Source organism: Polaromonas sp. P1_F8 (genome assembly GCF_056405635.1).
On sequence record NZ_JBFUBS010000002.1, the window covers coordinates 57,672 to 168,363 of the forward strand.

A 110,692-nucleotide genomic window follows, 5' to 3' on the forward strand; every position below is an offset into this window, starting at 1 on the left:
TTGTCACCCAGAAAACCGCCAGCCTCGGCCACCTTGATGGCTTCGCGCATGGTTTCCACGGCGTGGGGGTATTCGGAACGGATGTAAACATAGCCTTGCGTCGCGCCGGAGGCGACAGCGGCAATCGTCATGCCTTCAATCAGCATGAAGGGGTCACCCTCCATCGTCATGCGGTCGGAGTAAGTGCCTGAATCGCCCTCGTCCGCGTTGCAGACCACATACTTTTGCGTGGCTTTCAGGTCCGCCACGGTTTTCCATTTGATGCCTGCCGGAAAGGCCGCACCGCCACGCCCGCGCAGGCCGGCGTCGAGCACCTGCTGCACGATCTCTGTGGCGGGAATCTCCAGCGCACAGCGCAAGCCGGCATAGCCTTCATGCGCTTCGTAGTCTGCCAGCGACAGCGAGTCCGTTATGCCCATGCGGGCAAAGGTCAGGCGCTCCTGCCTTTTCAGATACGGAATCTCTTCGGTGAGGCCCAGTTGCAACACGTGGACACCGCCCACCTGAAAACCGGCATCAAAAAGGCCGGCCACGTCCTCAACCTCAACCGGGCCGTAGGCGATACGGCCTGAACCGGTCTGAACCTCGACCATGGGCTCCAGCCAGAACAGGCCACGGGAGCCATTGCGCACCAGCTCAATGCCGATACCACGCTTTGAAGCCTCGGCGGTGATGGCTGCTGCGACCTCGTCAGCGCCCGCCGCCAGCGCAGCGGAGTCGCGGGGCACGTAAATCTTGATGCTCATGCAGCGCTCCCGGCTTGCGCCACCAGGCGGTCGAATTTTTCGATCCCGACGCGGGCATGGACCTTGTCGTCCAGCGTCATCGCGGGGGACTGTGCGCACAGTCCCAGGCAGTACACCGGCTCGACCGTGAAAGCGCCGTCTTTGGTGGGGCCGTGGCCGTCGCTGTCCAGGTGGGAGCAGGCATGTGACCAGAGGGCGTCTGAGCCCATGGCTTTGCAGCTCTCGGCGCGGCAGATTTGCACCACATGGCGGCCGGGCGGTTCGGAGCGGAAGTAGTGGTAGTACGTCACCACGCCATGAACCTCAGCCCTGGACAGGTTCAGGGCTTCGGCGATGGGTGGAACAGCGTCAGGCGGGATGTAGCCGAGCGCGTCCTGAATGCCGTGCAGTATCGGCATCAAGGCGCCGGGCATGTGCCTGGTCGACGCAATGACGCGTTCGACGGCCTGGCTTGCAACTTCATTCATCGTGTGGGACCCCTATCTCTGTCTATGCACAAAGTATGTGCAAGCGATGGGGTCACGTCCAATTGAATCGGGACACTGCCCTATTCACGGATTGAATGTATGCAAACGCTTGCCTAGGTTGGCTTGTTTCCCATGCTCTCTGGGTGCGCGCTGTAGTCAGCCGCGTGGCGCAGCCAGGCGGGCTCGGCAGCCAGCGCCATGGCCGCCTCCAGCGTGCGCGAGGGCCGGTCGCTGGCCTGCATCATGAAGCCGACAGGCGTCTCCACATCCGGCGTCAGGGGCAGGGCTTCGAGTTCGCGGTAACCCTGAACGGCGCACACCAGCGCGCCTGCCAGCACGCTGCAAACCTCGCCAACGACGACGGTCAGGGCGAGCGTCAGCATGGAGTTGGTTTCCATCACAGGCTTGACCGTGACGCCGGCGGCGGCAAAAGCGGCGTCCACCCGGGTGCGGCTGTGCATGTCGGGGGTCAGCAGGCACAGCGGCAACTTCGCGGCATCGGCCCAGGTCATGGGTGGGCCAAAACGCAACACATCGGGGCTGGGTTTGGCAGCGCGGCGCACCAGGAAATAACGCTCGGTGTATTGCGGCAAGGTGGTCAGCCGTGTGTTGCGCGCGCTCAGGCGCTCGGTGTAGCCCAGCGCCATGTCCAGCGACAGGTTTTCGAGCCGGGTTTCGATGTCATGCGAATTCAGCGACAGCACCACGGGCGTAATACCTGGGTGCCGGGCGTGCAGCATGGCGGCAAAGCGTGCGGCAATGGAAACCGCCGTGGGAACCACGCCAATCGTCAAATGGCCACGCGGGCTGTCCACCGAGCTGTCGAGTTGCTGCTTGAGGATCTCGCGCTCATGCAGCATGCGCCTGGCGCTGGCGAGCACGCGTTCGCCCTCTTCCGTAAACCCGACGAATGCACGCCCGCGAACCACGATAGCGGCGCCGAACTCGTCTTCCAACGCGCGCAGGGCATTGGACAAGGCGGGCTGCGTGATGTTGCAGGCCTGCGCCGCGCGGCCGAAGTGCTTGTGCTCGTCAAGCGCGGCCAGGTAACGCAGGGAGGCCAGCAGGTTCATGGCGTGACAACCTCAGGTGGTTTTCAGGTGTCTTCAGGTATTTTTGGAGATCGTGATGGTCGGAAACTTGGCAGAGAAATCTTTGGCTTTCGCGGCCACGGTGACGGCCATCTTGCGCGCCACGGCCTTGTAGATGCCGGCGACTTCGCCGTCGGGATCGGCCACCACGGTGGGACGGCCGTTGTCGGCCTGCAGACGGATCTGGATGTCCAGCGGCAAGGCGCCCAGGTAGTCCATCTTGTAGTCGGCCGCCATCTTCTTGCCGCCGCCTTCGCCAAAGATGTGCTCGGCATGGCCGCAGTTGCTGCAGATGTGCACCGCCATGTTTTCGACAATGCCCAGAATGGGCACGCCGACTTTCTCAAACATCTTGATGCCTTTTTTGGCATCCAGCAGCGCGATGTCTTGCGGCGTGGTGACGATGACGGCGCCCGTCATGGGCACGCGCTGCGACAGCGTGAGCTGGATGTCGCCGGTACCGGGCGGCATGTCGACGATGAGGTAGTCCAGGTCTTTCCAGTTGGTCTGGCGCAGCAGCTGCTCCAGCGCCTGGGTGGCCATGGGGCCGCGCCAGATCATGGCTTCGTCCTGCGCGACCAGGAAGCCGATGGACATGACCTGGATGCCGTAGTTTTCCATCGGCTCCATGTTCTTGCCGTCTACGCTCTCAGGCCGGCCTTCGATGCCCATCATCATGGGCTGGCTGGGGCCGTAGATGTCGGCGTCGAGCAGGCCGACGGTGGCGCCTTCGGCCGCCAGGGCCAGAGCCAGGTTGACGGCGGTGGTGCTTTTGCCGACACCGCCCTTGCCCGAAGCCACGGCGATGATGTTCTTGACGTTGGGCAACAGTTGCACGCCGCGCTGCACGCTATGGCTGGCGATCTTGAAGGTGACGTTGACGGAGACATTGCCGACCCCCGGCACGCCCTTGACGGCGGCGATCAGGCTTTTGCGCAGGCCGGCGATCTGGCTTTTGGCGGGGTAACCCAGCTCGACATCAAAGGAGACGTCGCTGCCGCTGAGCTGCAGGTTTTTCAGGGCCTTGGTGCTGACGAAGTCTTTGCCGGTATTGGGGTCCAGCACGGTTTGCACGGCGTTCAAGACGGCCTGTTGGTCCAGGGACATGGGGAAATACTCCGTTGAAACTCAGTGAATCTGACTGGCGGGCCGGGCGCTTTGAGGACGGTAACCGGCGGCAGGGGTTGGCGTGAAGTCTAACGCCGCGCCGCCAGCCCTGGGGTCATGGGGGCTTGCCGGGGCAGGCTCGAGGCTGGGCGACTTAAAATCGCGGGTTACCTGTCCCCTAGCCAAAAAGCACCCTTATGTCCCAGCGCCGCCTGTTTGTCACCACTGCCCTGCCCTATGCCAATGGCAATTTCCATATCGGCCACATCATGGAATACATCCAGGCCGACATCTGGGTGCGGTTCCAGCGCATGCAGGGCCATGCGGTGAACTTTGTGGGCGCCGACGACGCCCACGGCGCACCCATCATGATTGCCGCCGAAAAAGCCGGCAAAACGCCGCAACAGTTTGTGGCCGACATCGCCGCGGGCCGCAAGCCCTACCTGGACGGTTTTCACATCAGCTTTGACAACTGGCATTCGACCGACGGGCCGGAAAACCACCAGCTGGCGCAGCAGATCTACCTGGACCTGAAAAAGGCCGGGCTGATTGAGACCAAAACGATTGAACAGTTCTTTGATCCTGAAAAGAACATGTTCCTGCCGGACCGCTACATCAAGGGCACCTGCCCCAAGTGCGGCACCAAAGACCAGTACGGCGACAACTGCGAAAACTGCGGCGCGGTGTACGCACCCACGGACTTGATCAACCCGTATTCAGCCTTGTCGGGCGCAACGCCCGTGCTCAAGAATTCGGAGCATTTTTTCTTCAAGTTGTCCGACCAGCGCTGTGTGGACTTTCTGGAAAAGTGGACGCAAGACGGAAAGTTGCAGCCCGAAGTCGCCAACAAGGTCAAAGAGTGGTTCAGCGTGCGTACCAACCCCGACGGCACCCAAAGCGAAGGCCTGGGCGACTGGGACATCAGCCGGGACGCGCCTTACTTCGGAATTCAGATCCCGGACGCGCCGGGCAAGTACTTTTACGTGTGGCTGGACGCGCCGGTCGGCTACCTCGCCTCGCTGAAAAACCTGCTGGAAAAGCGCGGCGAAAACTACGATGCCTACATGGCCACACCGGGCCTGGAGCAGTACCACTTCATCGGCAAAGACATCGTCACCTTCCACACGCTGTTCTGGCCGGCCATGCTGCACTTCAGCGGCCGCAAGACACCGGACAACGTGTTTGTGCACGGCTTCCTCACCGTGAACAACGGCGAGAAGATGAGCAAAAGCCGCGGCACCGGACTGGACCCGCTCAAGTACCTGAGCCTGGGCATGAATCCCGAATGGCTGCGCTACTACCTGGCCGCCAAGCTCAATGCGAAGAATGAAGATATCGACTTCAATGCCGATGATTTCATGGCGCGGGTCAACAGCGATTTGGTGGGCAAATACATCAACATCGCCAGCCGCGCCGCGGGCTTTGTCGCCAAGCGCTTTGCCGGCAAGCTGGGCGAAGTGTCGGCCGACGGCATGGCGCTGCTGGACGCGCTGCGCGCCGCGAAGGAAACGATTGAGCCGCTGTATGAAGCCCGCGAGTTTGCCAAAGCACTGCGCGAAGCCATGCTGCTGACGGACCGCGTGAACGCCTACGTCGACCAGAACAAGCCCTGGGAGCTGGCGAAGCAGCAAGGCATGGATTCGCGCCTGCAGGATGTCTGCACGGTGTGCATCGAGGCCTTCCGCCTGCTCACCATTTACCTGAAGCCGGTGCTGCCTGCACTGGCGGCGCAGGTGGAAGAATTCCTGAAAGTCAAACCGCTGACGTTTTCGGACGCTGTCTCCAGCTTGGGTAGCGGCCATGTGATTGGCGACTACAAGCACCTCATGCAGCGCGTTGACATCAAACAACTTGAAGCACTGTTTGAGCCCCCAGCCCAGGCAGAACCGGCGCAAGCAGCTACTGATTTGATAGCAGAAGCCACTGTGCCCGGCGGCGAGGCCATCGCGCCTGTCATCACCATTGACGATTTCGCCAAGGTCGATTTGCGCATCGCAAAGATCGTCAACTGCGAACCCGTAGAAGGCTCGACCAAGCTGTTGCGCCTGACGCTGGATGCCGGCGAAGGCCGCATGCGCAACGTGTTCAGCGGTATCGCTTCAGCCTACAAGCCCGAAGACCTGGTCGGAAAACTCACGGTGCTGGTCGCCAACCTGGCGCCGCGAAAAATGAAGTTCGGCATCAGCGAAGGCATGGTGCTGGCCGCCAGCCACGCGGACGAAAAAGCCCAACCCGGCATCTATGTGCTGGAACCCTTGCCGGGCGCTACACCGGGCATGCGCATTCACTGAGTTTGCTGCGCAACGCCGCCTGCGTCAGGCCGGTGCCGAATTCCTGGCATCCGCCGCCCCGGCCGCAAAGCGCAGGCCGGTCCCCGAACGGCTGGAAAGCTCGCCAAGCACGAGGCCCAGCGAGTGCAGCAATTGCGTTGCATCGCCTTCCCTGAAGGGCGCTTCGGCCACCGCGACCTTGAACTGCAGCACGGTGTTGGGCGGCAGGCTGGGGCTGTCGGCCAGTCCGCGGGCAATCAACCGCTGGCCGATGTCGGTGAGCGCCCCGCGTGTCAGGTGCCCCTGCAGGATCAGCACAAAGTCTCCATCGCGGTGGCGGGCAACCGTATCGCCTTCCTGCGCAACGCTGGTCACGCAGGCGCCGGCCTGGACTACCGCGCTTTGCGCCGCTTCCATGCCGTAGTCCTGCCGGATATCAATGGAATTGCCCAGCCGGATGCGAACCACCGCGCCCGCGCCGGGGTCGCGCTGCTGGCGAATCAGCAGGGCATCGAGCCGCTGAAGCAGCACACGGTGATTGCCCAGGCCGGTCAACGGGTCCACACGCGTCAGCGCACCCACGCGCACCTGGTTGTCGCGCTTTTCGCGGCTGCGCAGGTACAGGGCCATCATCAGGAAAAGGATTTCCAGGGCGGCACCGATTTGCGCGCCGAATTGCGTGGCCGTGCCCAGAGACATCATGCCCTGCGTGCGCAGGATGGGGAAGATCGAGCCAACCGTAAGGCACACCATCGCGGCCATGACCCAGATACCCACGGCCGGCCGGCGCCAGGTGTACCAGGCGGAAACAAAAAGGTAAACGGCGATGCTTCCGATGTAGTAAGGCGTGGCCAGGTTGAAAGACGACTTGTTCCCCAGAGCCAGGAAGGCCAGCACGATCGCAAAGCCCAGAACGGTCATGGCCAGCAGCCCGCGGGAAAGCCAGGGCACATCGCGGTCAACCACCATCTGGCGCAGCACAAGATGCAGCAATGCGGCAGTGGCCAGCGACAGCCCCACGGGCGCGCAGTCGTTCCACCAGGCATTGCGGGGCCAGAAAAATTCTCCCGCCAGGCCAGTCAGCGACAACTGGCCAAGCGCCACGACCAGCACATAACCGGCATACAACAGGTGGATGGAATCACGCCACGAGACCGCGTGGAAAGCGCTCATCAGCGCCATCAGCAGCACCAGGCCGATGTAAACCCCCAGCAGGAGGTGCCATTGCTTGGACTGCTCGTGAAAACTGCCCGGATCGGACAGGACCCAGTGCATGCTGATCGGATAGTTGTGGGTGACCCGAAGGTAAGTGGGCCGCGTCTCACCGGGGCGCAGGAGCATCTCGAACGCCGGTGTCAGGTGGCGCACCGGCCACTCGGCTACGGGGATGGAATCACCTGAGCGCCTGATTTGCCATTGCTCCGCAGCGAGGGGGTCTTGCGAGGGGCGGTACAGCGAGACACTGTCCATGTTGGGGTGCGGTGTCGTGAGCATGACCCGGGTGGGCTGGCTCACCTCAGGCAGCGTCAACCGATACCACAAGGCACGCCCGTCGCCGGTCGGCATGATCTGTTCCGGCCTGGCCGGCTCGCCTTCACCGGCTTCAAAACGGCTGTGAACCTGCTCAAACGTCAGCGAACCGGTACTGTCGACCAGTACCAGCCCCTGGCCAACCACGTCGTAGCCCGCGGACGGCACGCTTTGTGCAACAACAGCCGCGACGGGGGAAGGCGGGACGGCCGTTTCCTGTGCAACAGCCGCAGCGTGGGCCAACAGCAAGGCCGCCAGGCAGGCAGAAAGGCGCGGCGGCATTGCAGACAAAAAACTTAAAAGGCCAAACAATCACTTCCCCAAAAAACCATACGCAGATGATCAAAACGGGACGACACTGATGATTCGGCCCTGAAATCACACGAAAAGTAACTATTTCTACCTAACAAAACCTTCTAATGTACCGAATGTTGAGGCTTCGAACAATGGAAAAAAGTCATACGGGACGCGCAATCTCCGCATTCTCGCCTGCGCGGTTATCTGCGCTGTCGTCCGGGCCATCATCCGCACCACCAGCCACGCAAATCCCGCACCACACGCCAGCCGCATGATGCATTTACCGGCCTATCTCGCCCCATTTCGCCCTCGCCTGTTTTCAGCGCTTGCCGGCTACACCCGCGAACGGTTTTTCAAGGATGCCGGGGCCGGCGTCACGGTGGGTATTGTGGCTTTGCCCCTGGCCATGGCTTTTGCCATCGCTTCCGGCCTCAAGCCCGAGGCAGGCATCTGGACGGCGATCATCGCAGGCGCATTGATCTCTGCGCTGGGCGGCTCGGCGGTGCAGATAGGCGGCCCGGCCGGCGCCTTTATCGTCATTGTCTACGGCATTCTTGAACGCTACGGCCTGGCCAACCTGCTGATCTCCACCGCTTGCGCCGGTGTGCTGCTCTTTCTGCTGGGCTTTTTCAAAATGGGCACGCTGGTGCGTTACGTGCCGGTGAGCATCGTGGTGGGTTTTACCAACGGCATCGCAGTGCTGATCGTGCTGTCGCAGGTCAGGGACCTGCTGGGCTTGGTGGTGCCCAAGATGCCGGCCGATTTTTTCTCGCAGCTGCGTGTGATCGGCGAACACCTGGACAGCTTCAACCCTTACGCGCTGGGGCTGGGGCTGGCCTGCCTGCTTGGCCTCTTTGTGTGGCCCAAGCTGTTTGCCGCACACACGCGAAGCGCCGGCGGTTTCACCACGCGCCTGATCAGGCTGATGCAGGCGGTCGAAGGCGTGCAGCTCAAGCGGGCCACGCGCATGGCGTCGCGCATGCCGGGGCCGATTGTGGCGCTCGTAACACTCACCGCCTTTGCTTATCTGCTGAGCCTGCCCGTGGAAACCATCGGTACCCGGTTTGGCGGTATCCCGCGGGCGCTGCCGGTGTTTGCCCTGCCCGATTTCTCCTGGGAAACAGTACGGCTGCTGGTGGCCCCCACCATCACCATTGCGCTGCTGGGTGCGGTGGAGTCGCTGCTCTGCGCGCGCGTGTCCGACCAGATTTCCGGCCTGCCGCGCCACGACCCCAACCAGGAGCTGATGGCCCAGGGCGTGGCCAACTTTGTGGTGCCTTTTTTTGGCGGCATGCCCGCCACCGGCACCATCGCCCGCACGGTGACCAACGTGCGCTCGGGCGCCACATCCCCCGTCTCCGGCGTGGTGCATGCCCTCACGCTGGCGGTCGTGGTGCTGGTAGCCGCCCCGCTGGCCGTGCATGTGCCGCTGGCGGTGCTGGCCGGCATCCTGCTGTATGTGGCCTGGAACATGGGCGAGTGGCGCGAATTCGCCCATCTGCGCCAGGCCAGCAGCCATTACCGGCTCATCATGCTGGGAACGTTTTTGCTGACCGTGGTCTTTGACCTGACGGTAGCCCTGCAGGTCGGCTTGATCCTGGCCTGTGTGCTGTTTGTACGGCGCATGAGCACCCTGTTTCAGGTGGTGGAGGTCTCGCGCAGCGCCGATGGCGCCAGCTTCCAGCTGTACGGCTCGCTGTTTTTTGGCGCGGTCGCCAAGCTCGACCCCATCCTGAACGTGGTGGAAAGCTCGCCCAAAGGCCTGGTGGTGCGGCTGGACGTGCAATCGCTGCAGTCGCTGGACACCTCCGGGCTCGATGTGCTGGAGCAGCTGCACAAGGCCATTGTGCTGCGCGGCGGCCGGCTGGTCATGGCAGGGCTCAATGCCCAGCCGCGGGCCGTGATGCAGCGCTCGGGCTTCCTGGAGAAAATTGAAACGCTATAAAAACAGGAGCTGCTTGCGCCCGTACCTATTGGGCTGCAGCCACTTTTTTTATATAAAACCCGGCACGTCAGCGATTGCCGCCTGAGGAGCTCGCGCTTTCATCGTCCACCGAGCCCGTGCTGACCACTTTCAGGTCCCGGTCAAACACCACGGTAAAGATGCGTGCCGCCGACGGGGGCTCCATATAACGCCAGTCGTAATGGGTTTCCTGCTTCAGCGCGTACGCGGTGACCTTCATCGGCTTGCCCAGCATTTTGCGCACCTGCTCCATGCGCATGCCGGGCTGCACCTTGGCAAAATTTTGCGGCGTCAGCACCTGCCGCAGCGCGCTCATCTTGCCGTCCGCGCCTATCGTGATCATGTAGTTGACCTTGCCCTCCGGCTGGCGGTTGTATTCGAAGGTGCGGGCGCCCGGCGCCGCCGCAGAGCCGGGCTGCGGCGTTTCGGCCATGTCGGCCGCTTCCCACACCTTCTCGGGCTCGCCAAAGCGGGCGCGTACATCGGCTTCCGTGGCCACGCCTTCTTCCAGTTCGGCAATGCGCTGCGCGTCGCACGCCACCAGACCCAGAACAAATGAGAGCAGACCCATACAGATGAACGTCCTGACGGAAAAAAGTGCCGAAAAGCCCGTTCGGGCCGGTGCAAAGGAGGGTGGGAAAGGTGGTAACAAGGAGCGCAAGGCAGACCCCGGTAAAATCAGCCAACTATACGATTCAGGCAGTTTAGACCCATGTCCCTCCTCAACTTCTTCCGCCGCTCCGACTACACCTCTGATACCACGCAGTTCATCGACCAGCTGAAGGCCAACAAGCCCACCCTGGAAGCCGAGCAACGCGCCGGGCGCGCGCTGCTGTGGGACAAGAACCTGAACCGCACCGAGCAGGCGGAATACGGCGAGGCCAAGGTGCCCCAGCAGCCTTACGTCTACGGCACCAGCAGCCACCCGAACGGAAAATAAGAAGACAAACAGGCCTTAAGCCCTTGCAGGACGAGCGCAAGCAGCTATATTTTTCATAGCAAATCTTTGGCGCATTCACCGCTTCGGCCTCTTTCATGTCCCAAATCCCTTTTTCACCGTCCCCCCAGGAGCTGCCGCCGGCCGCCGGGCAGGAGCTGTCCGCAGCCCTGAGCCCGGACATGCCCGCCGTGATCGACCAGGTGGCGCTGGCGCGCCTCTATGGCGAGCCGCTGTTTGCCATGCCGCACGACCTGTACATCCCGCCGGATGCGCTGCAGGTCTTCCTGGAGGCGTTTGAGGGACCGCTGGACTTGCTGCTGTACCTGATCCGCAAGCAGAACTTCAACATCCTCGACATCCCGATGGCGGCTGTGACGCGCCAGTACCTCACCTATGTCGATGAGATCCGCTCCACCAACCTGGAACTGGCGGCCGAATACCTGCTGATGGCGGCCATGCTGATCGAGATCAAGTCGCGCATGCTGCTGCCGCCCAAAAAGGTCGCCGAGGGCCAGGAGCCCGAAGACCCGCGCGCCGAGCTGGTGCGTCGCCTGCTCGAGTACGAGCAGATCAAGCTGGCCGCCCACAAGCTCAACGAAGTGCCGCAATTCGGCCGCGACTTCCTGCGTGCGCAGGTGTATGTCGAGCAATCGCTGCAGCCGCGCTTTCCGGATGTGCACATCGTGGACCTGCAGGACGCCTGGCGCGACATTGTCAAGCGCGCGCGCCTGATCCAGCACCACGTCATCAGCCGCGAAGAGCTCTCGGTGCGCGAGCACATGAGCATCGTGCTGCGCAAGCTGCAGGGCCGCAAGTTCCTCGAGTTCGAAGATTTATTCGACGCCACGCGCGGCATGCCGGTGCTGGTGGTGACTTTCATCGCGCTGCTCGAGCTCTCTAAAGAAGGCCTGCTGGAAGTGACGCAGGCGGAGGCTTTTGCGCCTATCTATGTGCGGCTGGCATACACGCCCGCCTAAATATTGCCCCCACGCTTTTCACTTCGTGTAATGCGCTGCCCCCCGAGGGGGCCGCTGCGCCTGCGGTCTGGCGAAGCCAGTCCCGCGGCCCCTGCTTGCATAAGAGCATTCTGCGCATCGTGAACAAACCTGGTTTCCATCTCAACGGTGAGTGACTTATCAATGACCTCCGACAGCCTGGGTTCACACAACTTCGACGTCCTCATCATCGGCAGCGGCCTGGCGGGCCTGTCTGCCGCGCTGCTGCTGGCGCCGGGCCGGCGTGTGGCGGTAGTGACCAAACGTGCGCTTGGCGATGGGGCCAGCGGCTGGGCGCAGGGCGGCATGGCTGCCGTGCTGGCCGAGGGCGACTCGCTGGAGCAGCATGTGAGCGACACGCTGGTCGCAGGTGCGGGTCTCTGTGACCTGCCTGCCACGCGCGCTGTGGTCGAGGGTGCGCCCGAAGCCATTGCCTGGCTGCGTGCGCTGGGCGTGGCCTTTTCCGAAGACGCCGGCCACCCGGGAGAGCTGCACCTGACCCGCGAGGGCGGCCACAGCCAGCGCCGCATCGTGCACGCGGCCGACGCCACCGGCGCCGCCGTGCAACGCACGCTGATGGAGCAGGTCCGCCAGACGCCCGGCATCACGCTCTATGAGCACCACATGCTGATCGACGTCATCACCGACCGGCATCTCAAACAAGCTGGTAACCGCTGCTATGGTGCCTATGTGCTCGACACCGCCAGCGGCGAGGTGCTGACCTTCAGCGCCGGCCACACGATCCTGGCCACCGGCGGCGCGGGCAAGGTGTATCTCTATTCCACCAACCCCGACACCGCTACCGGCGACGGCATTGCCGCGGCCTGGCGGGCCGGCTGCCGCGTGGGCAACATGGAGTTCATCCAGTTCCACCCGACCTGCCTCTACCACCCGGACGCGAAATCGTTTTTGATCACGGAAGCCGCGCGCGGCGAAGGCGGCAAGCTGCTGCTGCCGCCCTCGGCCGGCGGCGGGCGCTTCATGCCGGCGCACGACGCGCGGGCCGAACTCGCGCCGCGCGACGTGGTGGCCCGCGCCATCGACTTTGAGATGAAAAAGCACGGCCTGGACTGTGTGTACCTGGACATCTCGCACCAGAGCCCGGCTTTTCTGCAGGAGCACTTCCCCAACATCCTCAAGCGCTGCCTCGAGCTCGGTATCGACATCACGCGCCAGCCCATCCCGGTGGTGCCGGCCGCGCACTACACCTGCGGTGGCGTGGTAACCGACCTGGCCGGACGCACCGATGTGGCGGGCCTTTATGCCGTGGGCGAAACCGCCTGCACCGGCCTGCACGGCGCCAACCGCCTGGCCAGCAACTCGCTGGTCGAATGCGTGGTGCTCGCACGCGCCACAGCCCACACGATTGATGCCCTGGCCCCGGCCGAAGTCCCCGCCCTGCCCGCCTGGGACGAGAGCCAGGTTACCGATGCCGACGAAGCCGTGGTGATCTCGCACAACTGGGACGAGCTGCGCCGCTTCATGTGGAACTACGTGGGCATAGTGCGCACCACCAAGCGCCTCGAACGCGCAGCACACCGCATTGCTCTGCTCAACGCGGAGATCCAGGAGTTCTATGCCAACTTTCGCGTCACGCGCGACTTGCTGGAGCTGCGCAACCTGGTGCAGGTGGCGGACCTGATCGTCCGCTCCGCACATGGCCGGCACGAAAGCCGTGGCCTGCATTTCAGCCGCGACTTCCCAGGCACCGCTGGACAGGCTGTTCCTACCGTGCTGGTACCGCCCGAAAATTGATCTTCCCTGAAAAAATTTTGCCACTTTTAATTCGGAACCCACATGCCCCACCTGACCGTTGAATACTCCAGCAATCTGGCCGGCTTTCCCAAGGCCGAAGCGCTTCAGGCGTTGAACCAGGCCGTCGCCGCCAGCCCTGAAATACAGGATGAGTCCGACCTGAAAACCCGGCTGGTCGCGCTGGACGATTTTGAAATCGGCACGGCGCCGGCCTCACGCGCTTTTGTGCATGCCCAGCTGCGCCTGCTGTCGGGCCGCACGCCGGAAGCCAAGAAGGACCTGGGTGAGCGCATCGCCGGCGTGCTGCGCCGCCTGACCCCGCGGCCCGCAGGCGTGATGGTGCAGCTGAGCGTGGAGATGGTGGACATGGACCGCGCGTCCTACGTCAAGGAAAAGCTTTAACGCGAACCGGCCTCAGACAAGGGTCGCATCTATCCAGCCGCGCAGGCTGTTCACAAATGCCAGCGCCTCAACGCGCGGCAAATCCTCCACCCGCACGACGCGTTCGGCCAGCCGGCCCGCCTGCAGCGCCTGCGCGCGGCCCACGCCCGGCAACAGCCCGCAGGCCAGCGGCGGCGTAACCCAGCGGCCGTCCACCCGCATGGCGATATTGCCGCGTGTGCATTCGGTGATCTCACCCTGCGCGTTCCACAGCACGCTGTCGAACACACCGGGGGCGGTCGGCGTGAAAGCATCGTAATGCGCGCGTCGCGTCGTTTTGAAGCGCACAAATTCGCCGTGCGTCGCGTCCAGCGGCCTGTCGGCCAGCTGCAGGCGCACCTGGGGCGGTGACGGTTCCATGGCATAAGCCTGAGCGGTGAATTTTCCGCTGGCACTGAGCAACAGGCGCACTCGCCAGAGGCCCTGTGGGTGCGCCTGCGCCAATGCCTGCAGACACGCATGGGCCTGCACGGCATCCCATCGGTGGCCAAAGTGCGCAGCCGAAGCCGCCATACGCGTCAGGTGGTCGTCCCTATGACGCAAGTGGCCCGCCTCCAGCGCCAGGGTTTCCAGAATATCGAAGGGCATGCTGGCGCGCGCCAGAAAAGCCTGCTTGTGGCGCCACTCCTGCCATTCCCCTTCAGCCACAGAGCCCGAGGTAATGCCGCTTCCGATGCCGCAACGGGCTTGGGCGCCACGCAGGCTGACAGTGCGGATTGGCACGTTGAAAGTCGCCGCGCCGCCGGGTTGCACCACACCAATCGCCCCACAGTAAACACCGCGCGGCCCGGCTTCCAGTGAATGAATGGCCTGCATGGCGTGCACCTTGGGTGCGCCGGTGATCGAACCGCAGGGGAACAGCGCGGCAAACACATCGGCCAGCCTACAGCCGGGCCGCGTGCGCGCCTCGACATCCGACGTCATCTGCCAGACCGCGGGCAGCGCCTCGGTATGGAACAGGCGCGGCACGCGCACGCTGAAGGGCTCGGCGATGCGCGACAGGTCATTGCGCAGCAGGTCCACGATCATCACGTTCTCGGCACGCTCCTTGACCGACGTGCGCAGCGTCTCGGCCTGGGCCGCATCGCTTTCGGGAGTCGCGCCGCGCGGCGCCGTACCCTTCATCGGCCGGGTCAGAAGATGGCCGTCGCGCCAGTCAAAAAACAGCTCGGGCGATACCGACAAATGCTGCTCATCACCGGTGTCCAGAAAGGCCGCGTAGCCACCGGGCTGCGCGCGCTGCAGGGCGCCAAACAGGGCGTGGGCCGGCGCGGCTTCCTGGCCCGGCAGCAGCTGGCCAGCCATCTGCGCAGTGAAGTTGACCTGGTAGTAGGCGCCGTCGGCAATCGCCCGCTGCAGCGTTGCCAGCGCGGCGTCAAAGGCCGGGCGCGCAAGCGCTTGCTGCCACTGCACCTGCACACCAGCGCCGGGCACAGGCTGTGGCCAGGGCAACGCTTCGTCATGCACCGCAAACCAGGCCAGCGGCCCGTCCGCATCGTGCACGGCCAGCGCGGCATCAAAAGCCGGCGCAGCTTCATAACGCAGGTAACCCACACACCAGGCGCCCTGTGCGGCGGCGGCCTGCACGGCATCCAACACCGGCCGTACTTCATCGAGCGTGCGCGCCACCAGTACCGCACGCGGCGCACCAAAGGCACGGCGCAGGCGCGGCGCTGTATTGTCATGCGCGTCTGAAAAATCAATGCATGCGGTAATAGGGGTCATTCAGGCCTCTAACGCATACCTGGCGGGCGCAAGCAGCTATCAAAACAGGAGCATCTAGGTGCCAGAACCCGGCGTCAAGCCGCACCGATATGCGGCACCAGCCCTGCGGTGGGCTGGCCGTTTTTCAGGGCGGCAGTGAAAGCCAGCATGCGGTCTATCGGCAGCCGGGCACGCAGGCCCAGTGCGGGGTCTATCTTCACTTCATGCGCACCGGTTTCCAGCACATGGGCCAGCCCCGCCAGGCCGTTCATGGCCATCCACGGGCAGTGTGCGCAGCTTTTGCAGGTGGCGCTGTTGCCGGCGGTGGGCGCTTCAATAAACACTTTGCCGGGGTTGAGCGTGCGCAGCTTGTGCAGCATGCCGTTGTCGGTCGCCACAATGAATTCCTTCGCATCCATCTCGCGCGCCGCCTTCAAAATGCCTGAAGTCGAGCCCACGGCATCGGCCAGCGCCACCACGTCGGCGGGTGACTCGGGGTGCACCAGCACTTTGGCGCCGGGGTGTTCCTTTTTCAGCGCCTGCAGTTCAAAAGCCTTGAACTCGTCATGCACGATGCAGGCGCCATTCCAGAACACCATGTCTGCGCCGGTTTCGCGCTGGATGTAGCCGCCCAGATGCCGGTCGGGCGCCCAGAGGATTTTCTGGCCCTGGTCTTTGAGCGCACGCACGATGTCGAGCGCGCAGCTGGATGTCACCACCCAGTCCGCCCGCGCCTTCACGGCGGCGCTGGTGTTGGCATACACCACCACCGCGCGGTCCGGGTGGGCATCGCAGAACGCGCTGAATTCATCCACCGGACAACCCAAATCAAGCGAACAGGTCGCGTCGGGGTCAGGCATGAGCACGCGTTTTTCAGGCGAAAGAATCTTTGCCGTCTCTCCCATAAAGCGCACACCCGACACCACCAGCGTCTGTGCCGCATGGTCACGGCCGAAGCGCGCCATCTCCAGTGAGTCCGACACCAGGCCGCCGGTTTCTTCGGCCAGGTCCTGCAGGTCGGGGTGCACGTAGTAGTGCGACACCATGACGGCGTTGCGGGTCTTGAGCAGCTCTCGGATGCGGGCTTTCAGCACGGCGCGCTCGGCCTGCGTGGGCTCGGCCGGCACACGGGCCCAGGCCTGGTGCGTGCTGCAAACCGCGCCCTCGGGCTGCTCGTAGTCCACACGGATGACGGGCAAGACCGCACTCATGCCGCCACCGTGCTCTCGGCGTCAAAGCGCATGGAAAAATCGATCGCCCGCACGTCCTTGGTCAGGGTGCCGATGGAGATCCGGTCCACACCGGTTTCGGCCAGGGTGCGTAAACCCTCAAGCGTGACACCGCCCGAAATTTCCAGAATCGCTCGCCCGTTGTTGATGCGCACGGCTTCTTTCAGGTCGGGCAGGCTCATGTTGTCGAGCAGCACCATGCGCGCACCGGCATTCAGCGCCTGCGCCAGCTCGTCCAGGTTCTCGACTTCGATTTCCACAAAATCAGCCTGCGCGGCGACGTCCGCAGCGCGTGCCAGCACCTGCGCGATTCCCCCTGCGGCCGCGATGTGGTTTTCCTTGATGAGCACGGCGTCATACAAACCCACCCGGTGGTTGGTTCCGCCGCCCGCGGCAACCGCGTATTTCTGCGCCAGCCGCAGGCCGGGAAGGGTCTTGCGTGTGTCCACAATAGCAGCCCGCGTACCTTTCACGATGTCGACATAAACGGCCGTTTTACTCGCAACGGCGCTTAACAGCTGTAAAAAATTGAGGGCCGTGCGTTCAGCCGACAGCAGGGCACGGGCAAGCCCGCGCACTTCAAACACTACCTGGCCGGCTTCGCAACGCTCGCCATCCAGCACATGCCAGACCAGTTGGGCATCCGGATCCAGCTGCCGCATCGTGGCCTCGACCCAGGCGCTGCCACACACCACAGCGCTTTCACGCGCCACCACCTGCGCCCGTGCCTGGCGGGCCGGGTCAATCAGTGCGGCGGTCAGGTCGCCGCTGCCAATGTCCTCGGCCAGCGCGCGTGCCGCATCCGCCCGGGCCAGGGCGCCCAGCGCTTCAGTCGTGAAATCAAATGACTTTTTCATAAGTAATCTAAGAAAGAAACCGCGCAGTACCCTGCACTAAACTATTGAGTAGACCTCAAAACTGCCGCGAATGTTACAGCGCCACCTGCCGCTGCCCGCCGCCGGCCCCCTTTCGCCCACCCCGGCGTTTTCCTTTTGCCTGAGTACACCCTCCACACCCCATGTTCAGAACACTGCTCAAGTCCAAGATTCACCGCGCTGCGGTAACCCACTGCGAACTCAACTACGAAGGCTCCTGCGCCATCGACGAAGACCTGCTGGATGCCGCCAACCTGGCAGAGAACGAGCAGGTGCACATCTGGAACATCAACAACGGTGAGCGCTTCATCACCTACGCCATTCGTGCCGAGCGCGGCAGCCGCATCATTTCGGTCAACGGTTCCGCCGCGCGGCGCGCCGCCGTGGGCGACCTTGTCATCATCGCGGCGTTTGCGCAGGTGCATGAAGAGCATGTCGCGGGCTTCAGCCCCAAGCTGGTGTTCGTCAATCCGGACAACCGCATCAAGGAAGAGCGCTCGACCATTCCGGTGCAGAAGCCCTGACCCGCGCCCGACTCGTGCTTTAGCTCCGGCTTGCAGCGCACGCCTGAGCTTTCGCCCTCCACTCCTCACCACGGGCCTCCATGGACAACCTCTCAATGATCCAGCGCAGCCTGCGCCATGTGTGGCACCCCTGCACGCAGATGAAGCTGCACGAGGCGCACCCCCCGGTACCCATCGCCAGGGCCGAAGGGGTCTGGCTGTACGATTTTGAAGGCCGGCGTTACCTGGACGGCATCAGCTCGTGGTGGGTCAACCTGTTCGGCCACGGCCATCCGCACATCAAGGCGGCGCTGCGCGACCAGCTGGATCGGCTTGACCACGTCATGCTGGCCGGTTTCACGCACCAGCCGGTGGTGGAGCTGTCTGAGCGGCTGGGCGCATTGACCGGGCTGGGCCATGCTTTTTACGGCAGCGACGGCGCCAGCGCCACAGAGATCGCGCTGAAGATGAGCGCGCATTACTGGCGCAACACCGGAAAGCCTGAAAAGTGCCGCTTCATCGGGCTCGCAGGCGGTTACCACGGCGAGACCGTGGGCGCACTGGCCGTGACGGACATTGCCATTTTTCGTGAAGCCTATGCGCCGCTGGTGCGGCTGGCAGCCACCGTGCCCAGCCCCGACGCACGCGGCGCGCAGCCCAGTGAAAGCGCTGCAGACGTAGCACGTCACGCAGCCGCAGACCTGCAAAGCTGGCTGGAGCAGCATCATGCGCAAACCGCCGCGCTCATCCTGGAGCCCATGGTGCAGTGCGCGGCCGGCATGGCCATGCACGATGCCGCCTACCTGCGCGAAGCGCGCGCACTGTGCGACCGCTATGAAGTGCATTTGATTGCCGATGAAATCGCCACCGGCTTTGGCCGCACCGGCACCATGTTCGCGCACCAGCAGGCGGGCATACGGCCTGACTTCATCTGTCTCTCGAAAGGCCTCACGGGCGGCACGCTGCCGCTGTCGGCGGTGCTGACGACCGACGCGGTATACGAGGCGTTTTATGACGACGACGTGGCGCGCGGCTTTTTGCATTCGCATTCCTACACCGGCAATCCGCTGGCCTGCCGCGCCGCGCTGGCCACGCTGGAGCTGTTCGAGCAAACCGATGTGCTGGCAGACAACGCAGTCCTGGCCAACACCCTGGACCGGGCCTTCGCGCCGCTGACTCAGCACTCTGCTGTACGGAACGCACGCAGGCTGGGCATGATCTGGGCTTGGGACATCGAGCCCACGACAGTGCCTCACTTCGCACGCCGCTACACGCAGCACGCCATGGCCCACGGCGTGCTGCTGCGCCCAATCGGCCACACGGTCTACGCCATGCCTCCCTATGTGATGGACGAAGAAGCGGTGGACCACCTGGCACGCGGCGCGCTGGCGGCACTGAATGCCACGCTGGCTGAAGAAGGCGGTGCGCATGGCTGAAGCGGCGCACAAAACGGTTTCGCTGTTTGTGACCGGCACCGACACCGGCGTGGGCAAAACGCTGGTCAGCGCTGCGCTGTTGCATGCGCTGGCCCGCCGGCACCTTCGTGTGGTGGGCATGAAGCCGGTGGCGGCAGGCACGGTGCCGGTTGACGGTGTCGATGCCAACGAAGATGTGCTCGCCCTGCGCGCAGCTTCCACTTGCCGCGTCCCACCCGAACTCGACAATCCGGTGCTGCTGCCCGACCCGGTGTCACCCCACATCGCAGCCGCCCGCGCCGGCGCGCGCATTGACATTGCCCACCTGGTGGCCTGCCACCGCCAGCTCGCGCTGCAGGCCGATGCCGTGGTGGTGGAAGGCGCGGGCGGCTTTCATGTGCCGCTCTCGCCCACAGAGACCGGTGCCGACCTGGCCCAGGCGCTGGGCCTGCCCGTAGTGCTGGTGGTGGGCCTGCGGCTGGGTTGCCTGAACCATGCGCTGCTCACTGCAGAAGCCATCCGCACGCGCGGCCTCACGCTGGCCGGCTGGGTGGCCAACCACATTGACCCAAACATGCTGGCGCAGGGGGACAACATCGCCTTTCTACAAAAGCAGTTGCAGGCGCCACTGCTGGCCACCGTTCCCTGGCAACCCAACATTGACGCACGCAAGGTCACCATCAACCTCCCCACTGAATGGCAATGAACATCACCTCCTCCTGGCTCGACGAATTTCCGGCACGCGTTTCCGAACTGGACCGCACGCACCTGCGCCGCCAGCGCCGCGTGGTCATGCCTGAAAGCGGCGCACGTCTCTCGATTGACGGGCACAGCATGCTGGCCTTTTGCAGCAACGACTACCTCGGCCTGGCCACACACCCAGCCTTGGTGCAGGCGGCCTGCACCGGCGCACAAGCCTACGGTGTCGGGTCGGGTGCATCGCCACTGGTCAGCGGCCACAGCGCCGCCAACGAGGCGCTGGAACGCGAACTCGCGGCCTTCGTCGGCCTGCCGCGCGCGTTGTATTTTTACGCGGGCTACGCCACCAACATCGGCATCGTGCCGGCGCTGGTGGGTGCCGGCGACGCGATCTTTTCGGATGCACTGAATCACGCCTGCCTGATTGACGGCGCAAGGCTGTCGCGCGCAAAAATCCACCGCTACGCACACACCGACCTGGACGCGCTGGCGCGAGAGCTCGCGCAAAGCGACGCGCCGCGCAAGCTGGTGATCAGCGACGCGGTGTTCAGCATGGACGGCGACAGCGCCGACATTCCCGCCCTGCTGGCGCTGTGCGAGCGCCATGACGCCCTGCTGCTGCTGGACGATGCACATGGCTTCGGCGTGCTGGGCCCGCAAGGGCGCGGCAGCCTGGCCGCCGCGGGGTTGTATGGCGCCAAGGCCTCGCGCCGCGTGCTCTACATGGCCACGCTGGGCAAGGCGGCAGGCGTGGCGGGCGCGTTTGTGGCGGGCGATGAGGCCCTGGTTGAATGGCTGCTGCAAAAAACCCGCAGTTATATTTTTGCCACGGCCGCGCCGGCGCTGCTGGCCAGCGCGCTGCGTGCCAGCCTTGTGCTGACTGAACAGGATAACTGGCGCCGCACGCATTTGCAGCAACTCATTGCGCGGTTGCGCAGCGGCTTGCTGGCGGGCCTGAAAGGCAGCCACTGGCAACTGCCACCCTCGCAGACCGCCATCCAGCCGCTGCTGATCGGCCGCAACGACGAAGCCCTGGCCGTGATGGAGGGCTTGCGCGCACGCGGCATCTGGGTGCCGGCGATTCGCCCGCCCACCGTGCCCGATGGCACGGCGCGCCTTCGCATTGCGCTGTCGGCCGCGCACACCGAAGCCGATATCGACCTGCTGGTCGAAGCCCTGACAGCCCTGGCAAAGCATCCGCTGCCAGGCTGAAGCAGGCTACTAAAAAACGCATCAGATAGACTCAAAAACCCTGTCCCCGAAAGGAAAGAGAACCATGTCCCACGTAGCAGAACAAACCATCACGCTCCACCGCCCGCGCCCTCAGCCATCGCCAGCTGAAAAGGCCGGCGCCGAGCGCTGGAGCGTAGACGCCATCGAAGCGCTGTTCAACCTGCCTTTTCCGGAATTGATGCACCGCGCCCAAACGGTGCACCGCGAAAACTTCGACCCTACGCACATCGAATTCGCCACGCTGCTGTCGGTCAAGACCGGCGGCTGCGCCGAAGACTGCGGTTACTGCCCGCAGGCCGCGCGCTACGACACCGGCGTGGAAGCCAGCAAGCTGATGGAGCCGGCCGAAGTACTGGCCGCCGCCCAGCGCGCGCAGGCCGCGGGCGCCACACGGTTTTGCATGGGCGCCGCGTGGCGCTCACCCAAAGACCGCGACATTGAAAAAGTCGCCGAGCTGGTACGCACCGTGAAAGCGCTGGGCCTGGAAACCTGCGCCACGCTGGGCATGCTGGAAGACGGCCACGCGCAAACTTTGCAAAGCGCGGGCCTGGACTACTACAACCACAACCTCGACAGCGCGCCTGATTTTTACGGCGACATCATCACCACGCGCGACTACCAGGACCGGCTGGACACACTGGCGCGCGTGCGCAGCGCCGGCGTCAAGGTCTGCTGCGGCGGTATCGTCGGCATGGGTGAAACGCGCCGCCAGCGCGCCGGCCTGGTGGCCGAGCTCGCCAACCTCACGCCCTACCCCGAATCGGTGCCCATCAACAATCTGGTGAAAATTGAAGGCACGCCACTGGCCAATCAGGCCGACCTGGACCCGTTTGAGTTTGTTCGCACGATTGCCGTGGCGCGCATCACCATGCCGACGGCGCGCGTGCGCCTGTCGGCCGGCCGCCAGCAAATGGGCGACGGCGTGCAGGCGCTGTGCTTCCTGGCCGGCGCCAATTCGATCTTTTACGGCGACAAGCTGCTGACCACCGGTAACCCCGACACCGAGGCCGATGTGAAGCTGCTTGAGCGCCTGGGCATGAGCCGGTCTGCGCCTGAGGCGCGTTAAGTCGTATTTGGGCACGCCAGCCTTGTGGGCTCTCTGGGAGTTGCAGCAGGAGGAGATTTCGGGGCGACTTGAGACAGGATAGCTGGAAGGGGATAACGACATGCCAATCAGAATTAGTTCAACACAAGGTCTCCTGAAATATTCACTGAAACTCTCAAAGGGAAATAGGTGTTTCGCTGCACTGAAAATTCTCACGAGAGCAAAACGTAGAAATTTTTCAAGCGACGATCTTAGAAAAGCAGCGTTGATTTATTCCTATTGCAATTTGGCAATTGATTCGGAAAAGTGTTGGCTTGAGATTGAAGCGCGTGCAGAAATGGCACCCGGGGATTTCTATATGCTTGGATCGCTTCAAGCCACAATGAAGAAATCAGAGCCAGCCATTCACTCGCTAGAGCACGAGATTCAACTTTCTCTTTCGCTTTCCGAGTCTCATTACTTGTCTAGCAGCGCAATTATCTTGGCGAACCTCCTGATAGAAGTGGGTGCTATTTCGAAGGCCAAAAAAGTCCTGGAACTAGTTAATCCGGGAGAAGGAGGGTTTATTCCCAACGTTGGCTACAAAACAAAGGAAGAACTTTTTGGAACGTGTTTGCTGTCTTCTAAGCAGTAGAGTCAAAAATGCCATATGAACGAACTGCAGAAGATGCCTACAAAAAAGCACGCCGAAGCTGGTTAGACTCTCGCTAAATTCCGGACCTGTCCCATGACGACACCTGCCAATACTTCCGTCACGCCTTACGGCACGCTGCCGCCTTCGTCTACGCCTGCCACGCCGCCCGCGCGCAAGCCGGTCAGCCTGCCGCGCCTGCGCGAAATGCAGGCGCATGGCGAAAAAATCACCATGCTGACTGCCTATGACGCGACGTTTGCCGCCGTGGCCGATGCGGCCGGCGTGGAATGCATCCTGGTGGGCGACTCGCTGGGCATGGTCTGCCAGGGCCTGACCAGCACCGTCGGCGTGACGCTGGAGACCATGCGCCACCACACCGAATGCGTGGCCAACGGCCTGCGCCGCTCGCAGGCCACGGCCTGGCTGATCGGCGATTTGCCGTTTGGCAGTTACCACGAGTCCAAAGAGCAGGCGCTGCGCAGTGCCGCGGTGCTGATGCAGGCCGGCGCCCACATGGTCAAGCTCGAAGGCGGCGGCTGGACGGCCGAGACGACGCGCTTCCTGGTCGAGCGCGGCATCCCGGTCTGCGCCCACCTGGGGCTGACGCCGCAAACCGTGCATGCGCTGGGCGGCTACCGCGTGCAGGGCAAGGGCGACGAAGCCGCTGCCACGATGACGCGCCACGCTCGCGAGCTGCAGGACGCAGGCGCTGCGATGATGGTGCTGGAGATGGTGCCTGCGGCCCTGTCGACCACGCTCACGCAAGAACTCACCCATTGCGCCACCATCGGCATTGGTGCGGGCAACGGCACTGCCGGCCAGGTGCTGGTGCTGCACGACATGCTGGGCATGAACCTGGGCAAGATGCCGAAGTTTGTGCGCAACTTCATGGAAGGCCCGGACAACAAGACCGCCAGTGTGCGCGGCGCCATGGAAGCCTATGTGCGCGCCGTGAAAGACGGCAGCTTTCCGGTGAATGCCACCCACGCCTGGTAGCCCCACCGCCCCTTTCAGGAGACAAGATGCAGATCGTCCACACCATCCCGGAGCTGCGCGAGGCCCTCAGCCCGTTCAAGCGCCCTTCCTTCGTGCCCACCATGGGCAACCTGCACGACGGCCACATCGCCCTCGTCAGGCAGGCCAAGCCGCTGGGCGACGTGAGCGTCTCCAGCATCTTCGTGAACCGCCTGCAGTTCGCGCCGCATGAAGACTTCGACAGCTACCCGCGCACGCTGGACGCCGACGCGGAGCGCCTGAAAGAGGCCGGCTGCAACGTGCTGTTTGCCCCGCTGGAAAAACACCTTTACCCTGAGCCGCAAAGCTACAAGGTGCATCCGGCCACCGACTTGAGCGACATCCTCGAAGGCCACTTCAGGCCCGGTTTTTTCATCGGTGTGAGCACCGTGGTGCTCAAGCTCTTTTCCTGCGTGTTTGCCGGCATGCCCACGGGCGTGGCGGCTTTCGGCAAGAAGGATTACCAGCAGGTGATGGTGGTGCGCCGCATGGTGCAGCAGTTTGCGCTGCCGATCGAGATCCTGGCCGGTGAAACCCAGCGCGCCGAAGACGGCCTGGCGCTGTCGTCACGCAACGGCTACCTGAACGCCACCCAGCGCGCCGAAGCGGTCGAACTGTCCAAGGCCATACGCGCATTGGGCGAGGCCGCCCGCGCCAGCGGCACGCCCGACCTGCCAGCCCTGGAAGCGCAGGCCATGCAGGCGCTGGCCCGCCGCGGCTGGAAGCCCGACTACCTGACCGTGCGCCGCCGCGCCGACCTGCTGGCGCCGCAAGGCCCGCTGGCCGATGTGCCGCTGGTGGTGCTGGGCGCAGCCAAGCTGGGCAGCACCCGGCTGATTGACAACCTGGAAATCTAGGCACGGGCCCAACCCCGGCCAATCCCGGCCACCGCCGGAGGCAACCCGGCGGGCCGCCACGTTGCTCCATTTTTGATAGCTGCCTGCGCTCGCGCCGCCTGGGCTGCAGCCATTTTTCTCTAACAAACCGGTTCGCCACCTGATGGCGGATCTTTTGGCTTTTTTTACAGCTCAATATGAACACCCCTTCCGTACGCCTTGCCACTTTGGACGACCAGCCTGCCGTGGCCGCGCTGTTTGACGCCTACCGCCAGTTTTACGAACAGCCCGCCGATGCCGCGCTGGCGCTGGACTTCATCGGCAACCGGATGCGAAACCGCGAATCGGTCATCCTGGTGGCCGAGCCGGAAGGTGCGCCCGGTGCCGGCCCCCTCGCCGGCTTCTGCCAGCTGTATCCCGGCTTCTGCTCGGTGATCGCCCAGCCCATCTACACGCTGTATGACCTGTACGTGGCACCCGCTTCACGCAAGAGCGGCGCCGGTCGCGCGCTGATGCAGGCCGCCCACGCGCATGCAAAACAGCACGGCTTTGCGCGGCTGGACCTGACCACCGCCAGGACCAACCACACCGCGCAGGCGCTGTATGAGTCCCTGGGTTGGGTTCGCGACGACATCTTCCTGGCGTACAACAAGGTGGTCTAGGGCCCGGGCGGGCCTTGGGGTATAACGCTTTCAGCTGGTTCAGGCACATGCCGCCACCTTTGCAGGAGTTTCACCATGGCCATTCCCCACGCCGCCTCCGGGCAACTCATCGACGTCCAGCCGCTGGCAGGCAAGCTCCTGGAGGCCCGCACCGTCGCGCTGTTCAAAAGCGATGAGCTGGAAGTCATGCGCCTCATCGTGCCGGCCGGCAAGCTGGTGCCCTCGCACCGGGTCAAGGGCGAAATCACCGTGCAATGCCTGGAGGGCGAAGTGGCCTTCACGGCAGAGGGGCAAACCCAGCGCATGAAGGCAGGCCAGCTGCTCTGGCTGGCGGGCGGCGTGGAACACGGCCTGACCGCGGTGCAGGATGCATCGCTGCTGGTGACGCTGCATTTGCGAAAGTAGGGCTCCACCCGCCGATGGAGCAGCCGTTTAATGGTATTTCAGGGCTCAGGCCCAATAAGACTGTGCGCCACCAGCTATTAATTCGATAGCAAAAACGGGAGCCGGAAAAAATCAACCGTGCGGTCAGGCCAGTTCGGCTGTCGGATCGCGGCCCATCAGTGCCGCCACGGCCTCGGCCGGCCTGAGCTTGCCGTCCAGCAAGGCCACCACGCTTTGTGCAATCGGCATCTCGATGCCCAAACCGGCAGCGCGCTGCACCACGGTGCGGGCGCAATACACGCCCTCGGCCACATGCCCCAGCGAATCCACCGCTTGCGCCAGCGTCTTGCCCTCGGCCAGCAGCAGGCCCACCTTGCGGTTGCGGCTCAGGTCGCCGGTGGCTGTCAGCACCAGGTCGCCCAGACCGGAAAGGCCGGTGAAGGTTTCGGCCCGTGCGCCCAGCGCCACGCCCAGCCGTGTCATTTCGGCCAGGCCGCGGGTGATCAGCGCAGCGCGGGCGTTCAGCCCCAGCTGCAACCCGTCACAAAGCCCCGTGGCGATGGCCAGCACGTTTTTGACGGCGCCGCCCACTTCCACACCCACGACATCGTCATTGGCGTAAACACGCAGGGTGGTGCTGTGAAAGGCGGCCACCAGCGCTTCACGTACTTCGGGATGTTCACTGGCGGCCACCAGCGCGGTCGGCTGGCCGCGGGCGACTTCGAGGGCGAAGCTGGGCCCGCTGAGCACGCCCGCTCTTAAATTGATAGCAGCTTGCGCCCGTATTTCATGGACCATCAGGCCAAATGATGCTGAAGGCGGGGCAGAGGCAAGAGGCGCCTCAAAACCTTTGCTCAGCCAGGCCACGGGAACGCTGGCGTGCTGCAGGGACTGCAGCATGCCGCGCGCCGCTGAAACAGGCGTTGCCAGGATGATGAGGTCCTGCCCTTGAATCGCCTCTGCCAGGGGTACATCGCCGCCTTGCAACTGCAGGCCGGCAGGCAGGGGAACGCCAGGCAAATAGCGGGCATTGGTACGGCTGGCCTGCAAGTCTTTGGCCAGCGCAGCATCGCGCGCCCACAGGGTGACGTCGTGCCTGGCGGCGCTGCTCACGGCCACAGCCGTGCCCCAGGCGCCGGCACCGATGACCAGGATTTTCATGCGTGGATGGGCAGGAAGACAGCCGCCGGGAAGCCCCGGCAAGCCGTCAAACGATGATCTGGGGAGCGGCCGATTCGGCAGCGGCCTGGACTTGCTGCTGTTCGTACATGGCCTGGAAGTTGATTTCAGCCATGTGCACAGGCGGGAAGCCGCCGCGCTGGATCACGTCAGCGACATTGCCGCGCAGATAGGGATAGACGATTTGCGGGCAGGCAATGCCCAGGATGGCGCCCATCTGGTCTTCGGGCACATTGCGGATTTCAAAGATGCCGGCCTGCTTGGCCTCCACCAGAAACACGGTTTTGTCGCCGATTTTCGTCTGCACGGTGGCCGTCACGGAAACCTCAAAAAGGCCGTCTGCCACAGGGGTGGCACCCACGCCCAGCTGGATGTCCACCGCAGGCTGCTCCGGGCTCAGCAGGATTTCGGGCGAGTTGGGCTGCTCCAGCGACACGTCCTTGAGGTAAACGCGCTGGATCTGGAATACGGGGTCAAGATTGGCTTCAGCCATGGTGCTCTTTCGGGTACGGGGGAAAGTTGAGGTTCAGATGCGCGGCAAGCCGGCGACCAGCGAATGATTATATGGACCCGTAGGTATGGCCCCCACGGTCGCTCACTTCGTGTAGCTCCCTGCCCCCCGAGGGGGCCGCCCGCCCTCCGGCCCGGCAAAGCCGGTTCCGGGGCTCATGCTGGCGAAGAGAGATCAGGCGGCGGGATTCAATAGAGGCATCAGGCCGCCGCGGCTGTCGAGGGCCATCAGGTCGTCGCAGCCGCCTACGTGGGTTTCGCCGATAAAAATCTGCGGCACGGTGCGCCGGCCGGTGATGTCCATCATTTTCTGGCGTTCACCGGGCACCATGTCCACACGAATTTCGTCAAGCTCGGTGACGCCCCGCTGCTTCAATATCTGCTTGGCCTGGATGCAATAAGGGCAGGTACCCGTGGTGTAAATTTTGACGGTTTGCATGGTTCCTCCGGAAGAGCTGGTCTACGCGCAGCGCAGGAAAAATGGATGGCCAGGGTGAAAGCCGGGCCAAAGCCCGGTAGCCATGGCGTTGCAGCTTTCGTGCCTGCCAAAAACCGGATCAGGAAACTGATCAGAACTGAACTGATCAGGCCTTCTCTAGTGGCAGGTTAGCTTCTTTCCACGCTTTCAGTCCGCCGCCCAGTGATTGGGCCTGCTCGTAGCCGAGCTTTTTGGCGACGGCGACAGCGCGGCCGGCGCGTGCACCGCTGGCGCACACCAAAATCAGCGGCAAAGCCTTGTTTTTGACGGTGGCGGGGAGTTTTCCTTCCAGCTCGCTGAAGGGCACGTTTTTGGCGCCCGTGACGTGGCCGGCAGCGAATTCTTCGGCCTCGCTGACGTCCACCACCACCGCTTTTTCGCGGTTGATCAGCTGTACGGCGCCGCTGGCCGTGAGCGCGCCGGCGTTCATGGCGCCGGAAATCATGGGCCAAACCAGCATGCCGCCCGAGGCGACCGCTATCGAAATCAGCATCCAGTTATCGATCAAAAATTTCACGTTGTACCCTTTGTGTGTCTTGGAGCGCTTTTTCAGCGAACCCATGATTTTAGAATGGAGGGGGCCAAACACCCAGCCTGTGGCCCCCTATCCCCTCTTTTTATCTTTGGCCTTCACCCTTTTCACCCCTTCTGACACCTTCTGACCATGTACAAACTCGTGCTCATCCGCCACGGCGAATCGACCTGGAACCTTGAAAACCGCTTCACCGGCTGGGCCGACGTTGACCTCACCGAAACCGGCATCGAACAGGCCAAAAACGCCGGCAAACTGCTCAAAAGCGAAGGTTATGACTTTGACGTGGCCTACACCAGCGTGCTCAAGCGCGCGACCCGCACGCTCTGGCACACGCTGGACGAAATGGACCGCACCTGGCTGCCCGTGGTGCACAGCTGGCGTCTCAACGAGCGGCATTACGGCGATCTGCAGGGACTGAACAAGGCCGAAACAGCGAAAAAGTTCGGCGACGAGCAGGTGCTGATCTGGCGCCGCAGCTATGACACGCCGCCCCCGGCGCTTGATGCCGCCGACGAGCGCAGCGAACGGAACGACCCGCGCTACGCGAAGCTGCAGCCCGGCCAGGTGCCGCTGACCGAATGCCTCAAGGACACGGTAGACCGCGTCCTGCCGTTCTGGAATGAGTCCATGGCGCCGGCCATCAGGGCGGGCAAGCGCATTGTGGTGGCCGCCCACGGCAATTCCATCCGCGCCCTAGTGAAGTACCTGGACAACATTTCCGACAGCGACATCGTGGGTCTCAACATTCCCAACGGCATCCCGCTGGTCTATGAGCTGGACGCCGAACTGCGGCCCCTGCGCCATTACTACCTCGGCGACAGTGAGGCCGCGGCCAAGGCGGCGGCGGCCGTGGGTGCGCAAGGCAAGGCTTGAGGGGCAATTCAATGGCTCCCGGCAGTCCTGCGGGAGCCATTCTTGTAAAAGTCCTGTAAAAGCTGGCTGATTTGGCTCTTTTGCGGCGCCAGGCCGCATGAATGGCGGAACTGTGGCGACCGGCCTTTCTCCAAGGTGTATATTGCTTCACATAGGGGGAGCAGGGGCTCTTCAACAGGTTTACGAAGGTATTTTCTATGGGTCAGAAGCTCAAGATAGCAGGGTGGATTTCAATTGGTGCCGTGGCTGGAGCCCTCACCACCGTGCAGCTGCAAGCCGTGGCCCGTGCCGGTCTGGCACCCCTTCCCCTGGAAGAACTGCAGCAGCTCGCAGCCGTCTTTGGCATGGTCAAGACCGACTACGTCGAACCGGTGGACGAGAAAAAACTCATCACCGACGCCATTTCCGGCATGGTGGCCAGTCTTGATCCTCACTCGGTTTACTTCGACAAAAAGTCGTTCAAGGAATTCCGGGAAGGCACCACAGGCCGTTTTGTCGGTGTCGGCATTGAAATCAGCCAGGAAGACGGCCTTGTCAAGGTGGTGTCTCCCATCGAGGGCTCCCCTGCGGACCGTGCCGGCCTCAAGCCGAACGACCTGATCACACGTATCGATGACACAGCGGTCAAGGGCCTGAGCCTCAACGATGCGGTCAAGAAAATGCGCGGCGAACCCAAGACCAAGGTGCTGCTGACCATCTTCCGCAAGGACGAAAACCGCACCTTCCCGGTCACCATCACGCGCGAAGAAATCCGCACCCAGTCGGTTCGCAGCAAAGTGGTGGAGCCCGGCTACGCGTGGATTCGCCTGAGCCAGTTCCAGGAACGCACGGTCGACGACTTCGTGACCAAGCTTGAGCAGATTTACAAGCAGGAGCCCAACCTCAAGGGTCTGGTGCTCGACCTGCGCAATGACCCGGGCGGCCTGCTGGATGCGGCAGTCGCCGTCTCGTCGGCTTTCCTGCCTGAAAACGTCACCGTGGTGTCCACCAACGGCCAGCTGGCCGAAAGCAAATTCACCTACAAGGCTGCGCCGGAGTTTTACCAGCGACGCAACGGCGCCGACCCGCTCAAGCGCCTGCCGGCTGCCCTCAAGAACGTACCGCTGGTGGTGCTGGTCAATGAAGGCTCAGCCTCTGCCAGCGAAATCGTCGCGGGTGCTCTGCAGGACCACAAGCGTGCCACCATCATGGGCAACCAGACTTTCGGCAAGGGATCAGTGCAAACCGTCCGACCCCTGGGGCCAGATACGGGCCTGAAGCTCACCACGGCGCGCTACTTCACGCCCAGCGGGAAATCGATCCAGGCGCGCGGCATCGTGCCCGACGTCATGGTCGATGAAACCGCTGAAGGCAGTCCTTTTGCCGCTTTGCGCACCCGCGAAGCCGATCTTGAGAAACACCTCAACAGCGGCCAGGGCGCTGAAGTGAAAGACGCCGGCCGCGAGAAGGCTCGCGAGGAGGCCCTGAAGCGCCTTGAAGAAGAAGCCAAGAAGACACCTGAGCAGCGTCGCCCGCCTGAACTGGGCAGCGACAAGGACTTCCAGCTGGCTCAGGCGATCAACAAGCTCAAGGGACGTCCCGTGCTGGTCAGCAAGACCGCCGTGGTCGAACCGAAAAACGAGAAAAAAGACAACTAAGCCGAGACGGGGAGCGGAGCCGGCTTGCGCCGGATCCCGCCCTGCCCCTTCCGGGCCAGCCAGTCCTGCAGCCTGAACGGTTTCCCCTCATGAACGACGAACAGCTGCTTCGTTACTCGCGGCACATCTTGCTCGACGAGATCGGTATCGAAGGCCAGGAAAAAATCCTCCAGTCGCATGTGCTGATCGTCGGTGCGGGCGGGCTGGGCTCGCCCGTCGCGCTTTATCTGGGCAGCGCCGGTGTCGGCCGCATCACCATCGCTGACCATGACCGGGTGGACGCCACCAACCTGCAGCGGCAAATCGCCCACAACCTGTCTCGCATCGGAACGTTCAAGGCAGAATCCGTTGCCCAGTCCATCGCGGCCATCAACCCCGACGTCGTGGTCACTCCGGTTACCCGGCGCGCAGAGGGCGCGCTGCTCGATCAGCTGGTCCGGGACGCCGATGTTGTGCTGGACTGTACGGACAACTTCTCCACGCGCCATGCCATCAACCGCGCTTGCGTCAAACACCGCAAGCCATTGGTATCGGGTGCAGCCATCCGCTTTGACGGCCAGATCGCCGTCTACGATTCGAGGCGCGAAGATTCGCCGTGCTATGCCTGCGTGTTTCCCGAATCAGACCAGCTGGAGGAAGCCCTTTGCGCGACGATGGGCGTTTTCGCACCGATGGTTGGCATCATAGGCAGCACGCAGGCGGCCGAAGCCCTGAAGCTGATCTGCGGCATCAGCGGGTCGTTGACCGGACGGCTGTTGATGCTGGACGGCAAACACATGGAATGGAGCGAAATGAAAATTGCGCCCCATGCGGCATGCGCAGTCTGCGGCGGTGGGGCCAAAAAAATTCCCTGAAAGAATCCGGCCGAAAGGCCGCGGGAAAACTTATCTGGTGGCCGATGCCGGCATCCGCGAACCGGCAGCAGACGCTGCGGCCTTCGCAAGAATCGCTGCACAGTTTTCATCCTGGCCCGGTCCGGTTTCAATGGTAGCAGCCAATGCCAGCAAGGGATTGATCACACCCAGTCCGATGGCAACGGCTGCACGTCCCGCGAGGGCTCCCTTGTCAGGGCCAGCCGATGGGGAGGCGAAGGTACCGCCAATCTTCAGGGGGGACCGCAAGCTCAGTATGCTGCGGTCTTTGGGCGCCGGATCCAGGACAAGGTCCAAGGTCTCATCGGCGAGGTTGATCGTGCCGCGGCCGTTGATGACCGTATCTGCCGTATCCAGCACAATCGTTTTGGTGGTCATCAGGCCTTTGTTCACTTCAAAAGCCGCAGCAGCGCAACGCAACTGCACATTGCGGTCACCACGAACCAGGAACTTGATCACCTCTCCGCCGTCCAGGCCCATAAATTCGAGCAGGATATTGCTGATCTCCCCCTTGCCCATCAACACGGCGACGTCGCCGGATGCCGATCCCAGCATCTGTGCCAGTGAATTTCCGCGCCCTTTCAGGTCCAGCTGGCCGCTGACCTTGCCCAGGCTGCTCCTGGTCGTTTCAACGGCAGGAAAGAGCTGATTGAGCTGCACAGACCGCAGGTCCAGTCGTGTCGTGAAAACCGCGGGCACAGGGTTGGAGTCGATGCGGATACTCCCTGCCACCGTACCGCCTGCAATGCCCAGCGAGATCGGTTCGAGTTGCAAAATACCGGCTTTCAACTGCACATGAACGCTGCCCTTGTCGAGCGGCAGCACTTTCACATGCCGTATATCAGCCGCAGAATAAATCACATCGGCGTTCATCGCCTGCAGCCGCGTCACATCAAGCGTTGCGACAGGCAGAACCTTGCGTGCAGCGGGCACCGCCTTTCTGCCCGGCGCCGCCACCACCGAATCGCTGTCAGTCCTGGCGACGGGTGTGTCGGCACTGGCAGGCGTGGCCTTCCCTGATGGAGCCAGGCCGATCACGGGCGCGAGGTCGGCAAAATCAAGCAGCCTGGACTGAACCTTGCCGGTCAGAAGCGGCACGGCGGCGGACTGGTCAAAACTGAGCGCCCCATTGATATCCGAACTTCCCAGAACGCCCTGCATCTGGGTGGCGGCCCACACCTTGCCATGCCTGGCCAGTTTGCCCCGGACTTTGTAGGGCGGTGTTGAAGGCAGCACAACGCCCACCAGCTTGTAGAGTTCTTCCAGGTTGCGTCCCTGCAGGTCGAAGGTCGCGTCGATGCCGGCCAGTTCTGCGAGATTGGATACCGAGCCTTTGGCCTTGAGGCTGGTCTTGCCGGCTACAGCGTTCACTTCTACCGGGAACGGCGCTTCGAGGTCTTTACTCAGCTGGAGTACCCCGCCGGTGCGGCCGGTCGCATTGAAGGACTCGTTTTTCCATTTGCCGGTGGCCTTGTAGCTCAGGGGCAACTGCTTATTTGCTTCTTGTGCCAGTGAGAACTGAACATGGATATTGGCGCCTTGCGCTGCTGCCTGGTAGTCAACCGTGCCGCGGTCGATGAGCAGAGCGTCGATTCGCGGAACGGATCCTTCGTCGGAGGTATCCCGCGACAAGGCCCAGGTCCGGCGGCCGTCGGGCTCTATTTGGAGCCCTATTTGCGGCTCGGTCAACACAATCCGGGGCAACTCTACCCGGCCAAAAAGAAGCGGCAACAACCGGATATCAAATTCTGCGGCGGTTGCCGTCATCAGATAAGGTTTGCTGGCCCATTCGGGGTTGGCGATTTCCACCCCGTCGGCCTTGACCGTGGCGGTACGTCCGAGCTGCACCGACAGGTGCCGGGTAATTTCAAAACGCCTTCCGAGCTGCTCGGATACGTGACGATTGATCGGACCACGAAGCATGTCCCAAGGGAAAAACACCGCAACCAGCACCAGAACCACCGCCAATACGGCAATGCCGATGAGTGTTCTACGCAGAAGAGGCGATGAGGACAAGACGTTGTTCATGTGCTGGGGAGGAATCGTTCAAACCATTGCAAGGGCAGTCTGTAATGGCCAACAATGCGCGGCTGCCCACAATGTCCATCACCCTTACAAGCGCGTTGAACTACAGTGAATCCAATGTGCGTCAGCTCACCCCACAGGACAGTCGGCAAGCGCCATAAGACGCTGTGGGCATGTGCCTACAGTTTTTTCGAGCGGGTCGTAGGAAACCTCCTACAGGCACTGCCCTTGGTCACTGGCAGAATGGGCCACAATAAAAAGATACATTAGGAAACAAGGACACCGCGTTCTTGAGCCTTTTGTAATATTTCCGAGAAGCACGTCGCCTTCCCACCTGGACCCGAGCAGTGAGACTGAAAACGTACATCGTAGAAGACAATCCCACCATTCGAGAGAATCTGATCGGGACGCTTGAGGAATTGGCAGGCATTGACGCGGTAGGCACGGCCGAAACTGAAAACGAAGGCAAGGCCTGGCTTGTCGAGAACAGCGGCGATTGGGATTTGGCGATTGTTGACCTGTTTCTGAAACAGGGAAGCGGTTTGGGTGTGCTGGCTGCCTGCCGTGACCGCCCCGCCACGCAAAAAGTCGTCGTCCTCAGCAATTACGCCACTGCAGACATCCGCCAGAGATGTGCCCAGCTCGGTGTTGATGCCGTTTTTGACAAGTCCAACGAAATCGATGCCCTGGTGGACTATTGCATCCAGCAGAGCACCATTTCAGATTGAACTCAATCAATCAGCTTGTTCTTGAGCGCGTAATAGGTCAGGTCGCTGTTGGACGACAGGCTCATTTTTTCCATGACACGCGTCCTGTAGGTGCTCACGGTTTTCACGCTCAGCGAAAGCGCCTTGGCGATGTCGCCAGCGGTTTCACCCTTGGCCAGCTTGAGAAAAACCTGGAACTCCCGCTCGGACAATTGTTCGTGGGAAGCCACGTCGTTAGGCCGGTTCAGTTGCTGCGCAAGGAGCTCTGCCACCGCCGGGGTAATGTAGCGTTTTCCAAGCGAAATCACGCGGATCGCATCCACAATCTCGGATGGATCGCATTCCTTGTTCAGATAGCCGCTGGCGCCCTGGCGAATCAGGTTGACTGCATAGTGCTCTTCAGGATAGCCGCTCAGAATGAGGATGCCGACATCGGGCGCCTTGGCGCGAATCATGGCCAGGGCATCGATGCCGCTTTGCCCAGGCATGGACAAGTCCATGACCAGAATATCCAGCTCAACGTTACGCACCAGATCAATTGCCTCGCGGCCACTGCCGGCCTCCCCCACGACGCGCAGGTCTACCTGGTCGGAAAAAAACTGTTTGAGTCCGGAACGCACAATGGCATGGTCGTCCACAATTCCAATTTTGATCATGTCGCTGTCTTTCTATAAGGTCTGCGCAAGCGGGCAACGCAATGAAAAAGATGGCCTGCAGGACATCCGCATTGGTTTTCAGTGTTCATTATTGACGAAATTTTCACCAAATGACTGAACGGAGTTTGCCGTGAAACGATTTGCGATCCCAAAAATGGCCATCAGCCTGCCCCTGGCGGTGCTGGCTGCCGCCATTCTCATCTTCATTAACGAGGCAAGCTTTCAGAAATCCACGGAGGCGGCGGCCAGTATTGAAGAGGCTCAGCAAACCCGCGGCGCCATCAACCGGTTGATGCAGCACATGCTGGACGCGGAAACCGGGCAGCGCGGCTACCTGCTGACCGGCGACGTTCGATATCTCGAGCCCTACAACTCCGCCCTGGCCGATATCGACCAGAACCTGGATGCCTTGCGCCGGCTGTTCACCCCTTACCAGGATCAACTTGCAGAGTTCGGGGTCATGTCCAGGCATGTTTCGCGCAAGCTGGCCGAAATGGACCTGAGCGTGCGCATGCGCAAGGAAGGCAACGAGGACGCCTGGAAATTTGTCCTGACCACGGACGTCGGAAAAGAGCATATGGAGGCGATTCGCGCGCAGTCCGCGAAACTGGCCTCCAACAGCGTCAGCAAAATGGAGCAGGGGCAGGTTCAGATCAAGAAGGCGCTGGAGCTCTCCCGCATCGGCATTGCGGCCATGGCTTTGGCGGGCTTGCTGGCTTTTTATATGTACCTCCTTCAAACCAAAGCGCTGCTTGCTTCCGGCCGGCGCGAGCAGGAATCCCTGCAACGCGAGCGCGACTTCCTCGAAATACAGGTACGTGAAAGAACCGCCAACCTGGCCGAGCTGGCTACCCACCTGCAAAATGTGCGCGAAGACGAACGGGGTCACCTGGCGCGTGAACTGCATGACGAATTGGGTGCGCTTTTGACCGCCGCGAAACTGGATGTGGCCCGATTGAAATCCCGCCTGGCAGGCAATCTGCCGGAAGCGGCTGAGCGGTTGACACACCTGACCAACACACTTAACAGCGGCATTGCGCTGAAACGCCGCATTGTGGAAGACCTCCGGCCGTCCTCCCTGTCGCACCTGGGCCTGGTCGCCTCTCTCGAGATCCTCGCACGCGAGTTTGAAGAACGCTCCGGACTCTCCATCACCACCGATCTGGAGCCTGTGGAACTCGGCGGCTCGGCGCAGCTGACCATCTACCGGCTGGTGCAGGAGTCACTGACAAACATCGGCAAATACGCAGAAGCCAGGCAAGCCGAGATCAGCCTTCACAACTTCGACAGCTACATCACGGTGGAAGTCAAAGACAACGGCAAAGGCTTCAAGCTTGAGAGCGTGGGCCCGGGAAGCCATGGCCTTGCCGGCATGCGCCATCGCGTCGAAGCCGCAGGCGGACGGCTGACGGTGTCCAGCACCGAAGGCGATGGCACGCGCATCTCAGCAGTGCTGCCCAAAACACTTTGACCGGTCTCTGAACGCGGCGCGGGGCAGGTCACCTGCTGCTGCGCGCTGCCCGCCAAAGGGCTCAACATCTCTCGGCTTTTCGAGGCACGCGCTGCGCTGCCAGCGTAACAAAATGTCGGCCACCTCCTACAGGGCGTGGCCGCTCGAACTGACAGGGGCACACGCTGGCAGCCGATGAAGGAAATTGAAGGCACTCATTAACCTTGCTGAAGGCGTTTCAAAAGAAGCACCACCCCTTTAAACAAGCAAGGAGACCGAGATGCTGCACTACTCCGTCGTTTTTCTGATCATCGCGCTGATCGCTGCCGTGTTCGGTTTTGGTGGCATCGCTGCAGGTGCCGTCGAGATCGCCAAGATCCTCTTTTTCATCTTCGCCGTCATGGCCATCGTGAGCTTTGTCATCAGCTTGCTCCGAAAGAATTGATCCAGCCATTCCGGGAGTGCCGAACGCTTTTTACGGGCGAGCGGCGCGCTCTCTCCTTGCATCTCCATCGTCATTCACTCAACTCACCAAGGACCTGACATGAACACCCAAACCGCCACCAAGACCGCCCGCCAAAGCTCGGATGAGTTGCTGCAGAACGCAGAAAAAGCCGTTGACTCCACCCGCAGCTATGCCAACGAGGCATTCGACAAAGCCGAAACCAAAGTGCGCGAACTGCGCGGCAGTGTGGACCCCGTCGTTGACATGCTGGCATCCAAGGCCCAGCACCTTGCCCGTCAGAGCCTCGATATTGCCTCTGAAGCCAAGCATCGCGCACAGCAGTCGCTGTCCAATGCCGCAGGTGCAACCACCCGTTATGTTGCCGAGCAACCCCTGCGTTCGGTGCTGATTGCCGCCGCCGTCGGCGCCGGCATCGCGCTGCTGGTGTCGTCTGCACGCCATCGCAACCATAACCGCTACTGATCGCCAGGCTCCCATCCGCCTTTCCCCTGTATCGACTACTACCACTGCACGCAGATTCGCCCCACCAATGCTTCACCCCCTGTTCTCCACCATCGTGCAGCGGCCTGACCTCGTCATGGACCATGTCTCTGCTTACGCGGCGCTCTTTCATGAAGAGGCTTCCGATGCGGGTGCCGAGCTGGTTGCACGGGCTGTGGCGTGGGTGATTGCGGTACTGGCGGCCGCCGTATTTTTGGGGCTCGCAGGAACAGCGGTCATGCTGGGGACGCTTCACAACCAGTTTCACTGGGCACTGGTGGCGGTTCCGGGCATTGCACTGGCCATCGCCATCGGGGCCGCATTGCGCGCGAGAAAACCTTTCGCGAATGAACGCTTTCCCGAGTTGAAAGCCCAGATTGACAGCGACGCGCGCGCATTGCGCATGGCCGCCTGAACCGATGTCCACCCTCACCGCCCCAACGCCGCAGGAAAGGCTGGCCAGCAGCCGCAAGGCCATTGTCCGGCACATGAGCCGGGAAAAGCTGGACCATGAAGAAAACCCGGGCAATGCAGAGACCGGCCCGGAGGATGATCCGGCGCACTTTCTCGACCGCGGAACCTGGGGCGTTCTCAAACATGCTTTGGGGAGCTGGTGGCGGCATCACCCGGTGAGCGTGGCAGTTGACATTGCCCGGCCGATGATTGACAGGTACGCCGAAGAAAAGCCGTTGCAGCTATTGGGTATTGCAGCCGCGGCAGGCGCCGCGGCGGTCGTGCTGCGGCCCTGGCGACTGGTATCACTTGGCGGCTTGCTGCTGGCCGCCCTCAAGACGTCCGAACTCCCGGGCACCTTGCTGTCCATGCTGTCTGGCGCGCCGCACAAGCCTGAAAAAACACCCTACACACGATGAACACCTCCACGCTTTCCCGCACCGCTCCCGACGAGCTGACGCTTGATGAAACAGGGCTGAACGCAGCCCGGAACAGCCTCAACGACGGCGCAATTACGCCGGCCTACGGGCCGCACCGCGATGCAATCGTCAAGCTGCTGAATGACGCATTGGCAACAGAACTGGTTTGCGTATTGCGCTACAAGCGGCACTACTTCACGGCCAGCGGTGTGTCGTCGCCGCCCATTGCCGACGAGTTCCTGGTCCACGCCAATGAAGAATCCGGACATGCGGACCGCATTGCCCGGCGCATTGTGCAGCTGGGCGGCGAGCCGGACTTTTCGCCGGCCACACTGCTGCAGCGCAGCCATGCGGATTACGACGAATCCAGTGACCTCAAAACCATGGTGCGGGTCAACCTGATCGCCGAACGCATCGCGGTTGAAACCTATCGCCAGATGATTGCGCTGATCGGTGACAAGGACCCCACGACACGCCGCCTCCTCGAAGATGTTCTTGCCGATGAGGAAGAGCATGCCGACGAGCTCAAGGACTGGCTGGAGAAATAACGATTACCGCAGGTCGGCCGGCGTGGTGCCGCCAGTCGACAGGCCTTTTTAACCATGCACCAGACGATTAAACCAACTTAGAGGAAAACAATATGAAATACGCTCGCGCAATTGCATTCGCCGCACTGGCAGGCATCACCATCATCGGCAGCGGCTGCGCCGTTGGGCGTGGACAGGAGACTGCTGGCGCCTATGTTGATGATGCTGCCATCACCACGTCCGTCAAGGCCAAGTTCATCGAGGACAAAACTGTTGCGGCGTCCTCCATCAAGGTGGAAACGCTCAATGGCACGGTTCAGCTGTCCGGCTTTGCCAAGTCCAGCGCTGAAAAAGCCCAGGCCGAAAACATTGCCCGCAATGTGAAGAACGTCAAGGGTGTGCGTAACGACATCGTCGTTCGTCCTTGAGCGTAAGCGGCTGAACAGGCCGGGCCACCGCGCAGGTGGCTAAAAAAAGCAGGCTACAGATAATCTGTGCCTGCTTTTTTCGTTGTGACCGGGCAGCGATGCGGTCACCGCAGCGCCTGGATCCTGCAGTTTTTGCAGATCCCAGGCCCGGGTGTTTTCAGTGGCAACTTCCATGCTGCTTGCGGTACAGCGCCGGATAAACAGGCGGCGCGCCTTTTGTCGATGCAAACAGTCCCAGCTTTGCGGCCTGGGCACGTTTTTCCGCCCGGGCATAGGGACCTGCATTGCCGCGGCTGCGGTAGGACCAGGCCATACCGTTTGTGACCATCCATTTGCCGGCATCTTCTCCGCTGAACACCACCCTGGCCAGGAGGCGGCCGTAGTCGTCGTGGTATTGGCCATGCACCGCCACACGCTTGCCCAGAAGCCGGCGCATCAGCGCATCGCGCGCGAGGGCTCCGCCCGGCTGGCAGATTTCCGGCGCGTCAATACCCTGAATGCGAATGCTGACCGGTTTACCCCCCGCTACCGGGCGCACCCGGACGGTGTCGCCATCAACCACATAGGTGACGATCCCGGGCCAGGCCGCGATGGGAGGCGAGGCTGTGCGCGCCGGCACGCTCCCATGCATGAGCGCCACCAGAAAGAACACGCCCACGGCCTTGACTACGGAATTTTTTGTCACGTTAATTTGCTACCAAATTGATAGCTGCTTGCGCCCGTCAATATTGACCTGAAGGCAGAAATCTTGATGAACATTGAAGATCGGCTGCTTCGTTTCCCTGCTGTCGTCGCCAGCGCGCAATAAAGCCATCAAGGCCGGGATGTGCGCAGAGACCGGAGGAGCATGAGTTTTCAGAGAACAAAAGAGAAGCGGGGGAAGCCCTGAATGTACTGTACAAATAAACAGCCTCGTTCTCGCCCCCGATCACGCTGTAACGATCCATCCTTCCAGCGTGTCCATTTCCACCGGCAAGCCGTAGCGGGGAGCGCCCTGCTGCGCCGCCCAGGCCGCCTGCATCAGGCACAGCACGGCGTCCAGGCTGTCGCCGCTGGCGTCGTCGGCGAGCAGGTCGCGCTGCGCGTGGCTGACCTTGAGGCGCAGCCCCAGACGCGTTTGGCCGTTCTCCAGCGCGGTGATCAGGTCTTTGCGTGCGATCAGCCGCTCGGGCGTCTGCCTGGCTTTGTCGTCGCTTTTGTAAGAACGGCTGCCCAGCACCTCGCGCGCCAGCAGGCCCGGGTAAGCTTCGAGCGCCACACGTTGGGTGTCGCCGTCATGCAGGCCGGGCAAGTGCACACCCGCCGCGAGCAAACGCGGCACACCGGCGTGCAGCATGTAGGCCACGGGTGGGTTGACCCATTTCATCGAGGGGCTGGAGCCGGCCGGGCCGTCGGCGGCACGATGGGCAAACTTGCCGCCCACTGGCCGCGCGTTGCAGAAGGCGGCAAAGGTGCTCCGGATGTCTTCGCGGCTCAAGGCAGCATAGTGGCGCATGCAGGCTTCCCACTGCAGCGGCCAGCCCAGATGCGCCACCAGTTCACGCGGCAGGCCAAATGGAAAATCAAACGCGCCCAGCCAGGGCTGGGGCTGCTGCAGCCAGTGCCCGAACGCCGCCAGGGACTCCAGCCGCTCTATTTTTGATAGCACGCAGCGCCCATGAGACATGGCCCCAAGGGCTAAAACAATGGGTTTTTTCTTCGTCGGGCTGCTGGAGAAATCGCAGCCAAGCAGCAAGGGCACTGTCATCGCGGCCTCAATCACGGCATCAGCCCAGCGCCAGCGCCATCACACCCGCCGCAATGCAGGCGGCGCCGATCAGGCGTAAAGCACGGTCGCCCTCGCCCAGCAGGTGGCCGCCTATCAGCGCGGCAAACAACATGGACACCTCGCGCGCAGGCGCCACATGCGACAGCGGCGCGGTCTGCATGGCGTACAGCACCAGCACATAGGACACGGGGCTGACGACGCCGACAAACACCGCGTACTTCCATTGCTGCTTCCACAACACCCTGGCCGCAGCGGGGTCGCGCAGCAAAGCGGGCGCCAGCACCAGCATGCGCAGCAGGCAGCCCATGTAATCCACCAGGATCGGCGACATCAGCAGAATCTTGACCGCATAGCCATCGACGACGGTGTAGCTGGCGATAAAGGCGCCGCTCAACAAGCCATAGACCATGCCCTTGCGCACCCGCTGGCGCTGCGCCGGGTCGTGCGAGGCGCGCCACAAGCCCGGCCCGCCGGCGACCAGAAACACGCCGCCCACGACACCCGCGATACCGGCCAGACCCAGCGCGGAAATCTGCTCGCCCAGCAGCACGATGGCGGCCAGCGACGACAGCAGCGGCCCCGAGCCCCGCGCCAGCGGATAGACCACGGTGAGGTCCGCCTTGCGGTAGCCGCGCAGCAGGACGATGTAATAGATGGTGTGCAGCAAGGCACTGGCACACAGCAGCAGCCATTCAGCCCAACCCCAGCGCGGCAACTCGGCAATGCCGAACCAGATGCCCAGCGGCGCCCACGCCACCAGCAGCACCAGGCCGGTAAAAGCGGCAAAGCGGGCATCACCGCCGGCCTTCTTGGCGGCGATGTTCCAGCTGGCGTGAATCAGTCCGGCGAGGAGTACGAGGGCCAGGGCGCCTGGAGACACGCGTCAGGCCTGGCGGTGCGCAGGCCTCAAACCCTGCCGCAGATGGAGGCGGTGGCCATCAGGTCTTCGAGCAGCGCGAACGAGACCTTGCCCGACACCGAATAAGGATCGAGTTCGGCTTTTTCGGAGTACTTGAGCAGGATGGAATGGTTGAGCTTGGACAGGTTGACCTGGCCCATGGTCCAGCCACCGAAGCGCCGCTCGGAGATTTCCTCGAAGTGCAGGAGGATCACGTCCTTGTGGCGGGCATCTTGCTGGATGTGGCCGAACAGTTCGCTGACCGCCATGCGGCCGCCTTCGATGGCCTGCAAAAAGATGCCGCCGCCGTAGCAGAGAATGCCGGTGATGCCGGACGAGGGGTTGTGCTGGCGCGACTGCGAGAGGATGCCCTCGATGGCCTCGGGGCTGGTGTCGACCGCGCGGCTTGCGTAAAGTAAACGGACGAGCATGGTTAGCCTTTCTGCGGGATCAAAGCGAGGAATTCGCGGCGCAATGTCGAATCCTTCAGGAAGACGCCGCGCATCACCGAGTTGATCATCTTGCTGTCCATGTCTTTGACGCCGCGCCAGGCCATGCAGTAGTGGCTGGCCTCCATCACGATGGCCAGGCCGTCGGGCTGGGTTTTTTCCATGATGAGGTCGGCCAGTTGCACCACCGCTTCTTCCTGGATCTGCGGGCGGCCCATGACCCATTCGGCCAGGCGCGCGTATTTTGAGAGGCCGATCACGTTGGTGTGCTCGTTGGGCAGCACGCCGATCCAGATCTTGCCGATGACCGGGCAGAAATGATGGGAGCAGGCACTGCGAACCGTGATGGGCCCGACGATCATCAACTCGTTGAGGTGCTCGGCGTTAGGGAATTCGGTGATGGTGGGAGGCGCTACATAGCGGCCCTTGAATACCTCGTTGAGGTACATCTTGGCCACGCGGCGCGCGGTGTTGTGGGTGTTGTGGTCGCCGGCGGTGTCGATCACCAGGCTGTCGAGCACGCCTTGCATCTTGACTTCGACTTCGTCCAGCAGCTTTTCGAGCTCGCCCGGTTCAATGAACTTGGCGATGTTGTCGTTGGCGTGAAAGCGCTTGCGTGCCTGGGCCAGGCGTTCGCGGATCTTGACGGAGACGGGCGTGCCCTCGTCGGTCGCGTCCTGGGGGGGCGTATCGGATTTCATAAGCATGCCAGATATTACCAGCCCGCCCCTAAACCGTCTTGTCCGGAATTTGATAAGGTTTTTGGCCTCCAGCCCTTTCCTCATGAGCGCAAGCAGCTATCAAATTCATAGCTAATGACATGAAGGCCAGGCTGGCACAAGACGCATCAATAACGCTGGCCTGCCACCAGCAGCGCCAGCCGCACCAGGGCATAGGCTATCCAGCCCCGCAGCCGCTGGCCAAAGGGGCGATGGCTGTGGTCGGCCGGCTCCATGCGCCGCCCCTGTTTCGCCATGGCCTCGCGCAGAATACCCGCCAGGCTTTCGGCAAAGGCCTTGTCCTCGACCACCACATTGGCCTCGCGGGCCAGCAGCAGGCTCAGGGGATCCAGGTTGGAGGAGCCCACGGTGGCCCAATGCCCGTCCACCACGGCCACCTTGGCGTGCAGGAAACCGGCCTCGTATTCATGGATTTCCACGCCGGCTTCCAGCAGGGCACCGTAGACGGGCCGGGCGGCATGGTATTGCATGAAGTACTCGTAGCGCCCCTGCAGCAGCAAGGTGACACGCACACCGCGTTTGGCCGCCCCGATGAGGGCGCGCCGCAGCTTGCCGCCCGGCAGGAAATAGGCGTTGGCAATGATGATTTCCCGGTGCGCCTTGCCGATGGCCCTGCGGTAGGCGCGCTCGATGCTGCTGCGATTGCGCAGGTTGTCGCGCAGGATCAGCGCTGCCTTGGGGCCGGCAACGCCAGACCCGTTACCCACCGCGAGCGATGTGGTGCCGGTACGCCCGCCATAGCCCGCTGCCCTGAAGTTCTCCCATGCGGCGGCCATGTGACGCTGCCGCGCACTGTAGCCAGCCTGCACACGCCACCACAGCAGCGCCATGGCATCGGCGGCCTCCTCCGCCAGCGGGCCGGTGGCAGCCACGGCGAAATCGACGCGCGGAGTCTGGAGCTCCCCGTGGTTGGGATCGTAGAAATCATCGAGCACATTGATGCCGCCGCAAAACACCGTGTGCTGGTCCACCACGCAGAGCTTGCGGTGCAGCCTGCGCCAGCGCTCGGGCAACAGCAGGCCCAGGCGGCTCAGGCCCGTCCCCAGGGGCGAGTACACGCACCAGTCGACTTTCGACGCCGCGAATTTTTCGCGCCACTCGGCCGGAAGGGGGCCGGTGCCTATGCCGTCGACCAGCACCTGCACTGTGACGCCGCGCAGGGCCGCGCGAACCAGGGCTTCAGCGACATCCGCGCCGGCGCCGTTGAAATCAAAAATATAGGTTTCCAGCTGAATCCAGGTCTGCGCCGCGTCCAGGGCCTTGACGAGTGCGGGGAAAAAATCCCGGCCGCCCTGGAGCAACTGCAACGCACCGGACTTGTGGAGTGGAAACATGGCCAGCGGCTTTTTTCCTGGAAGTATGGAGAGTTGGCGGGAAGGTCCATTCCATTTGAACCGACTGGCCGATGTTTGCCAATCCAGTGGAACGCCAAACTCACAAAGTGTTGCGCCTCTGCCCTGCGCTCACCGCTCAAGCCAGGAATTTCGGCAGGAGGAGCACCGCTTCCGCATTCGAAGGGGAAAAGCACAGGTCGGCGGCGGCGTAGTGCGGCAGCCATTGCCAGGCAACGTGCTCCCTGGGGCTGAGCTTTACATCGCACGCCTGGGGCAAGCACAGGCTGAAGACATGTTCGGTGTTGTGGGTGATGCCGGGCGCATACCTGGCGCGCCAGACTGGATAAATTTCGTAGACGTTGGACAGGCCCCAGTCGCGAAACTGGCCGGGCGCGGCTGCGATGCCGGTCTCTTCCAGCACCTCGCGCACCGCGGTCTGCAGCAAGGGCTCGCCCGCCATATCTTTGGAGCCTGTGATGCTCTGCCAGAAGCCCGGGTTGTCGGCGCGCTCGATCAGCAGCACGTCCAGCTGCGGTGTGTGAATGACGACCAGCACGGATTCGGGGATCTTGAAGGCTTTCAAGCTGTCCCCTCGTCACTCAGATGCGTGCGCTTGCTTGTGAGCGACAGGCTTTTCCGCCGGGCCGCCCCAAGGAAAAGAGCGCCCCCTCGGGGGGCAGGAAGCTACGCGCAGCGAGCGACCGTGGGGGCCACATTAAACTGGCTGTGGGTTGCGCAGGCGAATATGCAGTTCGCGCAGTTGTTTCTCGTCGACAGGGCTGGGCGCGTGCGTGAGCAGATCCTGCGCGCGCTGGGTTTTGGGAAATGCGATCACGTCGCGGATCGAGTCGGCGCCGGTCATCATGGTGACGATGCGATCCAGGCCGAAGGCCAGGCCGCCGTGGGGCGGTGCGCCGTACTGCAACGCGTCCAGCAGGAAGCCGAACTTCTGCTGCGCTTCCTCCGGGCCGATCTTCAGGGCATTGAACACCTTGCTCTGCACGTCCGCCTGGTGGATACGGACCGAACCGCCGCCCAACTCCCAGCCATTGAGCACCATGTCATACGCTTTGGCAATACAGCGGCCCGGGTCGGTGTCCATCCAGTCTTCGTGTCCGTCCTTGGGTGCGGTGAACGGGTGGTGCACCGCGCTCCAGCGCTGGCCTTCCTCGTCAAATTCGAACATCGGAAAATCAACCACCCACAGCGGCTTCCAGCCTTTGGTGAAGAGGCCGGTTTTCTTGCCGAACTCACTGTGACCGACTTTGAGGCGCAACGCGCCAATGCTGTCGTTGACGACCTTGGCCTTGTCGGCGCCGAAGAAAAGGATGTCGCCGTTCTGGGCCCCGGTGCGCTTGAGGATTTCCGCAATCGCCGCGTCATGGATGTTCTTGACGATGGGGCTTTGCAGGCCGTCACGGCCCTTGGTGATGTCATTGACCTTGATCCAGGCCAGGCCCTTGGCACCGTAGATCTTGACGAACTCGGTGTAGCCGTCGATCTCGCCGCGGCTCATTTCGGACCCGCCGGGAACGCGCAGGGCAACCACACGGCCGCCGGCAGTGGTGGCCGGCGTGCTGAAAACCTTGAAGTCCACCGTCGCCATGACTTCGGTGAGTTCCGTGAACTCCAGGTTCACACGCAAATCAGGCTTGTCGGAACCGAAGCGATGCATGGCTTCGCTGTAGGCCATCACCGGAAATTCGCCCAGGTCGGTGTTGAGCACGGTCTTGAAAATGTTGCTGATCATGCCCTGGAACAGGTCACGGATGTCCTGCTCGCCCATGAAGGACGTCTCGATATCGATCTGCGTGAATTCGGGCTGGCGGTCGGCGCGCAGATCTTCGTCGCGGAAGCACTTGGTGATCTGGTAGTAGCGGTCAAAACCGGCCACCATGAGCAGCTGCTTGAACAGCTGGGGGCTTTGCGGCAACGCGAAGAACATGCCTTCGTTGACGCGGCTGGGCACCAGGTAGTCGCGCGCGCCTTCGGGCGTGCTCTTGGTCAGCATCGGGGTTTCGATGTCGATGAAGCCGTTGGCGTCGAGGAACTTACGCGTTTCCATGGCCACGCGGTAACGCAGCATGAGGTTGTTCTGCATGTAGGGGCGGCGCAAATCCAGCACGCGATGCGTGAGGCGCGTCGTCTCCGACAGGTTGTCGTCGTCAAGCTGGAACGGCGGCGTCACGCTCGGGTTCAGCACGATCAGTTCGTGGCACAGCACCTCGACCTTGCCGCTTTTGAGGTTGTCGTTGGTCGTGCCTTCAGGGCGGGCCCGCACCACGCCTTTGACCTGCACGCAGAATTCGTTACGCACGCCTTCGGCGGTTTTAAACATGTCGGCGCGGTCCGGGTCGCAGACGACCTGGACATAGCCTTCGCGGTCGCGCAGGTCGATGAAAATCACCCCGCCATGGTCGCGACGGCGATTGACCCAGCCGCACAGGCTCACGGTTTGGCCCAGCAAGGCCTCGGTCACCAGACCGCAATAGTTCGAACGCATTTGGGAAACGATAGCCATAAAAATCTCGGACTTTCAGCGCCTCGCGCGCAGTGTTGCAATTTTCGCCGTTTAAAGGGGAGGGGTCAGCGGCCGCGGTACAGGTTTGGAGGGCACCACGACGCCCATGGAAATCACGTAGGTCAAAGCCTCATCGACGCTCATCTGGAGCTCAATGCAGTCGCTTCTTTTGAGCATCACAAAATAGCCACCGGTGGGATTGGGCGTGGTGGGTACATAAACACTCAGGTAGTCGCCCTGCAGGTGATTGACCACATCGCCGCCGGGCAGTCCCGTCAGAAAACCGATGGTCCAGACACCTTCACGCGGCCACTGCACCAACAAGGCCTTGCGAAAGGCATTGCCGTTTTCCGAAAACACCGTATCGGAGACCTGCTTTACGCTGGAATAGATGGAGCGGACGATGGGAATGCGGCTCAGGAACGAGTTGCCCCAGCGGACCAGTTTTTTACCGAAGAAATTGCTGGCGACCGCGCCCATCAGCAGCACGATCAGCAGCGTCAGCAACACGCCGAAACCGGGGATATGAAAACCCAGCAGCTTGTCGGGATGCCAGGAGCCAGGAAGAATCAGCAGCGTCTGGTCCAGCGTGCCGACAATCCAGTCGAGCACCCACAGCGTGATGGCCAGGGGCACCAGCACCAACAGTCCGGCCAGAAGCCATCGGCGGATCGAAGCCATCACGAAGAAGTCTTGGAAGAGGAGTCGCTGGCCGAAGCCTTGGCGGGCGCGGCCGGCGCGGGAGCTGCTGCGGTACTTGCCGGTGCGGCTGCACCGGAATCGGCCGGCTTGCTGTCCGCCCCGTTGCCGCTGGCAGTGCCGGCTTCGCCGCCGTCAGTCTTGGGCGCGGGCACACCCGTGCTGTTGCCGCCGCGGAAGTCCGTCACGTACCAGCCTGAGCCCTTGAGCTGGAAACCTGCGGCCGTGACCTGCTTTTTGAATGCGGGTTCGCCGCATTGCGGACACACCGAGAGGGGCGCATCGGAGATTTTTTGCAGAACGTCCTTGGCATGCCCACAGGACTCGCATTTATAGGCGTAGATTGGCATAGTGCTTAAGGCTTTGAGGGGCTGTCCCCGGGGTATTCCCGGGAATATCCCGGGGAATTTGCCTGGAAAAGGCTCCCAGATGCAAAGCCTTCAATTATAGGCCGTTGAGACCTTCCCCGGCCGGCCCTAAAACACCCGTACCCGCAGGACAAACTGCATGGCAATCAGCCCCAACACAAAGCCCAAACCGCCATAAATCAGGCTTTGCAGCAGTTTGTTGGTGCGCTTTTGCTCATACAGCAGTTCCTCAAGCTCGCGCCGGTTGATTCCGGGGGGTGATTTCAGGTACTGGGACAACAGGCGCGGCAAACCGGGTAGCAGCTTGGCATAAGCAGGCGCCTCCGCCTTGAGTTGCGCCAGCAGTTTTTCCGGTCCCACCTGCTCGAGCATCCATTTCTCGAGAAAGGGCTTGGCGGTGCTCCAGAGATCCAGGTCAGGGTCCAGCTCGCGGCCCAGGCCCTCGATGTTCAACAGGGTCTTTTGCAGCAGCACCAGCTGGGGCTGAATTTCGACATGGAAACGGCGCGAGGTCTGAAACAGACGCATCAGCACCAGGCCCAGCGAGATTTCCCTCAGAGGCCGGTCGAAGTAGGGTTCGCAGCAAGCGCGAATGGCGGCTTCCAGCTCGTCCACCCGCGTCTCGGGCGGAACCCAGCCAGATTCGAGATGCAACTCGGCCACCCGTTTGTAGTCGCGCTGAAAAAACGCGCTGAAATTCTGCGCGAGGTATTCCTTGTCGACCTCGGTCAGGGTGCCCACGATTCCGAAATCCAGCGAGATGTAGCGACCGAATGTTTCCGGCGCCAGACTGACCTGGATATTGCCGGGATGCATGTCGGCATGGAAGAAGCCGTCGCGGAACACCTGGGTGAAAAAAATGGTAACGCCGTCGCGCGCCAGTTTTTTCATGTCGACACCGGCATCGCGCAGGCGCTGGGCCTGGCTGATCGGAACGCCTTTCATGCGCTCCATCACCATGACGTCGGGCATGCAGAAGTCCCAGACCATTTCGGGGATCATCACCAGGTCAAGGTTCTGCATGTTGCGGCGCAGCTGGGCCGCGTTGGCCGCCTCACGCAGAAGGTCCAGCTCGTCGTGCAGGTATTTGTCAAACTCGGCCACCACCTCGCGGGGCTTGAGGCGCTTGCCGTCGGCAGAAGCGCCCTCCACCCAGCCCGCCATCATGTGCATCAGCGCCAGGTCTTTCTCAATGGCAGGCAGCATATTGGGCCGAAGCACCTTGACGGCCACTTCGCGGCCATTTGGCAAGATGGCGAAGTGCACTTGGGCAATCGAGGCGCTGGCTACGGGGATTTGTTCGAAGCTTGCAAAGATGCGGTCCAGCGGCCGGCCAAAGGCTTTTTCGATGATGGCGACGGCGACGGCGGACTCAAAAGGCGGCACCCGGTCCTGCAGGCGCGCAAGCTCGTCGGCGATGTCGGGCGGAAGCAGGTCGCGCCGGGTAGACATGACCTGGCCGAACTTGACAAAGATGGGGCCCAGGCTTTCAAGCGCTTCGCGCAGGCGCTCGCCGCGCGGCGCCTTCAGGTTGCGGCCCAGCGAAACGATGCGGGTCAGCAAACGGATCCAGGGACGCTCGAAACTGGAGAGCACCAGCTCATCCAGGCCAAACCGGAGCACGGTCCAGACAATAAAAACACCTCTGAAGAGGCGACTCATGCAGCAGGTGCTTTCACTGGCTCGGCATCGCCGCCTGCCGCAGAAGGACCCGCCTTGGGCGCCGTTTCAGAAGGTTGGGCGCCGGAGGTTGCTGCCGCGGACGAAGGAGGAACCGACGCAAGAGGTGTACTTGCCAAAAATTGCTTGAGCCCGGCAAAGATTCGCCGGCCGGCATCGGCCACTGCATGCGCAGGAGCATCACCGATCAGCCGGGAAAGGTCCTCTTCGGCATCCCAGCGCAGGTTTTCAGCCAGCCAGCCCAGTTCGGCGGCCAGCTGCACATCACCCTCAATTTTCACCGGCGGCGGCTTGCCGGCCAGCACAGACTGCATCACGGTCAGCGGCGATTCAGTAGCCACAGCCAGCAACAGGTCCGGCTTGGCAGCGGGCTGGGCCCGATCCACCAGGCCCGCGGGTGTCACCACCAGGTCAATCGCAAACAGGCCCCAGCGCAGATGCACCACGCGCCCCTTTTGCCGCAGCAGACGGTCCTGCGCCTGCTTTTCCTGCATCAGGACATGGTTCAGGAAGAGCACCAGCCGTTGCTGCCCCTCATCCACCACCCAGGCGGGCGGCTGAAAGCGGGTGGCAATGGATTCCAGAAATGAAAAAGGGGTCGTAGTGTTCATACGACCCCGATTTTGCAGGATAAAACGCCTGACAAGTTAAGCCCCCTATTTATCTATCAGCCGGGGCCGCGGAACCGGCTTTGCCGGGCCGCAGGCGCAGCGGCCCCCTCGGGGGGCAGGGAGCTGCACGCAGTGAGCGACCGTGGGGGCTACTGCAATGCCTGTACGCCAGCCACAAGCCAGCCGCTGCCGCCGCTGCGTGGCTTGGTCATGTTCCAGACTTCGCGGAAGGGGCTGGCGCCTGCGGAGGCGTCTTCGCGGATCATGCCGGAAAACTCCACGCTGGCCATGTAGACGTCGCTCAATTCTTCGATGCCGAGCAGCTGTGCATCCAGCATCACGACCTCGGTCTTGTTGACCACACCGCCGGTGTGCGACTCGCGGTCGGCAAGCTGGGTCTTGATCTGCTCGAGCATGTCGTCCGTCATCATGGCGCGCAGGTTCTGGATGTCGGAGCGGTCCCAGGCATCCTGCAGCGTGACGAAGTTGGCCTTGCTGGCCTTGAGGAAGCCTTCGGCGTCAAAACCAGCCGGGACGCCCCAGGACTGCGCACCCAGCAAGGCCGAGCCGATCATGGAACCGCCTGCGGGCGCTGCCGCATCGTATTTGTTGGCATCAAAAGCCATGCTGCTGCGCTCCCAGGGTCGTGCGGACGCATCGTTGCCGACGTTCTCAGGGCTGTAGTTCTTGGGGGTGGTGGCGTTGCCCGCACCCTGGAAGGCAAAAGGCGCCTGCCCGGGCGCAGAACCTTGCGCACCAGCCGCTCCGCCCTTGAATTTGCGCATGATGAAGCCGATCACCAGCATGACCACCAGCGCCAGCAAAGCGAACATGATGATCTGGCCGAAGGCGCCGCCCAGGCCCAGCGACGAAGCCAGCCACGCCAGGCCCAGGCCCGCAGCCAGGCCACCCAGCATGGCGCCCCAGGGTTTCTTGGGCGCAACAGGCGCCGGCGTTGCCGCAGGGGCCGCCGGTTTGGCGGCATTGGTGCCACCAGGCGCCGCCTCGCGCTTGGTCACGTTGGACGACTGTTTGCCAAAAGACGAGCCACCGCCCAGTCGTTTGGCGTCAGCAGCCGTTCCCCCCAGAGTCAGGGTTAACGCAAGCGCTGCGGAAAAAATTGCCGGCCAGATTTTCATATCGTCTCCTTGATCACGGTTTTGAGGCCGTTTGACTTTTCAACACTTGATTCCAACATGCAATGCCACAACTCCGCCTGTCATGTTGTGATAGTCCACATGGCCGAAACCACTTTTATGCATAAGGGCTTTCAGTTCGTCCTGGCCGGGGTGCATGCGAATTGATTCGGCGAGGTACTGGTAGCTTGAATCGTCATTGGCCACCAGCTTGCCGAGCCGCGGCAACACTTTGAAGGAATACCAGTCGTAAATTTTTTCCAGGGGCTTGGCCACTTTGGAGAACTCCAGCACCAGCAGCTTGCCGCCGGGCTTGAGCACGCGGTTCATTTCGCGTAGCGCGTCTTCCTTGTGCGTCATGTTGCGCAAGCCGAAGGCGACGGTCACCACGTCGAAGTTCGCATCGGGAAACGGCAGGTGCTCGGCGTCGCACACCAGGGTCGGCAAACTGACGCCGGCATCCAGCAGGCGGTTGCGACCTTCGCGCAGCATGGCTTCGTTGATGTCGGTGTGGACAACACGCCCGGTGCTGCCAACTTTGGGGGCAAAGGCCAGCGCCAGGTCGCCGGTGCCACCGGCGATGTCCAGCACCTGATAGCCTTCTTTGACGTTGGCCACCAGCACGGTGTAGGCCTTCCAGGCGCGGTGCAGGCCCATGGACATCAGGTCGTTCATCACGTCGTATTTGGGCGCGACGGAATCGAACACCCCGCGCACGCGGCGTGCCTTATCCTGCTCGTCGACGGATTCAAAACCGAAATGGGTACTGCTCATACCATCAATGCTAGAGGGCAAAGGTGTAATTGCTCTCGACAACCCTGAGCTGACATGGGGCATTGCGGCTTATTGCCCGCTTTTATGCTGGAAAAACAACAGTGGCGCGAAATGCGTATTCGCCGCCGCACCGCTCGCGCGGAATCAGTGGCTTGCACAGCCATGGCCGCCGGGGGCGGCCATGGGTGCGTCGCGCTCAACACCGGCCGCCTGCAGGCGCCTCTGGTACTCGTCCCATAGCTGGGCCTGATCGGTGCCTAGTTTGTAGAGGTAGTCCCACGAGAAGATTCCGCTCTCATGGCCATCGGAAAACACGGGCTTGACCGCGTAATTGCCAATAGGCTCGAGCTCAACCACATTCACTTCGCGCTTGCCGGTTTGCAGGATTTCCTGGCCTGGGCCATGGCCCTGCACCTCTGCCGAGGGCGAGTAGACGCGCATGAGTTCAAACGGAATCCTGAATTCGGCGCCGTCGGAGAACGCGATTTCAAGAATGCGCGACTGGCTGTGAACCGTCAGTGCGGTGGGCGTGGGTGAACCGGGTTGAAGGCCTGCCATGGGAAATCGCTTTCTGAAAAGAAAAGGCCGGACGCATCAGGCCTTCGTGAGGATTCGGCTTCCTGGCAATAAGCCCGTTGACATCAAAACCAGAAACTGCCCTAGACCAGCACCCGCTCGATGCCGCCGTGGTTGGCCGCCTCCACATACGTGGGCAACCACTCCTTGCCGAGGATCTGATTGGCCATTTCCACCACGATGTAGTCCGCCTCGAGCAGGCCGTTTTGCAGATCGTTGCCGTAGCGCGAGAGCCCTTGCAGGCAACTCGGGCAGCTGGTGAGGATCTTCACGTTTCCCGCCTCGGCAACGGCGCCAGCTTCGCGAAGCTGGGCTTCGCCCTTGCGCAACTCTTCCTCCTTGCGAAAGCGGATCTGCGTGGAAATGTCCGGCCGGGTAACGCCCAGCGTGCCCGACTCACCGCAGCAGCGGTCATTTTTGAGCACGTTGTCGCCCAGCAGCGCCTTGACGGTCTTCATCGGCTCCTGCAGCTTCATGGGGCTGTGGCAGGGGTCGTGGTAGAGGTAGCCTGCGCCCGGCTGGTCGGTGCGCAGGGTGATGCCTTTTTCGAGCAGGTATTCGTGGATGTCGATGATGCGGCAGCCCGGGAATATCTTGTCGAATTCGTAACCCTGCAACTGGTCGTAGCAGGTGCCGCAGCTCACCACCACGGTCTTGATGTCCAGGTAGTTCAGCGTGTTGGCCACGCGGTGGAACAGCACCCGGTTGTCGGTGATGATTTTCTCGGCCTTGTCGAACTGGCCGCTGCCGCGCTGCGGGTAGCCGCAGCACAGGTAGCCCGGCGGCAGCACAGTTTGCACGCCCGCGTGCCAGAGCATGGCTTGCGTGGCCAGGCCGACCTGGCTGAAGAGGCGCTCGGAGCCGCAGCCGGGGAAATAAAACACCGCCTCGGTTTCCGACGTGGTGCTCTTGGGGTTGCGAATGATCGGGACGTAGTCCTTGTCCTCGATGTCCAGCAGCGCCCGTGCAGTCTTTTTGGGCAGGCCACCCGGCATCTTCTTGTTGATGAAGTGGATCACCTGCTCTTTCACGGGCGACTTGCCTACCGTGGCCGGTGGCAACGCCGTCTGCTTGCGCGCCAGCCGGCGCAGCAGGTCATTGGCCAGCCGCTGGGCCTTGAAACCCACATCTACCATGGCACTGCGCATGAACTTGATGGTTTGCGGATTGGTCGCGTTCAGGAAGATCATGGCGGCGGCGTTGCCGGGCCGAAAGGACTTCTGCCCCATCTTGCGCAGCAGGTTGCGCATGTTCATGGAGACTTCGCCGAAATCGATGTCCACCGGGCAAGGCGTCAGGCACTTGTGGCACACCGTGCAGTGGTCAGCCACGTCCTCGAACTCTTCCCAGTGCTTGATGCTTACGCCGCGCCGGGTCTGCTCTTCATACAGAAAAGCCTCGACCAGCAGCGATGTGGCCAGAATCTTGTTGCGCGGGCTGTACAGCAGGTTGGCGCGCGGCACATGGGTGGCGCACACCGGTTTGCACTTGCCGCAACGCAGGCAATCCTTCACGCTGTCGGCAATGGCGCCGATGTCCGACTGCTGCATGATCAACGACTCATGCCCCATCAAGCCGAAGCTGGGGGTATAGGCATTGGTCAAGTCGGCATGCAAGATCGGTTTAGCATCGTTTTTGGCCTGCAGCCCGCTTCCACCGTGCGCGAGCAGCTCCTGATTTCGTAGCAGCTTGCCTTTGTTGAAGCGGCCTTCCGGATCGACTTTTTGCTTGTATTCGGTAAAGGGCCGCAGCTCTTCGTCGGTCAGGAACTCCAGCTTGGTGATGCCGATGCCGTGTTCCCCGGAGATCACGCCATCCAGTGAGCGGGCCAGCACCATGATGCGCGCCACCGCCACATGCGCGGTCTGCAGCATCTCGTAGTCGTCGCTGTTGACTGGGAGGTTGGTGTGCACGTTACCGTCGCCGGCGTGCATGTGCAGCGCCGCCCAGACACGCCCCTTGAGCACACGCTTGTGGATGGCATTGCATTCTTCGAGGATGGGCAAAAACGCGCCGCCTGAGAAGATCGACTGGAGCTGGGCGCGGATATCGGTTTTCCAGCTGGCGCGCAGCGAGTGGTCCTGCAGTTGCGGGAACAAGGTGGCCACGCCTGCCAGCCAACCGGACCAGCGGGCCCGTACGTCAGCCACCAGCGCCAGCGCCTGGGCTACCCGGTCTTCCAGCAGCTCCGCCGAAGGAATGTCGTTGGCATCGTCCGATTTGCCCAAAGGCAGGTTGCCCTTGAGGAAAAATGCCTCCAGCTCGTCGCACAGGCGTATCTTGTTGGCAAGGCTGAGCTCGATATTGATCTGCTCGATGCCGTCGGTATATTCGGCCATACGGGGCAGCGGAATCACCACGTCTTCATTGATCTTGAAGGCATTGGTGTGCTTGGAGATCGCGGCGGTGCGCTTGCGGTCCAGCCAGAATTTCTTGCGGGCGTCAGGGCTGATGGCGATAAAGCCTTCGCCGTGGCGCGAGTTGGCAATGCGCACGACTTCCGACGTGGCGCGCGCCACGACATCAGCGTCGTCGCCGGCAATGTCGCCAAACAGCACCATCTTCGGAAGGCCGCCATGCTTTTTCGATTTGGTCGCGTAGCCGACTGCCTTCAGGTAGCGGTCGTCCAGGTGCTCCAGCCCCGCGAGGATGGCACCGCCGCGCTTTTGCTCGGCGAACATGAAATCCTTGATCTCGACGATGCTGGGCACGGCATCCTTGGCATTGCCGAAGAACTCCAGGCACACGGTGCGGGTGTGCGCCGGCATGCGGTGCACGATCCAGCGCGCGCTGGTGATGAGGCCGTCGCAGCCCTCTTTCTGGATGCCGGGCAAGCCGCTCAGGAACTTGTCTGTCACGTCTTTGCCCAAGCCTTCCTTGCGGAAAGTCTTGCCGGGAATATCCAGCCGCTCGGTGCGGATAGGCGTTTTGCCGTCGGCTTCGAAATACTGAAGATCGAAGCTGGCCATCTCGGCATCATGGATCTTGCCGAGGTTGTGGCCCACGCGCGTGACTTCCAGCCACTCGGCCTGTGGCGTGACCATGCGCCACGAAGCCAGGTTGTCCAGCGCCGTGCCCCACAGCACGGCCTTCTTGCCGCCCGCGTTCATCGCGATGTTGCCGCCTATGCAGGAGGCTTCGGCAGAGGTCGGGTCGACCGCGAACACAAAGCCGCCGCGCTCGGCCGCATCGGCCACACGCTGGGTGACCACGCCGGCTTCAGTCCACACGGTAGCCACTGGCTTGTCAACGCCGGGCAACGAAACCATTTCGACCTCGGTCATGGCTTCGAGTTTTTCGGTATTGATGACAGCCGACTTCCAGGTCAACGGAATCGCCCCGCCGGTGTAACCGGTTCCGCCGCCGCGCGGCACGATTGTCAGGCCGAGCTCGATACAGGCCTTGACCAGGCCGGCCATTTCGACTTCGGTGTCGGGCGTCAGCACCACAAAGGGGTATTCGACACGCCAGTCAGTCGCATCGGTGACATGTGACACCCGCGAGAGGCCGTCGAACTTGATGTTGTCTTTGAGCGTCAGTTTGCGCAGCTTGCGTTCCGTCAGACGGCGAAGGTCGTACATCTCACTGAAGGAGGTGTAGAAGCGGGCGACGGCGCCGCGAGCGGCGTCGAGCAGTTCGCCCACAATGGCGTCGCGCTGCTGGTCTGCATCCGGGGTGCGGCGTTTTTCGACTTCAGTCAGCCGGTGCTGCAAGGCGTCAACCAGCAGCTTGCGCCTCTTGGGGTTGTCGAGCAGGTCGTCCTGCAAATAGGGGTTGCGCTGCACGACCCAGACATCGCCCAGCACTTCATACAGCATGCGCGCGGAGCGGCCGGTGCGGCGCTCGTCGCGCAGGCGGTTCAGCAGGTCCCAGGCCCGTTCGCCGAGCAGGCGGATGACCACCTCGCGGTCGGAAAACGAGGTGTAGTTATAGGGAATCTCGCGGATGCGGGCTTCGCCAGCCTTTGCGTCATCGGCAAAGACGTTCAATTCTTGGAGGGTAGTAGGGGCGTTCATCGTGAAAAGCCAGCGGCTTCGGACCCGTGTCCAGCGCTGTTGCCCTATATTACCGCAGCGCAACATTTATCCGTGGCGCATGGAAGTCGTATGTGTCCTTATGGAAATCCCGCTTGTCGGGAAGCCCGCAAATCGATTAAATCGCGTGTCACAAACAGTTTTTACACTGTCCCGTTTAACGTGGCGCGCCCCGGTGCGCGTCCAATCCCAGGAGTTTTAATGAAAAACCGTCTCTCAGCATTCGCCTTCGCGGCCCTCGGCCTGTGTGCGCCGCTGGCCAGCCAGGCCCAGACCGAGATCCAGTGGTGGCATTCAATGACGGCCGTCAACGGCGAATGGGTCAATGACCTGGCCAAGCAATTCAATGAGAGCCAGAAGGAATACAAGGTAGTACCCACCTTCAAGGGCACGTACGACGAATCCATGACGGCCTCCATCGCGGCCTTCCGCGCCGGCAATGCGCCGCATATCCTTCAGGTGTTTGAAGTAGGCACCGCCACGATGCAGGCCAGCAAGGGAGCCATCGTCCCGGTCGGCAAGATCATGCAGGACGCCGGAGAAAAATTCGACCCGAAAGCCTACATACCCGCTGTCGCCGGCTACTACACCGCGCCGAACGGCCAGATGTTGAGCTTTCCGTTCAACAGCTCCACCACCATCTTCTATTTCAACAAGGACGCGTTCAAGGCTGCGGGCCTGCCGACCGACAAGGCCCCTGTCACCTGGCCTGAAGTCGTCAACGCCGCCGCCAAACTGAAGGCATCCGGTCACAAGTGCCCCTTCACGACCGCCTGGCAGAACTGGACGCAGGTGGAAAGTTTCTCGGCCTGGCACAACGTCGAGTTCGCCACCAAAGCCAACGGCCTGCAGGGCCTGGATGCGCGCCTGAAGGTGGATTCGCCGCTGCATGTGCGCCACATCGAGAACCTGGCCAACATGGCCAAGCAGGGCCTCTTTGTCTACAAGGGCCGCGGCAATGTACCGGAAGCCAGCTTCGTGTCGGGCGAATGCGCCATGATCAACACGTCTTCGGGCTTTTACGGCAATGTGGCCAAGAACGCCAAGTTCGCCTACGGCCTGGCCCCTCTACCTTACTACCAGGACGTTCCCGGCGCGCCGCAGAACACCGTGATCGGCGGCGCCAGCCTCTGGGTAATGTCGGGCAAGAAAGCGGAGGAATACAAGGGCGTGGCCAAGTTCTTCAGCTTCATCTCCACACCTGAAGTGCAGTCGGCCAGCCACAAGCGCACCGGTTACCTGCCCGTGACGATGGCCTCGTATGACTTGACCGAAAAGTCCGGCTTCTACAAACAGAACCCGGGCACCGATGTCGCGGTCACGCAGATGATCCGCAAGGTCACGGACAAGAGTCGCGGCATCCGTCTGGGTAACTATGTGCAGATTCGCGCGATCGAGGACGAAGAGCTCGAGCAGGTCTGGAATGGCAAGAAATCGGCCAAGGAAGCGCTGGGCTCCATCGTCAAGCGCGGCAACGAGCAGCTTGAGCGCTTCCAGAAAGCCAACAAGGGCTGATCGCCCAAGAGACAGAGCAGGCCCGCACGGCGGGCTAAACTCAGCCCGCTGCGCCCTCTCTCCCTCATCAGGGAAGGCCAGGCGGGTTTTTATGTTTTAGCACTCACAAGTTTTTGCCCACTGAAGGCCTTATGGAAAAACGCGTTGTCTTCCGATCCAGCTGGTTGCCCTGGCTGCTGCTGCTGCCGCAAATGGCGGTCATTTTGGTGTTCTTCTTCTGGCCGGCGGGGCAGGCCCTGCTGCAGTCGCTGCAACAGCAAGATCCTTTCGGCACCTCCATCGAGTTCGTCGGCCTGGACAATTTCAGGCAACTGCTGGATGACCCGAGCTACGTCGAGTCGTTCAAGACGACCGCTTTTTTCTCAGTGATGGTCGCCGGCATCGGCATCAGCCTGTCACTGTTGCTGGCGGTGTTTGCCGACCGCATCGTGCGCGGCGGCATGTTCTACAAAACCATGCTCGTGTTGCCCTACGCGGTGGCCCCGGCTGTGGCGGCCGTGCTGTGGGTTTTCATGTTTTCGCCCTCGCTCGGCGTGGTGGCCTATGCATTGGGCAAGATAGGCATCAACTGGAACCATCTGCTCGACTCCGGCCACGCCATGACGCTGATCGTGATGGCCTCGGTGTGGAAGCAGATTTCCTATAACTTCCTGTTTTTCCTGGCGGGCCTGCAGTCCATACCGAAATCGCTGATCGAGGCCGCTGCGATTGACGGTGCCCGCCCATGGCGCCGCTTCTGGACCATCCAGTTCCCGCTGCTATCGCCCACGACCTTCTTCCTGCTGGTGATCAACGTGGTCTATGCCTTCTTCGACACCTTTGCCATCGTCGATGCCGCCACGCAGGGCGGGCCAGGCAAGGACACGGCCATCCTGGTCTACAAGGTGTATTACGACGGCTTCAAGGCCATGGACCTGGGCGGCTCGGCTGCGCAGTCGGTGGTGCTGATGGTGATCGTGGTGGCTTTGACAGTCATCCAGTTCCGCTACGTCGAGAAGAAAGTTCAATACTGATGAAAACGACAACAAAAAACACGACGGGAGCCCACCATGGTTGAAAAACGCGGAACCCACGGCATCCTCGCCCACGTCATCGTGATCCTGGGCGTCTTTATCGTCGCCTTCCCCCTCTACCTGGCCTTTGTGGCCTCGACCCACACGGCGCAGGAAATCGTGCAGGCGCCCATGCCGATGCTGCCGGGCACCAACATGCTCGACAGTTACAAGGCGGCGCTGTTCGGGCGCGAATCGGCAGCCGGCTCCAACGCACCGGTGGCGCACATGATGTGGGTCAGCTTCGTGACAGCCATGGTGATCGCCATCGGCAAGATCACGATCTCGCTGCTGTCGGCATTCGCCATCGTGTACTTCCGGTTTCCGTTCAAGAAGACCTGCTTCTGGGCCATCTTCGTGACACTGATGCTGCCGGTGGAGGTGCGCATTTTGCCCACCTACAAGGTGTTGTCGGACTTGAACATGCTCAACACCTATGCAGGCCTCACAGTGCCGCTGATTGCCTCGGCCACGGCGACCTTTTTGTTCCGCCAGTTTTTCCTGACGGTGCCAGAAGAGCTGACCGAAGCATCGCGCATGGATGGCGCCAGCCCCATGCGTTTTTTCTTTGACGTGCTGCTGCCACTGTCGAAAACCTCGATCGCGGCGCTCTTCGTCATCCAGTTCATTTATGGCTGGAACCAGTACCTCTGGCCGCTGCTGGCCACGACCAGTGAAGACATGTACCCGGTGGTCGTTGGCATCAAGCGCATGATCGCCGGCGGCGACGGCCAGAACGAATGGAACGTGGTCATGGCCACCGCGATTCTGGCGATGCTGCCGCCCGCCCTGGTGGTGGTGCTGATGCAGAAATGGTTCGTCAAGGGCCTGGTCGACACCGAGAAATAACAGCTGCAACCCAGAGCGGCCCAGACTGCCAAGAACAACCAAGACACAACGGAAATACAGACATGGCATCCCTATCATTCAACAACATCATCAAGCGCTACGGCTCCGGCAAAGACATGCTGCAGGTCCTTCACGGCGTGAACGCCGAAATCAACGACCATGAGTTCATCGTCATCGTCGGCCCTTCGGGTTGCGGCAAGTCCACCCTGCTGCGCATGGTGGCCGGACTCGAAGAAGTCAGCGACGGGCAAATCTCCATTGGCGGCAAGGTCGTCAACGAGCTGGAGCCTTCCGAGCGTGACATCGCCATGGTGTTCCAGAACTACGCCCTCTACCCGCACATGAGCGTGTTCGACAACATGGCCTACGGCCTGAAGATCGCCAAGGTGCCCAAAGACGAAATCAAGACGCGCGTCGACAAGGCCGCCAAGATTCTGGAACTGGGCCACCTGCTGGACCGCAAACCCCGCGCCCTTTCTGGCGGGCAACGCCAGCGCGTGGCCATGGGCCGCGCCATCGTGCGCCAGCCGCAGGTGTTTTTGTTCGACGAGCCGCTGTCCAACCTGGACGCCAAACTGCGCGTGCAGACGCGCCTGGAGATCCAGAAGTTGCACCGCGAACTCGGCATCACCTCGCTCTTCGTGACCCACGACCAGGTCGAGGCCATGACGCTGGCCCAGCGCATGATGGTGATGAACGCCGGCCGCATGGAACAGTTCGGTACGCCCGAAGAGGTTTACAACCGGCCCGCCACCACCTTTGTGGCCAGCTTCATGGGCTCGCCGCCCATGAATTTGCTCAAGCAGGCGCCGAACACCGACTTCGGCGGCAAGCCCGGCGCCATTCTGGGCATACGCCCCGAGCACCTGACGGTGGGTGCCACCGGCTGGGCGGTGCAGGTCGACACCATCGAAATGCTGGGTGCTGAGCGCCTGGTGTATTGCCGCATGGGTGAAGAATTCCTGATCGTGCGCACCGATGAAAGCCTGTCAACGGCCCCCGAAATCGGCGCGACCATCCACGTTACGCCGCGTGCAGACCGCCTGCACTGGTTTGACTCGGAAACGGGCAAACGGATCTAATTTCCGGCTTTCGTCTCGTCTCCACAGGTCCTGAGCACGCCCATGACAAACCCCGTATCAGCGGCCAACTGGCCCTACCCGCGCTGGGTAGCGCACCGTGGCGCCGGCAAGCTGGCTCCCGAAAACACTTTGGCCTCCTTCATGCTGGGCGCCAGCCATGGCTACCGCATGTTCGAGTGCGATGTGAAGCTGAGCGCCGACGGCGTTCCCTTTTTGCTGCACGACGCCACGCTGGAGCGCACCAGCAACGGCAAAGGTGTGGCTGGCGAGTTGAGCTGGGAGGCGCTGGCCAAGCTTGACGCCGGCGGCTGGCATTCCCCGGCGTTTGCCGCGGAGGGCCTCGCCAGCTTTGAGCGCATCGCCCGCTTTTGCCTGGACAAGGGCTACTTCCTCAATATCGAGATCAAGCCCACACCGGGCATCGAGAGTCACACCGGCACCGTGGTGGCCAACGAAGCGGCACGGTTGTGGCAGGGGACGGCGGTTCCACCGTTGCTGACGTCCTTTCAGCCACTGTCACTGGAGGCGGCCAAACGCGCCCAGCCCCAATTGCCACGCGGCCTGCTGCTCGACCAACTCCCGGCCAACTGGCTGGAAACAGCGACCGGCCTGGACTGCGTGGCCATCGTCTGCAACCACAAGCTCTGGAACGCCGATACGGTGACCCAGGCCAAAAAAGCCGGCTTCAAGTTGCTGAGCTATACGGTGAATGACGAAGCGAACGTGCAGCGGCTGCTGGCCCTAGGCACCGACGCGATCATCACGGACCGGGTGGACCTTTTTAAGCCCGATTTGTAATCGGTATTCGAAGGGACTTTAGAAATTCAACTACCGGGTGCAGGGCAAGGCGCACGGGGCGCAGGACACCGGAATGCACTTGGGTGCATGAGGATTCCGAGCACCGCGCAACGCAGCCATGCGCCCGGCAATTGGATTTACAAAGCCCCTTTCAGGCCCGCCAGGCGCCTAGCAAGACCCACTGGCAGACGGCCGCGCCGGCCACCATGGCGGCATACGTCAGCATCTTCCCGTCATGGCCGAAGAACACCAGCCCGGCCACCAGCACCACCACGTTTACTACAAAAACAATAGCTGCTTGCGCATACCAGGTCTGGGCTAAAGGCATTTTTGATCTAAATAATCCACCCATAAGCCGAGTTGCCAGCACCAGCAGCAGGGCCACCGCGGCGGCCGACAGGACAAGATTGAGCAGGTGGTTGGCCAGCAGGTAAAAGGTCATGCGCGTAGGGGTAGTTAAAAACTCGCCTGGCTTCAGAGCAGATCCAGAACAAGCTTCAAAACGGCCAAAAAAAGGACTATCAGGGCGATTGTCCGGCCTTTGTACCGGCCTGACCGCTTCAATTTTATAATCGGAGGATGTCAGTCTGGGCCCTTGGGCTAAACCACAACACCGCACCGCTCGATTTGCGCGGCCGGTTCGCCTACGCCCTGGACCAGGTCGAGCCCACTTTGCGCGGTTTGCGCGAGTCGCTGGCCCGCCAGCCCGAGGCTACGCTGCTCTCCACCTGCAATCGCACTGAAATCTACTGCGCTGGCGAAAAGAACGACCTGGACCACACGCTGGACTGGCTGGCGCACAGTGGCGGCGTCTCGCCCGCCCTGCTGCGCTCACATGCCTATACCCTGCACGACGACGCAGCGGCCCGCCATGCTTTCCGCGTGGCCAGCGGGCTCGATTCCATGGTGCTGGGCGAGCCGCAAATCCTGGGCCAGATGAAGGACGCCGTGCGCGCCGCCGAAGACGCAGGCGCCATGGGCACCACGCTGCACCAGCTCTTTCAGCGCTCCTTTGCCGTGGCCAAGGAAGTGCGCAGCAGCACCGAAATCGGCGCGCACAGCATCAGCATGGCGGCGGCCAGCGTACGCCTGGCCGGCCAGCTGTTTGAAGACCTGAGCGACATCAAGGTGCTGTTTGTCGGCGCCGGCGAAATGATCGACCTGGCGGCCACCCACTTCGCCGCCAAAAACCCCAAGGCCATGGCGATTGCCAACCGCACGCTGGAGCGCGGCGAAAAGCTGGCCGGCCGCTTCGGCGCCGAAGTGATGCGCCTGGCCGATTTGCCCAGCCGCCTGCATGAGTTCGACGCCGTGATCAGTTGCACCGCCAGTACGCTCCCCATCATCGGCCTCGGTGCTGTCGAGCGCGCCGTCAAGCTGCGCAAACATCGCCCGATGTTCATGGTTGACCTGGCCGTGCCGCGCGACATCGAACCCGAAGTCAAGGCGCTGCCTGACATTTACCTCTACACGGTGGACGACCTGGCCCACGTGGTGCAGACCGGCAAGGACAACCGCAAGGCCGCCGTGGCGCAAGCCGAGGTCATCATCGACGCCGGAGTGCAGAACTTCATGCACTGGCTGGGCCAGCGCCGCAGCGTGCCGCTGATCCAGCAGCTCAATGCGCAGACCGATGAGTGGCGCGCTGCCGAGATCGTGCGGGCCAAAAAACTGCTGGCCCGGGGCGAGCCCATCGACACGGTGCTGGACGCGCTGACCCGCGGCCTCACCCAGAAAATGCTGCACGGCGCGCTGGCCGAGCTGCATGCGGGCGACGCCAACAGCCGCGAAGCCACGGCACAGACCGTATCCAGGCTGTTTTTACGCGGCCAGCTGCCCAAAATCCAGTCCGGCGACAAAGAGCGTTAGCGACCGCCAACGCACTGACTCCCCCTGCCGGCGCAAGCCGGTGGCTCCGCTGGCGGAGCGTCGTTGTTGACGGCCATGCGGCCCCCCTTTTCAGTCCTCCATTCCCATGAAACCTTTTCTTCGCCAAACCCTGGACCGCCAGCTGCTGCGGCTGCACGAGCTGGACGCGCTGCTGTCCGCCAGCGACGTGGTCAGCGACCTGGACCGCTTCCGCTCTCTGACCCGGGAACATGCCGAGGCGAGTGTGATCGCCGACCAGTATTTGCGGCTCACCAGCCGCGAGGCCGACCTCGGCAGCGCCGAAAGCATGCTGGCTGAAGCCAAAGACGATCCGGAAATGGCGGGAATGGCGGAGGAAGAAATCGCTGCAGCCAAAGCCGATATCGCCGAGATTGACGAAGCCTTGCAGCTGATGTTGATCCCCAAGGACCCCGATGACGCACGGGCGGCTTTCATCGAAATCCGTGCCGGCACCGGCGGTGATGAATCGGCGCTGTTTGCCGGCGACCTGTTCCGGATGTACACCCGCTTTGCCGAGCGCAACCGCTGGCAGGTGGAAATCATCAGCGAGTCATCCAGCGAGCTGGGCGGCTACAAGGAAGTCGTGCTGCGCATTGACGGCGCCACGGATGCACTGGGCGTCGGTGTGTACGGCAAGCTGCGATTTGAGTCAGGCGGCCACCGCGTACAGCGCGTGCCCGCCACTGAAACGCAAGGCCGCATCCACACCAGCGCCTGCACGGTGGCCGTGATGCCGGAGCCGGACGAAGCCGTAGCCATCCAGATCAACCCGGCCGACCTGCGCATCGACACCTACCGTGCCAGCGGTGCCGGCGGCCAGCACATCAACAAGACGGATTCGGCCGTGCGCATCACGCATATTCCGACCGGCATCGTCGCGGAATGCCAGGAAGGGCGGAGCCAGCACAGCAACAAGGCCCAGGCGCTCAAGGTGCTCACCGCACGCATCCACGAAAAAGACCGCTCCGAGCGCGCCGCCAAAGATGCCGCCCTGCGCAAGGGGCTGGTGGGCACGGGCGACCGCAGCGACCGCATCCGCACCTACAACTTCCCGCAGGGGCGGCTGACCGACCACCGCATCAACCTGACGCTGTACAAATTGCTGGCCATCATGGAAGGCGACCTGGGCGATGTGGTCACGGCCCTGCAGGTGGCGCGCGGCGCCGAGCTGCTGGCGGAGCTTGAGACCGCCAACAATGGCGCCTGAACGTCAGCAGTTGAGCAACAAAAAGGCCTCCAGCCCAATCAGAATGTGCGCAAGCAGCTACTATTTTCATAGCGCTTCAAGGGGATTCAGTTGAGCGGGCTTACCTGCGCGCAAGCCCTGGCTGCCACCCAGGCATTGCGGCTGGACCGCCTGGATGCCCAGTTGTTGTTGCTGCATGCGCTCGGCAAGCCCGAGCATGCCCGCGCCTGGCTGTTGGCCCACGATACGGACGAACTGACAGAAGAAGCCACACAGCATTTCCAGGCCCTATGCCTGCGCCGTGCTGCCGGGGAACCTCTGGCATATATCGTGGGCAGCAAGGAGTTTTTCGGCCTGACACTTCAGGTGGATGCCCGTGTGCTGGTGCCGCGCCCCGACACCGAAACGCTGGTGAGCTGGGCGCTTGAGCTGCTGCAGGCCCCCGGCACGCCACCCGAGCCGGGAATTCTGGACCTCGGCACCGGCAGCGGGGCCATTGCCCTGGCCATTGCCCACAGCCTGCAGAAAACCGGCCGTCAGGGCCGCGTTACAGCCGTAGATGTGAGTACACACTCACTTGATGTCGCCAAAGGCAATGCGGCCCGCCTGAACCTGGATATTGATTTCATTCAAAGTCACTGGCTGCAGGAAGTCAGCGGGCACCTTCACCTGATCGTCAGCAATCCGCCCTACATTGCCAGTGCTGACCCACATCTGGCTGCCCTGGTTCACGAGCCCCTGTCAGCCCTGACCGCCGGCCCGGACGGGCTGGACGACATCCGGGAGATCACCCGGAAGGCGCCCGCCTGCCTGCTGCCAGGCGGCTGGCTATTGCTGGAGCACGGCTACGACCAGGCTGAAGCCGTGCGGTCACTGCTGGCGCAGGAGGGCTTTGTACAGGTTCAGAGCCGACAGGACCTGGCGGGCATTGAACGCTGTTCTGGTGGGCTGTGGCCCGGCGAACGACGAATCCACACGGGAAATCAAACGGCGGGATAATCGGAAGGTTGAATTCTGGTTTCCAGATTCCATCTATTTGAAACAGCCTCGCCGAAACGCATTTTTCGGCCCGGCACGGTCGCTTCGGCCCACACCCAAAAGGATTCACCATGAGCACCACAGACCCTACCCAGCAACGCATCGCCGAAATCGTCAAATCGAGCGATGTGGTCCTTTTCATGAAAGGCACGGCCCAATTCCCGATGTGCGGTTTTTCCGGTCGCGCCATCCAGGTGCTGAAGGCCTGCGGCGTGAATAAGCCCGCCACCGTGAACGTGCTGGAAGACGAGGAAATCCGCCACGGCATCAAGGAGTTCAGCAACTGGCCGACCATTCCGCAGCTCTACGTGAAAGGCGAATTCATCGGCGGCTCGGACATCATGATGGAGATGTACCAGAACGGCGAGCTGCAACAGGTGCTAGGAACCCCCACCACCAACTGAGCATTGCAGACGTTGTGCCGGTTTTGCACCGGCGCCATCGATGGATCAGCGCGTGTAGCCCGCGCAGGCACCCGCATCCACTGCGCCCTTGCATTCGCGTTTGAGCCGGGCATCGCGCTGGCCGGGGGTCTCCCCGGACCCTGAGATGAATTTCACCTTGCCACCCGAATTTGTCGCACCAGGCGAAGCGGTGGTCTTTTTGGTTTTTTTGGCCTTGGCGGGCTTTACCCCATCCTGGGCCGATTGAGCCTGCACATTACCGCCCAGCAGCGCCATGGCCACGACGGCAGCCAGCGCATTGCAATAATTCCTGTTCATACTTTTTCCTCCCTTTTTATTCTTTCGCAAACGCAGGTGACACCGCGTTTTGCCTCAAGCTTTATTGCAGCTTGGGGTCGCCAAATTGTTCATCATCAGGTGGCACATCAGCCGGCAGGCGGAACCCTTCGCTGGCCCAGGCGCCCAAGTCTATGTTCTTGCAACGCTCGCTGCAAAATGGGCGAAAAGGGTTGCTGGGTGCGTAAATGCTTTCACCGCCGCAGCCCGGGCATACGACCCGTTTGAGAGGCGGGGAATCTTTCTTCATCGCAGGCATGTTTGTAGACAGGTCTGGGGATCAATCGGGTGTGATGGCGAGGAGGCAGCAAGTCCTGAAATCAGGAGCAAAGCGTCAGCTCAAACGCAGAATCTTCGGTGCTGGCGTGCAGGCGGTCGTCGCTGCCGTGACGCATGAGGCGCACCGACACAATCAGCCGGTTACCGCTGATTTCGGGAATCAGCCCCAAAGCCGGGTCTATCCGCAGGCGCAACAGCTGGAAGGTACGCCCCTGCGGCAACGTCTGCTGGTATTGCCCGCCGGGCGCCACCACTTTTTGAGGTGCCCCGGAGTCGCGCAACAGCGTTAGCAGTACACGTATGGATTCGGCCAGCGGCACCAGCGGCGTAATCCAGCGCTGCAGGTCTTGCTTGCGTGTCTCGGTATCCAGGTGCTGCCACGCATAGTAGGCCGGCAAGTCAAACTCACAGGTTCCGCCCGGGATGCCGACACGGCTGCGAATGCTCATCAGCCAGTCGTTTTCCGTCAGGGAATGACCGGCTTTGCCCGGCAGGTTGTTCAAAGCGGAAAAACAGCCTTCAAGCTGGCCGGTCACCTCGTCCAGAACGGCTTCGGAAATGGCCGGGTTGCCACGGTAACCATTGAGAACATGTTTTTGTTTCTCGAGGTCCTTGAGCACGTCGGTCTTCAGGTCGGCCCGCGCGCCGACATCCATGATTTCAAAAATGGTCGTGATCGCGTAATGATGATCCGTCGGGCTCTCACGCTCCACCAATTCACCGAGACGGCGAAACAGGTGTTCAAGTCGCAGGTAAGTGCGTATTCGTTCGTGAAAAGGATACTCGTAAAGGATCACAGCGCTAGATTTCGTCGGCTTTAAATGAGGAGGTTTGTTTGCGCATCATAGCCCGAAGCGCCAGGCAAGCTGTGGGACCAGGGCTTCCAGGCTCGCCAGAGACAAGCCATCGTTATAGAGGCATATGTCAGCCGCAGACAGGCGCTGCGCGCGGCTTGCCTGGCCAGCCATGATTTTCTCCACCACCTCCCGTGGCCAGCCGTTTCGGGCCATCACGCGGTCAATCTGTGTCTTTTCACTGCAATCCACAACCAGAACCTGGTCAAGCTGCTGCCGCCATCGCCCCGACTCCACCAGCAACGGGACGTCAAAAATGACACAAGCACTGCCGCCAGCGACCGCTTGCCCATATTGGTGCAAGGTTTCCCGGCTTACCCAGGGATGCACGATGGACTCGAGCCTGCGACGCGCAGACGGGTCGTCAAAGACCAGCTGTCGCATCCGCTCCCTGTGCATGGCGCCTTCGGGAGTGATCAGTTCTCCGCCGAACAGTGCTGCAATTTCCGGCACAGCCGCCCCGCCGGCTGCCGTGACCGCACGGGAAATGGCATCAGCATCCACCACCGCCGCGCCGTGGGCAACCAGAATACCGGCAATCGTGCTTTTACCGCTGCCTATGCCACCGGTCAGTCCAATACGCAGGGCTGCACGGGACATGGCATCTCACAGACCAGCAAATCGCAAAATGGATTGCGGCCCAAAAATCATGGCCGTGAAACCCGCACCGGCCAGGAAAGGCCCAAAGGGCACATAACCGCCCTCGCGCAAGCCCATGGAAAACTTCAACGCAATACCTATGACAGCACCAATCACCGAAGCCATCAGGATCATGGGAACCAGCGCAGGCCAGCCGAACCAGGCACCGAGTGCGGCGAAAAGCTTGAAGTCGCCATAGCCCATGCCTTCCTTGCCGGTGGCCAGTTTGAAGGCCCAGTACACCAGCCACAGAGACAGGTAGCCAGCGACGGCACCCCATAAGGCCGTTGGCAGGCTAACCGAAGGGTTCCACTGCAGGGCTGCGACGATCAGGCCGGCCCACAGCAAAGGCAAGGTGATATCGTCCGGCAGCAGCGTGGTGTCCCAGTCGATCATCGCCAGGGCCAGCAGTGCGGCCGAAAAGCCGCACCAGCCCAGCGCAGTCAGCGACCAACCCCAACGCCACACACAAAAGAAGAACAGGGTGCCCGTCACCGCTTCCACGACTGGGTAGCGCATACCGTAGGGCGAGCCGCATACCGAACACTTGCCTCGCAGAAACACGTAACTGACTACCGGAATGTTCTCGTACCAGCGGATGGCATGGCCGCAACTGGAGCACCGTGAGCGTGGCACCAGCAGATTGAACTTGTCGGAAGGTTCTGCTGGATGCCCAGCCAGTTCCGCGCATTCCTGCGCCCATTGCCGCTCCATCATTTTGGGGAGGCGGTAAATCACGACATTCAGGAAACTGCCAATCAGCAGGCCCAGGATGCCGGCCAGCGACGCATCAAACGCCGGGCCCATACCCGTACCCATCAAACGACTTGACCCAACTTGAAAATGGGCAGATACATCGATACCACGATGCCGCCAATAAGGGTACCCAAAAACACAATGATGATGGGCTCCATCAGGCTCGAAAGGCCGGCCACCATCTCGTCGACTTCCGCTTCATAAAAGTCGGCGGCCTTACCGAGCATGTGATCGACGGAGCCGGATTCCTCACCGATAGCGCACATCTGCAACACCATGGTCGGGAACAGATTCGCATTGCCCATCGCGGCCGTCAGGCTGGTGCCCGTGGAGACCTCCWGCTGGATTTTCTCGGTGGCCTCGGCATAAAGGGAGTTGCCAGACGCGCCACCGACGGAATCCAGCGCCTCAACCAGTGGGACACCGGCAGCAAACATCGTGGACAAGGTACGGGTCCAGCGGGCAATACACGATTTTTCAATCAAGGCACCAAAGACAGGCACCTTGAGCAGCACCCTGTCCATCACCTTCTGCATTTTTTCATTGCGCTTCCAGGCCTGGAAGAAAAAGTAAACCCCCCCCCCGATGCCCCCAAAAATAAGCCACCAATAGGCCACAAAAAATTCACTGACCGCAATGACAAACAGGGTAGGCGCCGGCAAGTCCGCACCGAACGAGGAAAACACGCTCTTGAATGCGGGAATCACAAAAATCATGATCACCGCGACCACCACAAAGGCCACAATCACCACCGAAATGGGATACATCAGGGCCGACTTGATTTTCGATTTGATGGCCTCGGTTTTCTCCATGTAGACCGCAAGGCGGTCCAGCAGGGATTCCAGAATACCTGCAGCTTCACCGGCCTCGACCAGATTGCAATACAGGGCATTGAAATACATCGGGTATTTGCGAAAGGCCGCACTCAGGGAGGTGCCGGTTTCCACGTCCGTGCGCACATCGTTGAGTAGCTTGGTGACACTGGCATTCGCGTTGCCGCGTCCCACAATATCAAACGACTGCAAAAGCGGGACGCCCGCTTTCATCATGGTAGCGAGCTGGCGGGTAAAGATGGCGATGTCCCTCGGCTTGATCTTCTTGCCGGAGCGCATGCTGCGTTTTTTGATCTTGGTGGGCAAAACGCCCTGGCGGCGCAGGGAGGCTTTGACCTGATTTTCTCCGGCGGCCCGGATCTCGCCTCGAACCTGTTTGCCGCCGCGGTCCTTGCCCTCCCACTCAAAAACAAATTCCTTGACGCCTTTGACAGATGCTGCAGTTGCCATGATGGTTTTCTCGTTTTATCGATGGCCCAAGCCACCTTTCGCTACAGACGCCGATTGATCAAAACTTTACGCGCGTAAATTTAAACATTCGTGCAACCCAAAACCTCTTCCAGTGACGTCATTCCGAGTTTAACTTTTTGCAATCCGGATTGGCGCAGGCTTCTGACCCCTTCGAGTTCGGCCTGCGCAGCGATTTCCAAGGCGCTTCCGTCGCGAAGGACGATACGCTGGATTTCTTCGGAAATCGGCATCACCTGATAAATACCGACACGGCCCTTGTAACCATTTGTGCACATGGAGCAACCCACGGGCCGATACGGTGTCCACGAACCGTCGACGTCCTCCTCTTTAAAACCGGCCTCCAACAATGTCTCGCGGGGGATATCTGCAGGCGCCTTGCAGTTTGGGCAAAGCCGGCGGGCAAGGCGCTGGGCGGTGATCAGGATTACGCTGGAAGCGATATTAAAAGGCGCAATACCCATGTTGCGCATACGCGTCAACGTGGTGGGTGCATCATTGGTATGCAGCGTGGACATGACCATGTGCCCCGTCTGGGCAGCCTTGATGGCAATGTCGGCGGTTTCAAGATCCCGAATCTCACCGACCATGATGATGTCCGGATCCTGCCGCAAAAAGGCCTTGAGCGCGACTGAAAAAGTCATGCCGGCCTTGTCATTCATGCTGACCTGGTTGACGCCTGGCAAGGTAATTTCAGCCGGATCTTCCGCCGTAGCGATGTTGACACCTGGCTTGTTCAGGATATTCAGGCAGGTGTAAAGCGAGACGGTTTTACCGGAACCGGTAGGCCCTGTCACCAGCACCATGCCGTAGGGCCTCTGAATGGCGGCCATCAGACGCTCTTTTTCGATCGTCTCGTATCCCAGCGCATCGATGCCCAGCTTGGCGCTGCTCGGGTCCAGGATACGGATAACGATCTTTTCACCGTACATGGTCGGCAGAGTGCTCACCCGGAAGTCGATGACGCGATCGGGGCCGATCTTGAGCTTCATCTTGCCGTCCTGCGGCACACGCTTTTCAGAGATATCCAGCTTGGAGATGACCTTGATACGCGCGGCGAGTTTTTCCTTGATGGCTACCGGCGGTGATGCGATTTCACGCAATTCACCGTCCACCCGGAAGCGAACCCTGTAGGTGTGTTCAAACGGCTCGAAATGCAGGTCAGAGGCACGCATGCTGAAAGCGTCCAGCAGCATCTTCTGAAGGAACTTGACAACGGGCGCATCCTCAACCTCGGAAACGCCAGCCTCGTCTTCGACTGCACCAGAATCCGCACTGGTTTCATCAAACTCAAAGTCGTCGCCGATGATGCTTTCCATCGCTTCGGAGGCGCTGGTGTTGGACACTTCCGACAGCTTGGACAACTTGTCGTATTCGGCGATGACCCAGTCAACCCCCATCTGGGTGGAAAACTTGATTTTTTCGGCCGCCTCCTGGTCAGAAGGATCTGCCGTTGCAACAATCAGCCGGTTATTGCGCTTGCTCAGCACAACGATGCGGTATGTTGCACAAATCTTGGAATCAAGCAGCCCCTTGGGCAGGCGCTGTATGTCTATGGCATCCAGGTCAAGCAAAGGCGCTGCAAAGGCGGTTGACATGGTGTGCGCAAGGTCAAACGCAGAAACCGCCCCGGAGCCTGTCAGTTCGGCAATAAAGCTGGTGCGGCCCGTTTGGGCTTTGCGAAAGATGTCTTCAGCGGCCTTTTGGCCCAGTTTCCCCGCAATCACCAAGGCCCGGCCTAGACCCGGCAGTGCCATCGATGGCGGTTGGTTGATAGCGGTGTCGACAGCGGCCATGGGTAATCTGAATGGGCTTAAATGGGTATCATCGCTTATAGATTACAAGGTGTAAATCGAAAACGCGCCAGAGGCCTGCCCGGCGTTGGAAGTATGCGAAGAAACGCACACATATGGCCAAGGCCAGGACATTTCTGGTCGGGGTGAGAGGATTCGAACCTCCGGCCTCTACGTCCCGAACGTAGCGCTCTACCAGGCTAAGCTACACCCCGATCCCGGCAACCGTCAGAAACGCCTTTCCAGCAATTGGGAGGCCAGCTGCATCAGGGCATTACTGTAAATGTTTTGGGGCAGGGCCTGCAAGGCATTCAGCGCGCGCTGTGCTTCTACAGCCGCAGCATCCCGGGTGGCCTGCAGCGCTCCGGTCTGTTGCACGATGGCGATGATCTGTGCCATCTGGTCCGTGCCACCCGTCTCAATTGCCTGCCGGATGGTCGTACGCTCAGCCTCGGTACCTCGCTGCATGGCGATGATCAGCGGAAGTGTCGCCTTGCCTTCGCGTAAATCGTCGCCCAGGTTCTTCCCCATTTCAGACACATCCCCGTCGTAGTCCAGCACGTCGTCGATCACCTGGAATGCGGTGCCCAGTGCCTGGCCGTAGTCTGCGCAGCTTTGCTCAATGGCTGGCGGCGACTGGGCCAGCAAGGCCGCCAGGCGGGCGCTGGCTTCGAATAGTTTGGCCGTCTTGGAGCGAATCACCCGGAGGTACCCCTCCTCCGACAGTGTCGCGTCGTGCATGTTCATAAGTTGCAGCACCTCGCCCTCGGCGATCACGTTGGTCGCTTCGGCAAGTGTCTGCATGACACGCATATCGCCGGCTTCGACCATCATCTGGAACGCCCGGGAATAGAGGAAGTCCCCCACCAGAACACTGGCAGGGTTGCCGAAGGCTTCGTTGGCGGTCGTGCGGCCCCGGCGCAAGGTGGATTCGTCCACCACGTCGTCATGCAGCAAAGTTGCCGTATGGATAAATTCCACCACGGCCGCGAGGTTGTGGCGTTGTTCACCCCGGTACCCCAGCACACCGCACAGCAGCAGCAGCAGGGCGGGACGAAGTCGCTTGCCGCCAGCTGCCACGATGTACTGCGACACCTGGCTGACCAATGGCACGTCGGATTTGAGCCGCCGCTCGATGACCGCGTCCATCCCACGCATGTCGTCGGCAATCAGGGCTAGGGCTGCGGCAGTGCTTGAAGAGTTGACGGACAAAGGGGATCCAGATGTTGAGAGATGGTAAGTTTGGGCAGATTATAGGAAGCCCCCTCTGTCCGGAGGCGCTGCCGCAACCTGCAACCACCGCCTGAAAGCCGTAAAACGGCACTTCTGGCCAATTTGGCACCTCCATGCTAGAATATTGGGCTCTGCGGAAATCCGTCTGCAGAACTCAAATTACGAGGTCTTACATGTACGCGGTCATAAAAACCGGTGGCAAACAATACAAGGTTGCTACTGGAGAAAAAATTAAAGTAGAACAGATTGCTGCGGACGTAGGCCAAGAGATCGTTATTGACCAGGTATTGGCTGTCGGCACCGGCAGCACAATCACGGTTGGTACGCCCTTGGTGTCCGGCGCCACTGTTACAGTCACTGTCCTTTCCCAGGGTAGGCACGACAAGGTTCGCATTTTCAAAATGCGCCGTCGCAAGCACTACCAAAAGCGTCAGGGCCACCGGCAAAACTACACGGAACTGCAAATCGGCGCCATCGCCGGTTAAGCAGGGACGTACCAGGAGTAACGAAAAATGGCACAGAAAAAAGGCGGCGGCTCTACGCGAAACGGGCGTGATTCACAGCCCAAAATGCTCGGCGTCAAGAAATTTGGCGGTGAAGTCATTAACGCAGGCAGCATCATTGTGCGCCAGCGCGGCACCAAGTTCCACCCAGGCGTCAATGTCGGCATCGGCAAAGACCACACGCTGTTCGCGCTGGTTGACGGCTCGGTCTCGTTTTCCGTCAAGGGTGCGCTGAACAAGCACACCGTGAATGTGACCCCGGCGTAAGCTGATCACTTCGATAAGTCACTTCGACTGAAACGAAGCCCCGACCTGTCGGGGCTTTTTTGTTTGTAAACTTGATCTCCGGCCCCTGACGCCCCCTGTTTTAACCGCAGCACTCCATCATGAAATTTGTTGACGAAGCCTTTATTGACATTGCCGCAGGCGATGGCGGGAGTGGCTGCGTCTCCTTCAGCCACGAAAAGTACAAGGAGTTCGGCGGCCCAAACGGCGGCGACGGCGGACGCGGCGGCCATGTGTACGCGGTGGCCGACATCAACCTGAACACCCTGGTCGACTTCCGGTTTTCACGCCGCCACGAGGCCCGTAACGGCCAGCACGGCATGGGTTCAGACATGTTCGGCGCCAAGGGCGACGACATCATCCTCAAGATGCCAGTCGGGACCATCCTGACCGACGGTGAAACCGGGGAAGTACTGTACGAACTGCTGGTCCCCGGCGAACAGGTGCTGATCGCCAAGGGCGGCGACGGCGGCTTCGGCAACCTGCGCTTCAAAAGCTCGACCAACCGCGCGCCACGCAGCAAGACACCCGGCTGGCCCGGCGAGCGCAAGAGCCTCAAGCTCGAACTCAAGGTACTGGCCGACGTCGGCTTGCTGGGCATGCCCAATGCCGGCAAGTCCACCTTCATTTCGGCCGTGTCGAACGCGCGCCCGCGCATTGCAGACTACCCGTTCACCACCCTGCATCCCAACCTCGGCGTGGTACGCGTGGGCCCGGAACAAAGCTTCGTGGTGGCAGATCTTCCCGGCCTGATCGAGGGTGCTTCGGAAGGCGCCGGCCTGGGCCACCTGTTCCTCCGGCACCTGCAGCGCACACGTCTGCTGTTGCATATTGTCGACATGGCGCCTTTCGATGAAGGCGTGGACCCGGTGGCGCAGGCAAAAGCCATTGTGGGTGAACTCAAAAAATACGACGAAGCCCTTTACGACAAACCACGCTGGCTCGTCCTCAACAAGCTCGACATGGTGGACAAGGACAAACGTGCCGCGCTGGTGAAGGACTTCGTCAAGCGCTTCAAGTTCAAAGGCCCCGTCTTCGAAATCTCGGCCTTGACGCGCGAGGGTTGCGAGCAGTTGGTCAAAACCATTTACCAGCATGTGAAGAGCGTCCAGAAAAGCGAACAGCCGGTGGAAGAGGTTGATCCGCGATTTGCCGAACTGCCGCCGGAATCCCCGTAACGGCCTTTCCCCGCTGATTTCCGGGCAAACGCCGCCGGCATTTGCTATATAAACGATAGCTGCTTGCGCCCGCCCTGATTGGGCTAGAGCCCTAAAATACACTTAAATGCAAGAACAAACCGGCTCCCTGGTCCTGCGCAACGCCAAACGCATCGTGGTGAAGGTTGGCTCCAGCCTGGTCACCAACGAGGGGCGCGGGCTGGATTCCGTGGCCATCGGCCAGTGGTGCGAGCAGCTGGCAGCCCTCGTGAAGGACGGCCGGGAGGTCATCATGGTCAGCAGTGGCGCCATTGCCGAGGGCATGAAACGCCTGGGCTGGGCGACGCGGCCCAAGGCCATCCATGAATTGCAGGCCGCCGCCGCCGTGGGCCAGATGGGGCTGGTACAGGTCTATGAGACCAAGCTGCGCGAAAACGGTATCGGCAGCGCCCAGGTCCTGCTGACGCACGCCGACCTGGCAGACCGCGAACGCTACCTCAATGCGCGCTCCACCCTGCTGGCGCTGTTGCAGCTTGGCGTGGTGCCGGTCATCAATGAAAACGACACCGTCGTCAACGACGAGATCAAGTTTGGCGACAACGACACATTGGGCGCACTGGTCGCCAACCTGGTGGAAGCCGACGCGCTGGTCATCCTCACAGACCAGCGCGGCCTCTACACCGCCGATCCGCGCAAGGACCCGGCTGCGCAGTTTGTGCATGAGGCCAAGGCCGGCGACGCAGCGCTGGAGACCATGGCGGGAGGCGCAGGTTCCAGCATCGGCAAGGGCGGCATGATCACCAAGATCCTGGCCGCCAAACGCGCCGCGGGCTCAGGCGCATCGACAGTTATCGCCTGGGGCCGCGAGCCGCAAGCGCTGGTTCGGCTGACCCGGGGCGAGCCCATCGGCACGTTGCTGGTGGCGCAAACCCAGAAGATGCAGGCACGCAAACAATGGATGGCCGATCACCTGCAAATGCGGGGTTCCGTCACCGTGGACGCAGGCGCCGTGGGCAAGGTACGCGACGAGGGCAAAAGCCTGCTGCCCATCGGCATGACAGCCGTTCAGGGGGAGTTTTCACGCGGCGATGTCATTGCCGTCAGGGACCCCGGAGGCGCCGAGATCGCGCGCGGCCTGGCCAATTATTCGAGCGCCGAAGCCCGCATGATCTGCCGCAAGGCATCGTCAGAGTTCGAGAAACTGCTGGGCTACACCGGCGAGCCTGAAATGGTTCACCGCACCAACCTGGTATTGACCCGCTAGGTTTGTCGGGCGCCACGCGGCGTCGCAGCCGCTCGCCCTCGCCTATTCCCGGGTCCTGAAATTCGGGTTCTTCAGCCGCGACACCATCAGGTCCACTGTTTGCACAGGTGCCGCGCTGTCGCAGGCGCCGGCCCTGGCCAAACGAAAAGCATGCTTGGACGGCATATTGCCGAACACCGACTTCCATTCGGGATTGCTGACGTTGGTCCATTTACCGTCCGAATAACGGGCATAGGTCTTGAATTCGCCGGTGCTGCAGCGAATGCCTTCGTACATCACATTGCGTGCGCCGCTGGAATTCGAGGCCACGATCACGTAGCGCACGACGCTGTCCTTGTTCGAAATCTGAATAGTCGCAGGGTCCACACCGTACACCAGCTGGGAATTGGGCGACACCTCAAACGTGACGAGTTTGGTGAGGTCGAAGGCCGGCGGCGCCGAGACGCTGTCCTCCTTCCACTCGGGGTCTTCCATCGGGGTCTGGGCCCACGACGTAAAGCTGATCCCCAGCAAAAGGGCGGCGGCCACAAGGGCGGGTTTGAGATTCATGGTTTGGTTGGTTGGCTGTTCGCATCCAGGCTGGTCTGCGGATCGGGTTCAAAAGTGGCGCCGGGCGGCAATTCAAAAGACGCTCCCAGCCGTGTCAGTGGTGCATGAAAGGGCTCGCCAGCGGGCGGAAAACCGCCCTCGCCGGCCTGGCCCGCGTGGTCACGCTGATGCAAGCCCCCGCGCAAATAGCGGTTGCGGTGGTCGGGGCGTTGCTCGAAACGCGCGTCCGTGCGCGGAACGAACCGCGACAGCTCGGTCAGGGCCATTTCGTACACGCCGCGCTTGAACTCGACCACCACGTCCAGCGGCACCCAGTAGTCGTTCCAGCGCCAGGCATCGAACTCCGGATGGTCTGTTGCGCGCAGGTTCAAGTCCCAGTCGTGGCCGACCAGTTGCAGCAGGAACCAGATTTGTTTCTGGCCTTTGTAATGTCCGCGCGCATCGCGGCGGATGAACCGGTCAGGCACCTCATAGCGCAACCAGTCTCGGGTTCGGGCCAGCACACTCACATGCTGCGGCAACAGCCCCACTTCTTCATGCAACTCGCGGTACATGGCCTGCTCGGGATTTTCGCCCCGGTCAATGCCACCCTGCGGAAACTGCCACGAGTGGGTACGGATACGTTTGCCCCAAAATACCTGACTTCTCTGGTTGAGCAAGATGATGCCGACGTTGGGCCTAAAGCCGTCCCGGTCAAGCATAATCAAACCTCAATTTTTTAAACTGAGTCCATTATGCACAGCGAAGGCCCCAGCGCCAAGCGCACGGCGGGCTGCAGCACCCCTTTCCCGTTTCCTTTTCGTTCATTTTTCGACGCTTTTCCATCCTTTTTTCCAACCCCGGAATCCCCGAAAACCGCCCATGAAAGCCTCCCAGTTCTTTATTTCCACCCTCAAGGAAGCGCCTGCCGACGCGGAAGTCGTCAGCCACCAGCTCATGATGCGGGCCGGCATGATCAAGAAACTGGGCGCCGGCGTGTACAACTACATGCCGATGGGCCTGCGCGTAATCCGCAAGGTCGAGGCCATCGTGCGCGAGGAAATGAACCGCGCCGGCGCCATCGAAATGACCATGCCGGTGATCCAGCCGGCCGAGCTCTGGCAGGAAACCGGCCGCTTTGAAAAAATGGGCCCCGAGCTGCTGCGCATCAAGGACCGCCACGGCCGCGACTTTGTCGTCCAGCCGACCAGCGAGGAAGTCGTCACCGACGTGATGCGCCAGGACATCAAGAGCTACAAGCAGCTGCCGAAAAACCTGTACCAGATCCAGACCAAGTTCCGCGACGAACGCCGTCCGCGCTTCGGCCTGATGCGCGGACGCGAGTTCATCATGAAGGATGCCTACAGCTTTGACCGCGACCAGGCGAGCGCCAAGGCCAGCTACCAGGTCATGGCCGGGGCTTACCGCAAGATTTTTGACCGCTTCGGCCTGACCTACCGCGCCGTCGCGGCGGACAGCGGCGCCATTGGCGGCGACCTCAGCGAAGAGTTCCAGGTGATCGCCGCCACCGGCGAAGACGCCATCGTGTATTGCCCCGGCAGCGACTACGCGGCCAACATGGAAAAAGCCGAAGCGCTGGCGCCCCAGGGCGTGCGCAGGGCAGCCTCCCAGGCGCTGACCAAAACCGCCACGCCCGGCAAAGCCACCTGCGCCGACGTGGCCGAGCTGCTGGGCATCCCGCTCGCTTCCACCGTCAAGTCGCTGGTGCTGGCCACTGACCAGATGGATGAAACCGGCAAGATCGTCAAGACGCAGGTCTGGCTGCTGCTGCTGCGCGGCGACCACGACATGAACGAAGTCAAGGTTGGCAAGGTGCCGGGCCTGGCGGACTTCCGCTTTGCCACCCTGCCGGAGATTGAAGACCATTTCGGCTGCAAGCCCGGCTACCTCGGCCCGCTCAACCTGAAGAAGCCCGTCAAGCTGGTGGCGGACCGCGAAGTCGCGGCCATGGCCGACTGGGTGTGCGGCGCCAACGAACTGGACTTTCACACCACCGGCGTCAACTGGGGCCGCGACCTGCCCGAGCCCGAACTGGTGGCCGACATCCGCAACGTGGTTGCGGGCGACCCTTCGCCCGACGGTAAGGGCGCGCTGGTGATCGAGCGCGGCATCGAGGTCGGCCACGTGTTCTACCTCGGCACCAAATACAGCCAGGCCATGAACGCCACCTTCCTCGGTGAAAACGGCAAGCCCCAGTTCCTGGAAATGGGTTGCTACGGCATCGGCATCACGCGCCTGCCGGCCGCCGCCATTGAGCAGAACCACGACGAGCGCGGCATCATCTGGCCCGACGCGATTGCGCCCTTCACCGTGGTGCTGTGCCCCATCAGCCCCGACCGCTTTCCCGAAGTCGAAGCGGCCGCCAGCAAGCTTTACGCCGAACTGCTTGCAGCCGGCGTGGACGTGATCCTGGATGACCGCGGCGAACGGCCCGGCGCCATGTTTGCCGACTGGGAACTGATTGGCGTGCCGCACCGCGTCACCATCGGCGACCGCGGCCTCAAAGACGGCCAGCTCGAATACCAGCACCGGCGCGATGCGGCTTCCAGCAAGATCGACGTTGCCGGCGCATTTGATTTCCTCAAGGGAAAGCTGGCGCTTTGACGCTCCAATGGTTTCCGTGCGCTCACTGACCCTGTCCGCATCCGAAGCTGCCGCCCAGGCCAGGGCGCAGGGGATTTCCAGGCGAAGCTGCCTGCAGGCCCTGCCCATCGCCCTCAGCCCACTGCTGCTGGCGCAGCAGGCGCATGCCGGCGCGCAGGTTGAAGAGCCGCTGATCGACTCGGTGCGCACCGCGCTGAGCTCGGCCATCGCCAACCAGGCGCCTCCCGTGCCCGAGTTCAAGGACACCGAAAGCCGGCTCGCCTACTTGCGCTGGCTGGGTGCCATGAGCGACCGCCTCAAGAAGAAGAAGCCCGAGTGGCAGATCCGCAAGGAGTTTTTGCAGACTGTCTGGTATGAAAGCCGCCGCGCCGGGCTGGACGTGACGCTGGTGCTGGGCCTGATCCAGGTCGAAAGCAATTTCCGCAAATTCGCGGTTAGCAACGTCGGCGCGCGCGGCTACATGCAGGTCATGCCTTTCTGGACGCGTGTGATCGGCGACGGCGACCCCTCCAAACTCTTTCACATGCAGACCAACCTGCGCTTTGGCTGCGTGATCCTGCGCCACTACCTGGACCGCGAACGCGGCGACCTCTTCATGGGCCTGGGCCGCTACAACGGATCGCGGGGCAAGTCGCCCTACCCCAATGCCGTGATGGGGGCGAGCAAAGCCTGGGAGTTCTAGGCACACCCCCATCGGGGCTCACTGCGTGTAGCCCCTTTCCCCCTTGCAGGGGGCGGCGCCTGCGGCCCGGCAAAGCCGGTTCCGCGGTGCCATCGGTACACCCCCGTTCAGGCTCACTGCGTGTAGCCTGCTCCCCCCTTTCAGGGGGCGGCGCCTGCGGCCTGGCAAAGCCAGTTCCGCGGCCCCAGCTTGATACAGTATGGCGCTATCAATTCAATAGCTACTCGCGCTCGCCAATATTGGGCTGAGGCCCTATTTGATGCCTGAAAATCGGGTTTTGACGCTGTTTTTCGGCCGAGACAACAGATTTTGAAGGGGTGTTTTGGCGCCCAAAAAGGGCTTTTGAGCCTCTTTTTACCCATGAATAGTGCCTCTAGACCAATACTGGCGGGCGCAAGCAGCTATAAATTTAATAGCGGTCGGCTGTCTTGCCAGCAGGGGCCGCGGAACTGGCTCTGCCAGTCCGCAGGCGCCGCCCCCTGCAAGGGGGGAGCAGGCTACACGCAGTGAGCCTGAACGGGGGTGTTCTATTTTTCTGCGGCAAACCAGTCGAGTACAGGCACCGTGCCCGGCAGCACTGGCTGCACTGTGACCGGCAGGTTTTGCCAGGCAAACGACTGGCCTTCGTGCATGTGGAGCTCGCCGGTCCAGTCGAAGACCTTGCAGAAATTGAGGCGCACCAAGGCGTGCGGGTAGTCGACCATTTCGACTTTCCAGGGCTGGGCGGCGCCTATGGTGACGCCGATTTCCTCTTGCAGCTCGCGGCGCAGGGCCTGCTCGACGGTTTCACCGGCTTCGAGCTTGCCGCCGGGGAATTCCCAATAACCTTCGTAGACCTTGCCCGGTGGGCGTGAGGTCAGAAGGAAATCGCCATTGGGGCGAATCAGCACGCCGACGGCCACGTCGACTACCTTGCGGTCCACACCGCCCTCGCGCGGGCGCTCGCCGTCGGCGACCAGCACGCTCATGTGGAGTGGTCTGGAGCTTGGTCAGATGGAGCCGCAGCAGCCGCGCCCGGCCGCTCATACGCCGCGATGGGCGCAGCCGCCACGGGCCGGCTGGCGCTGTCGCGTCCGGCGTAGTCGCGGGCGAACTGGTAGGCCACGCGGCCGCTGCGCGAACCACGCTCCAGCGCCCAGACCAGTGATGCGGGCCTCGCGGCCGCGATCGCATCGGGGCCCACACCAAAAGACGACAGCCACTGCGCGACGATGGTCAGGTATTCGTCCTGGGTGAAGGGGTAAAAACTGACCCAGAGGCCGAAGCGCTCCGACAGCGAAATCTTTTCCTCGACCACTTCACCGGGATGCACCTCGCCGTCGTCACCGTGGGTGTAGGTGAGGTTTTCCGTCATGTACTCGGGCAGCAGGTGGCGCCGGTTGCTGGTCGCGTAGATCAGCACATTGGGCGTGGCCGCCGCAACAGAGCCATCGAGGATGGACTTGAGCGCCTTGTAGCCCGGCTCGCCTTCTTCAAAACTCAGGTCGTCGCAAAAGACGATGAATTTTTCAGGCAGCCCGGACACCACATCGACGATGTCCGGCAGGTCGGTCAGGTCGGCTTTGTCGACCTCGATCAGCCGCAGGCCGCGCGCCGCATATTCATTGAGGCAGGCCTTGATCAGCGAAGACTTGCCGGTGCCGCGGGCGCCGGTCAGCAGCACGTTGTTGGCGGGCTTGCCGCTGACGAACTGCTCGGTGTTACGCCGGATCTTTTCCTTCTGGTCCTCGATTTCCTTGAGGTCGCCCAGGCTCATGTTGCCGATGTGGCGCACCGGCTCCAGCGAGCCGTGGCCGGAGCTGCGCTTGCGGTAGCGGTAGGCAATGGACGCGCTCCAGTCGGGTGCGGTGAGCGGTTGCGGCAACACGGATTCAATCCGCGCCATCAGGGACTCGACGCGGGTAATCAGGCGTTCAAACTGCTCGTTCATGGGAGTGTGCTGATTAACTGCGGTAATCGGCGTTGATCTTGACGTAGTCGTAAGACAGGTCACAGGTCCAGACCGTGTCGGCTGCATTGCCGCGGCCCAGCACCACGCGCACGGTGATCTCGCTTTGTTTCATCACGCGCTGGCCGTCGGCCTCCACGTAGCCAGGGTGGCGGCCGCCGTTTTTGGCGACCAGCACATCGTCCAGGTACAAATCGATCTTCGTCTGGTCCAGGTCGTCGATGCCGGCGTAACCGACGGCCGCCAGGATGCGGCCGAGGTTGGGGTCGCTGGCGAAGAAGGCGGTTTTCACCAGCGGCGAATGCGCAATGGCGTAGGCCACCTTGCGGCACTCTTCGCCGGTCTTGCCGCCTTCGACCTGAATGGTCATGAACTTGGTCGCGCCTTCGCCGTCACGAACGATGGCTTGCGCCAGCTTGCGGGCAATGTCCAGCATGGCGGCGCGCAGGGCCTTGCCTTCCGCGCTGTCCAGCGAGGTGATGGGCGGGTGTTTCGCCTTGTTGGTGGCCATCACGACGAAGGAGTCGTTGGTCGAGGTGTCGCCGTCAACCGTCACGCGGTTGAAGGAGCCCTCAGCAAGTTCCGTGGCCAGTTGCGCCATCAGTCCCTGCTCGATACAGGCATCCGTCGCCATGAAGCCGAGCATGGTGGCCATGTTGGGTCGGATCATGCCGGCGCCCTTGCTGATGCCGGTGATGGTGATGTCGGCGCCTGCAATCTTGACGCGCGCGGAGAAAGCTTTGGCAACGGTATCCGTCGTCATGATGGCTTCGGCGGCGTTGCCCCAGTTGTCGGCCCTGGCGGCTTCCAGCGCGGCCGGCAGGCCCGCCGCGATGCGGTCGTTGGGCAGCGGCTCCATGATGACGCCGGTGGAAAACGGCAGGATCTGCTCGGGCGCAATGTCCAGCAGGCGGGCCAGCGCAATGCAGCTGGCATGCGCACGGTTCAGGCCATCGTCACCGGTGCCGGCGTTGGCATTGCCGGTGTTGATGAGCATGGCGCGTATGCCGGCTGTTTTGCCGTCATTTTTGGCCAGGTGCTCACGGCAGATCTGCACGGGCGCCGCACAAAAGCGGTTCTGCGTGAAGACGGCACCTACCGAGGCCCCCTCGTCGAGCAGCAGCACCGAAAGGTCTTTTCGATTGGCCTTGCGGATGCCCGCTTCGGTAATGCCCCAGCGCACGCCGGGCACAGGGTAAAGGTCCGCGGCGGGTGTGGCAACCAGATTGACGGGCATGTTCCAGGACTCCGGAAAATCAGGGTTAAATCGGCAGTGTTCAGCGCAGGGCGGTGCTCAGTTCAGTCGGCCGTGGCAGTTTTTGTACTTCTTGCCCGAGCCGCAAGGGCAAGGGTCGTTGCGGCCCACACGCGGCACTTCGCCGGCCGGTATGGACGACGCACGGCGCTGCGATTCGCTGTCCAGGGTCGTTTCCACCTCACCGGTTTCAGTGGGCGCGGTGTAGGTGACGTTGGTGATGTTCTCGGCCCGGTTTTCCAGTTCCTCGGCGGCCTGCTCCAGCTGTTCGCCCGACTGGACCTTGACCGTCATCAGCACCTTGGTGACCTCGTTCTTCACGCTGTCCAGCAACTGGCCGAAGAGTTCAAAGGCTTCGCGCTTGTATTCCTGCTTGGGCTGCTTCTGTGCATAGCCGCGCAGGTGAATGCCCTGGCGCAGGTAGTCGAGGGCGCTCAGGTGCTCGCGCCAGTGGCTGTCGATGCTTTGCAGCAGGACGATGCGTTCGAACTGCGTGAAGTTTTCCTCGCCGATTTTTTCGACCTTGTCTGCGAATGCAGCGTTGGCCGCGGCAATGACTTTTTCCACGACTTCGTCGTCGGTGATGGCGGTCGCGGCTTCCAGCTCCTGGCGCAGGGGCAACTCGATCTGCCATTCGTCGCGCAGCACGTTCTCGAGCCCGGCGATATCCCACTGCTCTTCAACGCTTTCAACCGGCACATACTGCCGCGCCAGGTCTGTAAAACAGCCTTCGCGCAGGGAAGCGATTTGCGCCTGCAGGTTGGCCGCATCCATGATGTCGTTGCGCTGCTGGTAAATCACCTTGCGCTGGTCATTGGCCACGTCGTCATATTCCAGCAACTGCTTGCGGATGTCGAAGTTGCGCGCCTCGACCTTGCGCTGGGCCGACTCAATGCTGCGGGTCACAATGCCCGCCTCGATCGCCTCGCCGTCGGGCATCTTGAGCCGCTCCATGATGGCCTTGACGCGATCACCCGCGAAGATGCGCATCAGCGGATCGTCCAGGCTCAAATAAAAGCGCGATGAACCGGGGTCGCCCTGGCGGCCCGAACGGCCGCGCAGCTGGTTGTCGATACGGCGTGATTCATGACGTTCGGTCGCGATGATGCGCAAGCCGCCCAGGGAGGTAACCTGCTCGTGCTCTTCTTTCCAGACCGCGCGCAGACGGGTGATTTCCGCTTCCTGGGCCCCCACATCAAGCGACTCGTCCGTTTCAACCGCTTCAATCAATTTTTCAACATTGCCGCCCAGCACGATGTCGGTTCCGCGGCCCGCCATGTTGGTGGCGATGGTGATCATTTTCGGCCGCCCGGCCTGGGCAATGATGTCGGCTTCGCGGGCATGCTGCTTGGCGTTGAGCACCTGGTGCGGCAGGTTCTCCTTGATCAGTAACTGGTCGATGATTTCGGAGTTCTCAATGGACGTCGTGCCGACCAGCACGGGCTGGCCGCGCTCATAGCATTCACGGATGTCCTTGATCGCAGCTTCGTACTTCTCGCGGGTGGTCTTGTAGACGCGGTCCAGCTGGTCATCGCGGCGGCTGACGCGGTTGGGCGGGATGACCGTGGTTTCGAGGCCGTAGATTTCCTGGAACTCGTAGGCTTCGGTGTCGGCCGTTCCGGTCATGCCGGCCAGCTTGCTGTACAGGCGGAAATAGTTCTGGAAGGTGATGGAGGCCAGCGTCTGGTTCTCAGCCTGGATCTGCACGCCTTCCTTGGCCTCGACGGCCTGGTGCAGGCCGTCGCTCCAGCGGCGGCCCGACATCAGGCGGCCGGTGAATTCGTCAACGATCACGACCTCGCCGTCCTGCACCACATAGTGCTGGTCACGGTGGTACAGCAGGTTGGCGCGCAGCGCTGCATACAGGTGATGCATCAGCGAAATGTTGGCCGGGTCGTACAGCGTGGCGCCTTCGGGGATCAGGCTCAGGTTGAACAGCAGGCGCTCGGCGTTCTCATGGCCCTGCTCGGTCAGGAAGACCTGGTGGGTTTTCTCGTCGATGGTGTAGTCGCCGGGCTTGGTCACGCCTTCGCCGGTGCGCGGATCGGCTTCGCCTTCCTGGCGTGTCAGCAAGGGCACGACCTTGTTCATCGCCAGATACATCTCGGTGTGGTCTTCAGCCTGGCCGCTGATGATGAGCGGCGTGCGGGCTTCGTCGATCAGGATCGAATCGACCTCGTCGACGATGGCGTAGTTCAGGCCGCGTTGCACGCGGTCAGCCACCTCGTAGACCATGTTGTCGCGCAGGTAGTCGAAGCCGTATTCGTTGTTGGTGCCGTAGGTGATGTCGGAGCCGTAGGCTGCCTGCTTTTCCTCGCGCGACATGTTGGGCAGATTGATGCCGACGGTGAGGCCCAGGAAGTTGTAGAGCTTGCCCATCCAGCGCGCGTCACGGCTGGCCAGGTAGTCATTGACCGTCACCACATGCACGCCTTTTCCGGTCAGTGCGTTGAGGTAGACCGGCAGCGTGGCGGTGAGGGTCTTGCCCTCGCCGGTGCGCATTTCGGAAATCTTGCCGTTGTGCAGCGACATGCCGCCCAGCAGCTGCACGTCAAAGTGACGCATCTTCATGACGCGTTTGCTGCCCTCCCGGACCACGGCAAAAGCTTCGGGAAGAATGGCATCGAGTTCTTCGCCTGCGGCCACCCGGTCTTTGAATTCCTGGGTTTTGGTGCGCAGCTGGTCGTCGCTCAGCTTCTCATACTCGAGTTCCAGCGCATTGATGCGTTCTACGGTTTTGCGGTAGGTTTTGAGCAGGCGGTCGTTGCGGCTGCCGAAAATTTTGGTCAGGATGTTGGAAGCCATAAATGCGAGGCCGCCTTTGACCGCTCCCGCGAGCTAGGCAATGCGGCCGAAATCCCTTTTTGTGTACGGAACCTAGGTGTGGGCGCCAACAGTTACTTCAACTGGGCCCAAACCCCTGATTTTAACTCTGCCAAGGGAGCCACATGGCCGGGCGCCGTAAAACCGCAGCGGCAAGCCAAAAGCCGCGCACGTGGCACGGCAGCGGCAAGCGCCTAGTGGGGGCGCGGCAGTTGGGGAGCCGGCACAGGCTGCCGCGGAGAAACCGCTGCCACCGTGGGCCCGGGCAGTTTTTGCCCTGCGGTCAGGAATTTTTGCGGGTCCTGGAAGACGCCCTGGACCAGCACCTCGAAATGCAGGTGCGGACCGGTGGAACGGCCCGTAGTGCCCACTTCTGCAATCTTCTGGCCGCGCTTGATCAGGTCGCCTTTTTTGACCAGCACGCGGGACGCATGGGCGTAGCGTGTGACGAGTTCATTGCCGTGGTCGATTTCCACCATGTTGCCGTAAGCGGGGTGGTATTCCTGCGTGACGACCACACCGCCTGCGGCGGCAAGAATCGCGGTACCCGGCTCGGACGGGAAATCCAGGCCGGTGTGCAAGGCGGAGCGCCCGTTCATCGGGTCAATGCGCCAGCCGAAAGGTGAGCCCAGATTGCCACCGGCCACCGGTTCCTGGGTGGGAACCATCATTTTCTTGATCTTCTGGTCGAAGAGGCGCGACTCCATCACGGTCATGAGGTCCACGCGCTGGTCGGTCAGTTTGTCCAGGTCAGCCAGGGTGGCTTGCAGCTCTTCCATGGTCAGCGAAGGACCCGCCACCAACACGCCGCCGCGGCCAGGCGTCACCTTGATGTCATTCGGGCTGACCCCTGCCAGGCCCGACACGCGCTCGCCGAGCGCTTCGAGCTGCATCATCTTGGCCTGCATTTCGCCGACCCGCCTGGCCATGACATCGAGGTTTTCACGCATAAAGCGGTCACGCTGGTCGAATTCGTCCTTGACCATGAGCTTGACCAGCGAGCCGACGACCGGCCAGCCTTCCCGCGCGCCCTTGAGGAATACCCAGTGGTAGAGACCCGCAGCCACGAGCATGAGCGCCAGGGCGGCGACAAAGCCGGCCAGCACCAGTTTGGTACCGCTTAAATAAATGGCCCGGCTTTTCGCCAGCCACGCATCCGTGATAATCAAATGCACTTGTCTACCTCTTTTTTTTCAGCTTGCGCTTGCCAGGCTGCTATCTGCCCATCATGACCACTGACCGGCGCCTTCCCCAGGCGCTTTCCGTTTACCAGGCGGCCGGGAATTCACCTTCCCTGGCACGGCTGACGGAGCTCGTTCAGGAGTCCAGCGAAAGGCTCAAGGCCATTGAATCGCTGCTTCCTGAAGCCCTGCGGCCCGCCGTTCAGGCCGGACCGATTGACGGTGAAACCTGGTGCCTGCTGGTGAATGGCAATGCGGCTGCTGCAAAAATCCGGCAGTTGCTCCCCCTGATCCAGGCGCGCCTTCTCGGCAAAGGTTGGAAGGTTACATCAATTCGGCTCAAGATACTAATAGCCAAAAAGTAGTCGTCCAGACCGGCTCACAGAAGCCTCAATACGTCGTGGCCCGCATGTTGATCACATTGCCTGCTACCAATTTCGTAGCGTATGGTACCCATATGGCATGGGGAAGGCAACAGGAAAGGGAAAATGGTGCCGCTTGTCGGAATCGAACTGACGACCTACCGCTTACAAGGCGGTTGCTCTACCAACTGAGCTAAAGCGGCACAAAGCTATTTTACTTGACCCGTTTCAGTGAAGGCCGTGTGCGCGGCGACTTGGGCGGATCCGGCGGCTCGGAACCGTCATCGGCTTGCGAATCTGCGCTGCTTTCGGGCACCAGCTGCATGATCTTTTCCGGGCCTTCCGCCGGATTGTGCGGATGCGCAGCTGGCGCGGCAGCCACCGGCGGTGCGCCATGAGGGTCTTCGGCGCCCGCCTCAGCGCCGGAAACCGGACCGGCGGAAGCCGCAACCATGGGGAAAGCCATGCCTTGCCCGTTTTCACGGGCATAGATCGCGATCACGTGGCTGATGGGCACCATGATTTCCCGGGCACTGCCGGCAAACCGCGCCTTGAACTCGATGAAATCGTTGCCGAGCTTGAGTGACGAGGTCGCGTCAAAACTGATGTTGAGCACGATCTCGTTGTTCTTGACGTACTCGCGCGGCACCTGCACGGTGTCGTCCACCGACACGGCCACATAAGGCGTGAAGCCGTTGTCGGTGCACCACTCGTACAAAGCCCGTATCAGATAAGGGCGGGTCGACGTGGAGTCCAGGGCGTTCATGAATTCAGCCAAGTTAAATCCGAAACAGCGTGTCACACTCTTCGCCAGCCGGGGCCGCGGAACCGGCTTCGCCGGGCCGCAGGCGCAGCGCCCCCTCGGGGGGCAGCGCAGTACGCGAAGCGACAAGCGTGGGGGCCATTACTTTCGCATGACCTTTTCGGACGGCGTCAGTGCTTCGATATAGGCGGGGCGCGAAAAGATGCGCTCCGCATACTTGAGCAGCGGGGCGGCATTTTTCGACAGGTCAATGTCGTAGTAGTCCAGGCGCCACAGCAACGGAGCAATCGCCACGTCCAGCATGGAGAAGTTGTCGCCGAGCATGAACTTGTTTTTCAGGAAGATCGGTGCGAGCTGCGTCAGGCGGTCGCGGATGTGCGAACGGGCTTTTTCAAGCGCCTTTTCGTTGCCTTTGGAGGCGCGCGATTCCAGCGTGCTGACATGGACGAACAGTTCTTTTTCGAAGTTCAGCAGGAAGAGGCGCACGCGCGCACGGTCAACCGGGTCGCCGGGCATGAGTTGCGGGTGCGGAAAGCGCTCGTCGATGTACTCGTTAATGATGTTCGATTCGTACAGGATCAGGTCGCGCTCGACCAGGATAGGTACCTGCCCGTATGGGTTCATCACATTGATGTCTTCCGGCTTGTTGTACAGGTCAACATCGCGGATTTCGAAATCCATGCCCTTTTCAAACAGCACAAAACGGCAGCGGTGCGAGAAGGGGCAGGTCGTGCCTGAATAAAGGACCATCATGGTGCGGAACTCCTAAATGCAAAGGAGTGGATACATTGAAAGCATCCACTCCAGAAGGTGCCGGGAGCTTAGCCCCGGCGAAAAATTACTTGACGTCTTTCCAGAACGCCGCATTCAGGCGCCAGGCAACAAAGGTCAAGCCGAGAAGGAAAATCAGCACCCAGACGCCGACACGAATACGGGTGTTCTGGGCCGGCTCGCCCATCCATTGCAGGTAACCCACGAGGTCACCCATCGCCTGGTCATACTGCAGCGGCGTCATGGTGCCGGGCGTGACCTGCTTCCAGCCCTTGAAGACCGACACCTTGTGGCCGTGCTCTTCCTTTTCGTCGAACACCGGCGCGCGCACACCCTGCAGTTCCCACAGCACATGCGGCATGGCCACACTGGGGAAGGCCAGGTTGTTCCAGCCAGTGGCTTTGGTCTCGTCGCGATAGTAAGTGCGCAGGTAGGTGTAAAGGTAGTCTGCACCGGTGCCGCCAGCGCCGGAACGCGAGCGTGCAATCACGGTCAGGTCGGGCGGATTGCCGCCGAACCAGTCTTTCGCCTGCTTGGGATCAATCGCAGCCTTCATGGTGTCGCCGACTTTTTCGGTCGTGAACAGCAGGTTGTCCTTGATTTGCTGCTCGGTCAGGCCGATGTCTTTCAGGCGGTTAAAACGCATGAAAGCAGCGGAGTGGCAGTTCAGGCAGTAATTGACGAACAGCTTGGCACCGTTTTGCAGGGAGCCCAGGTCATTCGTATTGTTCGGCGCCTTGTCCCAGGCCATGCCGCCTTCGGAAGCGTGTGCACCGGCAACCAGGCCCAGGGCCGCGATCAGGGAAAAAATCAGTTTTTTCATTGTTGTTATCTCCTGCTTAGTGACCGTGAAAAATAATACGGTCAGGCGGCGTTTTGGGCGTACCCAGGCGGCTCCACCACGGCATCAAAAGGAAGAAACCAAAATAGAACAGGGTGCCGAGCTGGGACACGCGCTCACCGATGGCCGATGGCGGCTGAACGCCCAGGTAACCGAGCACCAGGAAATTCACGACAAAGATGCCGTAGAGGTATTTGTGCCAGTCAGGGCGGTAGCGGATCGACTTGACCGGGCTGTGGTCCAGCCATGGCAGGAAGAACAGGATGATGACCGCACCACCCATCACGACCACGCCCCAGAACTTGGCGTCGATACCCTTGATCATCATGCCCCAGAGTTCGCCCAGGAAAGGCACGCCGGCCAGCGGTTTGGCCAGCGCATCCAGGCCCTGCGCGATACCGGCGCCGGCGGAAGGAATGACCAGGCCGATCCAGTTGGCGATGGAAGGCAGCAGGCCCAGCAGCAAGGCCGCGCCAATGGCAATCACCAGCACCGCCGGCTTGAAGATGCCGGAGAGTTTGCGGGCGGCAAGCACTGCGGCGACGATCGCGATGATGCCCAGTGCACCGGCCATTTCACCGGTGATGGCGCGCAGCATCGAGTAGTAAGGCGTGAAGTACCAGACCGGTGCGATGTGCGCAGGCGTCTTCAGCGGGTCGGCCGGGATGAAGTTGTTGTACTCCAGGAAGTAGCCGCCGAACTCGGGCGCGAAAAAGATGATCGCCGTGAAGATCATCAGGAAGACGCTCACACCAAAGATGTCGTGCACCGTGTAATAAGGGTGGAAGGGAATGCCGTCGAGCGGGTGACCTGCGGCGTCCTTCGGTGCATTCGGGCCCTTGATTTCAACGCCGTCAGGGTTGTTGGAGCCGACTTCATGCAGTGCGATGATGTGCGCGGCCACCAGGCCCAGCAGCACCAGCGGCACGGCGATGACGTGGAAAGCAAAGAAGCGGTTCAGCGTCGCGTCGCCGACCACATAGTCGCCGCGGATCAGCAGCGCGAGGTCAGGGCCGATGAAAGGGATGGCGGCAAACAGGTTGACGATCACCTGGGCGCCCCAGTAGCTCATCTGGCCCCATGGCAGCAGGTAGCCCATGAAGGCCTCGGCCATCAGGCACAGGAAAATCGCGCAGCCGAAGATCCAGACCAGCTCGCGCGGCTTGCGGTAGCTGCCGTAGAGCAGGCCGCGGAACATGTGCAGGTAGACCACCACGAAGAAGGCGGAAGCACCGGTGGAGTGCATGTAGCGGATCAGCCAGCCCCAGGGCACGTCGCGCATGATGTATTCGACAGAGCCGAAGGCCAGCGCGGCATCGGGCTTGTAATTCATCGTGAGGAAGATGCCGGTGACGATCTGGATGACCAGCACCAGCATGGCCAGCGAGCCGAAGATGTACCAGAAGTTGAAGTTCTTCGGTGCGTAGTACTCGCTCATGTGCTCTTTGTAGAGCTTGCTGGCGGGAAACCGGTTGTCGACCCAGTTCATCGCCTTGACGGCGAGCGGGGCATCGGGGGAAATTTCTTTGAATTCAGCCATAACTGATCCTGGTTCGGTGGGATTCTTTGGCAAGCACCTGGTACGCGGCAGAAAGGTCGGCGGGTATCAGGTGCTGGCTACAGGGTCTTGTGAAGGAGCTTGGTTAACGCGGGTTAAGGCAAGCGCCTTCAGGCCTTCTTGTCTTCACCAATCAGCAGACGGGTGTCCGAGAGGTACATGTGCGGCGGCACTTCCAGGTTGTCCGGCGCGGGCTTGTTCTTGTACACGCGGCCGGCCATGTCGAAGGTCGAGCCATGGCAGGGGCAGAGGAAGCCGCCGGCCCAGTCGTTGGGCAGCGAAGGCTGCGCGCCAGGCTGGAACTTGTCGGAAGGCGAGCAGCCCAGGTGCGAGCAAATGCCCACCACCACCAGCGTTTCGGGCTTGATGGAGCGGTTTTCGTTGCGGGCGTATTCAGGGGTCAGTTCGTCGGGCTTGCGCTCGGATTTGGGGTCGGCCAGGAGGGCATCGACCTTGGGCAGCTCGGCGAGCTGCTCGGGCGTGCGTTTGATGATCCAGACGGGCTTGCCGCGCCATTCCACCGTGATCTTTTCGCCGGGTTTCACGCCGGAGATATCGACCTCGACGGCCGCACCGGCAGCCTTGGCTTTTTCGGAGGGCTGGAAAGTGCTGACAAAGGGGATTGCGGTGGCTGCAACGCCTGCGCCGCCTACAGCGCAGGTGGCCACGAGCCAGTTTCTTTTATCTTTATCGACGGGGGCGCCGTGGGGCACACCGTTCGCGCTTGCTTCGCTTGCTTGGGTCATGAGAGTCCTTCAAGAACTGGCTTGAAATAGGCTTGGTGGGAGGCTTAGTGGGGTCAACCCGCAATTGTAGCGGAGCGCGATGTCGTTTTTCAAGGCGGAGGGCCCGGCCGGGGCGGCGGCGGCCCGCATGGCGGGGCCGGAAGTGCCTGTTTTTAAGGCAGCCGGCTACCTTCGCATACTTTGTTGCAAGCCGCCTCTTCCGCATCGCCCGAAAACACGGCCAGCCTTCATAATCATTTTCTACAGAACGCCGGTACGGCCGGCAGCCGCTGCCAACAACAGGAGAGACTCATGGGAATGATGCAGGAATTCAAGGAATTTGCCGTCAAGGGCAATGTGATCGATCTGGCCGTAGGCGTGATCATCGGCGCCGCTTTCGGCAAGATCGTCGACGCCGTGGTGAGCGACCTGATCATGCCGGTGGTGGGCCTGGTCTTCGGCAAGCTGGACTTTTCCAGCATGTACGTGTTGCTGGGCACCGTGCCGCCGGGCACCGACATGTCGCTTGAAGCCCTTAAAAAGGCGGGCGTCCCGGTGTTTGCCTACGGCCACTTCCTGACGGTGAGCGTCAACTTCGTCATCCTGGCCTTCATCATTTTCCTGATGGTCAAGCAGATCAACCGACTCAAACGTCACCACGAAGCCGCACCATCGCCCGCCGCGCCGCCTGAAGACATCATGCTGCTGCGCGAAATCCGAGACAGTCTAAAAAAGTAACCCCCCTGTGGCTCGCTCACTTCGTGTAGCGGACCTCTCCCTACAGGGGACGGCGCCTGCGGACTGGCAAAGCCAGATCCGCGGCCCCTGCTTGCGAAGACGGGGAAGGTGCTATTGATTTTATAGCTGCTTGCGCTCATCCCTATTGGGCTGCAGCCCAATTTACCTTAAATCCGGGAAAGGGCCAGCTGGCGCGCCATGCGGATGGCTGCCAACAGGCTGGACGCATCGGCCACGCCGCGCCCGGCGATGTCAAACGCCGTGCCGTGGTCGGGGCTCGTGCGCACCAGCGGCAGCCCCAGCGTCACATTCACGCCCTGCTCCACGCCCAGGTACTTGACCGGGATCAGCCCCTGGTCGTGGTACATCGCCACCACCACGTCAAATTCGCCGGGCTTGCCGGCGGCCTGGCGGGCGCGCATGAACACCGTGTCGGGTGCGAAGGGACCGCTCACATCCAGGCCTTCTGCGCGAGCGGCGGCGATGGCCGGCGCGATGATGGCCTGCTCTTCGCTGCCGAACAGTCCGCCTTCACCGGCGTGCGGATTCAGCCCTGCCACCGCAATGCGCGGTGCCCGGCCCAGGCTGGCAGCCACCGCGCGATGGGTGATGCGCAAGGTCTGCAACACGTTGTCAAAGGTGACGGTCTCAATGGCGCGCCGCAGTGACATGTGAATGCTCACCAACACGGTCTTGAGTTCATCGTTGGCCAGCATCATGCGCACCGGCACGTCCGCCGCCGATTTACCCAGAAAAGCGGCCGCCTCGGCCTGAAGCATTTCGGTGTGGCCCGGAAAGGCTGCCGCCCAGCCGCCGGCCGCCGCCAATGCTTCCTTATGGATGGGTGCTGTCACCATGGCGCACGCGTCACCAGCCAGCACGCTGCGGGCCGCCCAGACAATGCAGTCGGCCGCAGCCTGGCCCGCCCGCGCATTGACCTGGCCGTAGGGCACGGCCTCCAACTCGCATTTTTGCAACACCCCGATGCAATGGGGCGGCACGCCCGCCGCATCGGCCAGGGTGTCCAGCCGGGCCACCGGCAGCGCCAGCGGGGACGCTGTCAACGCGGCAGCGCGGCGCATCGTGGCGACATCGCCCACCACGGCGCAGCCCGCCATGTCAACGGGCGCGTCGCGAAAAGCCCTGGCGATGATCTCCGGGCCGATGCCGGCGGCGTCACCCATGGTGATGAGCAGCGGCTTGTTCACAAGCCGGGCGCCGCCGCGGTGAATTGCGGCCGCAGGGTGCATTTGGTTACAGGAAACCCCATAATCACAAAGAAACAGGTCAACACACCGGCTGCACAGCGCGGCGCCGGATCAATGAATTCAGGGGGGTCGGTCAGATGCATGCTGGGGGTATTTTGGCGCAAACCACATCGCAGCGGCAGCTCGCCAGCGCACGGGACATCAGCCTGCCATGAATGCTGCCATGCCCGTCCTGATGTCCGACGGTGAAATGATGCTGTGGAGTGCTGCGGCCGGCGCACTTGGCCTGGTGCTGCTGCTGGCCCTGGCCGATGCACTTTACAGCCGCACCCGCGCTGCCTGGCAGACCCTGGCTTACCTCGCGCTTTGCTGGCTGGTGGTGATGCTGCTGTCCGGCCTGCCCATGGAGCTCTGGCCGGACGGCAAGGAGTCGCTGGGCATTGCGCAACTCCTTGTCGGGCCGGCTTGCGCGTCGATGGGCAGCTTCGGCGCCAGCAAATGGCTGTCGGCCCACCAGCGCGACCACCTGATGAAGGTCAGCCTGCTCACCATCACGCTGGTCTGCATCGCCGGCGGGCCGCTCTGCCTGCTGCTGGAGCCGCAGTGGGCCCTGCCCGCCTCGGCAACGCTCGCCGTCGTCAATCTTTCCGTGGTGCTGTGGCTGTCGGTGCGCGCCACGCAACTCGGTGACCGGCTGGCCTGGGGCCTGGCGCTGGGCTGCCTGCTGACGCTGCCCGCGCAGATCGGCCTGTACGGCCTGGCGCTGAGCCCCACCCGGTTTTCACTGCCGCTGCAGGCCGGCGTGGCCATGGCAGCCTTGCTCAGTGTGGTCATCACGGCCGCCATGCTGTGGCTGCGCAACCGGCAGACCCGGCAGCTGAAGCACGGCGAAGCGTCGGGGCATGACCCGATCACCCAGCTCTATGACGGCGTGGCGATGGTGCAGAAAATCATCCGTGCGCAGCGCCGGCGTCTGCGCACGCGGCGCGACGGCGCGTTGATGGCCGTGCTGCTGTTCGAGCCCGAAGGCCTGCTGCCCCAGATCGGCCAGGCCGGCCTGAACGAAATCTACATCCAGATGGCGCGCCGCATTCAGCGCCACACCGGCGCTGTCAACCCGGCCGGCCGCTACTACGACCGCTGCTTTGTGGTGCTGCTGGAAACCATGCATTCGCCGCGCTGGATACGCACAATGGGCCTGCGCGTGGCCTCCGACCTGCGCCGGCCGATGGACGTGACGGCCCTGGGCGGGGGGCGTGCCCGGATCAAGCCGGACATTGCCGTTGGCATCGTTCATCTGTCGATCGCCGGCAAGGACGTCGCCCAGCTGCTGCACGAAGCGCAGTCTGTGGCGCAGGCTGCCCGCGCCATGCGCTCCCGCGCCGCGCTGCTGGATCCGGAAACCCGCACCGCCGTGCCGGTGGAGCATGCCGAGCTGGGCTCCAGCTGGCACGCGCTGCGAAACGCCGCGCCGCAAACCCCGCTGCGGGCCAAACCCGCCAGCCCTAACGCCAGCCCCAACGCCAGCCGAACCGGGCGGCAGCGCCACAAGCCGGCCTGATTCCCGCAAGAAACGCTTCAGGCCGGGTTGTCGATGTCGATGAACTGGTGAACAAGGCCGAGCTGCGCGGCAACCTGCGCCGCCACGGCCGGCGCGCCGTAGCGCTCGGAGGCGTGGTGCCCGCAGGCAATAAAGGCCACGCCCATCTCTCGCGCGTAGTGCGCCTGGGGTTCGGAAATCTCGCCGGTGATGAAGGCGTCTGCGCCTGCGGCAATCGCCGCCTCAAAATACCCCTGCGCGCCGCCGGTGCACCACGCTATGTTTTTGATAGCTGCTCGCGCCGGACCTGCTTTGGTTACAGGCCGATTTAGCACTTGTTCGACGTGCGACGCCAACGCAGTCGCATCCGCAAATGCCGCGCCACCGGTACGGCCACCGATAAACCCCAGGTCCTGCTCGCCAAAGTGGCCTGTGGCCGTGAGGCCTAACTGCAAGCCCAGCTGCGCGTTGTTGCCAAGCTCGGGATGCGCGTCCAGCGGCAGGTGGTAGGCATAGAGGTTGATGTCGTGCGCCAGCAGCAACGCCAGGCGCTGCTTCATCCAGCCCGTGACGCGGCCGTCCTGGCCACGCCAGAACAGGCCGTGGTGCACAAAGATGGCGTCGGCCTGCGCCGCAATGGCCGCTTCGATCAGCGCCAGGCTGGCGGTAACGCCGGAAACGATCTTGCCGACCGAGGGTTTGCCTTCGACCTGCAGGCCGTTGGGGCCGTAGTCCTTGAAGCGCGCGGGCTGCAAAAGCGTGTCAAAGGCCTGCAGCAAGTCCTGTCGTGTGGTGCTCATGGCCCCATTGTCTCAGGGCGCTGCCTGAGGATGCTCAGCTTTTCTCGAGGCCCAGCAAAGCGTCCTTGAGCATGAAGTCCGCCGGAACGGACCCCAGCCAGATGCCCAGCACCATGCGAAAGAACTCCGCATCACCGACGGCTGCGCCCTGCGGCTGCTCGGCGATGAAAAAGCTGGTGCCCTTGCCCGGCACGAACTCCATCGCGAATGAATCGCCGGGCATCAGCTTGCTGCGGCCCGAGAAGATATCGATCAGCCGGTTGCTCGACACCGAGTGGCGGCTGACAGCGTCGCGGCTTGAGTTGTCGGCCATGCCGCGCAGGAAGAGCCGGCCCAGGTCGGTGCCGGAGACTTCGCGTAGCGCCACAAAGGCCAGGCGTATGGGCGTTCCCAGCTTCATCGCCTCGTCGGCCGACGAGACCTTGCGGCTCGTGTACAGGGCCATGTCATAGACCTTGAAAATGGCCTTGAAGCGGGTGCCGGCGCCGTTGAGCTGCAGTGTGGTGCCCTGCGCCACCACACTGGCCGGAAATTTCGTCGCCGTGGGTGCGGCCAGAACCGGCAATGCCAGTCCCGCCGAACCCGCTGTCAATGCGGCCGCGCCACGCGCGAGCCAGGCTCGCCTTGAACACTGATGCATGTTGTCACCTCCGTTATGGTTGTTGACCGCGGGCAGCGGTTCAGGCTGCCCGCGGCTGCGGCCTTGCGGCAGCCAGGAACATGGTACCGGAGCCAGCCGGCGTGCTTCCTTACAGCGAGCGGGAACCCGAAGCGATAAACTCCATCAGTTGGCGCCGCGCCCCTTCCGGCCCTGTGCCGCCCCGGATTCCCGCCCCCTTTCGTCTTCCGCACCTTCGTACCGGCACGCCGACCCTCACGCCTCATGAAACGCACCTGGCTTCTTTTTTCCCAAACCGTCACCGTCCTGCTGGCGGCCTACTTCGTGGTGGCCACGCTCAAGCCGCAGTGGCTGGACCGCGGCAACATGCCGGGCGTGTCCGTCATCGAGGCCCCGGCCGGCAGCGCGCCGCGCAGCGGCGGTGCCGGAAGCGGCTTCGCGTCGGCGGCCAAAGTTGCTTCTGCGGCGGTGGTCAGCATCAACACCAGCAAGGCCGCCGCCAAAAACCCGCATGCCGAAGACCCGTGGTTCAAGTTTTTCTTCGGCGACCAGAGCCCCAATGAACCGCAGGGCGGACTGGGCAGCGGCGTCATCATCAGCGCCAGCGGCTACATCCTGACCAACAACCACGTGGTGGAAGGCGCCGACGAGATCGAGGTCATCCTCAATGACACGCGCAAGGCAAAAGCACAGGTCATAGGCACCGACCCGGACACCGACCTGGCCATCCTCAAGATCGACCTGGACAAGCTGCCCGTCATCGTGCTGGGCAACTCCGACGCCCTGCAGGTGGGCGACGCGGTGCTGGCCATCGGCAACCCGTTTGGCGTGGGCCAGACGGTCACCGGCGGCATCGTGAGCGCACTGGGGCGCAACCAGCTGGGCATCAACACCTTTGAAAATTTCATCCAGACCGACGCCGCCATCAACCCCGGTAATTCGGGCGGCGCGCTGGTCGACGTGAACGGCAACCTGATGGGCATCAACACCGCGATTTATTCGCGCTCGGGCGGCTCCATGGGCATTGGTTTTGCCATCCCGGTGTCGACCGCCAAGCTGGTGCTCGACGGCATCGTGAAGGACGGCCAGGTCACGCGGGGCTGGATCGGCGTGGAGCCGCAGGACCTCAACCCCGAACTCGCTGAAACATTCGGCCTTCCGGCGGCTGCGGCCAAAGAAGGCGGAGTCATCATCACCGGGGTTCTGCAAAACGGCCCGGCCGCGCAGGCCGGCCTTCTGCCCGGCGATGTGATCACCGCCGTGAACGGCAAGGGCGTGCGCAACGTGAGCCAGTTGTTGACCGCTGTGGCAGCCCTCAAGCCCGGTACGCCGGCGCCGTTGACGGTGCTGCGCAAGGACAAGCAGACCGAGATTCCGGTGACGCCCGGCAAGCGCCAGCGGCCCAAGGTTCAGCAGCGCTGATCGGCCGGGGCGGCAGGGACCCTCAGCCATCAATGCGAAGATGCTATTGAATTAATAGCTGCTTGCGCCCGGCCATATTGGGCTGCAGCCATTTTTACCCAAGGTTTTTTGAACAGCCCCGGCGGGAAATCAGGGCTTGGCCGCTTCGGTGTCGCTGTCGGTCTCTGGCACCTTGGTGTGCTTGACGAACAACAGGGCCGCCAGGATGCCGACCTCATACAGCCCGCCCACCACCATCAGCAACATGATCATGGAGCCGGCGTCGGGCGGGGTGACCAGGGCGGTGCCGATGGCGGCAATCACCCAGAAATAGCCGCGGTACTGTCGCAGCTGGGCCACGGTGAGTATGCCCATGCGCACCAGCAGGATCACCGCAATCGGCACTTCAAAGGCCAGCCCGAACGCCAGGAACATGCCCAGCACGAAGCTCAGGTATTCCTCGATGTCCGGCGTCGCCGTGATGGACTTGGGCGCAAAGCTCTGGATGAAGGCGAACACCTGGCCAAACACGAAGTAATAACAAAACGCCACGCCGATGAAAAACAGCAGGGTGCTGGAAACCACCAGCGGCATGACCAGTTTTTTCTCATGCGAATACAGGCCCGGTGCGACAAAGGCCCACACCTGGTACAGCACCACCGGCAGCGCGATCATGAAGGCGGCCATGAAGAGGATCTTGATGGGCACCACGAACGGCGTGATCACGCTGATGGCGATCAGCGTGGCGCCCTTGGGAAGCGTGGCCACCAGCGGGGCGGCCATCAGGTCATAGAGTGCGCTGGCGCCGGGGTACACCGCCAGCACGGCAGCCGCAATGCCGATGGCAATCACCGCCTTGATCATCCGGTCGCGCAGCTCCACGAGGTGCTGCACAAAAGGCTGCTCGGTGCCCGCGAGTTCGTCGGGCTTGTCGGTGTGGGGATCGCTCATGAGGGGAATTTGCGCTGGTGGGGCTGCGCGGGGGGGCACGCAAACAGGAGGAAATCAGCAGGAAAGCAGCTCAAGGCATGCGGCCCGGCTGCGGACGGAAGCGCGCCACGCGGGCCGCGCCGGACTGGGCCTTGGTGCGCACGCCCGAACGGGCCTTGTACCACTGGGGTGTCGCGCCCTGCTTGAGCCGCCACTTCTTTTTCGGGTGCCTGTACTCGGGGAAGATTTCCATGCCCGGCAGGGCGCCGGAGGACGACTCGCCCGCGGCCTCGGCCCAGGATTTTTCAAAATCGCTGGCGTTGGTCTGGATGGAGTTCTCGACGTCGCGGGCGGCGCCCTCGACGGTTTCCTTCATCTTCTTGAGCTCGTCCAGCTCCATGGAGCGGTTGACCTCGTTTTTGACGTCGGCCACATAGCGCTGCGCCTTGCCCAGCAGCGTGCCTACGGTGCGCGCCACGCGCGGAAGCTTCTCCGGGCCGATAACGATCAGCGCCACGGCGCCGATCAGCGCCATTTTGGAGATGCCGAGGTCGATCACTGAATGTCAGGCCGAATTAAGATTTTTGACGGGCTTCGACGTCGATCGTCGTTTTATCCGATGCCTGCGCGTTCGTGACGCTGGCAGGCGGCACGGGCACGTCAGCGGGGGGCTGGCTGCCGTCCTTCATGCCGTCCTTGAAACCCTTGACGGCGCCGCCGAGGTCGCTGCCCATGTTTTTCAGCTTTTTGGTGCCGAACACCATCACCACGATCAACAGCACGATCAGCCAGTGCCAGATGGAAAATGAACCCATGATTTGCTCCTAATCTGTAAATACAGGTGTAAATGCAACATTGCCGGTTTGAGGCGGTTTGCACGCAATTGCGTTGATTCTAAAGGCCCTGCCTGCCGGAAAACCGATTACACACATTGGCCTACCGGTTTAGTGTGGTTGTGGGCACCGGGGGTTCCCTTTGGCTTGTAACCCTTCTAGCCCTTCAGCCATGGACGAGGGCCGCCAATCACGTGAAAGTGCAGGTGATGCACCTCTTGTCCGCCTTCGGCGCCGGTATTGGTCACGATCCGGTAGCCGCCCTCCGGATACGGGTTACAACCCTGCTCCATCGCCAGTTTGGGGGCCAGCACCATCATGCGCCCCAGCAGGGCGGCGTGTTCGGGGCCAACCTGGGCCATGGACGGAATATGGTCCTTGGGAATGATCAGGAAATGCACGGGCGCCCACGGGTTGATGTCGTGAAAAGCGTACAGCTCGTCGTCTTCGTACACTTTCCGGCTTGGGATGGTGCCCGCGGCGATCTTGCAGAAAATGCAGGTGTCGGAGTGGTTCATGGCTGGGTCGTGACTCAAGGAAATTACGCAGGACGGTGGCTGTTAAAACGCATCCAGCCACGCACGCAGCGGTACAGGTACCAGAGGCAGACAATGCCATAGGCCACCCACCCCGGCACAATCAACAGCCACAGCGGCGACAGCAGCACCAGCCACGCAAGCGTCCACCAGAAGGTGCGAATCATGTAGTTGTGGTGGTCGATGTAGAGCGCATCGGTTTCATCCGCGCGGCGAATGTAGTTGATGATGACGGCGATCACCGCAAACACACCGCCGCTGAACCAGGCCAGCGTGTGCAGGCCGTACAGCACATGCATGATGGTGCGGTCGGCGGGATTCTTGCCTTCGAATTCGGCCAGGTCGGTTTCCATGCGTTCAGGTTCCAGTCAAAGCGATATGAGGCGATACAGGGGGAAGGAAATCAGCCACAGGTAATGGCAGCCAGCAATGCCCGGCTCAGGGCTTTTCGGCCGCATCACGGCGCTGGGCCTTGCGCAAGGCTTTTTCTTCAATGCCGCTGGTGCCTTCGCGGCGCTCCAGCTCGGCAATCACGTCCAGCGGGCTGAGGCCGTAATGCGCCAGCGCAATCAGGCTGTGAAACCACAGATCGGCCACTTCGCCAACCAGCTTGCCCTTGAGCTCTGCCGTGGGCCCGCCATGGTCGATGTCTTTGGCCGCCATCACGGTTTCCGTGGCTTCTTCGCCGATTTTTTTCAGGAAGGCGTCGGGGCCTTTATGCAGCAGGCGCGCCACATAGCTGGTGTCCGGGTCACCGCCGTTGGCCGTCTTGCGGCTTTCGATGATCTGCGCCAGGCGCTGGAGGGAGTCATTCGTGGTCATGTTTGCCGGAGTCTGTTGATGCTTTTTTATACATGGTTGTCGGGTCTTTCAGGACCGGCTCGGTCACCACCCATTGACCGTCTTTATACACACTGAAAAAGCAGCTGTGGCGGCCCGTGTGGCAAGCGATGCCCGGCGTGTGGCCCAGCTGCGTCACCTTGAGCAGGATCACGTCGTTGTCGCAGTCCAGGCGGATCTCATGCACCGTTTGCTGGTTGCCGGATTCCTCACCCTTGTGCCAGAGCCGCCCGCGCGAGCGGCTGAAATACACCGCCTGGCCAAGCTCAGCAGTTTTTTGCAGCGCCTCGCGGTTCATCCAGGCGAACATGAGCACATCGCCGCTGGAGGCTTCCTGCGCAATGACAGGGATCAGGCCCTTGTCGTCCCAGCTGACTTCATCTAACCAGTTCATGGTGTGTATTGTCCAAGATTGCGCTGAACGACAGTATTACAAGCCGCCAAACCATGCGGTCTCGCCATTTGCAGGTTTCGACCAAAAAGAGTTTGCTATTAAATCAGGAGCTGCTGGCGCCCATATTTATTGGGCGATAGGCCTAAAAAGCTTAATAAACTCTACAGACGGACGGGGATGCCACGCGCTGCCATATGCTGCTTGGCCTGCTGAACGGTGTATTCGCCGTAATGAAAGATGCTGGCAGCCAGCACCGCGTCGGCACCGCCATTTTGTATGCCGTCGGCCAGGTGCTCCAGGTTGCCAACGCCGCCCGAGGCGATCACCGGCACGCTGATAGCGTCGCTCACCGCGCGGGTCAGCGCCAGGTCAAAGCCCGACTTGGTGCCGTCGCGGTCCATGCTGGTCAGCAAGATCTCGCCGGCACCGCGACGCGCCATCTCGGTGGCCCAGGCCACGGCGTCCAGGCCGGTGTTCTTGCGCCCGCCGTGGCTGTACACATCCCAGCCCGGGCCGACCGGTTCGCCGGTGGGTGTGAGGCGCTTTTCGTCCTCCACGCCACGGCGTTTGGCGTCGATCGCCACCACGATGCACTGCGAGCCGTATTTGGCGGAAGCGTCGGCGATCACCTGTGGGTTGGCGATGGCGGCCGAGTTGAAGCTGGTCTTGTCGGCGCCGGAATTGAGTAAACGGCGCACGTCTTCGACGGTGCGAACACCGCCGCCCACGGTAAGAGGGATGAAAACCTGGGAAGCAACTGCCTCGATGATCGGCAGGATCAGGTCACGCCCGTCGCTGGTGGCCGTGATGTCGAGGAAAGTGAGCTCGTCGGCGCCCTGCTCGTTGTAGCGTGCGGCGATTTCGACCGGGTCGCCGGCGTCGCGCAGCTGGGTGAAGTTGACGCCTTTGACCACGCGGCCGCCAGTCACATCAAGGCAAGGAATGATTCGTTTAGCGAGCATGAATAGGCTAACGGTAGGCTGCGTTGAAAGGTCGGTATTCAGGGTACTGGGCCAAAAAAGCACGGGCTTTGCCGGGAATATCGGCAGCAGTCACTGCGGCCCGACTTCGCACGTCCTTCCTTTGCTGAACGGTCAGTTTCGCGCCGTACTGCCGCTCAACGCCCGCAGCGCAGGCTGCCGCTCGATCCGCGGAGAGGATCGGAAGCTGCGGAGCGTCCCGCCGGCGCAAAGATGGGACATACAGGATTTCCGGCGGCTGGTTGACCTGCAGGCCGGCGCCCGCGCTACAGAACAGGTAAGCGTAGAAGGCTTTTTCGGCAGGCAGGATAACCGCGCCAAACCCGTCCTCATCCATCGACTCTTCGAGGAGGATGCTCAGTGCGGTGGCGGAACCCGCCATGACTGCGGCATGAAACGTGGCGTGGGCTTCCCGATAATTCTGTGCATCGGCCTGCTCCGCGCCGCAGGCCTCCAACCCAGGTAAAAAGGCGGATTTTGCGGAAGCACAAATCGCGGGAGGACTACGTTCCTGACTCAGCAAATAAGCCTTGCGCGGATCGCTATCGGGTGTCTTGCTCAAACACTCGATCAGTTGTTGTTTCTGCGTAGCGCTACGAGGGGAGATGGCGCCGGTTGCATCGGCGGGGCCAGTATTAGCGGTGTAACAAAGCTCAAAGGCCTGAGGAGACGCGGCAGGTTGCGCCTTGACGGCACCGGCTGACGCAAACAACGTGAGTATCAGCCAGTACGCGGCGCGGGTGAACATGCGCATGCCTTATCCGTTCAGTTCGTCAGCTCTGGCTTGTGCTTTCTCAAAGTCAAGATCGCCGCTGTAAATCGAGCGGCCGCAGATCACGCCTTCCACGCCCTCTTCCTCGACTTCGCAGAGTTTTTCGATGTCAGCCATGTTCGAAAGGCCGCCCGAAGCGATCACGGGAATCGTCAGCGCCTGGGCGAGCTTGACGGTGGCGTCGATGTTGATGCCGGTGAGCATGCCGTCGCGGCCGATGTCGGTGTAGATGATGGATTCGACGCCGTAGTCCTGGAATTTCTTGCCGAGGTCTACGACCTCGTGGCCGGTCATCTTGCTCCAGCCGTCGGTGGCTACTTTGCCGTCCTTGGCGTCCAGGCCGACGATGATGTGGCCGCCGAACGCGGTGCACGCGTCTTGCAGGAAGCCGGGGTTCTTCACAGCGGCTGTGCCGATGATGACGTAGCGCAGGCCAGCGTCGAGGTAGCGCTCGATGGTGTCCAGGTCGCGGATGCCGCCGCCCAGCTGCACGTCGATTTCGCTGCCGACTTCGGCCAGGATCTGCTTGATGGCGGCCTCGTTCTTGGGCTTGCCTGCAAAGGCGCCGTTCAGGTCCACCAGGTGCAGGCGCCGCGCGCCCTTGTCGACCCAGCTGCGCGCCATGGCGGCCGGGTCTTCGCTGAAGATGGTGGATTGATCCATGTCGCCCTGTTTGAGGCGGACGCAGTGACCGTCTTTCAGGTCAATCGCGGGGATAAGTAGCATGTGCGGTTAAAGACGGTAAAACGGTAAAGGACAAAACGGACGCTCAGGGTAACAAAAAGCCGGACGCCCCGGTACCGGGTCTGACCCAAGGTATTCAGGGATTCCAGTGCAGGAAATTGCGGTACAGGGCCAGCCCGTGGTCGGCACTCTTTTCGGGGTGGAACTGGGTGGCAAAAATATTATCGCGTGCAATCGCCGCCGTAAAGCGCGCGCCGTAGTCGGCTTCCCCCGCGATGTGGTGTGCATCCGACGGCCGGGCATAAAAGCTGTGTACAAAATAAAAGTACGCGCCGTCGGGCACGCCGGCCCAGACCGGGTGGGCCCTGGCCGTGCCCGCACCATTTTGGTAAACCTGGTTCCAGCCCATCTGCGGCACCTTGTAACGGCTGCCGTCGGGCTGGATTTTGCCGGCCAGCTCGAATTTGGTGACCTCCCCAGGGATTAATCCGAGGCCGGTGGTGCCCACACCGCCGTCGCCAGGCTGGCCTTCGTCGCTGTGGCTCAGCAGCATCTGCATGCCAACACAAACACCGAACAGCGGCTTGTTGGCCGCAGCGTGCAGCACCGACTCCAGCATGCCGGAATCTGCGAGCTCGCGCATGCAGTCGGCAATGGCGCCCTGGCCAGGCAGCACGATGCGTTCGGCCGACATCACATCTTCGGCCCGGGAGGTGACCAGCACGTCAAAGCCGCTGCCGCCCGCCACATGGCGAACAGCCTGTGACACGGAGTGCAGGTTGCCCATGCCGTAGTCGACCACGGCGACTGTTTTGGGTTTTGCCATTGGAAGTCGAAAGGTAGTTTGCTACGAATTTAATAGCTGCTTGCGCCCGCCACCATTGGTCTGGAGGCAAAAATAGGCATTAAAACAAGGATTGGACGTGTTCCCGGCGTTGAGTGCGGAAGGGTTACAGCGAACCCTTGGTCGATGGAATCACGCCTGCAGCGCGCGGGTCGATCTCCAGCGCCATGCGCAGCGCGCGGGCAAATGCCTTGAACACGGTTTCGGCCTGGTGGTGGGCGTTCTCGCCCTTGAGGTTGTCGATGTGCAAGGTCACAAAGGCGTGGTTCACAAAGCCCTGGAAGAATTCGTAGGCGAGCTGGCTGTCGAAAGTGCCGATCATGCCGCTCTTGAAAGGAACATGCATCTCAAGGCCCGGACGGCCCGAAAAATCGACCACCACGCGCGACAGCGCCTCGTCCAGCGGCACATAGGCGTGGCCGTAGCGGCGCAGGCCCTTTTTGTCCCCCACAGCCTTGGCCACGGCCTGGCCCAGCGTAATGCCCACGTCTTCCACCGTGTGGTGGCCGTCAATGTGCAAATCGCCCTTGGCCTGGATGTCGAGGTCGATCAACCCGTGGCGGGCGATCTGATCCAGCATGTGGTCGAAAAAGCCGATGCCCGTGGACAACTTGGCTTGACCGGTACCGTCGAGGTTGACCCTGACGGTGATCTGGGTCTCGGCGGTGTTGCGTGAAACCTCGGCAATGCGGGGAGCGTGGGTAGGGGTGGTCATAGGGATTTTTCAAGCGCCGCCAGCATTTGCACGTTCTCGTCCGCGGTGCCGACCGTCAGGCGCAAACAATTGGCCAGCAATGGGTGCATTTTAGAAACGTTTTTGACCAGGACCTTGCGCGATTTCATGCCTTCGAAGGTTTTGGCCGCATCGGGCACCCGCACCAGGATCATGTTGGCGTCGCTTTTCCAGGCTTTGACGCCCCTGGCCGCCATGCCGGCCAGCGCCTTCATCAGCACAGCGCGCTGGGCGACCAGCTCCTGTGCCTGGGCGGCGAATTCGGCCTGGTGCTCCAGCGCGAACAATGCGCACTCATAGTTGAGCACGCTGATGTTGTAAGGCGGGCGCACCTTGTCGATCTCGGCGATCAGCGCCTTCGGGCCCATCATGTAGCCGATGCGCACGCCGGCCAGGCCGAACTTGCTCAGGGTGCGCATCAGCAGCACATGGCCATGCCTGGCGATGCGGTCGATGTAGCTTTTGCTGGAAAACGGCTGGTAGGCCTCGTCCATCACGACCAGGCCACCTTGCTCGCCCACGGCTTCGATGATTTTTTCAATCACCGTGTCATCCCACAGGTTGGCCGTGGGGTTGTTGGGGTAAGCCAGGTAGACGATGGACGGCTGGTGTTCGGCAATGGCGGCCAGCATGGCGGCCTCATCGAGCTCAAAGTCGGCCGTCAGCGGCACGCCGATGAATTTAAGACCTTGCAGCTGCGCGCTCATGGCGTACATCACAAAGCCCGGCAGCGGCGCCAATATGGAGCCCCCTTCCACATCGCAGGCCATGGCCAGCAGCGAGATCAGCTCGTCCGAGCCATTGCCCAGCATGATGTCAAAGCCCTCGGGCATCTGCGCATAGTCGGCCAGGGCCTTGCGCAGATCATTCACGCGGCCATCCGGGTAGCGGTTCAACGCCAGCGCACCCAGTCGCTGGCCCAGATGGGCCTGCAGCGATGCCGGCAGGCGGTGCGGGTTCTCCATGGCATCGAGCTTGACCATGCCGGCCGATTCCTGGATGGCATAGGCGTGCATGGACTGCACATCCTGACGTATCAGTTTTTTGAGCTTGGGAGCCAGTGCGGTGTCTGCCTGTTTCATGATCTGTAAATTGACTGTGTCTGGCGGTATTGTGAATGTCGGCGGTCAGCAACTGCTTTTCTGCACAAAAGCTGAGCCCGTGGGCATGCTCATGTTTGCCACATCCTTGCGGTTCAACAGCTCGCGGAACATGGGATCTACAAAAAGCTTCACACACTCCCCAGGCTGGAAAGTACCGCTCACGGGAAGCGTCAGCGATAAGGCGCTCGAAACCTTCACCAGGATGGAGCTGACGTCACGATTGCCCTGCTGCGCACCAATGGCGTTGGCTAGCATGACGCCAGCAGAGCCCCCAGCAAGCGTCGCGCTACTTTGCTGAACCGAACTCAAACCATAGTAGGGCGACGCAGACACTTCGGAGATCACTCCTGAAAGCTCAATCGCGTTGGGTGGCTTCTCTGAGGGTTGCACCACAGACGCGCAGCCTTGCAAGCCTGCCAAGACAATGCATGCCGCAACAAAATTCAGCGATCCGATGCTTGTCATTTACGACTTAACGGGCTTGGAAAGCCGCATCTCGGCGGCACGCGCGTGCGCCTGCAGGCCTTCTCCATAAGCGAGTTCAGCGGCGATCTTGCCGAGAACCTGCGCACCGGCTTCGCTGACTTCGATCAGGCTGGAGCGCTTCTGGAAGTCGTAGACGCCCAGTGGCGAACTGAAGCGTGCCGTGCCGCTGGTGGGCAGCACGTGGTTGGGGCCGGCGCAGTAGTCGCCCAGCGATTCGCTGGTGTAGGCGCCCAGGAAGATGGCGCCGGCGTGCTTGAGCAAGGGCTCCCACTTGTGCGGGTCGCGGCTGGAGACTTCGAGGTGTTCGGGTGCGATGCGGTTGCTGATCTGGCAGGCCTCTTCCATGCTGCGGGTGTGGATCAGCGCGCCGCGGCCGGTGAGGGACTTGGCGATGATCTCGGCGCGCGGCATGTCGGGCAACAGCCGGTCGATGGCGACTTGCACCTCATCGATGTACGCGGCGTCGGGGCACAGCAAGATGCTTTGCGCGAGTTCGTCGTGTTCGGCCTGGCTGAACAAATCCATGGCCACCCAGTCGGCCGGCGTGCTGCCGTCGGCCAGCACCAGGATTTCAGACGGGCCGGCAATCATGTCGATGCCGACCGTGCCAAACACGCGCTTTTTGGCACTGGCAACATAGGCATTGCCGGGGCCGGTGATCTTGTCGACCTTGGGGACGGTCTGCGTGCCGTAGGCCAGTGCAGCCACGGCCTGCGCGCCGCCAATGGTGAAGGCGCGGGTGACGCCAGCTACGTAGGCCGCCGCCAGCACCAGGGCGTTCTTCTCGCCCTTGGGTGTGGGCACGACCATGATGATTTCGCCAACGCCAGCCACGTGCGCGGGAATCGCGTTCATCAGCACCGACGAGGGGTAGGCCGCCTTGCCGCCGGGCACATAGATGCCGACGCGGTCGAGTGGCGTGACCTTCTGGCCGAGCAAGGTGCCGTCTTCGTCGCGGTAGCTCCAGCTTTCGCCGCTGGCCTTCTTCTGGGCCTCGTGATAGCTGCGCACGCGGCGCGCGGCGGCTTCGAGGGCGTCGCGCTGGGCGGCCGGGATGGCGTCGAACGCGGCTTTCAACTCGACCTGGGTGAGTTCGAGCTGCCCCATGGAAGAGACGTCCAGCCCGTCAAAGCGGGCGGTGTATTCGAGCACAGCCGCATCGCCACGCTGCTGCACATCGGCCAGGATGTCGGCCACGCGTTGCTCAATGGCCGCATCGGTGTCGGCAGACCAATGCAGGCGCGCCTTGAATTCAGCCTCAAAATCAGCTGAAACCGTTGACAGACGAGCGGGAGCAGCTATTAATTTCATAGCATCAAGATTTAAGGGAAGGTGCAGAGGTGGCGGCAGAAAAAGCGTCTATCAGCTTGCGGATGGGCTCTTGCTTGAGCTTGAGCGCAGTCTGGTTCACAACGAGGTGCGAGCTGATGTCCATGATGCGTTCGACCTCGACCAGGTGGTTGGCCTTGAGCGTGCTGCCGGTGGAGACGAGGTCGACGATGGCGTCGGCCAAGCCTGTGAGCGGCGCGAGCTCCATGCTGCCGTAGAGCTTGATCAGGTCGACGTGCACGCCCTTGGTGGCGAAAAAGTCGCGGGCAATCGCCACGTACTTGGTGGCCACTTTCAGGCGCGAACCCTGGCGCACGGCGGCGGCGTAGTCAAAGCCTTCGCGCACCGCCACGCTGATGCGGCATTTGGCGATTTGCAGGTCGAGCGGCTGGTACAGGCCCTGGCTGCCGGATTCGATCAGCGTGTCTTTGCCGACCACGCCGAGATCGGCGCCGCCGTATTGCACATAGGTGGGCACATCGGTGGCGCGCACCAGCACCACACGCAGGCCGGGCTGGTTGGTATCCA

At 62.0% G+C, this 110,692-nt stretch carries 117 protein-coding genes and 2 tRNA genes (2 of these 119 only partly in view); 46 read left to right on the forward strand and 73 right to left on the reverse strand.

Translation table 11 applies throughout. The annotated features are described in order from the left end of the window. The 4 genes from AC1D1J_RS09175 to apbC form a co-directional block, all read right to left on the reverse strand. Positions 1-746, reverse strand: the 5' portion of a protein-coding gene (locus AC1D1J_RS09175) for a formate dehydrogenase beta subunit (RefSeq protein ID WP_477694524.1). It extends 817 nt beyond the left edge of the window; only the first 746 of its 1,563 coding nucleotides appear in the window; the start codon lies at positions 744-746; its stop codon lies beyond the left edge, outside the window. Then, entirely contained in the window at positions 743-1,213 is a 471-nt protein-coding gene (locus tag AC1D1J_RS09180) for a formate dehydrogenase subunit gamma (RefSeq protein WP_477694525.1), read from the reverse strand. The genes AC1D1J_RS09175 and AC1D1J_RS09180 overlap by 4 nt, the downstream gene beginning before the upstream one ends. Before the next feature lie 113 nt (positions 1,214-1,326). Continuing rightward, complete coding sequence (locus tag AC1D1J_RS09185; protein ID WP_477686005.1) at positions 1,327-2,286, reverse strand: LysR substrate-binding domain-containing protein; 960 nt, start codon at positions 2,284-2,286, stop codon at positions 1,327-1,329. A gap of 33 nt (positions 2,287-2,319) precedes the next feature. Continuing rightward, positions 2,320-3,411, reverse strand: coding sequence for an iron-sulfur cluster carrier protein ApbC (gene apbC / locus AC1D1J_RS09190; RefSeq protein ID WP_477694526.1), 1,092 nt, complete (start codon positions 3,409-3,411; stop codon positions 2,320-2,322). Between the two features lie 197 nt (positions 3,412-3,608). On the opposite strand from apbC, the gene metG reads away from it, so the two are divergent. Beyond that, on the forward strand, positions 3,609-5,702 hold the full coding sequence (gene metG / locus AC1D1J_RS09195) for a methionine--tRNA ligase (protein WP_477694527.1): 2,094 nt from the start codon (positions 3,609-3,611) through the stop codon (positions 5,700-5,702). A gap of 24 nt (positions 5,703-5,726) precedes the next feature. On the opposite strand, the gene AC1D1J_RS09200 is transcribed toward metG, so the two are convergent. Beyond that, positions 5,727-7,493, reverse strand: coding sequence for a sensor domain-containing diguanylate cyclase (locus AC1D1J_RS09200; protein ID WP_477694528.1), 1,767 nt, complete (start codon positions 7,491-7,493; stop codon positions 5,727-5,729). Between the two features lie 289 nt (positions 7,494-7,782). Between AC1D1J_RS09200 and AC1D1J_RS09205 the strand changes: the two genes are divergently transcribed. Next, positions 7,783-9,453 (forward strand): SulP family inorganic anion transporter, encoded by a 1,671-nt coding sequence (locus AC1D1J_RS09205; protein ID WP_477694787.1) that lies wholly within the window; start codon positions 7,783-7,785, stop codon positions 9,451-9,453. Positions 9,454-9,520: 67 nt separating this feature from the next. On the opposite strand, the gene bamE is transcribed toward AC1D1J_RS09205, so the two are convergent. After that, a complete protein-coding gene (gene bamE / locus AC1D1J_RS09210) occupies positions 9,521-10,042 on the reverse strand; it encodes an outer membrane protein assembly factor BamE domain-containing protein (RefSeq protein ID WP_477694529.1) in 522 nt (173 codons plus the stop codon). A 141-nt stretch (positions 10,043-10,183) separates the two neighbouring features. Here bamE and AC1D1J_RS09215 point away from each other — a divergent pair, with 141 nt between their 5' ends. From AC1D1J_RS09215 to AC1D1J_RS09230, 4 genes are all read left to right on the forward strand, one after another. Further along, positions 10,184-10,411, forward strand: a complete 228-nt coding sequence (locus tag AC1D1J_RS09215) for a DUF3460 family protein (protein WP_457279614.1) — start codon at positions 10,184-10,186, stop codon at positions 10,409-10,411. 95 nt (positions 10,412-10,506) lie between these two features. Beyond that, a complete protein-coding gene (locus tag AC1D1J_RS09220) occupies positions 10,507-11,388 on the forward strand; it encodes a segregation and condensation protein A (RefSeq protein WP_477686010.1) in 882 nt (293 codons plus the stop codon). Between the two features lie 162 nt (positions 11,389-11,550). Next, entirely contained in the window at positions 11,551-13,161 is a 1,611-nt protein-coding gene (gene nadB, locus AC1D1J_RS09225) for an L-aspartate oxidase (RefSeq protein WP_477694530.1), read from the forward strand. A 42-nt stretch (positions 13,162-13,203) separates the two neighbouring features. Beyond that, positions 13,204-13,563, forward strand: coding sequence for a 5-carboxymethyl-2-hydroxymuconate Delta-isomerase (locus AC1D1J_RS09230; RefSeq protein ID WP_477694531.1), 360 nt, complete (start codon positions 13,204-13,206; stop codon positions 13,561-13,563). A 12-nt stretch (positions 13,564-13,575) separates the two neighbouring features. Here the strand turns inward: AC1D1J_RS09230 and pabB are convergent, their stop codons facing one another. From pabB to nadC, 3 genes are all read right to left on the reverse strand, one after another. Next, a complete protein-coding gene (pabB, locus tag AC1D1J_RS09235) occupies positions 13,576-15,327 on the reverse strand; it encodes an aminodeoxychorismate synthase component I (protein WP_477694532.1) in 1,752 nt (583 codons plus the stop codon). Positions 15,328-15,401: 74 nt separating this feature from the next. Then, on the reverse strand, positions 15,402-16,517 hold the full coding sequence (gene nadA / locus AC1D1J_RS09240; protein ID WP_477694533.1) for a quinolinate synthase NadA: 1,116 nt from the start codon (positions 16,515-16,517) through the stop codon (positions 15,402-15,404). Beyond that, the gene (gene nadC / locus AC1D1J_RS09245; protein ID WP_457279620.1) at positions 16,514-17,392 is read right to left on the reverse strand and encodes a carboxylating nicotinate-nucleotide diphosphorylase; all 879 of its coding nucleotides are present in this window, start codon (positions 17,390-17,392) and stop codon (positions 16,514-16,516) included. The genes nadA and nadC overlap by 4 nt, the downstream gene beginning before the upstream one ends. Before the next feature lie 161 nt (positions 17,393-17,553). On the opposite strand from nadC, the gene panD reads away from it, so the two are divergent. The 10 genes from panD to AC1D1J_RS09295 all read left to right on the forward strand — a co-directional run bounded on the left by panD (position 17,554) and on the right by AC1D1J_RS09295 (position 25,856). Further along, the gene (panD, locus tag AC1D1J_RS09250) at positions 17,554-17,934 is read left to right on the forward strand and encodes an aspartate 1-decarboxylase (RefSeq protein ID WP_431095265.1); all 381 of its coding nucleotides are present in this window, start codon (positions 17,554-17,556) and stop codon (positions 17,932-17,934) included. An 80-nt stretch (positions 17,935-18,014) separates the two neighbouring features. Beyond that, entirely contained in the window at positions 18,015-19,349 is a 1,335-nt protein-coding gene (locus tag AC1D1J_RS09255; protein ID WP_477694534.1) for an adenosylmethionine--8-amino-7-oxononanoate transaminase, read from the forward strand. Beyond that, a complete protein-coding gene (gene bioD / locus AC1D1J_RS09260; protein WP_477694788.1) occupies positions 19,342-20,034 on the forward strand; it encodes a dethiobiotin synthase in 693 nt (230 codons plus the stop codon). Before AC1D1J_RS09255 ends, bioD begins: the two co-directional genes overlap by 8 nt. Further along, complete coding sequence (gene bioF, locus AC1D1J_RS09265; RefSeq protein WP_477694789.1) at positions 20,031-21,239, forward strand: 8-amino-7-oxononanoate synthase; 1,209 nt, start codon at positions 20,031-20,033, stop codon at positions 21,237-21,239. The genes bioD and bioF overlap by 4 nt, the downstream gene beginning before the upstream one ends. Positions 21,240-21,303: 64 nt before the next feature. Next, positions 21,304-22,326: a biotin synthase BioB gene (bioB, locus tag AC1D1J_RS09270; RefSeq protein ID WP_477648481.1), complete on the forward strand. Its 1,023-nt coding sequence runs from the start codon at positions 21,304-21,306 to the stop codon at positions 22,324-22,326. A gap of 100 nt (positions 22,327-22,426) precedes the next feature. Continuing rightward, on the forward strand, positions 22,427-22,939 hold the full coding sequence (locus tag AC1D1J_RS09275) for a hypothetical protein (protein ID WP_477694535.1): 513 nt from the start codon (positions 22,427-22,429) through the stop codon (positions 22,937-22,939). Positions 22,940-23,032: 93 nt separating this feature from the next. Continuing rightward, positions 23,033-23,935 (forward strand): 3-methyl-2-oxobutanoate hydroxymethyltransferase, encoded by a 903-nt coding sequence (panB, locus tag AC1D1J_RS09280; protein WP_477694536.1) that lies wholly within the window; start codon positions 23,033-23,035, stop codon positions 23,933-23,935. A 26-nt stretch (positions 23,936-23,961) separates the two neighbouring features. Further along, complete coding sequence (panC, locus tag AC1D1J_RS09285) at positions 23,962-24,810, forward strand: pantoate--beta-alanine ligase (protein ID WP_457279626.1); 849 nt, start codon at positions 23,962-23,964, stop codon at positions 24,808-24,810. 176 nt (positions 24,811-24,986) lie between these two features. After that, the gene (locus AC1D1J_RS09290) at positions 24,987-25,451 is read left to right on the forward strand and encodes an N-acetyltransferase family protein (RefSeq protein WP_477694537.1); all 465 of its coding nucleotides are present in this window, start codon (positions 24,987-24,989) and stop codon (positions 25,449-25,451) included. A 75-nt stretch (positions 25,452-25,526) separates the two neighbouring features. Next, positions 25,527-25,856: a cupin domain-containing protein gene (locus AC1D1J_RS09295; protein ID WP_457279628.1), complete on the forward strand. Its 330-nt coding sequence runs from the start codon at positions 25,527-25,529 to the stop codon at positions 25,854-25,856. 123 nt (positions 25,857-25,979) lie between these two features. On the opposite strand, the gene AC1D1J_RS09300 is transcribed toward AC1D1J_RS09295, so the two are convergent. The 4 genes from AC1D1J_RS09300 to AC1D1J_RS09315 all read right to left on the reverse strand — a co-directional run bounded on the left by AC1D1J_RS09300 (position 25,980) and on the right by AC1D1J_RS09315 (position 28,519). Next, complete coding sequence (locus AC1D1J_RS09300; RefSeq protein WP_477686019.1) at positions 25,980-26,996, reverse strand: NAD(P)H-dependent glycerol-3-phosphate dehydrogenase; 1,017 nt, start codon at positions 26,994-26,996, stop codon at positions 25,980-25,982. A 46-nt stretch (positions 26,997-27,042) separates the two neighbouring features. Next, complete coding sequence (gene secB, locus AC1D1J_RS09305; RefSeq protein ID WP_477669801.1) at positions 27,043-27,507, reverse strand: protein-export chaperone SecB; 465 nt, start codon at positions 27,505-27,507, stop codon at positions 27,043-27,045. Positions 27,508-27,699: 192 nt separating this feature from the next. Beyond that, the gene (gene grxC / locus AC1D1J_RS09310; protein WP_477686020.1) at positions 27,700-27,963 is read right to left on the reverse strand and encodes a glutaredoxin 3; all 264 of its coding nucleotides are present in this window, start codon (positions 27,961-27,963) and stop codon (positions 27,700-27,702) included. A gap of 145 nt (positions 27,964-28,108) precedes the next feature. Continuing rightward, positions 28,109-28,519 carry a rhodanese-like domain-containing protein gene (locus tag AC1D1J_RS09315; protein ID WP_477686021.1) on the reverse strand — a complete coding sequence of 137 codons (411 nt, stop codon included), beginning with the start codon at positions 28,517-28,519 and terminating at the stop codon, positions 28,109-28,111. A 147-nt stretch (positions 28,520-28,666) separates the two neighbouring features. Here AC1D1J_RS09315 and gpmA point away from each other — a divergent pair, with 147 nt between their 5' ends. From gpmA to AC1D1J_RS09330, 3 genes are all read left to right on the forward strand, one after another. Continuing rightward, entirely contained in the window at positions 28,667-29,410 is a 744-nt protein-coding gene (gpmA, locus tag AC1D1J_RS09320) for a 2,3-diphosphoglycerate-dependent phosphoglycerate mutase (RefSeq protein ID WP_477686022.1), read from the forward strand. A 197-nt stretch (positions 29,411-29,607) separates the two neighbouring features. Continuing rightward, a complete protein-coding gene (locus AC1D1J_RS09325; protein WP_457279634.1) occupies positions 29,608-31,047 on the forward strand; it encodes a S41 family peptidase in 1,440 nt (479 codons plus the stop codon). A gap of 89 nt (positions 31,048-31,136) precedes the next feature. Beyond that, positions 31,137-31,901: a HesA/MoeB/ThiF family protein gene (locus AC1D1J_RS09330; RefSeq protein ID WP_477686023.1), complete on the forward strand. Its 765-nt coding sequence runs from the start codon at positions 31,137-31,139 to the stop codon at positions 31,899-31,901. Between the two features lie 30 nt (positions 31,902-31,931). Here AC1D1J_RS09330 and AC1D1J_RS09335 read toward each other — a convergent pair whose 3' ends face one another. Next, entirely contained in the window at positions 31,932-33,947 is a 2,016-nt protein-coding gene (locus AC1D1J_RS09335; protein WP_477694538.1) for an AsmA family protein, read from the reverse strand. Positions 33,948-34,291: 344 nt separating this feature from the next. Between AC1D1J_RS09335 and AC1D1J_RS09340 the strand changes: the two genes are divergently transcribed. Beyond that, entirely contained in the window at positions 34,292-34,672 is a 381-nt protein-coding gene (locus tag AC1D1J_RS09340) for a response regulator (RefSeq protein ID WP_477669807.1), read from the forward strand. A 2-nt stretch (positions 34,673-34,674) separates the two neighbouring features. On the opposite strand, the gene AC1D1J_RS09345 is transcribed toward AC1D1J_RS09340, so the two are convergent. Continuing rightward, positions 34,675-35,307, reverse strand: coding sequence for a response regulator (locus tag AC1D1J_RS09345; protein WP_007867910.1), 633 nt, complete (start codon positions 35,305-35,307; stop codon positions 34,675-34,677). A gap of 130 nt (positions 35,308-35,437) precedes the next feature. Between AC1D1J_RS09345 and AC1D1J_RS09350 the strand changes: the two genes are divergently transcribed. The 7 genes from AC1D1J_RS09350 (at position 35,438) to AC1D1J_RS09380 (ending at position 39,530) form a co-directional block, all read left to right on the forward strand. Further along, on the forward strand, positions 35,438-36,778 hold the full coding sequence (locus tag AC1D1J_RS09350; RefSeq protein WP_457279638.1) for a sensor histidine kinase: 1,341 nt from the start codon (positions 35,438-35,440) through the stop codon (positions 36,776-36,778). A 259-nt stretch (positions 36,779-37,037) separates the two neighbouring features. Further along, positions 37,038-37,202: a DUF1328 domain-containing protein gene (locus tag AC1D1J_RS09355; RefSeq protein WP_457279639.1), complete on the forward strand. Its 165-nt coding sequence runs from the start codon at positions 37,038-37,040 to the stop codon at positions 37,200-37,202. A 99-nt stretch (positions 37,203-37,301) separates the two neighbouring features. Further along, on the forward strand, positions 37,302-37,685 hold the full coding sequence (locus AC1D1J_RS09360; protein WP_477686025.1) for a glycine zipper domain-containing protein: 384 nt from the start codon (positions 37,302-37,304) through the stop codon (positions 37,683-37,685). Positions 37,686-37,752: 67 nt separating this feature from the next. Continuing rightward, positions 37,753-38,118: a hypothetical protein gene (locus AC1D1J_RS09365; protein ID WP_477694539.1), complete on the forward strand. Its 366-nt coding sequence runs from the start codon at positions 37,753-37,755 to the stop codon at positions 38,116-38,118. A 4-nt stretch (positions 38,119-38,122) separates the two neighbouring features. Further along, the gene (locus AC1D1J_RS09370) at positions 38,123-38,575 is read left to right on the forward strand and encodes a hypothetical protein (RefSeq protein WP_477694540.1); all 453 of its coding nucleotides are present in this window, start codon (positions 38,123-38,125) and stop codon (positions 38,573-38,575) included. Next, positions 38,572-39,123 (forward strand): ferritin-like domain-containing protein, encoded by a 552-nt coding sequence (locus AC1D1J_RS09375; protein WP_477686028.1) that lies wholly within the window; start codon positions 38,572-38,574, stop codon positions 39,121-39,123. Before AC1D1J_RS09370 ends, AC1D1J_RS09375 begins: the two co-directional genes overlap by 4 nt. A 92-nt stretch (positions 39,124-39,215) precedes the next feature. Next, positions 39,216-39,530, forward strand: a complete 315-nt coding sequence (locus AC1D1J_RS09380; protein WP_457279644.1) for a BON domain-containing protein — start codon at positions 39,216-39,218, stop codon at positions 39,528-39,530. A gap of 157 nt (positions 39,531-39,687) precedes the next feature. On the opposite strand, the gene AC1D1J_RS09385 is transcribed toward AC1D1J_RS09380, so the two are convergent. From AC1D1J_RS09385 to AC1D1J_RS09460, 16 genes are all read right to left on the reverse strand, one after another. Then, positions 39,688-40,215 (reverse strand): thermonuclease family protein, encoded by a 528-nt coding sequence (locus AC1D1J_RS09385; RefSeq protein ID WP_477694541.1) that lies wholly within the window; start codon positions 40,213-40,215, stop codon positions 39,688-39,690. Between the two features lie 243 nt (positions 40,216-40,458). Then, the gene (locus AC1D1J_RS09390) at positions 40,459-41,277 is read right to left on the reverse strand and encodes a DUF429 domain-containing protein (protein WP_477694542.1); all 819 of its coding nucleotides are present in this window, start codon (positions 41,275-41,277) and stop codon (positions 40,459-40,461) included. Between the two features lie 19 nt (positions 41,278-41,296). Further along, the gene (locus AC1D1J_RS09395; RefSeq protein ID WP_477694543.1) at positions 41,297-42,178 is read right to left on the reverse strand and encodes an EamA family transporter; all 882 of its coding nucleotides are present in this window, start codon (positions 42,176-42,178) and stop codon (positions 41,297-41,299) included. Between the two features lie 26 nt (positions 42,179-42,204). Beyond that, a complete protein-coding gene (locus AC1D1J_RS09400) occupies positions 42,205-42,627 on the reverse strand; it encodes a BLUF domain-containing protein (RefSeq protein WP_348045618.1) in 423 nt (140 codons plus the stop codon). A gap of 2 nt (positions 42,628-42,629) precedes the next feature. After that, a complete protein-coding gene (gene folE, locus AC1D1J_RS09405; protein WP_477686032.1) occupies positions 42,630-43,352 on the reverse strand; it encodes a GTP cyclohydrolase I in 723 nt (240 codons plus the stop codon). Positions 43,353-43,492: 140 nt separating this feature from the next. Next, on the reverse strand, positions 43,493-44,719 hold the full coding sequence (gene clsB / locus AC1D1J_RS09410) for a cardiolipin synthase ClsB (protein ID WP_477694544.1): 1,227 nt from the start codon (positions 44,717-44,719) through the stop codon (positions 43,493-43,495). Positions 44,720-44,855: 136 nt separating this feature from the next. Further along, on the reverse strand, positions 44,856-45,302 hold the full coding sequence (nudB, locus tag AC1D1J_RS09415; protein WP_477686034.1) for a dihydroneopterin triphosphate diphosphatase: 447 nt from the start codon (positions 45,300-45,302) through the stop codon (positions 44,856-44,858). 132 nt (positions 45,303-45,434) lie between these two features. Then, entirely contained in the window at positions 45,435-47,240 is a 1,806-nt protein-coding gene (gene aspS, locus AC1D1J_RS09420) for an aspartate--tRNA ligase (protein ID WP_457279652.1), read from the reverse strand. A gap of 51 nt (positions 47,241-47,291) precedes the next feature. Beyond that, positions 47,292-47,921 (reverse strand): DUF502 domain-containing protein, encoded by a 630-nt coding sequence (locus AC1D1J_RS09425; RefSeq protein ID WP_477686036.1) that lies wholly within the window; start codon positions 47,919-47,921, stop codon positions 47,292-47,294. After that, complete coding sequence (locus AC1D1J_RS09430; RefSeq protein WP_477694545.1) at positions 47,921-48,289, reverse strand: FmdB family zinc ribbon protein; 369 nt, start codon at positions 48,287-48,289, stop codon at positions 47,921-47,923. Before AC1D1J_RS09430 ends, AC1D1J_RS09425 begins: the two co-directional genes overlap by 1 nt. Before the next feature lie 126 nt (positions 48,290-48,415). Continuing rightward, positions 48,416-49,969, reverse strand: a complete 1,554-nt coding sequence (gene ubiB / locus AC1D1J_RS09435; RefSeq protein WP_477694546.1) for a ubiquinone biosynthesis regulatory protein kinase UbiB — start codon at positions 49,967-49,969, stop codon at positions 48,416-48,418. Continuing rightward, positions 49,966-50,598 carry a hypothetical protein gene (locus AC1D1J_RS09440; protein ID WP_477686039.1) on the reverse strand — a complete coding sequence of 211 codons (633 nt, stop codon included), beginning with the start codon at positions 50,596-50,598 and terminating at the stop codon, positions 49,966-49,968. Before AC1D1J_RS09440 ends, ubiB begins: the two co-directional genes overlap by 4 nt. Positions 50,599-50,747: 149 nt before the next feature. Further along, positions 50,748-51,737 (reverse strand): Tim44 domain-containing protein, encoded by a 990-nt coding sequence (locus AC1D1J_RS09445; RefSeq protein WP_477694547.1) that lies wholly within the window; start codon positions 51,735-51,737, stop codon positions 50,748-50,750. Positions 51,738-51,776: 39 nt separating this feature from the next. Further along, the gene (ubiE, locus tag AC1D1J_RS09450; protein WP_457279658.1) at positions 51,777-52,508 is read right to left on the reverse strand and encodes a bifunctional demethylmenaquinone methyltransferase/2-methoxy-6-polyprenyl-1,4-benzoquinol methylase UbiE; all 732 of its coding nucleotides are present in this window, start codon (positions 52,506-52,508) and stop codon (positions 51,777-51,779) included. A 144-nt stretch (positions 52,509-52,652) separates the two neighbouring features. Next, entirely contained in the window at positions 52,653-53,066 is a 414-nt protein-coding gene (locus tag AC1D1J_RS09455) for a gamma-butyrobetaine hydroxylase family protein (protein WP_477686042.1), read from the reverse strand. 101 nt (positions 53,067-53,167) lie between these two features. Beyond that, the gene (locus AC1D1J_RS09460; RefSeq protein ID WP_477686043.1) at positions 53,168-57,100 is read right to left on the reverse strand and encodes a DUF3683 domain-containing protein; all 3,933 of its coding nucleotides are present in this window, start codon (positions 57,098-57,100) and stop codon (positions 53,168-53,170) included. A 219-nt stretch (positions 57,101-57,319) separates the two neighbouring features. Here AC1D1J_RS09460 and ugpB point away from each other — a divergent pair, with 219 nt between their 5' ends. From ugpB to ugpQ, 5 genes are all read left to right on the forward strand, one after another. Then, positions 57,320-58,633 (forward strand): sn-glycerol-3-phosphate ABC transporter substrate-binding protein UgpB, encoded by a 1,314-nt coding sequence (gene ugpB, locus AC1D1J_RS09465; RefSeq protein WP_477686044.1) that lies wholly within the window; start codon positions 57,320-57,322, stop codon positions 58,631-58,633. Positions 58,634-58,764: 131 nt separating this feature from the next. Then, complete coding sequence (gene ugpA, locus AC1D1J_RS09470) at positions 58,765-59,646, forward strand: sn-glycerol-3-phosphate ABC transporter permease UgpA (RefSeq protein WP_477686045.1); 882 nt, start codon at positions 58,765-58,767, stop codon at positions 59,644-59,646. 36 nt (positions 59,647-59,682) lie between these two features. Then, complete coding sequence (gene ugpE, locus AC1D1J_RS09475; protein ID WP_477669825.1) at positions 59,683-60,534, forward strand: sn-glycerol-3-phosphate ABC transporter permease UgpE; 852 nt, start codon at positions 59,683-59,685, stop codon at positions 60,532-60,534. 62 nt (positions 60,535-60,596) lie between these two features. After that, positions 60,597-61,616, forward strand: coding sequence for a sn-glycerol-3-phosphate import ATP-binding protein UgpC (locus tag AC1D1J_RS09480; RefSeq protein ID WP_477686046.1), 1,020 nt, complete (start codon positions 60,597-60,599; stop codon positions 61,614-61,616). Between the two features lie 42 nt (positions 61,617-61,658). Then, complete coding sequence (gene ugpQ / locus AC1D1J_RS09485; protein WP_477694548.1) at positions 61,659-62,414, forward strand: glycerophosphodiester phosphodiesterase; 756 nt, start codon at positions 61,659-61,661, stop codon at positions 62,412-62,414. Between the two features lie 151 nt (positions 62,415-62,565). Here ugpQ and AC1D1J_RS09490 read toward each other — a convergent pair whose 3' ends face one another. Beyond that, on the reverse strand, positions 62,566-62,856 hold the full coding sequence (locus AC1D1J_RS09490; protein WP_477694549.1) for a hypothetical protein: 291 nt from the start codon (positions 62,854-62,856) through the stop codon (positions 62,566-62,568). Positions 62,857-62,993: 137 nt separating this feature from the next. Between AC1D1J_RS09490 and hemA the strand changes: the two genes are divergently transcribed. The 4 genes from hemA (at position 62,994) to grxD (ending at position 66,932) form a co-directional block, all read left to right on the forward strand. Then, positions 62,994-64,283, forward strand: coding sequence for a glutamyl-tRNA reductase (gene hemA, locus AC1D1J_RS09495; protein ID WP_477686049.1), 1,290 nt, complete (start codon positions 62,994-62,996; stop codon positions 64,281-64,283). A gap of 106 nt (positions 64,284-64,389) precedes the next feature. Continuing rightward, positions 64,390-65,511, forward strand: a complete 1,122-nt coding sequence (gene prfA, locus AC1D1J_RS09500) for a peptide chain release factor 1 (protein WP_477694550.1) — start codon at positions 64,390-64,392, stop codon at positions 65,509-65,511. A 90-nt stretch (positions 65,512-65,601) separates the two neighbouring features. Next, the gene (gene prmC / locus AC1D1J_RS09505; RefSeq protein WP_477694551.1) at positions 65,602-66,489 is read left to right on the forward strand and encodes a peptide chain release factor N(5)-glutamine methyltransferase; all 888 of its coding nucleotides are present in this window, start codon (positions 65,602-65,604) and stop codon (positions 66,487-66,489) included. 110 nt (positions 66,490-66,599) lie between these two features. Beyond that, the gene (gene grxD / locus AC1D1J_RS09510; protein ID WP_457279670.1) at positions 66,600-66,932 is read left to right on the forward strand and encodes a Grx4 family monothiol glutaredoxin; all 333 of its coding nucleotides are present in this window, start codon (positions 66,600-66,602) and stop codon (positions 66,930-66,932) included. Between the two features lie 45 nt (positions 66,933-66,977). On the opposite strand, the gene AC1D1J_RS09515 is transcribed toward grxD, so the two are convergent. The 9 genes from AC1D1J_RS09515 to AC1D1J_RS09555 all read right to left on the reverse strand — a co-directional run bounded on the left by AC1D1J_RS09515 (position 66,978) and on the right by AC1D1J_RS09555 (position 74,102). Further along, positions 66,978-67,250, reverse strand: a complete 273-nt coding sequence (locus AC1D1J_RS09515; RefSeq protein ID WP_477686052.1) for a hypothetical protein — start codon at positions 67,248-67,250, stop codon at positions 66,978-66,980. Between the two features lie 61 nt (positions 67,251-67,311). After that, a complete protein-coding gene (locus tag AC1D1J_RS09520; RefSeq protein ID WP_477649824.1) occupies positions 67,312-67,518 on the reverse strand; it encodes a DNA gyrase inhibitor YacG in 207 nt (68 codons plus the stop codon). 70 nt (positions 67,519-67,588) lie between these two features. Then, complete coding sequence (gene zapD / locus AC1D1J_RS09525) at positions 67,589-68,344, reverse strand: cell division protein ZapD (protein WP_477650967.1); 756 nt, start codon at positions 68,342-68,344, stop codon at positions 67,589-67,591. Positions 68,345-68,389: 45 nt separating this feature from the next. Beyond that, positions 68,390-69,001: a dephospho-CoA kinase gene (gene coaE, locus AC1D1J_RS09530; RefSeq protein WP_477694552.1), complete on the reverse strand. Its 612-nt coding sequence runs from the start codon at positions 68,999-69,001 to the stop codon at positions 68,390-68,392. 6 nt (positions 69,002-69,007) lie between these two features. Beyond that, entirely contained in the window at positions 69,008-69,859 is an 852-nt protein-coding gene (locus tag AC1D1J_RS09535; RefSeq protein WP_477694553.1) for a prepilin peptidase, read from the reverse strand. Next, complete coding sequence (locus AC1D1J_RS09540) at positions 69,859-71,079, reverse strand: type II secretion system F family protein (RefSeq protein ID WP_477694554.1); 1,221 nt, start codon at positions 71,077-71,079, stop codon at positions 69,859-69,861. The genes AC1D1J_RS09535 and AC1D1J_RS09540 overlap by 1 nt, the downstream gene beginning before the upstream one ends. Positions 71,080-71,159: 80 nt before the next feature. Further along, the gene (gene pilB / locus AC1D1J_RS09545) at positions 71,160-72,893 is read right to left on the reverse strand and encodes a type IV-A pilus assembly ATPase PilB (RefSeq protein ID WP_477686056.1); all 1,734 of its coding nucleotides are present in this window, start codon (positions 72,891-72,893) and stop codon (positions 71,160-71,162) included. A gap of 135 nt (positions 72,894-73,028) precedes the next feature. Beyond that, positions 73,029-73,105: transfer RNA gene (locus tag AC1D1J_RS09550), tRNA-Pro, on the reverse strand. Positions 73,106-73,118: 13 nt separating this feature from the next. Then, positions 73,119-74,102, reverse strand: coding sequence for a polyprenyl synthetase family protein (locus tag AC1D1J_RS09555; protein WP_477686057.1), 984 nt, complete (start codon positions 74,100-74,102; stop codon positions 73,119-73,121). 194 nt (positions 74,103-74,296) lie between these two features. On the opposite strand from AC1D1J_RS09555, the gene rplU reads away from it, so the two are divergent. The 4 genes from rplU (at position 74,297) to proB (ending at position 77,332) form a co-directional block, all read left to right on the forward strand. Further along, positions 74,297-74,608 (forward strand): 50S ribosomal protein L21, encoded by a 312-nt coding sequence (rplU, locus tag AC1D1J_RS09560; RefSeq protein WP_122955355.1) that lies wholly within the window; start codon positions 74,297-74,299, stop codon positions 74,606-74,608. A gap of 27 nt (positions 74,609-74,635) precedes the next feature. After that, entirely contained in the window at positions 74,636-74,893 is a 258-nt protein-coding gene (gene rpmA, locus AC1D1J_RS09565) for a 50S ribosomal protein L27 (protein ID WP_122955354.1), read from the forward strand. Between the two features lie 119 nt (positions 74,894-75,012). Beyond that, a complete protein-coding gene (gene cgtA, locus AC1D1J_RS09570) occupies positions 75,013-76,089 on the forward strand; it encodes an Obg family GTPase CgtA (RefSeq protein WP_477649123.1) in 1,077 nt (358 codons plus the stop codon). A 106-nt stretch (positions 76,090-76,195) separates the two neighbouring features. Continuing rightward, the gene (gene proB / locus AC1D1J_RS09575) at positions 76,196-77,332 is read left to right on the forward strand and encodes a glutamate 5-kinase (RefSeq protein WP_477694555.1); all 1,137 of its coding nucleotides are present in this window, start codon (positions 76,196-76,198) and stop codon (positions 77,330-77,332) included. 42 nt (positions 77,333-77,374) lie between these two features. Here the strand turns inward: proB and AC1D1J_RS09580 are convergent, their stop codons facing one another. Both AC1D1J_RS09580 and AC1D1J_RS09585 read right to left on the reverse strand, forming a co-directional pair. Continuing rightward, the gene (locus AC1D1J_RS09580; RefSeq protein WP_477686058.1) at positions 77,375-77,881 is read right to left on the reverse strand and encodes a CNP1-like family protein; all 507 of its coding nucleotides are present in this window, start codon (positions 77,879-77,881) and stop codon (positions 77,375-77,377) included. Then, positions 77,878-78,582, reverse strand: coding sequence for an RNA pyrophosphohydrolase (locus AC1D1J_RS09585; protein WP_477694556.1), 705 nt, complete (start codon positions 78,580-78,582; stop codon positions 77,878-77,880). The genes AC1D1J_RS09580 and AC1D1J_RS09585 overlap by 4 nt, the downstream gene beginning before the upstream one ends. A gap of 160 nt (positions 78,583-78,742) precedes the next feature. Here AC1D1J_RS09585 and AC1D1J_RS09590 point away from each other — a divergent pair, with 160 nt between their 5' ends. Both AC1D1J_RS09590 and AC1D1J_RS09595 read left to right on the forward strand, forming a co-directional pair. After that, complete coding sequence (locus tag AC1D1J_RS09590) at positions 78,743-80,485, forward strand: proline--tRNA ligase (protein WP_477694557.1); 1,743 nt, start codon at positions 78,743-78,745, stop codon at positions 80,483-80,485. Between the two features lie 7 nt (positions 80,486-80,492). Continuing rightward, the gene (locus AC1D1J_RS09595; RefSeq protein WP_477694558.1) at positions 80,493-81,167 is read left to right on the forward strand and encodes a lytic transglycosylase domain-containing protein; all 675 of its coding nucleotides are present in this window, start codon (positions 80,493-80,495) and stop codon (positions 81,165-81,167) included. Positions 81,168-81,694: 527 nt separating this feature from the next. Here AC1D1J_RS09595 and AC1D1J_RS09600 read toward each other — a convergent pair. The 5 genes from AC1D1J_RS09600 to AC1D1J_RS09620 form a co-directional block, all read right to left on the reverse strand. After that, the gene (locus AC1D1J_RS09600) at positions 81,695-82,135 is read right to left on the reverse strand and encodes an NUDIX domain-containing protein (protein ID WP_477658581.1); all 441 of its coding nucleotides are present in this window, start codon (positions 82,133-82,135) and stop codon (positions 81,695-81,697) included. Next, positions 82,132-83,097: an ATP-binding protein gene (locus tag AC1D1J_RS09605; protein WP_477694559.1), complete on the reverse strand. Its 966-nt coding sequence runs from the start codon at positions 83,095-83,097 to the stop codon at positions 82,132-82,134. Before AC1D1J_RS09605 ends, AC1D1J_RS09600 begins: the two co-directional genes overlap by 4 nt. A 13-nt stretch (positions 83,098-83,110) precedes the next feature. Beyond that, positions 83,111-84,352 carry a bifunctional glutamate N-acetyltransferase/amino-acid acetyltransferase ArgJ gene (gene argJ / locus AC1D1J_RS09610; RefSeq protein WP_477694560.1) on the reverse strand — a complete coding sequence of 414 codons (1,242 nt, stop codon included), beginning with the start codon at positions 84,350-84,352 and terminating at the stop codon, positions 83,111-83,113. Between the two features lie 57 nt (positions 84,353-84,409). Beyond that, complete coding sequence (secA, locus tag AC1D1J_RS09615; protein WP_477694561.1) at positions 84,410-87,175, reverse strand: preprotein translocase subunit SecA; 2,766 nt, start codon at positions 87,173-87,175, stop codon at positions 84,410-84,412. Positions 87,176-87,387: 212 nt separating this feature from the next. Continuing rightward, positions 87,388-88,368: a M23 family metallopeptidase gene (locus tag AC1D1J_RS09620; protein WP_477686065.1), complete on the reverse strand. Its 981-nt coding sequence runs from the start codon at positions 88,366-88,368 to the stop codon at positions 87,388-87,390. Positions 88,369-88,421: 53 nt separating this feature from the next. On the opposite strand from AC1D1J_RS09620, the gene AC1D1J_RS09625 reads away from it, so the two are divergent. Further along, positions 88,422-88,739: a hypothetical protein gene (locus AC1D1J_RS09625; protein ID WP_457279691.1), complete on the forward strand. Its 318-nt coding sequence runs from the start codon at positions 88,422-88,424 to the stop codon at positions 88,737-88,739. Positions 88,740-88,863: 124 nt separating this feature from the next. Here the strand turns inward: AC1D1J_RS09625 and AC1D1J_RS09630 are convergent. The 6 genes from AC1D1J_RS09630 to petA form a co-directional block, all read right to left on the reverse strand. Next, positions 88,864-88,939, reverse strand: a tRNA-Thr gene (locus tag AC1D1J_RS09630). Between the two features lie 11 nt (positions 88,940-88,950). Next, a complete protein-coding gene (locus AC1D1J_RS09635; protein ID WP_477669848.1) occupies positions 88,951-89,502 on the reverse strand; it encodes a ClpXP protease specificity-enhancing factor in 552 nt (183 codons plus the stop codon). A 138-nt stretch (positions 89,503-89,640) separates the two neighbouring features. Then, entirely contained in the window at positions 89,641-90,252 is a 612-nt protein-coding gene (locus AC1D1J_RS09640; protein ID WP_007868077.1) for a glutathione S-transferase N-terminal domain-containing protein, read from the reverse strand. An 85-nt stretch (positions 90,253-90,337) separates the two neighbouring features. Then, complete coding sequence (locus AC1D1J_RS09645; protein WP_457279693.1) at positions 90,338-91,093, reverse strand: cytochrome c1; 756 nt, start codon at positions 91,091-91,093, stop codon at positions 90,338-90,340. 16 nt (positions 91,094-91,109) lie between these two features. Next, positions 91,110-92,651, reverse strand: coding sequence for a cytochrome b (locus tag AC1D1J_RS09650; protein ID WP_477686066.1), 1,542 nt, complete (start codon positions 92,649-92,651; stop codon positions 91,110-91,112). Positions 92,652-92,779: 128 nt separating this feature from the next. Further along, entirely contained in the window at positions 92,780-93,415 is a 636-nt protein-coding gene (gene petA, locus AC1D1J_RS09655) for a ubiquinol-cytochrome c reductase iron-sulfur subunit (protein ID WP_457279695.1), read from the reverse strand. Positions 93,416-93,706: 291 nt separating this feature from the next. On the opposite strand from petA, the gene mscL reads away from it, so the two are divergent. Next, a complete protein-coding gene (gene mscL, locus AC1D1J_RS09660) occupies positions 93,707-94,132 on the forward strand; it encodes a large conductance mechanosensitive channel protein MscL (protein WP_477686067.1) in 426 nt (141 codons plus the stop codon). A 167-nt stretch (positions 94,133-94,299) separates the two neighbouring features. On the opposite strand, the gene pdxA is transcribed toward mscL, so the two are convergent. Beyond that, positions 94,300-95,382, reverse strand: coding sequence for a 4-hydroxythreonine-4-phosphate dehydrogenase PdxA (gene pdxA, locus AC1D1J_RS09665; protein WP_477694562.1), 1,083 nt, complete (start codon positions 95,380-95,382; stop codon positions 94,300-94,302). 181 nt (positions 95,383-95,563) lie between these two features. Here pdxA and AC1D1J_RS09670 point away from each other — a divergent pair, with 181 nt between their 5' ends. After that, positions 95,564-96,901, forward strand: coding sequence for a hypothetical protein (locus AC1D1J_RS09670; protein WP_477694563.1), 1,338 nt, complete (start codon positions 95,564-95,566; stop codon positions 96,899-96,901). 17 nt (positions 96,902-96,918) lie between these two features. On the opposite strand, the gene AC1D1J_RS09675 is transcribed toward AC1D1J_RS09670, so the two are convergent. Continuing rightward, positions 96,919-97,680 (reverse strand): Nif3-like dinuclear metal center hexameric protein, encoded by a 762-nt coding sequence (locus AC1D1J_RS09675; RefSeq protein WP_477686071.1) that lies wholly within the window; start codon positions 97,678-97,680, stop codon positions 96,919-96,921. Positions 97,681-97,714: 34 nt separating this feature from the next. Then, positions 97,715-98,320 carry a chalcone isomerase family protein gene (locus tag AC1D1J_RS09680; RefSeq protein ID WP_477694564.1) on the reverse strand — a complete coding sequence of 202 codons (606 nt, stop codon included), beginning with the start codon at positions 98,318-98,320 and terminating at the stop codon, positions 97,715-97,717. A gap of 243 nt (positions 98,321-98,563) precedes the next feature. Between AC1D1J_RS09680 and AC1D1J_RS09685 the strand changes: the two genes are divergently transcribed. Continuing rightward, complete coding sequence (locus AC1D1J_RS09685; protein WP_477650970.1) at positions 98,564-99,721, forward strand: S1C family serine protease; 1,158 nt, start codon at positions 98,564-98,566, stop codon at positions 99,719-99,721. 129 nt (positions 99,722-99,850) lie between these two features. On the opposite strand, the gene tatC is transcribed toward AC1D1J_RS09685, so the two are convergent. From tatC to hisG, 16 genes are all read right to left on the reverse strand, one after another. Continuing rightward, complete coding sequence (gene tatC, locus AC1D1J_RS09690) at positions 99,851-100,651, reverse strand: twin-arginine translocase subunit TatC (protein WP_477672777.1); 801 nt, start codon at positions 100,649-100,651, stop codon at positions 99,851-99,853. Positions 100,652-100,721: 70 nt separating this feature from the next. Then, on the reverse strand, positions 100,722-101,189 hold the full coding sequence (gene tatB, locus AC1D1J_RS09695) for a Sec-independent protein translocase protein TatB (RefSeq protein WP_477694565.1): 468 nt from the start codon (positions 101,187-101,189) through the stop codon (positions 100,722-100,724). Positions 101,190-101,205: 16 nt separating this feature from the next. Further along, on the reverse strand, positions 101,206-101,445 hold the full coding sequence (gene tatA, locus AC1D1J_RS09700) for a Sec-independent protein translocase subunit TatA (RefSeq protein WP_477686072.1): 240 nt from the start codon (positions 101,443-101,445) through the stop codon (positions 101,206-101,208). Positions 101,446-101,621: 176 nt separating this feature from the next. Further along, positions 101,622-101,981 carry a histidine triad nucleotide-binding protein gene (locus AC1D1J_RS09705; protein WP_457279704.1) on the reverse strand — a complete coding sequence of 120 codons (360 nt, stop codon included), beginning with the start codon at positions 101,979-101,981 and terminating at the stop codon, positions 101,622-101,624. A 23-nt stretch (positions 101,982-102,004) separates the two neighbouring features. After that, positions 102,005-102,352 carry a DUF4870 family protein gene (locus AC1D1J_RS09710; protein WP_477686073.1) on the reverse strand — a complete coding sequence of 116 codons (348 nt, stop codon included), beginning with the start codon at positions 102,350-102,352 and terminating at the stop codon, positions 102,005-102,007. An 85-nt stretch (positions 102,353-102,437) separates the two neighbouring features. Further along, positions 102,438-102,821 (reverse strand): phosphoribosyl-ATP diphosphatase, encoded by a 384-nt coding sequence (locus tag AC1D1J_RS09715; protein ID WP_477694566.1) that lies wholly within the window; start codon positions 102,819-102,821, stop codon positions 102,438-102,440. Next, positions 102,808-103,233 (reverse strand): phosphoribosyl-AMP cyclohydrolase, encoded by a 426-nt coding sequence (hisI, locus tag AC1D1J_RS09720; protein ID WP_457279707.1) that lies wholly within the window; start codon positions 103,231-103,233, stop codon positions 102,808-102,810. Before hisI ends, AC1D1J_RS09715 begins: the two co-directional genes overlap by 14 nt. Before the next feature lie 161 nt (positions 103,234-103,394). After that, positions 103,395-104,195 (reverse strand): imidazole glycerol phosphate synthase subunit HisF, encoded by an 801-nt coding sequence (hisF, locus tag AC1D1J_RS09725; protein WP_477686076.1) that lies wholly within the window; start codon positions 104,193-104,195, stop codon positions 103,395-103,397. 7 nt (positions 104,196-104,202) lie between these two features. After that, positions 104,203-104,961 carry a hypothetical protein gene (locus AC1D1J_RS09730; protein ID WP_477686077.1) on the reverse strand — a complete coding sequence of 253 codons (759 nt, stop codon included), beginning with the start codon at positions 104,959-104,961 and terminating at the stop codon, positions 104,203-104,205. A 9-nt stretch (positions 104,962-104,970) separates the two neighbouring features. Then, complete coding sequence (hisA, locus tag AC1D1J_RS09735; protein WP_477650971.1) at positions 104,971-105,711, reverse strand: 1-(5-phosphoribosyl)-5-[(5-phosphoribosylamino)methylideneamino]imidazole-4-carboxamide isomerase; 741 nt, start codon at positions 105,709-105,711, stop codon at positions 104,971-104,973. Positions 105,712-105,805: 94 nt separating this feature from the next. Further along, positions 105,806-106,495 (reverse strand): imidazole glycerol phosphate synthase subunit HisH, encoded by a 690-nt coding sequence (hisH, locus tag AC1D1J_RS09740; RefSeq protein ID WP_477669864.1) that lies wholly within the window; start codon positions 106,493-106,495, stop codon positions 105,806-105,808. Positions 106,496-106,619: 124 nt separating this feature from the next. Next, positions 106,620-107,228 carry an imidazoleglycerol-phosphate dehydratase HisB gene (gene hisB / locus AC1D1J_RS09745; protein ID WP_477649150.1) on the reverse strand — a complete coding sequence of 203 codons (609 nt, stop codon included), beginning with the start codon at positions 107,226-107,228 and terminating at the stop codon, positions 106,620-106,622. Beyond that, the gene (gene hisC / locus AC1D1J_RS09750) at positions 107,225-108,328 is read right to left on the reverse strand and encodes a histidinol-phosphate transaminase (RefSeq protein ID WP_477694567.1); all 1,104 of its coding nucleotides are present in this window, start codon (positions 108,326-108,328) and stop codon (positions 107,225-107,227) included. The genes hisB and hisC overlap by 4 nt, the downstream gene beginning before the upstream one ends. A 45-nt stretch (positions 108,329-108,373) precedes the next feature. Next, positions 108,374-108,814 (reverse strand): hypothetical protein, encoded by a 441-nt coding sequence (locus AC1D1J_RS09755; protein ID WP_477649152.1) that lies wholly within the window; start codon positions 108,812-108,814, stop codon positions 108,374-108,376. Next, entirely contained in the window at positions 108,815-110,146 is a 1,332-nt protein-coding gene (gene hisD, locus AC1D1J_RS09760) for a histidinol dehydrogenase (RefSeq protein WP_477694568.1), read from the reverse strand. A gap of 4 nt (positions 110,147-110,150) precedes the next feature. After that, positions 110,151-110,692, reverse strand: the 3' portion of a protein-coding gene (gene hisG / locus AC1D1J_RS09765; protein ID WP_477649154.1) for an ATP phosphoribosyltransferase. It continues 112 nt past the right edge of the window; the window shows 542 of its 654 coding nt (coding positions 113-654); its start codon lies off the right edge, out of view; its stop codon occupies positions 110,151-110,153.

Bases quoted from the DNA above. Each gene is read 5' to 3' on its own strand.
- AC1D1J_RS09180 (WP_477694525.1), bottom strand. From the start codon at position 1,213: ATGAATGAAGTTGCAAGCCAGGCCGTCGAACGCGTCATTGCGTCGACC.
- AC1D1J_RS09185 (WP_477686005.1), bottom strand. From the start codon at position 2,286: ATGAACCTGCTGGCCTCCCTGCGTTACCTGGCCGCGCTTGACGAGCAC.
- apbC (WP_477694526.1), bottom strand. From the start codon at position 3,411: ATGTCCCTGGACCAACAGGCCGTCTTGAACGCCGTGCAAACCGTGCTG.
- metG (WP_477694527.1), top strand. From the start codon at position 3,609: ATGTCCCAGCGCCGCCTGTTTGTCACCACTGCCCTGCCCTATGCCAAT.
- AC1D1J_RS09200 (WP_477694528.1), bottom strand. From the start codon at position 7,493: ATGCCGCCGCGCCTTTCTGCCTGCCTGGCGGCCTTGCTGTTGGCCCAC.
- AC1D1J_RS09205 (WP_477694787.1), top strand. From the start codon at position 7,783: ATGCATTTACCGGCCTATCTCGCCCCATTTCGCCCTCGCCTGTTTTCA.
- bamE (WP_477694529.1), bottom strand. From the start codon at position 10,042: ATGGGTCTGCTCTCATTTGTTCTGGGTCTGGTGGCGTGCGACGCGCAG.
- AC1D1J_RS09215 (WP_457279614.1), top strand. From the start codon at position 10,184: ATGTCCCTCCTCAACTTCTTCCGCCGCTCCGACTACACCTCTGATACC.
- AC1D1J_RS09220 (WP_477686010.1), top strand. From the start codon at position 10,507: ATGTCCCAAATCCCTTTTTCACCGTCCCCCCAGGAGCTGCCGCCGGCC.
- nadB (WP_477694530.1), top strand. From the start codon at position 11,551: ATGACCTCCGACAGCCTGGGTTCACACAACTTCGACGTCCTCATCATC.
- AC1D1J_RS09230 (WP_477694531.1), top strand. From the start codon at position 13,204: ATGCCCCACCTGACCGTTGAATACTCCAGCAATCTGGCCGGCTTTCCC.
- pabB (WP_477694532.1), bottom strand. From the start codon at position 15,327: ATGACCCCTATTACCGCATGCATTGATTTTTCAGACGCGCATGACAAT.
- nadA (WP_477694533.1), bottom strand. From the start codon at position 16,517: ATGAGTGCGGTCTTGCCCGTCATCCGTGTGGACTACGAGCAGCCCGAG.
- nadC (WP_457279620.1), bottom strand. From the start codon at position 17,392: ATGAAAAAGTCATTTGATTTCACGACTGAAGCGCTGGGCGCCCTGGCC.
- panD (WP_431095265.1), top strand. From the start codon at position 17,554: ATGTTCAGAACACTGCTCAAGTCCAAGATTCACCGCGCTGCGGTAACC.
- AC1D1J_RS09255 (WP_477694534.1), top strand. From the start codon at position 18,015: ATGGACAACCTCTCAATGATCCAGCGCAGCCTGCGCCATGTGTGGCAC.
- bioD (WP_477694788.1), top strand. From the start codon at position 19,342: ATGGCTGAAGCGGCGCACAAAACGGTTTCGCTGTTTGTGACCGGCACC.
- bioF (WP_477694789.1), top strand. From the start codon at position 20,031: ATGAACATCACCTCCTCCTGGCTCGACGAATTTCCGGCACGCGTTTCC.
- bioB (WP_477648481.1), top strand. From the start codon at position 21,304: ATGTCCCACGTAGCAGAACAAACCATCACGCTCCACCGCCCGCGCCCT.
- AC1D1J_RS09275 (WP_477694535.1), top strand. From the start codon at position 22,427: ATGCCAATCAGAATTAGTTCAACACAAGGTCTCCTGAAATATTCACTG.
- panB (WP_477694536.1), top strand. From the start codon at position 23,033: ATGACGACACCTGCCAATACTTCCGTCACGCCTTACGGCACGCTGCCG.
- panC (WP_457279626.1), top strand. From the start codon at position 23,962: ATGCAGATCGTCCACACCATCCCGGAGCTGCGCGAGGCCCTCAGCCCG.
- AC1D1J_RS09290 (WP_477694537.1), top strand. From the start codon at position 24,987: ATGAACACCCCTTCCGTACGCCTTGCCACTTTGGACGACCAGCCTGCC.
- AC1D1J_RS09295 (WP_457279628.1), top strand. From the start codon at position 25,527: ATGGCCATTCCCCACGCCGCCTCCGGGCAACTCATCGACGTCCAGCCG.
- AC1D1J_RS09300 (WP_477686019.1), bottom strand. From the start codon at position 26,996: ATGAAAATCCTGGTCATCGGTGCCGGCGCCTGGGGCACGGCTGTGGCC.
- secB (WP_477669801.1), bottom strand. From the start codon at position 27,507: ATGGCTGAAGCCAATCTTGACCCCGTATTCCAGATCCAGCGCGTTTAC.
- grxC (WP_477686020.1), bottom strand. From the start codon at position 27,963: ATGCAAACCGTCAAAATTTACACCACGGGTACCTGCCCTTATTGCATC.
- gpmA (WP_477686022.1), top strand. From the start codon at position 28,667: ATGTACAAACTCGTGCTCATCCGCCACGGCGAATCGACCTGGAACCTT.
- AC1D1J_RS09325 (WP_457279634.1), top strand. From the start codon at position 29,608: ATGGGTCAGAAGCTCAAGATAGCAGGGTGGATTTCAATTGGTGCCGTG.
- AC1D1J_RS09330 (WP_477686023.1), top strand. From the start codon at position 31,137: ATGAACGACGAACAGCTGCTTCGTTACTCGCGGCACATCTTGCTCGAC.
- AC1D1J_RS09335 (WP_477694538.1), bottom strand. From the start codon at position 33,947: ATGAACAACGTCTTGTCCTCATCGCCTCTTCTGCGTAGAACACTCATC.
- AC1D1J_RS09345 (WP_007867910.1), bottom strand. From the start codon at position 35,307: ATGATCAAAATTGGAATTGTGGACGACCATGCCATTGTGCGTTCCGGA.
- AC1D1J_RS09355 (WP_457279639.1), top strand. From the start codon at position 37,038: ATGCTGCACTACTCCGTCGTTTTTCTGATCATCGCGCTGATCGCTGCC.
- AC1D1J_RS09360 (WP_477686025.1), top strand. From the start codon at position 37,302: ATGAACACCCAAACCGCCACCAAGACCGCCCGCCAAAGCTCGGATGAG.
- AC1D1J_RS09365 (WP_477694539.1), top strand. From the start codon at position 37,753: ATGCTTCACCCCCTGTTCTCCACCATCGTGCAGCGGCCTGACCTCGTC.
- AC1D1J_RS09370 (WP_477694540.1), top strand. From the start codon at position 38,123: ATGTCCACCCTCACCGCCCCAACGCCGCAGGAAAGGCTGGCCAGCAGC.
- AC1D1J_RS09375 (WP_477686028.1), top strand. From the start codon at position 38,572: ATGAACACCTCCACGCTTTCCCGCACCGCTCCCGACGAGCTGACGCTT.
- AC1D1J_RS09380 (WP_457279644.1), top strand. From the start codon at position 39,216: ATGAAATACGCTCGCGCAATTGCATTCGCCGCACTGGCAGGCATCACC.
- AC1D1J_RS09390 (WP_477694542.1), bottom strand. From the start codon at position 41,277: ATGACAGTGCCCTTGCTGCTTGGCTGCGATTTCTCCAGCAGCCCGACG.
- AC1D1J_RS09400 (WP_348045618.1), bottom strand. From the start codon at position 42,627: ATGCTCGTCCGTTTACTTTACGCAAGCCGCGCGGTCGACACCAGCCCC.
- folE (WP_477686032.1), bottom strand. From the start codon at position 43,352: ATGCTTATGAAATCCGATACGCCCCCCCAGGACGCGACCGACGAGGGC.
- clsB (WP_477694544.1), bottom strand. From the start codon at position 44,719: ATGTTTCCACTCCACAAGTCCGGTGCGTTGCAGTTGCTCCAGGGCGGC.
- aspS (WP_457279652.1), bottom strand. From the start codon at position 47,240: ATGGCTATCGTTTCCCAAATGCGTTCGAACTATTGCGGTCTGGTGACC.
- AC1D1J_RS09425 (WP_477686036.1), bottom strand. From the start codon at position 47,921: ATGGCTTCGATCCGCCGATGGCTTCTGGCCGGACTGTTGGTGCTGGTG.
- AC1D1J_RS09430 (WP_477694545.1), bottom strand. From the start codon at position 48,289: ATGCCAATCTACGCCTATAAATGCGAGTCCTGTGGGCATGCCAAGGAC.
- ubiB (WP_477694546.1), bottom strand. From the start codon at position 49,969: ATGAGTCGCCTCTTCAGAGGTGTTTTTATTGTCTGGACCGTGCTCCGG.
- AC1D1J_RS09440 (WP_477686039.1), bottom strand. From the start codon at position 50,598: ATGAACACTACGACCCCTTTTTCATTTCTGGAATCCATTGCCACCCGC.
- AC1D1J_RS09445 (WP_477694547.1), bottom strand. From the start codon at position 51,737: ATGAAAATCTGGCCGGCAATTTTTTCCGCAGCGCTTGCGTTAACCCTG.
- ubiE (WP_457279658.1), bottom strand. From the start codon at position 52,508: ATGAGCAGTACCCATTTCGGTTTTGAATCCGTCGACGAGCAGGATAAG.
- AC1D1J_RS09455 (WP_477686042.1), bottom strand. From the start codon at position 53,066: ATGGCAGGCCTTCAACCCGGTTCACCCACGCCCACCGCACTGACGGTT.
- AC1D1J_RS09460 (WP_477686043.1), bottom strand. From the start codon at position 57,100: ATGAACGCCCCTACTACCCTCCAAGAATTGAACGTCTTTGCCGATGAC.
- ugpB (WP_477686044.1), top strand. From the start codon at position 57,320: ATGAAAAACCGTCTCTCAGCATTCGCCTTCGCGGCCCTCGGCCTGTGT.
- ugpA (WP_477686045.1), top strand. From the start codon at position 58,765: ATGGAAAAACGCGTTGTCTTCCGATCCAGCTGGTTGCCCTGGCTGCTG.
- ugpE (WP_477669825.1), top strand. From the start codon at position 59,683: ATGGTTGAAAAACGCGGAACCCACGGCATCCTCGCCCACGTCATCGTG.
- AC1D1J_RS09480 (WP_477686046.1), top strand. From the start codon at position 60,597: ATGGCATCCCTATCATTCAACAACATCATCAAGCGCTACGGCTCCGGC.
- ugpQ (WP_477694548.1), top strand. From the start codon at position 61,659: ATGACAAACCCCGTATCAGCGGCCAACTGGCCCTACCCGCGCTGGGTA.
- AC1D1J_RS09490 (WP_477694549.1), bottom strand. From the start codon at position 62,856: ATGACCTTTTACCTGCTGGCCAACCACCTGCTCAATCTTGTCCTGTCG.
- hemA (WP_477686049.1), top strand. From the start codon at position 62,994: ATGTCAGTCTGGGCCCTTGGGCTAAACCACAACACCGCACCGCTCGAT.
- prfA (WP_477694550.1), top strand. From the start codon at position 64,390: ATGAAACCTTTTCTTCGCCAAACCCTGGACCGCCAGCTGCTGCGGCTG.
- grxD (WP_457279670.1), top strand. From the start codon at position 66,600: ATGAGCACCACAGACCCTACCCAGCAACGCATCGCCGAAATCGTCAAA.
- AC1D1J_RS09515 (WP_477686052.1), bottom strand. From the start codon at position 67,250: ATGAACAGGAATTATTGCAATGCGCTGGCTGCCGTCGTGGCCATGGCG.
- AC1D1J_RS09520 (WP_477649824.1), bottom strand. From the start codon at position 67,518: ATGAAGAAAGATTCCCCGCCTCTCAAACGGGTCGTATGCCCGGGCTGC.
- coaE (WP_477694552.1), bottom strand. From the start codon at position 69,001: ATGTCCCGTGCAGCCCTGCGTATTGGACTGACCGGTGGCATAGGCAGC.
- AC1D1J_RS09535 (WP_477694553.1), bottom strand. From the start codon at position 69,859: ATGGGTACGGGTATGGGCCCGGCGTTTGATGCGTCGCTGGCCGGCATC.
- pilB (WP_477686056.1), bottom strand. From the start codon at position 72,893: ATGGCCGCTGTCGACACCGCTATCAACCAACCGCCATCGATGGCACTG.
- rplU (WP_122955355.1), top strand. From the start codon at position 74,297: ATGTACGCGGTCATAAAAACCGGTGGCAAACAATACAAGGTTGCTACT.
- rpmA (WP_122955354.1), top strand. From the start codon at position 74,636: ATGGCACAGAAAAAAGGCGGCGGCTCTACGCGAAACGGGCGTGATTCA.
- cgtA (WP_477649123.1), top strand. From the start codon at position 75,013: ATGAAATTTGTTGACGAAGCCTTTATTGACATTGCCGCAGGCGATGGC.
- proB (WP_477694555.1), top strand. From the start codon at position 76,196: ATGCAAGAACAAACCGGCTCCCTGGTCCTGCGCAACGCCAAACGCATC.
- AC1D1J_RS09580 (WP_477686058.1), bottom strand. From the start codon at position 77,881: ATGAATCTCAAACCCGCCCTTGTGGCCGCCGCCCTTTTGCTGGGGATC.
- AC1D1J_RS09585 (WP_477694556.1), bottom strand. From the start codon at position 78,582: ATGCTTGACCGGGACGGCTTTAGGCCCAACGTCGGCATCATCTTGCTC.
- AC1D1J_RS09590 (WP_477694557.1), top strand. From the start codon at position 78,743: ATGAAAGCCTCCCAGTTCTTTATTTCCACCCTCAAGGAAGCGCCTGCC.
- AC1D1J_RS09595 (WP_477694558.1), top strand. From the start codon at position 80,493: ATGGTTTCCGTGCGCTCACTGACCCTGTCCGCATCCGAAGCTGCCGCC.
- AC1D1J_RS09600 (WP_477658581.1), bottom strand. From the start codon at position 82,135: ATGAGCGTGCTGGTCGCCGACGGCGAGCGCCCGCGCGAGGGCGGTGTG.
- AC1D1J_RS09605 (WP_477694559.1), bottom strand. From the start codon at position 83,097: ATGAACGAGCAGTTTGAACGCCTGATTACCCGCGTCGAGTCCCTGATG.
- argJ (WP_477694560.1), bottom strand. From the start codon at position 84,352: ATGCCCGTCAATCTGGTTGCCACACCCGCCGCGGACCTTTACCCTGTG.
- secA (WP_477694561.1), bottom strand. From the start codon at position 87,175: ATGGCTTCCAACATCCTGACCAAAATTTTCGGCAGCCGCAACGACCGC.
- AC1D1J_RS09625 (WP_457279691.1), top strand. From the start codon at position 88,422: ATGACCACTGACCGGCGCCTTCCCCAGGCGCTTTCCGTTTACCAGGCG.
- AC1D1J_RS09635 (WP_477669848.1), bottom strand. From the start codon at position 89,502: ATGAACGCCCTGGACTCCACGTCGACCCGCCCTTATCTGATACGGGCT.
- AC1D1J_RS09640 (WP_007868077.1), bottom strand. From the start codon at position 90,252: ATGATGGTCCTTTATTCAGGCACGACCTGCCCCTTCTCGCACCGCTGC.
- AC1D1J_RS09645 (WP_457279693.1), bottom strand. From the start codon at position 91,093: ATGAAAAAACTGATTTTTTCCCTGATCGCGGCCCTGGGCCTGGTTGCC.
- AC1D1J_RS09650 (WP_477686066.1), bottom strand. From the start codon at position 92,651: ATGGCTGAATTCAAAGAAATTTCCCCCGATGCCCCGCTCGCCGTCAAG.
- petA (WP_457279695.1), bottom strand. From the start codon at position 93,415: ATGACCCAAGCAAGCGAAGCAAGCGCGAACGGTGTGCCCCACGGCGCC.
- mscL (WP_477686067.1), top strand. From the start codon at position 93,707: ATGGGAATGATGCAGGAATTCAAGGAATTTGCCGTCAAGGGCAATGTG.
- pdxA (WP_477694562.1), bottom strand. From the start codon at position 95,382: ATGCACCCTGCGGCCGCAATTCACCGCGGCGGCGCCCGGCTTGTGAAC.
- AC1D1J_RS09670 (WP_477694563.1), top strand. From the start codon at position 95,564: ATGCCCGTCCTGATGTCCGACGGTGAAATGATGCTGTGGAGTGCTGCG.
- AC1D1J_RS09675 (WP_477686071.1), bottom strand. From the start codon at position 97,680: ATGAGCACCACACGACAGGACTTGCTGCAGGCCTTTGACACGCTTTTG.
- AC1D1J_RS09680 (WP_477694564.1), bottom strand. From the start codon at position 98,320: ATGCATCAGTGTTCAAGGCGAGCCTGGCTCGCGCGTGGCGCGGCCGCA.
- AC1D1J_RS09685 (WP_477650970.1), top strand. From the start codon at position 98,564: ATGAAACGCACCTGGCTTCTTTTTTCCCAAACCGTCACCGTCCTGCTG.
- tatC (WP_477672777.1), bottom strand. From the start codon at position 100,651: ATGAGCGATCCCCACACCGACAAGCCCGACGAACTCGCGGGCACCGAG.
- tatA (WP_477686072.1), bottom strand. From the start codon at position 101,445: ATGGGTTCATTTTCCATCTGGCACTGGCTGATCGTGCTGTTGATCGTG.
- AC1D1J_RS09705 (WP_457279704.1), bottom strand. From the start codon at position 101,981: ATGAACCACTCCGACACCTGCATTTTCTGCAAGATCGCCGCGGGCACC.
- AC1D1J_RS09710 (WP_477686073.1), bottom strand. From the start codon at position 102,352: ATGGAAACCGACCTGGCCGAATTCGAAGGCAAGAATCCCGCCGACCGC.
- AC1D1J_RS09715 (WP_477694566.1), bottom strand. From the start codon at position 102,821: ATGACCACGAATGACTCCCTCCAGCGCCTGGCGCAGATCATCGAAAGC.
- hisI (WP_457279707.1), bottom strand. From the start codon at position 103,233: ATGAACTGGTTAGATGAAGTCAGCTGGGACGACAAGGGCCTGATCCCT.
- hisF (WP_477686076.1), bottom strand. From the start codon at position 104,195: ATGCTCGCTAAACGAATCATTCCTTGCCTTGATGTGACTGGCGGCCGC.
- AC1D1J_RS09730 (WP_477686077.1), bottom strand. From the start codon at position 104,961: ATGTTCACCCGCGCCGCGTACTGGCTGATACTCACGTTGTTTGCGTCA.
- hisA (WP_477650971.1), bottom strand. From the start codon at position 105,711: ATGCTACTTATCCCCGCGATTGACCTGAAAGACGGTCACTGCGTCCGC.
- hisH (WP_477669864.1), bottom strand. From the start codon at position 106,495: ATGGCAAAACCCAAAACAGTCGCCGTGGTCGACTACGGCATGGGCAAC.
- hisB (WP_477649150.1), bottom strand. From the start codon at position 107,228: ATGACCACCCCTACCCACGCTCCCCGCATTGCCGAGGTTTCACGCAAC.
- hisC (WP_477694567.1), bottom strand. From the start codon at position 108,328: ATGAAACAGGCAGACACCGCACTGGCTCCCAAGCTCAAAAAACTGATA.
- AC1D1J_RS09755 (WP_477649152.1), bottom strand. From the start codon at position 108,814: ATGACAAGCATCGGATCGCTGAATTTTGTTGCGGCATGCATTGTCTTG.
- hisD (WP_477694568.1), bottom strand. From the start codon at position 110,146: ATGAAATTAATAGCTGCTCCCGCTCGTCTGTCAACGGTTTCAGCTGAT.